This is a genomic window from Ancrocorticia populi (genome assembly GCF_003123745.1).
Classification (GTDB): Bacteria; Actinomycetota; Actinomycetes; order Actinomycetales; family Actinomycetaceae; genus Ancrocorticia; species Ancrocorticia populi.
In genome coordinates, this window is record NZ_QETB01000003.1 from 1 (window position 1) to 115343 (window position 115343).

The 115343-nt window shown below is 58.9% G+C and carries 105 protein-coding genes, 1 tRNA gene and 2 riboswitches (1 of these 108 running past the window's edge); of the genes, 33 read left to right on the plus strand and 73 right to left on the minus strand.

All coding sequences use genetic code 11. From position 1 onward, the window contains the following. Positions 1 to 114: 114 nt before the first annotated feature. From secG to DD236_RS05535, 7 genes are all read left to right on the plus strand, one after another. Positions 115 to 360, plus strand: coding sequence for a preprotein translocase subunit SecG (gene secG, locus DD236_RS05505; RefSeq protein WP_109093394.1), 246 nt, complete (start codon positions 115 to 117; stop codon positions 358 to 360). Between the two features lie 59 nt (positions 361 to 419). Then, the gene (locus DD236_RS05510; RefSeq protein ID WP_165819834.1) at positions 420 to 1160 is read left to right on the plus strand and encodes a sensor histidine kinase; all 741 of its coding nucleotides are present in this window, start codon (positions 420 to 422) and stop codon (positions 1158 to 1160) included. After that, positions 1157 to 1852: a response regulator transcription factor gene (locus DD236_RS05515; RefSeq protein ID WP_109093396.1), complete on the plus strand. Its 696-nt coding sequence runs from the start codon at positions 1157 to 1159 to the stop codon at positions 1850 to 1852. The genes DD236_RS05510 and DD236_RS05515 overlap by 4 nt, the downstream gene beginning before the upstream one ends. Before the next feature lie 104 nt (positions 1853 to 1956). Continuing rightward, positions 1957 to 3360, plus strand: a complete 1404-nt coding sequence (locus DD236_RS05520) for an MFS transporter (protein WP_109093683.1) — start codon at positions 1957 to 1959, stop codon at positions 3358 to 3360. Between the two features lie 86 nt (positions 3361 to 3446). Continuing rightward, positions 3447 to 4493, plus strand: coding sequence for an extracellular solute-binding protein (locus DD236_RS05525; protein ID WP_109093397.1), 1047 nt, complete (start codon positions 3447 to 3449; stop codon positions 4491 to 4493). Beyond that, complete coding sequence (locus tag DD236_RS05530; protein WP_133246062.1) at positions 4480 to 6063, plus strand: ABC transporter permease family protein; 1584 nt, start codon at positions 4480 to 4482, stop codon at positions 6061 to 6063. Before DD236_RS05525 ends, DD236_RS05530 begins: the two co-directional genes overlap by 14 nt. Continuing rightward, positions 6060 to 7130 carry an ABC transporter ATP-binding protein gene (locus DD236_RS05535; protein ID WP_109093399.1) on the plus strand — a complete coding sequence of 357 codons (1071 nt, stop codon included), beginning with the start codon at positions 6060 to 6062 and terminating at the stop codon, positions 7128 to 7130. Before DD236_RS05530 ends, DD236_RS05535 begins: the two co-directional genes overlap by 4 nt. On the opposite strand, the gene DD236_RS05540 is transcribed toward DD236_RS05535, so the two are convergent. The 3 genes from DD236_RS05540 to tkt form a co-directional block, all read right to left on the minus strand. Further along, positions 7127 to 8059 carry a glucose-6-phosphate dehydrogenase assembly protein OpcA gene (locus DD236_RS05540; protein WP_109093400.1) on the minus strand — a complete coding sequence of 311 codons (933 nt, stop codon included), beginning with the start codon at positions 8057 to 8059 and terminating at the stop codon, positions 7127 to 7129. The two genes, DD236_RS05535 and DD236_RS05540, sit on opposite strands and share 4 nt — an antisense overlap. A gap of 15 nt (positions 8060 to 8074) precedes the next feature. Then, complete coding sequence (gene zwf, locus DD236_RS05545; protein WP_109093401.1) at positions 8075 to 9583, minus strand: glucose-6-phosphate dehydrogenase; 1509 nt, start codon at positions 9581 to 9583, stop codon at positions 8075 to 8077. Positions 9584 to 9700: 117 nt separating this feature from the next. Further along, on the minus strand, positions 9701 to 11773 hold the full coding sequence (tkt, locus tag DD236_RS05550) for a transketolase (RefSeq protein WP_109093402.1): 2073 nt from the start codon (positions 11771 to 11773) through the stop codon (positions 9701 to 9703). Positions 11774 to 11892: 119 nt separating this feature from the next. Between tkt and xerD the strand changes: the two genes are divergently transcribed. From xerD to der, 7 genes are read left to right on the plus strand one after another with little or no spacing between them, the layout of a single operon-like run. After that, positions 11893 to 12831: a site-specific tyrosine recombinase XerD gene (gene xerD / locus DD236_RS05555; protein WP_109093403.1), complete on the plus strand. Its 939-nt coding sequence runs from the start codon at positions 11893 to 11895 to the stop codon at positions 12829 to 12831. 13 nt (positions 12832 to 12844) lie between these two features. Then, on the plus strand, positions 12845 to 13696 hold the full coding sequence (locus DD236_RS05560) for a ParA family protein (protein WP_207785703.1): 852 nt from the start codon (positions 12845 to 12847) through the stop codon (positions 13694 to 13696). Beyond that, positions 13687 to 14439, plus strand: coding sequence for a segregation and condensation protein A (locus DD236_RS05565; RefSeq protein ID WP_109093404.1), 753 nt, complete (start codon positions 13687 to 13689; stop codon positions 14437 to 14439). The genes DD236_RS05560 and DD236_RS05565 overlap by 10 nt, the downstream gene beginning before the upstream one ends. Next, positions 14436 to 14999 (plus strand): SMC-Scp complex subunit ScpB, encoded by a 564-nt coding sequence (scpB, locus tag DD236_RS05570; protein WP_109093405.1) that lies wholly within the window; start codon positions 14436 to 14438, stop codon positions 14997 to 14999. The genes DD236_RS05565 and scpB overlap by 4 nt, the downstream gene beginning before the upstream one ends. Continuing rightward, a complete protein-coding gene (locus tag DD236_RS05575; protein ID WP_109093406.1) occupies positions 14996 to 15733 on the plus strand; it encodes a pseudouridine synthase in 738 nt (245 codons plus the stop codon). Before scpB ends, DD236_RS05575 begins: the two co-directional genes overlap by 4 nt. Beyond that, positions 15733 to 17499 (plus strand): prephenate dehydrogenase, encoded by a 1767-nt coding sequence (locus DD236_RS12385; RefSeq protein WP_165819835.1) that lies wholly within the window; start codon positions 15733 to 15735, stop codon positions 17497 to 17499. The genes DD236_RS05575 and DD236_RS12385 overlap by 1 nt, the downstream gene beginning before the upstream one ends. Then, positions 17496 to 18953: a ribosome biogenesis GTPase Der gene (der, locus tag DD236_RS05585; RefSeq protein WP_109093407.1), complete on the plus strand. Its 1458-nt coding sequence runs from the start codon at positions 17496 to 17498 to the stop codon at positions 18951 to 18953. The genes DD236_RS12385 and der overlap by 4 nt, the downstream gene beginning before the upstream one ends. A 4-nt stretch (positions 18954 to 18957) precedes the next feature. On the opposite strand, the gene DD236_RS05590 is transcribed toward der, so the two are convergent. The 3 genes from DD236_RS05590 to DD236_RS05600 all read right to left on the minus strand — a co-directional run bounded on the left by DD236_RS05590 (position 18958) and on the right by DD236_RS05600 (position 22787). Beyond that, positions 18958 to 20892, minus strand: a complete 1935-nt coding sequence (locus tag DD236_RS05590; RefSeq protein ID WP_109093408.1) for an NAD(P)/FAD-dependent oxidoreductase — start codon at positions 20890 to 20892, stop codon at positions 18958 to 18960. A gap of 134 nt (positions 20893 to 21026) precedes the next feature. After that, entirely contained in the window at positions 21027 to 21935 is a 909-nt protein-coding gene (locus DD236_RS05595; protein ID WP_109093409.1) for an NAD(P)-dependent oxidoreductase, read from the minus strand. Positions 21936 to 21944: 9 nt separating this feature from the next. Further along, a complete protein-coding gene (locus DD236_RS05600) occupies positions 21945 to 22787 on the minus strand; it encodes an HAD family hydrolase (protein WP_109093410.1) in 843 nt (280 codons plus the stop codon). Between the two features lie 62 nt (positions 22788 to 22849). Here DD236_RS05600 and DD236_RS05605 point away from each other — a divergent pair, with 62 nt between their 5' ends. Then, positions 22850 to 23686, plus strand: coding sequence for an HAD family hydrolase (locus DD236_RS05605; protein ID WP_109093411.1), 837 nt, complete (start codon positions 22850 to 22852; stop codon positions 23684 to 23686). Here the strand turns inward: DD236_RS05605 and DD236_RS05610 are convergent. Genes DD236_RS05610 through DD236_RS05620 form a run of 3 tightly spaced genes read right to left on the minus strand, consistent with a single transcriptional unit; the run spans position 23678 to position 24974 of the window. Beyond that, complete coding sequence (locus tag DD236_RS05610; protein ID WP_109093412.1) at positions 23678 to 24046, minus strand: fluoride efflux transporter FluC; 369 nt, start codon at positions 24044 to 24046, stop codon at positions 23678 to 23680. The two genes, DD236_RS05605 and DD236_RS05610, sit on opposite strands and share 9 nt — an antisense overlap. After that, positions 24043 to 24438 (minus strand): fluoride efflux transporter FluC, encoded by a 396-nt coding sequence (locus DD236_RS05615; protein ID WP_109093413.1) that lies wholly within the window; start codon positions 24436 to 24438, stop codon positions 24043 to 24045. The genes DD236_RS05610 and DD236_RS05615 overlap by 4 nt, the downstream gene beginning before the upstream one ends. After that, complete coding sequence (locus DD236_RS05620) at positions 24426 to 24974, minus strand: universal stress protein (protein ID WP_109093414.1); 549 nt, start codon at positions 24972 to 24974, stop codon at positions 24426 to 24428. The genes DD236_RS05615 and DD236_RS05620 overlap by 13 nt, the downstream gene beginning before the upstream one ends. Positions 24975 to 25009: 35 nt before the next feature. Next, positions 25010 to 25070, minus strand: a riboswitch (Fluoride riboswitch). A gap of 34 nt (positions 25071 to 25104) precedes the next feature. Here DD236_RS05620 and DD236_RS05625 point away from each other — a divergent pair. After that, positions 25105 to 27885, plus strand: a complete 2781-nt coding sequence (locus tag DD236_RS05625; RefSeq protein WP_109093415.1) for a cation-translocating P-type ATPase — start codon at positions 25105 to 25107, stop codon at positions 27883 to 27885. Here DD236_RS05625 and DD236_RS05630 read toward each other — a convergent pair. The 4 genes from DD236_RS05630 to DD236_RS05645 all read right to left on the minus strand — a co-directional run bounded on the left by DD236_RS05630 (position 27863) and on the right by DD236_RS05645 (position 34259). Continuing rightward, positions 27863 to 28921: a hypothetical protein gene (locus tag DD236_RS05630; RefSeq protein ID WP_109093416.1), complete on the minus strand. Its 1059-nt coding sequence runs from the start codon at positions 28919 to 28921 to the stop codon at positions 27863 to 27865. The genes DD236_RS05625 and DD236_RS05630 overlap by 23 nt on opposite strands. A 3-nt stretch (positions 28922 to 28924) precedes the next feature. Beyond that, a complete protein-coding gene (locus DD236_RS05635) occupies positions 28925 to 31366 on the minus strand; it encodes a sodium-translocating pyrophosphatase (protein ID WP_109093417.1) in 2442 nt (813 codons plus the stop codon). A 156-nt stretch (positions 31367 to 31522) separates the two neighbouring features. Further along, on the minus strand, positions 31523 to 32917 hold the full coding sequence (locus DD236_RS05640) for a Cpe/LpqF family protein (RefSeq protein ID WP_109093418.1): 1395 nt from the start codon (positions 32915 to 32917) through the stop codon (positions 31523 to 31525). Further along, positions 32826 to 34259, minus strand: a complete 1434-nt coding sequence (locus DD236_RS05645) for a mannitol dehydrogenase family protein (protein ID WP_109093419.1) — start codon at positions 34257 to 34259, stop codon at positions 32826 to 32828. The genes DD236_RS05640 and DD236_RS05645 overlap by 92 nt, the downstream gene beginning before the upstream one ends. 236 nt (positions 34260 to 34495) lie before the next feature. Between DD236_RS05645 and DD236_RS05650 the strand changes: the two genes are divergently transcribed. The 4 genes from DD236_RS05650 to DD236_RS05665 all read left to right on the plus strand — a co-directional run bounded on the left by DD236_RS05650 (position 34496) and on the right by DD236_RS05665 (position 40293). Then, positions 34496 to 37879 (plus strand): PPi-type phosphoenolpyruvate carboxykinase family protein, encoded by a 3384-nt coding sequence (locus tag DD236_RS05650; protein ID WP_133246063.1) that lies wholly within the window; start codon positions 34496 to 34498, stop codon positions 37877 to 37879. A 357-nt stretch (positions 37880 to 38236) separates the two neighbouring features. Continuing rightward, complete coding sequence (locus DD236_RS05655; protein ID WP_109093420.1) at positions 38237 to 38440, plus strand: cold-shock protein; 204 nt, start codon at positions 38237 to 38239, stop codon at positions 38438 to 38440. 111 nt (positions 38441 to 38551) lie between these two features. Next, entirely contained in the window at positions 38552 to 39946 is a 1395-nt protein-coding gene (locus tag DD236_RS05660) for an amidase (protein WP_109093421.1), read from the plus strand. 56 nt (positions 39947 to 40002) lie between these two features. Further along, complete coding sequence (locus tag DD236_RS05665) at positions 40003 to 40293, plus strand: putative quinol monooxygenase (protein ID WP_109093422.1); 291 nt, start codon at positions 40003 to 40005, stop codon at positions 40291 to 40293. Here DD236_RS05665 and DD236_RS05670 read toward each other — a convergent pair. Continuing rightward, on the minus strand, positions 40263 to 41297 hold the full coding sequence (locus DD236_RS05670) for a bile acid:sodium symporter family protein (RefSeq protein ID WP_109093423.1): 1035 nt from the start codon (positions 41295 to 41297) through the stop codon (positions 40263 to 40265). The genes DD236_RS05665 and DD236_RS05670 overlap by 31 nt on opposite strands. 97 nt (positions 41298 to 41394) lie before the next feature. Then, positions 41395 to 42942 (minus strand): bifunctional phosphatase PAP2/diacylglycerol kinase family protein, encoded by a 1548-nt coding sequence (locus DD236_RS05675; protein ID WP_109093424.1) that lies wholly within the window; start codon positions 42940 to 42942, stop codon positions 41395 to 41397. Between the two features lie 80 nt (positions 42943 to 43022). Here DD236_RS05675 and DD236_RS05680 point away from each other — a divergent pair, with 80 nt between their 5' ends. Genes DD236_RS05680 through DD236_RS05690 form a run of 3 tightly spaced genes read left to right on the plus strand, consistent with a single transcriptional unit; the run spans position 43023 to position 46027 of the window. Beyond that, positions 43023 to 43925: a 2-dehydropantoate 2-reductase gene (locus tag DD236_RS05680; protein WP_109093425.1), complete on the plus strand. Its 903-nt coding sequence runs from the start codon at positions 43023 to 43025 to the stop codon at positions 43923 to 43925. 10 nt (positions 43926 to 43935) lie between these two features. Then, positions 43936 to 45387 (plus strand): GuaB1 family IMP dehydrogenase-related protein, encoded by a 1452-nt coding sequence (locus DD236_RS05685; RefSeq protein WP_109093426.1) that lies wholly within the window; start codon positions 43936 to 43938, stop codon positions 45385 to 45387. Between the two features lie 13 nt (positions 45388 to 45400). After that, positions 45401 to 46027, plus strand: a complete 627-nt coding sequence (locus DD236_RS05690; RefSeq protein ID WP_109093427.1) for a nucleoside/nucleotide kinase family protein — start codon at positions 45401 to 45403, stop codon at positions 46025 to 46027. On the opposite strand, the gene DD236_RS05695 is transcribed toward DD236_RS05690, so the two are convergent. Both DD236_RS05695 and DD236_RS05700 read right to left on the minus strand, forming a co-directional pair. Further along, positions 46024 to 47412: an APC family permease gene (locus tag DD236_RS05695; RefSeq protein ID WP_109093428.1), complete on the minus strand. Its 1389-nt coding sequence runs from the start codon at positions 47410 to 47412 to the stop codon at positions 46024 to 46026. The two genes, DD236_RS05690 and DD236_RS05695, sit on opposite strands and share 4 nt — an antisense overlap. A 76-nt stretch (positions 47413 to 47488) precedes the next feature. Further along, positions 47489 to 47562: transfer RNA gene (locus tag DD236_RS05700), tRNA-Pro, on the minus strand. A 142-nt stretch (positions 47563 to 47704) separates the two neighbouring features. Between DD236_RS05700 and DD236_RS05705 the strand changes: the two genes are divergently transcribed. From DD236_RS05705 to DD236_RS05715, 3 genes are all read left to right on the plus strand, one after another. Beyond that, entirely contained in the window at positions 47705 to 48148 is a 444-nt protein-coding gene (locus tag DD236_RS05705) for an FHA domain-containing protein (RefSeq protein ID WP_109093429.1), read from the plus strand. Positions 48149 to 48150: 2 nt separating this feature from the next. Beyond that, a complete protein-coding gene (ftsR, locus tag DD236_RS05710; RefSeq protein WP_109093430.1) occupies positions 48151 to 48900 on the plus strand; it encodes a transcriptional regulator FtsR in 750 nt (249 codons plus the stop codon). A gap of 76 nt (positions 48901 to 48976) precedes the next feature. Continuing rightward, on the plus strand, positions 48977 to 49540 hold the full coding sequence (locus tag DD236_RS05715; protein ID WP_109093431.1) for a MerR family transcriptional regulator: 564 nt from the start codon (positions 48977 to 48979) through the stop codon (positions 49538 to 49540). A 64-nt stretch (positions 49541 to 49604) separates the two neighbouring features. Here DD236_RS05715 and DD236_RS05720 read toward each other — a convergent pair whose 3' ends face one another. Next, on the minus strand, positions 49605 to 51515 hold the full coding sequence (locus tag DD236_RS05720) for a solute carrier family 23 protein (protein WP_109093432.1): 1911 nt from the start codon (positions 51513 to 51515) through the stop codon (positions 49605 to 49607). A gap of 43 nt (positions 51516 to 51558) precedes the next feature. Then, complete coding sequence (locus tag DD236_RS05725; protein ID WP_109093433.1) at positions 51559 to 53046, minus strand: Hsp70 family protein; 1488 nt, start codon at positions 53044 to 53046, stop codon at positions 51559 to 51561. A 231-nt stretch (positions 53047 to 53277) separates the two neighbouring features. On the opposite strand from DD236_RS05725, the gene DD236_RS05730 reads away from it, so the two are divergent. Continuing rightward, positions 53278 to 53631, plus strand: coding sequence for an RNA polymerase-binding protein RbpA (locus DD236_RS05730; protein WP_109093434.1), 354 nt, complete (start codon positions 53278 to 53280; stop codon positions 53629 to 53631). Positions 53632 to 53699: 68 nt separating this feature from the next. Here DD236_RS05730 and DD236_RS05735 read toward each other — a convergent pair whose 3' ends face one another. The 6 genes from DD236_RS05735 to DD236_RS05760 are packed head-to-tail and all read right to left on the minus strand — an operon-like array spanning position 53700 to position 60794. Further along, positions 53700 to 54440 carry a polyprenol monophosphomannose synthase gene (locus DD236_RS05735; protein ID WP_109093435.1) on the minus strand — a complete coding sequence of 247 codons (741 nt, stop codon included), beginning with the start codon at positions 54438 to 54440 and terminating at the stop codon, positions 53700 to 53702. Next, positions 54437 to 55972 carry an apolipoprotein N-acyltransferase gene (gene lnt / locus DD236_RS05740; protein WP_109093436.1) on the minus strand — a complete coding sequence of 512 codons (1536 nt, stop codon included), beginning with the start codon at positions 55970 to 55972 and terminating at the stop codon, positions 54437 to 54439. Before lnt ends, DD236_RS05735 begins: the two co-directional genes overlap by 4 nt. Continuing rightward, the gene (locus DD236_RS05745; protein WP_243410016.1) at positions 55972 to 58605 is read right to left on the minus strand and encodes a DEAD/DEAH box helicase; all 2634 of its coding nucleotides are present in this window, start codon (positions 58603 to 58605) and stop codon (positions 55972 to 55974) included. The genes lnt and DD236_RS05745 overlap by 1 nt, the downstream gene beginning before the upstream one ends. Continuing rightward, the gene (locus DD236_RS05750; RefSeq protein WP_109093438.1) at positions 58581 to 58955 is read right to left on the minus strand and encodes a hypothetical protein; all 375 of its coding nucleotides are present in this window, start codon (positions 58953 to 58955) and stop codon (positions 58581 to 58583) included. Before DD236_RS05750 ends, DD236_RS05745 begins: the two co-directional genes overlap by 25 nt. Continuing rightward, complete coding sequence (locus tag DD236_RS05755; protein WP_109093439.1) at positions 58952 to 59920, minus strand: helix-turn-helix transcriptional regulator; 969 nt, start codon at positions 59918 to 59920, stop codon at positions 58952 to 58954. Before DD236_RS05755 ends, DD236_RS05750 begins: the two co-directional genes overlap by 4 nt. Continuing rightward, the gene (locus DD236_RS05760; RefSeq protein WP_165819837.1) at positions 59913 to 60794 is read right to left on the minus strand and encodes a helix-turn-helix transcriptional regulator; all 882 of its coding nucleotides are present in this window, start codon (positions 60792 to 60794) and stop codon (positions 59913 to 59915) included. Before DD236_RS05760 ends, DD236_RS05755 begins: the two co-directional genes overlap by 8 nt. Before the next feature lie 38 nt (positions 60795 to 60832). Between DD236_RS05760 and DD236_RS05765 the strand changes: the two genes are divergently transcribed. Continuing rightward, positions 60833 to 61936 (plus strand): DUF3866 family protein, encoded by a 1104-nt coding sequence (locus DD236_RS05765; RefSeq protein WP_109093441.1) that lies wholly within the window; start codon positions 60833 to 60835, stop codon positions 61934 to 61936. Here DD236_RS05765 and hisG read toward each other — a convergent pair. Genes hisG through DD236_RS05785 form a run of 4 tightly spaced genes read right to left on the minus strand, consistent with a single transcriptional unit; the run spans position 61933 to position 64909 of the window. Further along, complete coding sequence (hisG, locus tag DD236_RS05770) at positions 61933 to 62775, minus strand: ATP phosphoribosyltransferase (RefSeq protein ID WP_109093442.1); 843 nt, start codon at positions 62773 to 62775, stop codon at positions 61933 to 61935. The genes DD236_RS05765 and hisG overlap by 4 nt on opposite strands. Positions 62776 to 62782: 7 nt before the next feature. After that, positions 62783 to 63046, minus strand: a complete 264-nt coding sequence (locus DD236_RS05775; RefSeq protein WP_109093443.1) for a phosphoribosyl-ATP diphosphatase — start codon at positions 63044 to 63046, stop codon at positions 62783 to 62785. 43 nt (positions 63047 to 63089) lie between these two features. After that, positions 63090 to 64118: an ABC transporter substrate-binding protein gene (locus DD236_RS05780; protein WP_109093444.1), complete on the minus strand. Its 1029-nt coding sequence runs from the start codon at positions 64116 to 64118 to the stop codon at positions 63090 to 63092. After that, positions 64115 to 64909: an ABC transporter permease gene (locus DD236_RS05785; protein WP_243410018.1), complete on the minus strand. Its 795-nt coding sequence runs from the start codon at positions 64907 to 64909 to the stop codon at positions 64115 to 64117. Before DD236_RS05785 ends, DD236_RS05780 begins: the two co-directional genes overlap by 4 nt. A 64-nt stretch (positions 64910 to 64973) precedes the next feature. After that, positions 64974 to 65092, minus strand: a riboswitch (FMN riboswitch). 127 nt (positions 65093 to 65219) lie between these two features. Here DD236_RS05785 and DD236_RS05790 point away from each other — a divergent pair. The 3 genes from DD236_RS05790 to DD236_RS05800 are packed head-to-tail and all read left to right on the plus strand — an operon-like array spanning position 65220 to position 67995. Then, a complete protein-coding gene (locus DD236_RS05790; protein WP_165819838.1) occupies positions 65220 to 66260 on the plus strand; it encodes an ABC transporter substrate-binding protein in 1041 nt (346 codons plus the stop codon). Between the two features lie 44 nt (positions 66261 to 66304). After that, entirely contained in the window at positions 66305 to 67231 is a 927-nt protein-coding gene (locus tag DD236_RS05795) for a FecCD family ABC transporter permease (protein ID WP_207785704.1), read from the plus strand. Further along, positions 67231 to 67995 (plus strand): ABC transporter ATP-binding protein, encoded by a 765-nt coding sequence (locus tag DD236_RS05800; protein WP_109093447.1) that lies wholly within the window; start codon positions 67231 to 67233, stop codon positions 67993 to 67995. The genes DD236_RS05795 and DD236_RS05800 overlap by 1 nt, the downstream gene beginning before the upstream one ends. On the opposite strand, the gene DD236_RS05805 is transcribed toward DD236_RS05800, so the two are convergent. The 43 genes from DD236_RS05805 to aspS all read right to left on the minus strand — a co-directional run bounded on the left by DD236_RS05805 (position 67992) and on the right by aspS (position 111085). Next, a complete protein-coding gene (locus DD236_RS05805; protein WP_109093448.1) occupies positions 67992 to 68813 on the minus strand; it encodes an aldo/keto reductase in 822 nt (273 codons plus the stop codon). The genes DD236_RS05800 and DD236_RS05805 overlap by 4 nt on opposite strands. A gap of 26 nt (positions 68814 to 68839) precedes the next feature. Beyond that, complete coding sequence (gene putP, locus DD236_RS05810) at positions 68840 to 70330, minus strand: sodium/proline symporter PutP (protein WP_109093449.1); 1491 nt, start codon at positions 70328 to 70330, stop codon at positions 68840 to 68842. A gap of 14 nt (positions 70331 to 70344) precedes the next feature. Then, positions 70345 to 71115, minus strand: a complete 771-nt coding sequence (ddaH, locus tag DD236_RS05815; RefSeq protein WP_109093450.1) for a dimethylargininase — start codon at positions 71113 to 71115, stop codon at positions 70345 to 70347. A gap of 13 nt (positions 71116 to 71128) precedes the next feature. Further along, the gene (locus tag DD236_RS05820) at positions 71129 to 72604 is read right to left on the minus strand and encodes an amino acid permease (RefSeq protein WP_207785705.1); all 1476 of its coding nucleotides are present in this window, start codon (positions 72602 to 72604) and stop codon (positions 71129 to 71131) included. Positions 72605 to 72707: 103 nt separating this feature from the next. Beyond that, positions 72708 to 73559: a polyphosphate kinase 2 gene (gene ppk2 / locus DD236_RS05825; RefSeq protein WP_109093451.1), complete on the minus strand. Its 852-nt coding sequence runs from the start codon at positions 73557 to 73559 to the stop codon at positions 72708 to 72710. 87 nt (positions 73560 to 73646) lie between these two features. Next, complete coding sequence (locus DD236_RS05830; RefSeq protein ID WP_165819839.1) at positions 73647 to 73877, minus strand: PGPGW domain-containing protein; 231 nt, start codon at positions 73875 to 73877, stop codon at positions 73647 to 73649. A gap of 64 nt (positions 73878 to 73941) precedes the next feature. Continuing rightward, a complete protein-coding gene (locus DD236_RS05835) occupies positions 73942 to 74922 on the minus strand; it encodes a S41 family peptidase (protein WP_109093453.1) in 981 nt (326 codons plus the stop codon). Positions 74923 to 75120: 198 nt separating this feature from the next. Further along, positions 75121 to 75372, minus strand: a complete 252-nt coding sequence (locus DD236_RS05840) for a hypothetical protein (RefSeq protein ID WP_109093454.1) — start codon at positions 75370 to 75372, stop codon at positions 75121 to 75123. After that, positions 75369 to 75605, minus strand: coding sequence for an addiction module protein (locus tag DD236_RS05845; RefSeq protein ID WP_109093455.1), 237 nt, complete (start codon positions 75603 to 75605; stop codon positions 75369 to 75371). Before DD236_RS05845 ends, DD236_RS05840 begins: the two co-directional genes overlap by 4 nt. Positions 75606 to 75694: 89 nt before the next feature. Further along, positions 75695 to 76912 carry an MFS transporter gene (locus DD236_RS05850; protein WP_109093456.1) on the minus strand — a complete coding sequence of 406 codons (1218 nt, stop codon included), beginning with the start codon at positions 76910 to 76912 and terminating at the stop codon, positions 75695 to 75697. 110 nt (positions 76913 to 77022) lie between these two features. Next, positions 77023 to 77682, minus strand: coding sequence for a ribulose-phosphate 3-epimerase (rpe, locus tag DD236_RS05855; protein WP_109093457.1), 660 nt, complete (start codon positions 77680 to 77682; stop codon positions 77023 to 77025). Further along, positions 77679 to 79097 (minus strand): transcription antitermination factor NusB, encoded by a 1419-nt coding sequence (locus DD236_RS05860; protein ID WP_109093458.1) that lies wholly within the window; start codon positions 79095 to 79097, stop codon positions 77679 to 77681. Before DD236_RS05860 ends, rpe begins: the two co-directional genes overlap by 4 nt. After that, positions 79097 to 80008 carry a methionyl-tRNA formyltransferase gene (gene fmt / locus DD236_RS05865; protein ID WP_109093459.1) on the minus strand — a complete coding sequence of 304 codons (912 nt, stop codon included), beginning with the start codon at positions 80006 to 80008 and terminating at the stop codon, positions 79097 to 79099. The genes DD236_RS05860 and fmt overlap by 1 nt, the downstream gene beginning before the upstream one ends. A gap of 9 nt (positions 80009 to 80017) precedes the next feature. Then, the gene (locus DD236_RS05870) at positions 80018 to 82093 is read right to left on the minus strand and encodes a primosomal protein N' family DNA-binding protein (RefSeq protein WP_109093460.1); all 2076 of its coding nucleotides are present in this window, start codon (positions 82091 to 82093) and stop codon (positions 80018 to 80020) included. Between the two features lie 41 nt (positions 82094 to 82134). After that, positions 82135 to 82968, minus strand: coding sequence for a hypothetical protein (locus DD236_RS05875; protein ID WP_109093461.1), 834 nt, complete (start codon positions 82966 to 82968; stop codon positions 82135 to 82137). After that, positions 82965 to 83660 carry an ATP-binding cassette domain-containing protein gene (locus DD236_RS05880; RefSeq protein ID WP_109093462.1) on the minus strand — a complete coding sequence of 232 codons (696 nt, stop codon included), beginning with the start codon at positions 83658 to 83660 and terminating at the stop codon, positions 82965 to 82967. Before DD236_RS05880 ends, DD236_RS05875 begins: the two co-directional genes overlap by 4 nt. After that, positions 83657 to 84034 (minus strand): GntR family transcriptional regulator, encoded by a 378-nt coding sequence (locus tag DD236_RS05885; RefSeq protein ID WP_109093463.1) that lies wholly within the window; start codon positions 84032 to 84034, stop codon positions 83657 to 83659. Before DD236_RS05885 ends, DD236_RS05880 begins: the two co-directional genes overlap by 4 nt. A 119-nt stretch (positions 84035 to 84153) precedes the next feature. Further along, complete coding sequence (gene metK, locus DD236_RS05890; RefSeq protein ID WP_423716460.1) at positions 84154 to 85362, minus strand: methionine adenosyltransferase; 1209 nt, start codon at positions 85360 to 85362, stop codon at positions 84154 to 84156. After that, positions 85344 to 86555, minus strand: coding sequence for a bifunctional phosphopantothenoylcysteine decarboxylase/phosphopantothenate--cysteine ligase CoaBC (coaBC, locus tag DD236_RS05895; RefSeq protein WP_109093465.1), 1212 nt, complete (start codon positions 86553 to 86555; stop codon positions 85344 to 85346). Before coaBC ends, metK begins: the two co-directional genes overlap by 19 nt. Continuing rightward, entirely contained in the window at positions 86552 to 86821 is a 270-nt protein-coding gene (gene rpoZ, locus DD236_RS05900) for a DNA-directed RNA polymerase subunit omega (protein WP_109093466.1), read from the minus strand. Before rpoZ ends, coaBC begins: the two co-directional genes overlap by 4 nt. A 35-nt stretch (positions 86822 to 86856) precedes the next feature. Further along, positions 86857 to 87420: a guanylate kinase gene (gene gmk / locus DD236_RS05905; RefSeq protein ID WP_109093467.1), complete on the minus strand. Its 564-nt coding sequence runs from the start codon at positions 87418 to 87420 to the stop codon at positions 86857 to 86859. A gap of 10 nt (positions 87421 to 87430) precedes the next feature. Next, a complete protein-coding gene (pyrF, locus tag DD236_RS05910; protein WP_109093468.1) occupies positions 87431 to 88267 on the minus strand; it encodes an orotidine-5'-phosphate decarboxylase in 837 nt (278 codons plus the stop codon). Next, positions 88249 to 91539, minus strand: coding sequence for a carbamoyl-phosphate synthase large subunit (gene carB, locus DD236_RS05915; RefSeq protein ID WP_109093469.1), 3291 nt, complete (start codon positions 91537 to 91539; stop codon positions 88249 to 88251). Before carB ends, pyrF begins: the two co-directional genes overlap by 19 nt. After that, entirely contained in the window at positions 91539 to 92720 is a 1182-nt protein-coding gene (gene carA / locus DD236_RS05920) for a glutamine-hydrolyzing carbamoyl-phosphate synthase small subunit (RefSeq protein WP_109093470.1), read from the minus strand. The genes carB and carA overlap by 1 nt, the downstream gene beginning before the upstream one ends. Next, complete coding sequence (locus DD236_RS05925) at positions 92690 to 93985, minus strand: dihydroorotase (RefSeq protein WP_109093471.1); 1296 nt, start codon at positions 93983 to 93985, stop codon at positions 92690 to 92692. Before DD236_RS05925 ends, carA begins: the two co-directional genes overlap by 31 nt. Then, positions 93982 to 94935 carry an aspartate carbamoyltransferase catalytic subunit gene (locus tag DD236_RS05930; protein WP_109093472.1) on the minus strand — a complete coding sequence of 318 codons (954 nt, stop codon included), beginning with the start codon at positions 94933 to 94935 and terminating at the stop codon, positions 93982 to 93984. Before DD236_RS05930 ends, DD236_RS05925 begins: the two co-directional genes overlap by 4 nt. 1 nt (position 94936) lies before the next feature. Continuing rightward, on the minus strand, positions 94937 to 95458 hold the full coding sequence (pyrR, locus tag DD236_RS05935; RefSeq protein ID WP_109093473.1) for a bifunctional pyr operon transcriptional regulator/uracil phosphoribosyltransferase PyrR: 522 nt from the start codon (positions 95456 to 95458) through the stop codon (positions 94937 to 94939). A gap of 50 nt (positions 95459 to 95508) precedes the next feature. Beyond that, the gene (locus tag DD236_RS05940) at positions 95509 to 95934 is read right to left on the minus strand and encodes a transcription antitermination protein NusB (RefSeq protein WP_109093474.1); all 426 of its coding nucleotides are present in this window, start codon (positions 95932 to 95934) and stop codon (positions 95509 to 95511) included. Beyond that, entirely contained in the window at positions 95935 to 96498 is a 564-nt protein-coding gene (gene efp, locus DD236_RS05945; protein ID WP_109093475.1) for an elongation factor P, read from the minus strand. 73 nt (positions 96499 to 96571) lie between these two features. After that, positions 96572 to 97102, minus strand: coding sequence for a shikimate kinase (locus tag DD236_RS05950; protein WP_109093476.1), 531 nt, complete (start codon positions 97100 to 97102; stop codon positions 96572 to 96574). Beyond that, positions 97099 to 97602: a shikimate kinase gene (locus tag DD236_RS05955; RefSeq protein WP_109093477.1), complete on the minus strand. Its 504-nt coding sequence runs from the start codon at positions 97600 to 97602 to the stop codon at positions 97099 to 97101. The genes DD236_RS05950 and DD236_RS05955 overlap by 4 nt, the downstream gene beginning before the upstream one ends. Next, entirely contained in the window at positions 97599 to 98810 is a 1212-nt protein-coding gene (gene aroC, locus DD236_RS05960) for a chorismate synthase (RefSeq protein WP_109093478.1), read from the minus strand. Before aroC ends, DD236_RS05955 begins: the two co-directional genes overlap by 4 nt. 15 nt (positions 98811 to 98825) lie before the next feature. Next, positions 98826 to 100538, minus strand: a complete 1713-nt coding sequence (locus tag DD236_RS05965; RefSeq protein ID WP_109093479.1) for a glycerol-3-phosphate dehydrogenase/oxidase — start codon at positions 100536 to 100538, stop codon at positions 98826 to 98828. A gap of 131 nt (positions 100539 to 100669) precedes the next feature. Continuing rightward, on the minus strand, positions 100670 to 101206 hold the full coding sequence (locus tag DD236_RS05970; RefSeq protein ID WP_109093480.1) for a prepilin peptidase: 537 nt from the start codon (positions 101204 to 101206) through the stop codon (positions 100670 to 100672). A 39-nt stretch (positions 101207 to 101245) separates the two neighbouring features. Next, positions 101246 to 101869 (minus strand): hypothetical protein, encoded by a 624-nt coding sequence (locus DD236_RS05975; RefSeq protein ID WP_109093481.1) that lies wholly within the window; start codon positions 101867 to 101869, stop codon positions 101246 to 101248. Beyond that, complete coding sequence (mltG, locus tag DD236_RS05980) at positions 101866 to 102951, minus strand: endolytic transglycosylase MltG (RefSeq protein ID WP_109093482.1); 1086 nt, start codon at positions 102949 to 102951, stop codon at positions 101866 to 101868. The genes DD236_RS05975 and mltG overlap by 4 nt, the downstream gene beginning before the upstream one ends. Then, a complete protein-coding gene (gene ruvX, locus DD236_RS05985) occupies positions 102948 to 103412 on the minus strand; it encodes a Holliday junction resolvase RuvX (RefSeq protein ID WP_109093483.1) in 465 nt (154 codons plus the stop codon). Before ruvX ends, mltG begins: the two co-directional genes overlap by 4 nt. Continuing rightward, a complete protein-coding gene (gene alaS, locus DD236_RS05990; RefSeq protein ID WP_109093484.1) occupies positions 103412 to 106072 on the minus strand; it encodes an alanine--tRNA ligase in 2661 nt (886 codons plus the stop codon). The genes ruvX and alaS overlap by 1 nt, the downstream gene beginning before the upstream one ends. Before the next feature lie 23 nt (positions 106073 to 106095). Further along, positions 106096 to 106443, minus strand: a complete 348-nt coding sequence (locus tag DD236_RS05995) for a DUF948 domain-containing protein (RefSeq protein WP_165819840.1) — start codon at positions 106441 to 106443, stop codon at positions 106096 to 106098. 54 nt (positions 106444 to 106497) lie between these two features. Beyond that, positions 106498 to 107121 (minus strand): 30S ribosomal protein S4, encoded by a 624-nt coding sequence (gene rpsD / locus DD236_RS06000; protein WP_109093486.1) that lies wholly within the window; start codon positions 107119 to 107121, stop codon positions 106498 to 106500. 82 nt (positions 107122 to 107203) lie between these two features. Further along, a complete protein-coding gene (locus DD236_RS06005; protein WP_109093487.1) occupies positions 107204 to 108556 on the minus strand; it encodes a replication-associated recombination protein A in 1353 nt (450 codons plus the stop codon). A 4-nt stretch (positions 108557 to 108560) separates the two neighbouring features. Next, entirely contained in the window at positions 108561 to 109292 is a 732-nt protein-coding gene (locus DD236_RS06010) for a GNAT family N-acetyltransferase (protein ID WP_109093488.1), read from the minus strand. Then, positions 109289 to 111085: an aspartate--tRNA ligase gene (aspS, locus tag DD236_RS06015; protein ID WP_109093489.1), complete on the minus strand. Its 1797-nt coding sequence runs from the start codon at positions 111083 to 111085 to the stop codon at positions 109289 to 109291. The genes DD236_RS06010 and aspS overlap by 4 nt, the downstream gene beginning before the upstream one ends. A 165-nt stretch (positions 111086 to 111250) precedes the next feature. Here aspS and DD236_RS06020 point away from each other — a divergent pair, with 165 nt between their 5' ends. Next, complete coding sequence (locus DD236_RS06020) at positions 111251 to 112645, plus strand: MFS transporter (RefSeq protein WP_165819841.1); 1395 nt, start codon at positions 111251 to 111253, stop codon at positions 112643 to 112645. Between the two features lie 134 nt (positions 112646 to 112779). Further along, positions 112780 to 114660 (plus strand): DEAD/DEAH box helicase, encoded by a 1881-nt coding sequence (locus tag DD236_RS06025; protein WP_109093491.1) that lies wholly within the window; start codon positions 112780 to 112782, stop codon positions 114658 to 114660. A 10-nt stretch (positions 114661 to 114670) separates the two neighbouring features. Here DD236_RS06025 and DD236_RS06030 read toward each other — a convergent pair whose 3' ends face one another. Continuing rightward, a protein-coding gene (locus tag DD236_RS06030; RefSeq protein WP_109093492.1) for an SDR family NAD(P)-dependent oxidoreductase crosses the window boundary here: on the minus strand, positions 114671 to 115343 show its 3' portion. Its footprint extends 119 nt past the window's final position; only the last 673 of its 792 coding nucleotides appear in the window; the start codon falls outside the window, past its right edge; its stop codon occupies positions 114671 to 114673.

A 115343-nucleotide genomic window follows, 5' to 3' on the forward strand; every position in this document is an offset into this window, starting at 1 on the left:
CCCTAACTACCCCCACCTCCCACATTTGGGTCCGGGGCGGGGGGGGGGTTTTTTTTTCCGCCCCCCCGCGCGCCCCTGTACACTGGGTGGCGTTCTCATTACCAAAGGAAACACGTGAACGTTCTTCTTATTGTCTGCCAAGTATTACTGGTGATCACCAGCCTGCTGCTGGTCCTTTCCATCCTGCTCCATAAGGGCAAAGGCGGCGGCATCTCCGATATGTTTGGTGGCGGCATTTCCACCTCAATGCGTTCGTCTGGTGTTGCTGAACGTAACCTCAACCGCATTACCGTTGGTGTGGCAATCGTGTGGGCCATCGTTGTTGTGCTCATCGGGCTTGCCACGAAGTTTATTTCTTAAGTGCCGTGGTATCGGCGGGGTGGATCTGTGCAGGATTCGCCGCGATTTGTTGTTTTGGGTTGGCCATTGCGCTGATCCGGACGCGGCGTCGCGTTCGGCAATGCGAGGCACGCCTGCAAGAGTTGGACCGGCAGCCGGCCGTCATATCCCATGAGATACGCACGCCCTTGTCACTGGTGCGCGGGGCGGCCGAACTGCTTGCCGAAGAAACACCTGGGCCACTGACCCCGGCTCAAGAGATGTTCGTCTCCACAATTTCCGATAACACGCAGCTTGTCATTGACATGGCTGAGAATATGCTTGCCATCTCGCGCCTTGAAACCGGAGCGCTTCCCTCGCACCAAGAGCTGGTGGATATCAGGGCGGTTGTCTCAAGTTGTGCTCGGGAGGTTCGGCGCATTCTTGGGACTCCTATCTTTGTAGAGTCCTCTGGCGGGATGATTCCGATCGTCACTGATGAGACGCAGGTTCGCCAGCTCGTGTGGAACCTAGTCAATAATGCGGCACGCCATGCAGGTGCGGATGCCTCCGTCACCGTTTCTGTGCGGGCGGGAGATGCCGGTGGTTGTACTATCTCAGTAATGGACCGCGGTTCCGGGATGACGGACCAAGACGTGGATGCGTTATTTACGCCGTTCAGCACCGGGTCAACGCGGCGGCCCGGTAGCGGCCTAGGCATGATGGTGGTCAAACGCATCGCCGAATCACTCGGGGGGCGTGTGCTCGTGGACACCGAGGTAGGGAGCGGCACCGCAATCATGGTCCAGTTACCCGAGCACGTGGGACGGGAGGAAGAATGAAGCCAGTTGTCCTTGTGGTGGATGATGAAGCACAAATGGTCTCCATCGTGACTTTTGCATTCGAAAGTCTCGGGTATAGTGCGCTACCAGCCACCAACGGCCGGCAGGCGTGGCAGATACTCGAGGAGAAGGCGGTGGATATCGTCATCCTCGATATCATGCTCCCGGATATGACGGGCTTTGAGTTAACGGAGCGTATTCGTGCGGCTGGCAATAATGTCCCCATTATCTTGCTGACCGCGCTCGTGAATGAAAATGATCGAATCCGTGGACTTGAGGCCGGGGCCGATGATTATGTGGGTAAACCTTTCAGTCCACGCGAGCTCTCACTCCGGGCTGAGGCAATCATGCGCCGCACTCGAGGAGCAAGCACCCATGAAGCCGAAAACACCGTTGAAAGCGGGCCCCTGAGAGTTGATTTGCGTGGCGAGCGGGCGTGGTGGGCCGGAAAGCGGATAGACCTCAGTTCAACCGAGTTTCGAGTGTTGGCCGTACTGGCTGAACATGAGGGCGAAACAGTCGGGCCCAGACAGCTACTCAACGAGGCGTGGGCAACAAGCACCACAGTGGGTGGGCGCGAAATGATCAAGACCGCCATATACCGGTTGAGAAAGCACTTGGAGCAGGCAGGGGCCGATCCTTCACTTGTGTCCTCAGTTCGTGGAAAAGGTTATCGGCTCCTGATCGTCTAGCTTGGTAACAGCGCTGTGACTTTCGGTAACCAGAATCGTGCCGTCTGTCACTAGCATTGGTCCATGATGGAATTGTATTTGTTGGTTTCATCAAGGGAAAGATCATGGCTTCAGAGTCTAAAGGTGGGCTCGGTTTTCTTTCGGCACCACCAGCGGCGCCTCGCCTCAGTGATGGCGAAGTTGCTGCAAAATACCCGCGCATGCGCGGGCAAGTATTCCTCGGAATCTTCCTAGGTTATGCGGGTTTCTATCTGATCCGTAATAATGTCTCTATCGTGTCGCAGATCTTCAAGGATCACGACATTATGAACACCGTGCAGATTGGTATCGTTGCCAACTCTGTGCTGATCGCCTACGGGCTCTCCAAGTTCTTCATGGCGATGCTCTCGGACCGAGCCAATGCACGGTACTTCCTGCCACTGGGGCTAGCGCTGTCCGCTCTGGTGAACATGCTGGTGGCTCTCGTTCCAGTTATCACCGCATCTGTTGGCCTGTTCGCAACCGTCATGTTTATCAACGGTTGGTTCCAAGGAATGGGTTGGCCTCCCTCAGGACGAATTCTGGTTCACTGGTTCTCTACGAACGAACGCGGGTGGAAGACATCCATCTGGAATTGTGCGCATAACGTTGGCGGTGCTGGCGTTGGTGTTGCCGCGGCTTTCGCATTACAGAACTGGGCCACTTCTCCTGATGATTGGCGCCCCGCGTTCTGGTTCCCCGCGATCATTGCTCTGGTAGTCGCGATTATTGCCTTCTTCCTCATTCGCGACCGCCCGGAAGCCGTTGGCCTGCCTCCGATTGAGGAGTACCGCAACGATCCTGCCAAGGTCGAGATGACGGACGATGAAGTTGAAGGCATGTCTTGGGTTCAGGTTGTCCTCAAGCACGTGCTGACCAACCGAATAGTTGTGCTCCTAGCTCTGACCAACGTGTTCGTATACACGCTTCGCTACGGAGTGCTGAACTGGATTCCCGTGTACCTAGGTGATTACACAGGAGCCGAGGTAAGCGACGGCATCATGGGCTTCGCAATCTTCGAGCTGGCCGGCATCATCGGAACGCTTCTGTGCGGCTGGGTTTCTGACAAGGTGTTCAAGGGCTGGCGCTCGGGTGCAGGAATCCTCTTCCTCGCAGGTACCGGCGTGGCAATTGCGCTGTACTGGCTGCTTCCGTCAACCGCCCCGATCTGGATGTTCTATCTCCTGATCGCGTTGATCGGTGGCCTCATCTATGGCCCGGTCATGCTCATTGGTCTCCAGGCCATCGACCTCTCGCCAACCAACGTTGCGGGAACTGCGGCTGGATTCACCGGATTGTTTGGCTACATCCTTGGCGCAACCCTTGCGTCTACCGGCGTGGGCGTACTGATCCATAACTTCGGTTGGGACGTCACTTGGATCGTCATGATCGTGATCTGCGTTGTGGCAGTCATCTTCATGTGGATCGTGGGTAGGGATGAGCGCAAGCTCATGAACGAGCGCGAGGCACAAGCTTCCGCAACTGAGTAGCTTTATCCAAGCGTTGAAGGCCCCCAGTCCACGTTCTGGGGGCCTTCACTTATCTAGTTTGGCTCCAGGGCCGTTAAGGTAGCACCGTGAGATGGTTCTATTCACGCTGGGCACGCCAGCAGGTTATCCGCCTGCTGGCCGTGTTTGGTGTGTCCGGACTGGCGGTCGCTGGATTCCTTTATCTTCAACAGCCACGTGCGGAACTCTCAGTACTATGCTCCAACAACGTCGAATCATGCCTCGCGGTAGCAGATGAGTTTGAAGCACTAACTGGAACTACCGTACAGATTGTTCGGTTGCCAACTTCGGAAGCTCTGGGCCGGATTCGCGTTACTAAGAATCAACCAGAGTTCGATGTGTGGCTTGGCGGTCCAGCGGAGTCTTATGTGGAAGCGTCCCAAGAGGGCCTGCTGCTGCCAATTGGCGATCTCCCATCTGTACGGAACCTGCCGGAGAGCCTACGCGACCATGAGGGATACTGGGGCGGAGTATACGGGGGGATCCTTTCCTTTTGCGTGAACACTGACCTCATCCCGCCAACTGATTTACCCACCTCGTGGGACGATCTGCTAGATCCACGGTTCGAAGGGCAGACGCTAATGTCTAGTCCGCTGCTTTCGGGTACGGCCGCGACCATGCTGTGGGTTCAGTATTCGCGATTGGACGGCACCGAGGGGATGGTTTCCTACATGAACTCCCTCGAGGGAAACCTGAAAGGCTATTTGGATTCGGGTACCGCGGTAGCCCGCAATGTTGCTCAAGGCAATGCGGCCGTGGGAATCTCCTTTGGTCCCTATTGTGAAGCCGAGCGAGCCGATGGTGGGCCGGTGCAGGTGGTCTACCCGAAGGACGGCACTGGGTACGAAGTAGGCGCGGTCGGTGCGCTTGCCGGCACGGACACCCCGGAACGAGCAAGGGAATTTGTGGACTTTGCGCTCTCATCTCAGGGCCAGGCAGCCTCGGGATCGCAGGTACCGCAGTCCTACACAACCTCGGCCCTTACACCGAACCTAATTGAGGAACTCGAATCGTTGGAAGTTCCCATCATCGGGGGAGGCGTGGCCGAGTCCGCCCCGGAGCACTCACGCCTTATTACCGTGTGGGCCACGGAGGTGAGGCGTGGTACGTATTAGAAGCTCGCTGCCTACGTTCGTCCTAACCATCGTGACGGCGGCAGTGGCATTGCCCTTCGCCCTTGCGGCCCGTAACTCACCTTCAACATCACTGCCCATTACCGAGTGGTCCACTCTTATTTGGTTGACAGTACGGTCACTTGCGCTGCCAATGGCTGCCGCCTCCATCGCTCTGGTGCTTGCTGCAGCGATTGTGCTTTTCGGATACGGGATGTGCCCGAGGCGAGGCCGTCACGCGCTCTTTGCCTTCAGTGCAGTGCCCTTTCTGTTTCCTCCAGTCATCGTGGCTCATGCTGTTCACCAGTGGCTGGGGGAACCGCACCTCCTTTTGTCCTCCAGCCTGACTGTGTTGCCGGCCGCCGTATTTGGACAAGCAATGGCATTGCGGTTCATTGATGCGGACACCCTGATGCTTACACGCAGCCTTGGACTACCCCTGCGGGTATCGTGGCGCCACAGTATCGGGCCAATGTGGCGCCGCGGCGCCGCGTTAGCATGGATGTGGGGCGCGTTTCAGCTTTTCTCTGATCCGGGCATCTACTCAGTATACGGAGGGAATCAGGCCCATCTTGCTTCCCACATATTCAGATCCGTTGCTGGAGGTTCGCCTGGACCTAGTGTGGTTCGGGCGGCCGTGCTGATGCTGGTTCCGGCGGCGATCGTGGCACTGATTGTTACACGTCCCAGTTTTTGGCGGGGTACCAGCTTGACCCATCTCGTGCCGCGGGCGCGCGTTTCGGAATTGCTTTCTCAGATGAAGCTCCCGTTCTTGCTGAGGGGCCTCGCGGGTGTACTGGTCCTCCCTAGCGTGCTGTCGATCGCCGGAATTCTCATTACTATTGGGTGGGGAGGGGCGTCCGCCTTCCTTGCCGGAACCAAGCCGAGCACGTCCATTCTTCCCGTCGTTATGCTCATCGCGGTGGCGGTACCTGTCAGTGCAGTGGCAGCTCTTCTATTTTCCTCGGCCATTGTGCATGCCAGAGGAAAGGTACGGAGTTATGGATACATTCTGGTGGCATTCATGGTTCTCGCATCCCCAACAGCAACTGGAGCGCTCCTAGCCACAGGCTTGCGAGCACCAGTCACTGTTGGTGATTATGTGGCGATCCCGGTGGTGGTTGGCGGGGGCTCAGCTGCCGGTGGTTGGATCGGGATGTTTCTCGCGGCCGTTGCGGTCTGCCTACCGATGTCCACACTCCTCGTACTGGGATTGGCATCGTTACGCACGTCTGACTCTGCGGCCGCGGCACGGGATTTGGGAGCGAGCCCAATGAGAGTCCTCATGACCGTGGAGTTCCCCTATCTCATGCCAATCGCTATTGCCTCAATTTGCCTCGAGACGGGAGCTCTGTTCACCAACCTCTCACCCCTCGTCTTTGTGGCTCCCAGTGGCTTGGATCTGGCTACCCCGCAGTTGCTCACATTCGTGGCTAGCGGGCAATCGAGTGCGGCATTCGCACTTTCGATCCTCACAGGCATCCTGACCGCAGCCTCGATTCTGGGAATAGGGATACTGATCGCCGTCGTTCTCGATTCAACAACAAAACTACGGAACCGGAGGCGTGTATGAGTATCTCCCCTTACGGACTCACGGTTCGTGATCTCAGCTTGACCTTAGGAGAGTTCTCCCTCCACGGCGTTAGCTTTCACGTGGCACCGGGCGAAATCCTCGTGGTTGTGGGCCCGTCGGGTTCAGGTAAATCCACACTCCTCCACGCTATTTCGGGGCTGAATCGGAGCGAGGGGAGCGTCTTTATTGATGCCGTAGACGTATCCGGCGTGCCTCCCGAACAGCGGGAAACCGGAATGGTGTTCCAGAATCCGGTGTTGTTTCCCAAGCTTTCTGTTCGTGAGAACATCGGCTACGGGCTTGATGATGTACGCCAGCGTGACGCGAAAAGAAGCGACCTAATTGATATCGCGATGGCGAACATGAACATTTCCGCGCTGGCTGGAAACCAGCCTAGTACGCTCTCTGGAGGGCAATCGCAACGCGTCGCTTTGGCACAAACCTTGGTTCGCAGGCCGAAGGTGCTCCTCCTAGACGAACCGCTTTCTCACGTTGAGGTATCCCTTCGTAGGGATATCCGCCGGGATGTGAAGGAACAAGTAATGCGCGGACGGCTCGCCGCCGTTTACGTAACGCACGATCTTGAGGAGGCCTTTCTGATTGCGGACCGTGTGGCGGTCATGCGCAACGGGCGAATTGTGCAAATCGATGCACCGATGAGCATCTACCGGCGGCCACGCTCACGGTTCGTGGCGGAACTCTTGGGGCAGGAGAATATTCTGGCGGCGATGGTGATCGCCCGCCCGGACCAGGACCATGCGACCGTGCGGGTGGGCAGAAACGAAGCCACAATACCGTGTGAGCGGGGGCTACGAATCGGCCCAGCCACACTGGCGCTGCCACCGGAATCCCTCACCTTAGAATCCGCACCTGATGCATCAGAAATAGTTGGAAGCGTTGGACAAGTTATCGGTTCGGCGTTTGCGGGCAGTAAGACGCAAACGGAGATCGAAATGGAGATCGGAACACTCGTAGCGCACGAGTGGGACCGTGAGGCACCCCGAACTATCGGTGCACGGGTACGGCTAGACTTGCGCGCCGAACGCGGCTGGGTGATGGAACGCTAGCGCTGGAACTCAGGGATATCAAGGAGAGGAAGTCCGTTCTGCAGGACTTCGCCATACGCTACATCCGCGGTCATTGAACGCAGCTCCTCGATCAACATCGTCTCCATCGTGCGAACGGGGAGGTTCACGCGCTGGGTTTGGCGTCCCGGCCGGATCATATCGGCGATCTCGCTGCCGAGCGGGCGCACGAGCCGTAAATCGCCGGATTCACGGTGTAGGGAAACCTCCGTCATGACGGCGCCCTGATGCCGGTCAATGGTGACGGGCACTTGTAGGTGCAGGGCGAGCCAGCCGGCAAGCAGATAGGTGGACGGGTGTTCGCTGGCTCCCTCGACGGTAACGGACAGCACGGGCTCTTCCGGAGGCTCGTCCAGCATGGCGGCAAGGTGATTGCGCCAGAGCGTCATACCGGCCCAAGCGAGGTCAGTATCTCCCGGAGTATAAGTATCGCGCATAACGCAGAGGTTCTGGATCGGGTCCCCGAGGAATCGGGAGGTGGTGATGCGGCGCTGGGCGAGGGAACCAACTGCGGTGGTGGCGGTTCTCTCCGGGACGTCCTGAACCCACCACGCGACGATTGGTGTATCGGGCAGGATGAGAGGGGAAAGCACCGTCTCCAGATCAGAACCGGCGCCACCAGAACATCGGAGAATGGCGATTTCAGACAAGCCGGCTTCGGCCCCAACGCGGATCTCGGCATCGAGTTGCGGCTCGTCGGCATCCACCGCGTGTATGGCAACGATGCGGCAGGGATGGGCGCGTGAGGCGCCAGCTGCGGCCTGCATACCGTCACGGATGCCCGCGCTATCATTGGCGATAATTACGAGTGTGAGTACGCGCCCGAGAGCCACCGATCCCACGGTATCGCGTAGTTCTTCCATCCTTAGGCCCACCGCGGCTGATGAGGTGTTATTCATGTGGATGATCATGGTGTTCCTTTCGGACTAAGGCCGGCGCCATTCGTTGCCATCGCGGGCTAGCATTTTGTCGGCGCACGCCGGACCCCACGTCCCCGGACGGTAGGTATCAAGAGTCTCGGGGTGGGCCTCCCAGTACTCCTCGGCTTGATCGAGCAGCTTCCAAGAGGTCTCGATTTCCTTTTGCCGCGGGAACAGGGGAGGATCGCCCAGCAGGACGTCCAAGATAAGGCGTTCGTAGGCCTCTGGGGCATACTCCGTAAAGGCGTGTCCGTAGGCAAAGTCCATCGTGACGTCGCGCAGGCGCATCGAGGAACCGGGCACCTTGGAGCCCACCTTGAATGTGATGCCTTCCTGCGGCTGGACACGTATCACTAGGGTGTTGTGTCCCATTCCAGCTGTAGATTCGAATGGCAAGAAGGGCGGATACTTGAAGACCACCGCGATCTCTGAAACTCGCCGTCCCATCCTCTTACCGGCGCGAAGGTAGAAGGGGACACCTTCCCAGCGGCGAGTGTGGATCCCTAGGCGGAGGGCGGCATAAGTATCAGTGATCGAATCCTGAGGGATGCCGTCTTCTTCTCTATAGGCCTTGACCCATTGGCCGCCCTGCCAGCCCGCCTCGTACTGGGCACGCACGGCGGATTCGCCAACTGGGCCGTAGAAGGACGTGGCGTCGAGAATCTTTTCCTTCTCGGCGCGCAATGCGTCCGCGCTGAAGCTGTTGGGTTCCTCCATCGCCGTGAGAGCCAAGAGCTGGAGCAGATGGTTCTGGATGACATCACGGGCCGATCCGATGCCGTCGTAGTATCCGGCGCGTGATCCGATTCCGATATCCTCGGCCATGGTGATCTGGACATGATCTACGTGATTGGCGTTCCACACGGATTCGTAGATTTCGTTTGCGAATCGGAGTGCCAACACGTTCTGCACGGTCTCTTTGCCGAGGTAATGATCAATGCGGAACACTGAATCGGGATCGAAAACTCCGGTGACTACTTGATCCAACTCCTGAGCGGAGGCCAGATCGTGGCCGAACGGCTTCTCGATCACCACGCGCCGCCACGAACCCCGCGGGCCCGATTGCAGCCCGGCACCGCCGATGCCCCCGAGTACGGTAGGAAATAGCTCCGGCGGAATTGAGAGATAGAAGGCGTAATTGCTGCCAGTTCCGCGCGACTGATCAGTATCTTCCATACGCTGGCCAAGCCGCTCATAGGTATCTGCATCATCGAACTGGCCCTCGACCATGCTGAAGCCGGAGAGCAACTGGTTGAGCGTGGTGTCCGTTACAGCGGTCTTGGCGCCGGATTGAATGCAGTCCTTGACTACTTCCTCGATATTTTCGATGTGGCGGCGGGCCACTCCGATAATCGAGAAAGAAGGCGGAAGAAGGCCGCGATTGGCCAGATCGTAGAGAGCGGGAAGGATCTTCCGCTTGGCCAGATCTCCTGTGATACCGAACAAAACGATGCCGCAGGGACCGGCGATGCGCTGGAGCCTTGTATCCTGTGCTTGCCGTAATGGGTTGGGCACGCTTGTCTCACCTCAACTTGATGTCCATACTGATGCGCTCTGGGCGCCAACACAGTATACGCAAACGCCGCACGCTCCCTAAAGAGGCGTGCGGCGTTTAACGCTCAGCCAGAAGGGCTAGGCTGCTGTGATGGACTCCTTGACTGCGGATACCACGTGATCCACGGTGAAGCCAAACTCTTCAAAGAGCTTGCCACCGGCCGCAGAAGCGCCGAAGTGGTTGATGCCCACGCTGCGTCCTGCTTCACCGATGTAACTGGCCCAACCGAACGTGGTTCCGGCCTCCACCGATACACGCGCCTTGACCTCAGGCAAAATCACGGAATCGCGGTAGGCCTGATCCTGCTGCTCGAACCACTCGAGGCACGGCAGGGAGACCACGCGAGCGCCAATTCCAAGATCGGCAAGAGCCTTCTGGGAATCAACGGCCAGAGCAACTTCGGAGCCGGTGGCCAGAAGCTGGACGTCGACCTTCCCGGTAGGTGACTCGGACAGGACGTAGCCACCCTTGTTGACACCCTCGCTCGAGGTGCCTTCTAGAACGGGGAGATTCTGACGCGAGAGGATGAGGCCAGCAGGGCCACCCTCGTTGCGCTCAAGAATGGCCTTCCATGCGGCAGTCGTTTCATTGGCGTCGGCAGGCCGCACAATATCCAGCTGGGGAATCGCACGGTATGCCCACAGGTGCTCGATGGGCTGATGGGTTGGGCCGTCTTCGCCAACGCCGATCGAATCATGTGTCCACACGAAGATAGACGGAATGTTCATGACTGCTGCGAGGCGGACAGCGCCACGCATGTAGTCAGCGAATACGAAGAAGGTGCCACCGTAGGCGCGGGTAAGGCCGTGAAGGACAATGCCGTTGACCATTGCACCCATGCCGTGCTCGCGGATACCGAAGTGGAGCGTGCGGCCGTATTCGTTACCCGGCCAGTCTTCGGAAACGCGGTCCGCCGGCAAGAAGGAAGGCTCGCCAGCCATGGTTGTGTTGTTCGATCCCGCCAAGTCGGCAGAGCCGCCCCACAGCTCAGGAAGAACCGGAGCGAGGGCGGAGAGGACCTTTCCGGATGCGGCGCGGGTTGCCAGAGAGGTGCCAACCTCGAACGTTGGGAGGGCATCTTCCCAGCCCTCGGGTAGCTCATTCTTCTCTAGGCGCTCAAGGAGCTCGGCGCGATCAGGGTGTTCTGCCTTCCAAGCAGACATCTTCTGCTGCCACTCCCCGCGAGTTGCATCGGCGTTTGTCCGCGCGTTTGAGCGCGTGTATTCGAGCAGCTTTGGATCGGTGGGGAAGTCCTCCTTGGGATCGAAGCCGAGGATCTCCTTGAGGCTAGCCACTTCTTCGGCACCGAGGGCCGATCCGTGGGCCGCGCCAGTTCCCTGCTTCGTGGGAGCGGGCCAGGCCATGATGGTGGACAGGCGGATGATGGAGGGCTTGTCAGTTACCTTCTGGGCCTCAAGGATGGCGTTATACAGGCCGTTAACGTCTTCCTTGTACTCGGATCCACCGTTTGTCCAATCCACGTGCTGGGTGTGCCAGCCGTAGGCGGCGTAACGGCCTAGTACATCTTCGGAGAAGGCAATAACGGTATCGTCCTCTATGGAGATTCGGTTATCGTCCCAGATGAAAATGAGGTTGCCGAGGTGCTGGGTGCCAGCCAGTGAGCTGGCCTCGGAAGTGACTCCCTCTTCCAAGCAGCCTTCGCCGCCCACTACGTAGATAAAGTGATCGAAGGGCGATTCACCGGCGGGTGCCTCTGGATCGAAGAGGCCACGTTCGCGGCGGCTGGCCATGGCCATACCAACAGCGGCTGAGATGCCCTGACCCAGCGGGCCGGTTGTCATCTCGACGCCCTTGGTGTGCTTGTACTCGGGATGGCCCGGGGTAAGGGAACCCCACGTACGCAAGGATGCGAGATCTTCTTTCTCAAGCCCATATCCGGCAAAGTAGAGCTGGTTGTATAGGGTCAGGGACGAATGCCCGATAGACAAAACGAAACGGTCACGACCGATCCACTGATCGTCTGAGGGATCATGGCGCATAACCTTCTGGAAAAGTGTGTAAGCGAGTGGTGATAGTGAAATCGCCGTGCCAGGGTGGCCGTTTCCAACCTTTTGAACAGCATCCGCGGCTAGAACGCGCCCGGTATCAACTGCACGTTGGTCAAGTTCGGTCCATGTGAGCTCCGCCATTGCAGCAACTCCTTTTGCTCTCGTGAAATGTCCGGCTGGCCCGGACTTACTTGACCAAGAATACCGGACCGAAAGGCCAACGGCAGAGTGAAGTCCGAATTGTCTACACTGGAGTCACTATGGTGACAATTCCGAAGATTCCCGGAGACTCGCAGATTTCCCGGCTTATGCGCCAGTTCATCAATCACCTAACGGTGGAGCGATCACTTTCGGTGAACACACTTGCGGCCTACAGCCGTGACCTCGGGAAGTATCTCGGCCATCTGGGGGCTCGTGGAGTCACCGAAGCGGCGGACGTTACAAGTGAGGACGTGGCGTCCTTCCCCGAATATTTGGAGGGTATGGCCACATCGAGTATCGCCCGTTCTTTGATCTCTGTGCGTGCTTTTCACAAATTTGCTTTCGAAGAAGGGGCCACCCCGAGCGATCCGGCGGCGGACGTTCAGCCCCCAAAGATCCCGTCCCGTCTGCCTCACGCACTCACCGTCCGAGAGATTTCTGCTCTCATCGATGCAGCAGGCATGGGCGATGGTCCGATACCGCTACGGGATCGTGCACTCGTCGAGGTGCTGTATGGAACGGGCGCACGAATTTCCGAAGCCATTGGACTCACCATGGACGATGTTGACCTAGACGGGCGCACGATTCGTCTCTACGGAAAAGGGCGCAAAGAACGAATCCTTCCACTGGGGACCTACGCCGCTGATGCCATCAGTGCCTACATCACGAGAGCGCGCCCGGATCTCGCGCGGCGCGGTACCGGAGCCAAAGAACTCTTCCTCAATCAACGTGGGCGCCCGCTGTCCCGCCAGAGCGCGTGGGGAGTTATACAGGCCGCGGCGGGAGCCGCGAAGCTAAGTGTCCATGTCTCGCCCCACAGCCTGCGCCATTCTTTCGCAACTCACCTCTTGGAGGGTGGGGCGGATGTGCGCGTTGTTCAAGAGATGCTCGGGCACTCCTCGGTCACCACCACGCAGATCTACACGCACGTGAGCCGCGAGACTGTCAAAGAAGTGTACGCGGGTGCGCATCCTCGGGCGCAAACGCCCATGGTTTAGGTAGTCTTGGAACGTGAGTGAACAAGATGCCCTTCTTCCCGAGGTCCCGAACGAAGACTATGCCGAGCCGGCTGCCCTCAGCACGCACGGCCCCGCGCGCATCGTTGCAATGTCTAACCAAAAGGGTGGCGTGGGAAAAACCACTACCACCATCAATCTGGCAGCTGCTCTAGCGGAGTATGGTCGGCGGGTTCTCGTGGTGGACTTTGATCCTCAGGGAGCAGCTAGCGCTGGTCTAGGCGTGAACGCCCGCGGCCTAGAGCGCAGCATCTACAACGAACTGATTGCCGATCGCCCCAATGTACGCGAGATCATCGTTGCCACCGAAGTCCCAGGATTGGACATCGTTCCCGCGAACATCGATCTTTCTGCGGCTGAAATCGTCCTGATTAACGAGGTGGCTCGCGAGCAGGCCCTCTCTCGGGTTCTTCGGCCGGTGATTGACGATTACGATCTCATCATCATTGACTGCCAGCCGTCCCTTGGCCTCCTCACTGTCAATGCACTCACGGCAGCACACGGCGTCATGATCCCACTTGAGGCAGAGTATTTCGCTATGCGTGGAGTGGCACTGCTCACCGAACAAATCCAGCGTATTCAGGACCGCTTGAATCCCCGACTTACCCTTGATGGTGTCCTCCTCACGATGATCGATATGCGCACCTTGCATTCACGCGAGGTCATGGCTTCCGTCCGCGATGGCTTCGGCGACAAGGTGTTTACCACCTTTATTTCCCGCACGGTCAAGTTCCCGGACGCCACGATCGCCGCCCAACCGATCACGCGTTACGCCCCCTCCCATCCGGGAGCTAAGGCCTATCGGCGGCTCGCCCGCGAAGTCATCGCCAAGGGCCAATGCGCGTAGAGGAATCGGAGGACGCCTTCGCGGTTACGCTGGATGTTTTCGCGGGGCCTTTTTCGGTCTTACTCTCGCTGATTGCGCGCAGGAAACTGGATGTCACCGAGGTGGCCCTTGCCGAGGTAACTGACGAATTCATCGAATTCATTCGGGCTCAGGATCGCTATGACTTGTCCGAAGTTAGTGAGTTTCTTGTTGTGGCGGCAACTCTCCTAGAGCTGAAGGCCTCCCGCCTGCTGCCGGGAGCAGAGATTGAGGACGAGGATGTGGAGCTCTTGGAAAAGAGGGACATTCTGTTCGCCAAGCTCCTGCAGTACCGCGCCTACAAGGAGGCATCCTCCATCCTCTCCGAACTCATCGCGGCTCAATCCAAAACCGCCCCGCGCGATGTGCCTTTGGAGCCCGAGTATCGCGATGCTCTCCCGGAGATTGATCTGAGCGTTTCCGTGGAACAACTAGCGATGCTTGCGGCTCAGGCCATTACGCGGCGCCATGAGGAACCGACGGTCTTCGTTGAGCACTTGCACCACTCCCTGGTCTCTGTTGAGAGCCAGATTGCCTACCTGAAGGCCGAACTTGCCGATGCCCGACAACACAGCTTTCAGGAGCTGTGCGAGGATGCCCCGGACGTCCCGACGATCGTCTCTAGGTTCATGGCCGTGTTGGAACTCATGAGGGCTGGAACCGTGGAGGTTTCCCAGAAGGAGGCACTTGCGACTATCCTCGTGGGTCTAAGGAGGGATCAGTGATAGAGCGTCAGCTAGCCGCAATTGAAGCGATTCTTCTCGTAGCCAACCATCCGGTTCCGATCGAGGATCTGGGCCGAGCCTCCGGCCTCAACCTCGCCCAGGTCCGCGACCTCCTGACAAAGCTTGAAGAGGAGTACGCGGGGACCAGTGGCGGGCGCGCTCACGGATTTATCTTGCGTGAGGTAGGCGGAGGCTTCCGGCTGTATACGAATCCCGAGTACGCTGACGTAGTCAGTGAATTTGTGGTGGCGGATGCGTCCGCGCGGTTGTCCACCGCGGCTTTGGAGACTCTGGCCATCATCGCCTACCGCCAACCGGTGTCCCGTGGGCAGATTACGACCATCAGAGGTGTTAATGTTGATTCGGTTGTCCGTACGCTATTAGCGCGCGGGCTGATTTCCGAAAGTGGCGAGGTATCTGTTTCCGGCGCCACGATGTACGGCACAACGCAGTACTTCCTCGAGAGTATGGGAATCAATTCCCTAGATGAGCTCGTACCTCTGGCTCCGTACTTGCCCGAAGTTTCCGAGTTGGACGAAGTAGTAAAGGATATTCAATGACAAACGATCCTCGAGGCGAACGCCTGCAAAAGGTCCTCGCGCACGCGGGAGTTGGATCGCGCCGCTATTGTGAAGTCCTCATGGAGCAGGGCCGGATTGAAGTGGATGGCCAGATCGTCACAGAGCTGGGGACGCGCGTAGATCCTGCTAAGGTATCGATCCACGTAGACGGGATGCCGGTCCAGATTCACGAAGATAAGCTGACGCTAGCGCTTTACAAGCCCCCGGGCGTTGTTTCCACCATGGAAGACGAGATGGGGCGGCCTAGCTTGGCCCAATACGTGGAGGACCGCCCCGAGCGCCTTTTCCACGTGGGGCGCCTTGATCAAGACACCGAAGGGCTTATTCTGCTTTCGAACGACGGCGAGTTGACCCATCGGCTTACACACCCCTCCTATGAAGTGCCTAAGACATATATCGCTCGGGTAGAGGGCTCCGTGACTCGCGGGCTGGGCAAAGTGCTCACTCGCGGCGTGACCCTTGAAGACGGTTTCGTCCAGGTAGACGATTTCGTGCTCCGTGAATCCGCGGATCGCAATTCGATCGTGGAGATCACCCTGCATTCGGGCCGCAACCGCATCGTTCGCCGGATTATGGAAGAAGTTGGCCACCCTGTTATGGAGCTGGTCCGCACCCGATTTGGCACGATAGAAGTGGGCCACCTCAAGCCTGGCCGTACCCGCCAGATTGCTGGAACTGAACTGTCTGCCCTAATGCACTCGGTGGGGATGTAATGGGCCCTGTTCGCATCGTTGGGACGGGCCTACTCGGGGCCTCGCTCGGCTTGCGATTGCGTGAGCTGGGCCAAGAAGTCCAGCTTGAGGACACCTCGCCAGCCGCAGCGGCGTTGGCTAGAGACCTCGGCGCTGGGGATATCGCCAAAGTCGGTAGTCCAGAACCCTCACTCGTCATTATTGCCACACCTCCAGACGTGGCTGCCGCGGTCGTGTGCCGTGCATTGGACGCGTATCCGCATGCACTGGTCACTGACGTTGCTTCGGTGAAGGAGCCAATAGTGCGCGAGGTAGAGCCGAATGAAGGCGCTTCGCGTTACGTAGGTTCGCATCCCATGGCTGGCCGTGAGCGATCAGGCGCGATTGCAGCGGACGCGGATCTCTTCGTTGGCAGACCCTGGGTAATCACTCCCAGTGCTGCGACTAGCGAATCAATGATCACCTTCATGAAACAGTTCGCCCTGGAAGCAGGATCGATCCCGATCGTTATGCGCCCGGAAGAACACGATTCCTCCGTGGCCTTAGTGTCCCACCTGCCACAGCTAGTGTCCTCCCTTATGGCCGGCGCATTGCGGGACGCTCCGAGCGAGGCGTTGAATCTTGCCGGTCAGGGCCTGCGTGACGTCACGCGCATCGCCCGGTCGGATTCATCGCTATGGGCCTCGATCATCGCGGGTAACGCTGGCGCAGTCACCAGTGCCCTCAAGAAGGTGGAATCGGAACTTGGCAAACTCATCACATCTCTAGAGGCTGGCATTGGCAATCCTTATGGCCAAGGCGTTTTGGCGGGAGTGTCCCGCACCATCCTCATGGGGAATGAGGGTGTGGAACGGATCCCAGGTAAGCACGGCGGTGCGCCGCATCGGTACGCCGAAGTGATCGTTCTAATCCCAGACCGTCCCGGTGAACTTGGACGCCTTTTTAGCGAAGTGGGCGAAATTGGTGTCAATATTGAAGATCTGCAAATGGAACACTCGGTCAACCAGCGCGTCGGCCGGGGCATGCTCTCCGTTGAGCCAAACCGCGCCCTAGAACTGGCGCGCGGCCTCGAGCGGCGTGGATGGCAGGTAGTGCTCGAAGGAAGAGAGAAGAAGATGGGCGTTGTGATCGCTCTGGATGGGCCATCGGGTTCGGGAAAATCGACAGTATCGCGCCGTGTGGCAGGCCAGCTCGGGCTTGCATACCTCGACACGGGAGCAATGTACCGTGCCGCCGCGTGGTGGTGTATGGACCGTGGAATTAACCTCTCCGATCAAGCCGCCGTGACCACGGCCGTCCGCAATATGCCACTCGACATGCCTCTTGACCCCGATAATCAGAAGATCGTGTGTGCCGGAGCGGACATCACTCAGGCTATCCGTACCTCGGATCTGTCCAAGCACGTATCCCAGGTAGCAACGAATCTGGATGTACGCGCGGAGATGAAGCGGCGTCAGCGCCAGATCATTGCCGAGGCTACCACCGGCATTATCGCCGAAGGCCGCGACATCACCACCGTAGTAGCCCCAGACGCCGATGTACGAGTGCTTCTTACCGCCTCCGAGGAAGCTCGATTGGCACGCCGAGCGCTGGAAGTACGTGGTGCCGCCGATACGGCAGCGCTTGAGGCCACGCGCGACGAGGTGCTGCGCCGCGACGCGGATGATTCGACAGTTTCTCGATTCATGACCGCGGAAGATGGAGTCACCACGATCGACTCGTCTGCATTGGACATCGATCAGGTTGTCGAGGCCGTCATTTCCCTGATCCCGGAGAAGATGCGATGAGCGAAGAAGACATGAACGACGAGCAGGCTCAATATGAGCTGTTGCTCGGAAACCTCGATTCGTACGATCTGTCCGAAGAGGACCTCGCCGTTCTCTCTGGCGAGTTGGATGCCTACGAATCCGAGCGCCTGAAGGCGCTGCCCGTGATCGCCGTTGTTGGCCGTCCCAACGTTGGCAAATCCACTCTTGTGAACCGCATCGTGGGGGAGCGGGTGGCGGTGGTTCAGGATACTCCAGGTGTTACAAGGGACCGGGTCTCCTATCCCGCCTCGTGGGCGGGCCGCGATTTCACGCTGTTAGATACCGGCGGATGGGACGTGGACGTCAAGGGAATTGACGCCTCCGTTGCCCGGCAGGCCGAGGTGGCTATCGATCACTGCGATGCAGTGGTACTGGTGGTGGACGCAACCGTGGGTGTTACGAACACTGACGAACAAATCGTTCGCCTTCTGCGCCGCTCCGGCAAGCCCATCGTGCTTGCCGCCAACAAGGTGGATTCGGCGATGCAGGAATCGGATGCCGCGTATCTCTGGGGTCTAGGTCTTGGAGAACCCCACCCGATTTCAGCCATGCACGGCCGCGGTACCGGCGATCTCCTTGATGCCGTCATGGAGATTCTGCCGGCAGAATCCGCGGTAGCAGAGGCAACTCCAACGGACGGCCCGCACCGGATCGCACTAGTTGGCCGCCCCAACGTGGGCAAGTCATCGCTCTTGAATAAACTTGTGGGAGCCGAACGCGTGGTGGTTGATTCACTCGCGGGCACTACGAGAGACCCGGTAGATGAACACGTGGAGCTAGACGGCCAGAATTGGCTGTTCGTCGATACCGCCGGTATTCGCCGCCGGGTCCACCAGACTAGCGGAGCCGATTACTACGCCTCACTGCGAACTCAGGCTGCCATCGAGAAAGCTGAACTTGGCCTCGTACTGGTCGATGCCTCGGAGCCGCTTACAGAGCAGGACATCCGGGTGATGCAGCAGGTTGTGGACGCCGGGCGTGCGCTTGTCATCGTCTGCAACAAGTGGGATCTGGTGGACGAAGATCGCCGCATGGAACTGGATCGGGAGATGGACCGCGAGCTATCCCAGTTGCGCTGGGCTGAACGGATCAACCTTTCGGCCCGTACGGGTTGGCACACGAACCGCCTGACGGCAGCTATGGAGACCGCCATCGATTCGTGGGAGTCCCGGATCTCTACGGGTAAGCTCAACTCGTTCCTCGGCGAACTCGCGGCCGCTCACCCTCACCCGGTACGGGGAGGCAAGCAGCCGCGCATCCTGTTCGCCACTCAGGCGTCTTCCTGTCCACCACGCTTCGTCCTGTTTGCCTCAGGATTCATTGAGGCGGGGTACCGCCGCTTCATTGAGAATCAGCTGAGGGAGACGTTCGGATTCGAGGGATCACCCATCGTGATCTCCGTTCGTGTACGGGAGCGCCGCAAACGCAAGTGACTTCCTAGATCGCCAGAGCCGCCACGTAACCGGCGTTGATGGCCTCGCCCACCTTCGCTGGCTGCGTGCAATCCCCGATTGCTGTATATGGGACACCGCGCCTCTTTAGTTCGGTGCCCAACTCATCAGCGGCCTTTACTCCGAATGCCGTGACTACTGTATCGGCCAAAAGTGTTTTGGGTCCCTCATGGGGTCCTATGACTACAACTCCATCGGGGTGAATCTCGGTGACCTTGTGACCTGTTAGGATCTCCACATCCGCGGCGGCCAATTCGCGCAGCAGCGTGATCTGATTGACGGGGAGCATGTCGCGCGCGATTGAGTCCATCATTTCCACGATGGTGACCGCGTGCCCGGCCTGAGCCAGTTCCAAAGCGAGATCGGCGCCAGACAGCCCACCACCAGCCACGACCACGCGGTGACCGAGCTGTGCTCCTTCGTGAGCCTCGATAACTCCGGTGACGTTGGGACCGTCGATCCCAGGAATCGAGGATGGAACAATAGGATCGGACCCGGTCGCAACTATCAGGTTAGCAGCCTGCCCGATGATCGGATCATCGGCAGTCACCCTGTAACCTAAATGAACCGTAACCGGCAACGCAGCGATCTCACCCTCCCACCAATCGATCATCCGGTGCAGTTCCTTCTTGAACACGGGTGTGGCCGCCGGCAGCAGAACCCCGCCCACTCTGTCTGCACTGTCATAGATATCAACCGTGTTGCCCTTGCTAGAGGCAACACGTGCCGCCTCCAATCCGGCGGGCCCCGCTCCCACTATGGTGACGGTCGTGGAACTGGGCGCCTTCTGGATTTCCCGTTCCAGCTCGAAGCCTGCTTCGGGGTTCACGGCACAGGCGAGGTGCTCGCCTTGAAGAACGTTGCCCACACACGAAGCATTGCAGCGGATACAAGGCCGGATGCTATTGCGACGTCCCTTGGCGAGCTTGTCTACCCACTGCGGATCGGCGATGAGACCACGTCCTACACCGATGATATCGGCGTCGCCTCCCTCGAGTACCTCAGCAGCGGTGTCAGGATCGAGGTTGCCACACGCTACCACAGGGATCGAGACCGAGTCTTTGAGGATGCGAGCTGCAGGAACCATGCATCCGTCGCCAAGGTAATAGGGCGGGAAAACGTAGTCCATGGCCTCATAGCACCCGTCGTCGGCTAAAAAGACGTCCAGCCCAGCAGCCTCAATGTAGGGAGCCAGCTCCAATCCATCTTCAGTAGTGCGACCATCTGGGAAGCGCTGGCTGAGAGACAGCCTGAAGCTGACGGGCAGATCCGGGGCAACTCGTTTGATCTCCGAGATGATCTCGCAGGCGAATCGGGCCCGATTTTCCGCTGAACCTCCGTATTCGTCCGTGCGCGTGTTCCACTGGGGACTCAGGAACTGATCGATGAGGTAGCCGGTGTGTCCGTGAATATCTACTGCGTCAATGTCTGCTTTCACGCACCGCGTCGCGGCCTCGCCAAATCTTCTGACGATCGTTTTGACTTCGCTTGTAGTTAACGCTCGGCACGTGACACTGGGAGCACCGAAAGCCTGATTGGCAGAGGCACTGACGGGCGGTTCGCCCGGCTTGTTGTCACCGCCGTTGCGTCCTAGTCCAGCTGTCAGCTGGATGGCGATCTTGCCCCCAACCGCGTGGATTTCATCGGCAAGCTTCTTCATCGAAGGTATGGCAGCGTCACTCGCGACCGAATTCCATCCCTCGCCAGGTTCAGCGTAGTCCTCGCTGACCGCGGTTGCCCCGGTAAGAATTAGCGCTGTGCCACCCTCCGCACGAGCTTTAAAATATGCGATCTGACGATCCGAGAAGAAGCCTTCCGGCGTCGCCATGTGATCGTGCATCGGAAGCATGATCACGCGGTTCTTGAGAGTGAGCGAACCAAACTGTACGGGTTCGAGAATACGATCGTAGTTTCCAGACATGGCTAGATTTCTCCCTTGAAAGCGTGATGGATAACCACATCTATGGCCACGGCTGACTGGTCTGACCTTTAGGACCATCGGGAGTTACCGGCGCCAGCATAAGCGGCCGGAAGCGGGAATAAGGCTTGACTTACTCAGGAGGTAAGCACAACGTTCTCGGGCTCCTCGCCCGCAAGCAGGTGTTCAATCTGCCTCCCCACGAGGGCGTTGTGCCGGGGGAATTGAGCCTGCGACCAGCCGCCCACGTGAGGCGCGATGAGGACCGCAGGATTGCTCCACAGCGGGGAGTTTTCGGGCAACGGTTCAGGATCTACAACGTCGAGGGCAACCCGGATGCGGCCGGCGTGCCGGATCAACGCCTCCGTATCGGCCACCTTGCCGCGAGCGATGTTAACGAAAAGCGAATCGTCCCGCATCTGGGAGAAGAACGCATCGTCCGCAAGATGCTGTGTGCTATCGGAGAGCGGCACAGCCAGCACCACGATATCGGCGGTGGGAAGAAGCTCAGGAAGCTGGTCGATGCCGTACACATGCCCGCGAAAATCGTCGCGTTCGCGCGATGCCACCCGCACGGTGTTCACCTCGAAGGGCTCCAGCCGTTCGGCAATTGCGGTGCCCACGCCGCCTACGCCAACGATCACGACGGTGGAATCGGCCAGTCCCACGGCCCGGAAATTTTCCCAATGATTGCGATCCTGATTCCTCACCATGCGCGGAATCTCGCGCTGGGCCGCGAGCATCAACCCGAGGGTTAGCTCCGCGGTGGCCGTTTCGTGGACTGTGGCAGCGTTGGCGATGGTGAGGCCGGCCGGTGCCTGCTCGGCAACCCCATCGAATCCAATACTGGCGAGCTGAACAAGCCTTGGCGACATCCCCTCAAGATAGGCGAGCTTCTTCACGTCGAAGAAGTAGGGCATAACCGCGATGTCAAGATCTTGGCGCGGGGCAGGGGAGTCCACCTTCCACATGACGGGCTCAACATCGTATTTGCTGATGTAGTCGAATTCCGACTGGGTGGGTACAGATACCACAAGGCGTGCCACTGTCTTTCCCTACTTTCTATCTAGAATGTGTTGAAGCACCTGAACAACGCCGCGTTCGGCGCAGCTGGGCGCCACGTAGCGAGCGGCGGCGATGACGTCCGGATGTGCATTGGCCACAGCGAACGAGTGCGTTCCGGCAGCCATGAGTTCAGAATCGTTAAGATAATCGCCGAACACCACGGTCTCATCTGCGCCAACCCCGAGGATTCTCTGAAGTTCTTCTAGCGCCACGCCCTTGTTGACGTTCTTGCCCTGAACGTCCACCCAATCGTCCGCAGAGAACGTGAGGGAATGGGTCTGCTGGTAGCTCTCCAACCGTGGTAAAACGGGATCCAGTCCATCAAAAGAATAGATCCCCACTTTGACGATGTGATCATCGGCTTCAAGAGCATCTTCTAGGATCTGGAGCTGATGGAAGTAGCGTTGGACTTCACTCACGAAGGCCGTGTCAGTGCGTTCAACATAAGACTGCTTTTCGCCGATTAGCACGGCCCCCACGTTGGTTCCGCCCGAGGCGAGGTCCCGAACGATCGTCATGATGTCGCCCAGATCTTCAGGCTTGAGCCGAGCTGAATAGAGTATCTCGGAATCGCGCGCAAGCAGCCCACCGTTCGCGCTGATGAACGTCATTCCATCGGCCACGGGCGCAAACATATCTTGAAGCGTAGCTACCTGACGCCCGCTTGCCGGCACGAACTGGATGCCCTCGGCCTTTAGCTCCCGGATAATGTCCCAGATTTCGCCGGGAAGTTCGCCATCGGCCCCAACCAGGGTGTTATCCATATCGGAGGCTACGATCTTGATGCCAGACAGGTCTGCGTATTGGCGTGGATCGGTGGGAGTGACAGGCATTAATTTCTCCAGTTTTGACGTCAAGCGGCGTTACCCATACTACCGCCCGTACAATAGTTCCCATGACTCTTCTGCCAACAGAGCCGCACGTTTATCTTGAATCCGCTGATCCCCGACTCATCGTTGCAGACATGGACGGGACGCTACTCGATGAGCACGGGCGGATTCCCGACGAGCTCTGGCCACTACTGGACGTGATGAAGGAACGCGGGATTACTTTCGTTCCTGCCAGCGGCCGCCAGTACTTTCGGCTGGAGCAGATGTTTCACCGCGCCAGTAGCGGCATGCCCTTCATATGCGAGAACGGTTCGTTCGTTGTGCGGGACGGGGAGGAGGTCTCCTCCTGTTCACTTCCACGCGAGGGTGTTGTCCGTACAGTTGAAGCACTTAGGGAGGCCGGGAGTGAGGTAGGTATCGTCGTCGCCGGAAAAAAGATGGGCTACCACGAGCGTACGGAACCCGAGTTTCTTGGTGAGGTAGAAAAGTACTACCGGCGCGCCAAGCTTCTGGACGACGTTTTGAAGTACGACGACGACGTCAACAAGGTAGCCATCTTCGATTTTGGCGATGCAGAGTCGGGCGTATACCAAGATCTGCAGGGAAAGGTTGATGAGTACTCGGTGGTTGTCTCAGCCAAGCAATGGGTGGACGTCATGAATCCTTCGGCGGACAAGGGAAACGCGGTACGTGCTCTGCAGGAAGAACTGGGCGTAACGCGCGAACAAACTGTTGCATTCGGTGATTTCCTCAACGATGTAGAGATGCTTGAGGCAGCGGGAATGTCTTTCGCCATGGCGAATTCGCATCCCGGAGTCTTTGACGTATCCCGATTCGTTGCTCCCTCTAATGCCGAAGGCGGCGTAATCACCGTGCTGCGGCACCTTTTAGGGCTACAGTAATCCGCCCGCAAATAGGCCCGCGATCGCCGCAAGGTAGCTGACTACGACCATCGTGAGCGCGTGAACGATTCCCGCGCGCCAGCGCCCGGTAATGAGGAGCCGAGCCGATTCCACGGAGGCGGTACTGAAGGTCGAGTAGCCGCCCATGAGCCCAACTCCCAGTACTGAGTAGAGGGAATCGTTGCCTAGATGAGCACCTGTGTATCCCGCTAGGAGACCGAGCAAGAAGCAGGCGGTCACGTTGATCACTTGTGTGCCCATGGGTGTGGTGAGCTTATTGCGCCGGTTTACCGCCGTGTCCACGGTGAAGCGAGCGGCTCCGCCCGCGCCGCCTGCCAGCGCGGTCAAGAATAGAATCATGAGGACCGCTTTCGTGGTGCGGCGAGAATACCCGCGGCCGCGCAGAAGATTCCAAGGAGAATGCTCACCGCACCGTAGGCTGCGGAAGCGGGAAAAGACAGCCCATGAATCTCGAGAATGAAAGTGCTGTAGGTGGTAAATCCTCCGATCACGCCTGTGCCGGCCGTGAGGCGAACCCGGTGGCGCCAGCCTGTATCTTCGCCGACGTTGACGAGAGCCGTGAGTAGGAGGCCGAGGAGGAAGCTCCCCGTAAGGTTGATAAGGAGCGTGGTAATGGGCCAGCCATCGGGAGCAGGAGGAAATACTTCCTCGAGGACCGCGCGGGCAAGCGTCCCCAGAGCCGCGCCGAACCCGACGCAGAGGACGTCCGAATACCTCTCTAGCGATCCCATGGGTTAGCTGCCTCCTTCCAGTCAACCACTGAGAGAGGAACGCTCAGTACAGGACGATGTTGGTGTTGGGCTAGATGGTAGGCCACCGATCCCTCAAGTACCCGGCGGATCCGGGCGCGTGGTCCCGGTGCCCTCGTCCCAATAACAAACACTGCGGCGTTGATCGCGCGTGCCAAATGCGTAAGAGCCCGGTCGGGCCTGCCTGCAAGGTAATGAAACTGCCAGGGGAGATTGGATTGGTTTTCGAGGAGCGATTGGAGTTCGCTCTTCAAGGCAGATTCGCGATCCTGCCAGTTCGAGTGGAAAGAATCCGGGGAGAGAGCGGCGTGGCGGACCGTCCCGTCAGGCATTTCTTCCACGATGTACCGCTGCGGATCCACATACGCGAAATGCAGGGTGCCTCCAGTAGCGCTGGCCAGCGACGCCGCTGTTGCCACTAAGAGCTCAGGGATCTCTTCAACAATGCCAACGATGATTGGGTGACCATGGAAATCAGTAAGCCGGCCTACCGCCGGTTGAGGGGGAACGTTGCGCATGGCGATCCCTTCCGCGGGCACAGTCCTACCCGCATTGCGTAGTAGGAACCATCAGCCGTCCGGCGGTTAAAGGCGGGATCCATCGCCGCCGCAAGTATACACCTGAGCTGATACACAGTAACGTGGGCGCATGACTGAAACGCAGGTGGATCCGATAGCGGGCCGGACCGATGAGATAGCCGCTTCTCTGCATGTTGATGTGGAGCAAGGACTCACTCAGCAAGAGGCTGCTAGACGCCTCGAGACATACGGTGCCAACGAGCTGGCGGGCAAGCCACCAGTTCCGCTCTGGCGGCGGATCGTCGAACAGCTTAACGATGCTCTGGTCATTCTGCTATTGGCTGCTGCTGCGGTTTCCATGGCCGCGTGGGCATTGGAAGGCGCGCAGGGAATTCCAGTTGAGGCACTGGTTGTTGTAGCCGTGGTGATTTTCAACGTAGTTATTGGGATCTTCGAGGAATCCAAAGCCGCCGACGCCGTGGCAGCGTTGGCTGAGATGACTCAGGCACAATCCGTTGTGCTGCGCGATGGCCAAAACAAGCTTATCCATGCCGCCGATTTAGTTTCTGGAGATGTCCTCATCCTCGGAGAAGGCGATCAGGTGGGCGCCGATGCGCGCCTCTTCAAGGCGTCCTCTCTCCGTGTTGCCGAAGCTGCCCTGACAGGCGAATCAACGCCTGTCACGAAGTCCCCGGAACCACTCAGCGGGAACGTTGCGATAGGGGACCGCACGAACATGGTGTTCCGTGGAACGGCCGTGACTGGGGGAGCTGGCAGGGCCATCGTGACAGGGACCGGTATGTCCACCGAGATAGGCAATATCGCCACGATGCTCGATCAGACGGAAGAAGAAGACACACCGCTGCAGCGCGAGATCGATGGTGTGAGCAAACTGCTGGGGCGAGTTGTCATCGCCATCGCGCTCATCATCATGATCACAATCGCGATCGTGCAAACTCCCGAGTCAGCGAGCGATTGGGTGACGATTCTGCTGCTCGGCGTTTCTCTAGCGGTTGCCGCCGTGCCAGAGGGACTGCCCGCGATCCTCTCTGTTGTGTTGGCGCTTGGTGTGCGGAGAATGGCGGAGCGCAATGCGGTGGTGAAGAAGCTGAACTCAGCGGAAACGTTGGGTTCTGCCTCCGTGATCTGCACGGATAAGACTGGCACCCTGACCCAGAATGAGATGACGATCAAAGAAATCGTTACTAGTTCCGGGCGGGCCACCCTCAGCGGAGTTGGCTACGCACCCGAGGGGGAACTCGAGTCCAGTTCGCTCGCCGTGGTTGAGGAATCGCGGGCGCTTCTTGAGGCGGGAGCCCTTGCCAACGATGCCCAACTGAACAACAGGGATGGACGCTGGGAGATCACGGGCGATCCTACGGATGCAGCATTCCTCACGGCGGTGGGTAAAGCACCCGGACTGGCAGAGCAGATCACCAAAACGGAGCGTTTGGCCGATGTTCCCTTCTCTTCTGAGCGCAAAATGATGTCTACTCTTCATCGCAATGCCGAAGGTGATGTCATGATCCTCGCGAAGGGCGCGCCAGACGTTCTCTTGGAGCACTGTAGCGAGGTCCTCGTTGACGGCCAGCACGTTCGGCTAGACGAGGACCGGAAGGCCGGCCTGCTCTCGCAGGTGGAGGAGCTCACGGCCAAGGCGTACCGTACGTTGGGCGTTGCTGTCAGGGCGAGCGATATCCCGGCTCCAGAGGATTATGACGAATCATGCGAGCGCGATCTCGTCTATATCGGCGTTGTCGGGATCATCGATCCTCCTAGGGCCGAGGCGGCTGTCGCAATTGAAGAAGCTCATCGGGCTGGTATCCGCGTGGTCATGATCACGGGAGATCACCCGGAAACAGCCCGACGGATCGCCCGCGATCTCGGGATTGTCAGCGATGAGGACGATTCCGTCATGGTTGGCCACGAGATAGAGGAAGCGAGCGAGGATCAACTTCAGGAGCTCGCCCGGGACATCTCGGTCTACGCAAGGGTAGCGCCAGAGCACAAACTGCGGATTGTCGATGCCCTTCAAGCCGAGGGCCAAGTTGTGGCGATGACGGGCGATGGTGTGAACGATGCTCCAGCCCTCAAATCAGCCGATATCGGCATCGCCATGGGAATCACGGGAACCGAGGTCACCAAAGATGCTGCCAAGATGGTGCTGGGTGATGACAACTTTGCCACGATCGTTGCCGCCGTTCGTGAGGGCAGGGTCATCTTTGACAACATCAAGAAGTTCCTACGCTACCTCCTAGCCTCGAACATGGGCGAGGTGCTCACCATGTTCTTCGGGGTAGTACTCATGGGTGTGATTGGACTGACGGAGGCTGCCGATGCCGCGGGCGTACACCTAGCTCTTCCACTTTTGGCAACTCAGATTCTGTGGATCAACCTGGTTACGGATACCGGTCCGGCGCTGGCGGTGGGCGTGGATCCTGAAATAGGGGATGTGATGGGGAATTCTCCTCGATCCTCCAAAGACAAGGTGATTGATGGAGCCATGTGGCGCACCATCATGACCACGGGTTTCACCATGGCGTTTGTGTGTCTGCTGACGATGGACCTCTGGTTGCCTGCAGGCTTGATCAGCGGCGGAACAGACGATCTGACGACCGTCCGCACCGCCGTGTTCACCACCCTAGTGTTCTGCAATCTCTTTTCAGTGCTCAACGCACGTTCCGCCACTCTGAGTGCCTTCAATGGTATCGGCAGCAATAAGCTGCTGTGGGGCGCCATTCTTCTGGGAGTTGTCCTACAAGTAGCGGTTGTGGAGATTCCGTTCTTGCAGGAGGCCTTTGGCACCGCTTCCCTTGACCTAGCTCATTGGGGCGTTGCCCTTGGCCTATCTTCCCTCGTCTTGTGGGTAGAGGAAGGGCGAAAGCTCCTTAGCTCTCGAACCACTCGTTGACGCGGGAAACAACCTCCCGATCAAAGGCATCATCGCTGTGATGCTCGTTGACCCAACCGGTGAAGCTGCCACCAGCGGCCGCGTCGAGTTCGGCGCGGCACTGTTCAGGCTCCGTGATGGCTTGGTAGAGCATCTTCTCCGCCTCTGACTCGGATGTGTAGAGGTAGGGGTAATCGGCGGGAAGCAACGCCCGCGCCCACGCAAGATCGGGGAATATCCCGATCACTCCTGAGCCCATGGCTTCCACGTAGGCCAGGCCGTATGCCTCTTCCGTGGCAGTCGCGAGGAAGGCGGTAGTCTGGGCGAGCGCCTGATAGTAGGAAGAGCGTTGGGATGTGAGCGGCCCAACCCATACCCAGTTGAGGCGGGAGAACTCCATGGCCTTCTCACTGACGAGGTGCGTCTCATGAAGGCGCATCTCAACCGTTAGGCGCGTACGCGCTCTAACCTTTTCCACGACCTTCCGGAAGAAGTCTGGACGCTTCGTGCGCGTGAGGTAGATGGCGGGGTAGAGCACGATGGGGACCTCGGTTGCCTGACGCTCCTGTACGTGATCGAGCCGGAAGCCCAAGTTCACCCACGCCAACTTTGCCTGAGCCGCGATATCCGACGTGGTGCGCTTTGCGACCATCTCCCGAACCTCTTGCGCGGTGCGGTGAGATGAGGCGAAGGTGGGAAACAGCGCACAGGAGAGTGCGAAAAGCTGCTTTTCTACCCGATGCTCGAGATCTCGGACCGGCCACCACACAAAGTTCATGATCTGGGGCTGGACATCCTCTCCCGAGGCGTGAAAGACGGTCCGCCACACGTCACAGGAATCCAGAACGTCCATGTTGATAATGACCGAATCGGCCGGATCCACAAACGCCAAGGGAACTACGTCAAAGCCATCGCACCGGCGAGGGGCCGGGCCGATGAGGTTTGAGCCGGGGAAGAGGCGAAGGAATCGCCGAACGAGAGTCGGGCCAGCATCCTTGCCTGCCACATGTCCATCCTCAGTGATAACTGTGGCGTCGCGCTTAATAAATACCTGCATGGTTTACTCGCTAATCTCGGTTTGGATCCGCATTCCGTAGAAGGAGCGGTAAATGAAATACACGGCGATGAGGAAGAAGATCCCAGCGCCGATATGGACTGTAAGGCCGTAGCCCATCGATGTCAGGCCTACGGCAAGCTCAACTGCGAGCATGCCGAACAGCGTGGTGAATTTGATGATGGGATTAAGCGCTACGGAACTCGTGTCCTTGAAAGGATCACCAACGGTATCGCCCACGATCGTTGCGTCATGGAGCGCGGTTCCTTTTGCGTGAAGATCGGTTTCTACAACCTTCTTAGCGTTGTCCCAAGCCCCGCCAGCATTCGCCATGTAGATAGCCTGATACAGCCCGAAGATCGCAAGGGAAATGAGATACCCAATCATGAGGTAGGGCTCCACGAATGCAAATGCGAGAGTAGAGAAGAACACTGCGAGGAAGATGTTCAGCATGCCTTGTTGAGCATATTGAGTACAGATTTCCACAACGGAGCGAGAGTCCTTCTCCGAAGCACGCTCTGAGCTGCTATCGAGGTGAATGTGTTCCTTGATGAACTCGACCGCACGATAAGCTCCGGTAGTAACGGCTTGCATAGAGGCACCCGAGAACCAGTAGACAACCGCACCGCCCAGAATCAGTCCCAAAAGGAACGGGGCGTGCATGATCGAGAGATTCTCGACGTTCTCAGTCAAACCGTCTGTCAAGCCGATGATGATCGAGAAGATCATCGTGGTGGCTCCCACCACGGCCGTTCCAATCAGCACCGGCTTCGCCGTAGCCTTGAACGTATTTCCCGCGCCATCGTTCTCCTCGAGCATCAGCTTGGAGGTTTCCCAATTGGGTTCGAATCCGAAATCAGTAGCGATTTGATCGCCGATCCCGTCGATTTGTTCGATCTGTGACAGCTCGTACACAGATTGGGCGTTATCAGTGACGGGGCCGTAGGAATCTACCGCGATTGTTACGGGGCCCATGCCAAGGAAGCCAAAGGCCACAAGGCCAAAGGCGAACACCGCAGGGGCGATCATGTAGTCCCCGAGCCCTTGCGTTGAGATTCCGAAGGCGACGGCCATCAGGCCCACGATGGTTATACCCAACCAGTACGCGGAGAAGTTGCCAGCCACAATACCGGACAGGATGTTGAGGGATGCACCGCCCTCACGCGAACTCTTCACTGTTTCACGCACGTGCCGGGACTTCGTGGAAGTAAACGCCTTGACCAGTTCTGGGATAAGAGCACCAGCGAGTGTCCCACAAGTGATGATTAGGGCCAGTTTCCATCCCAGCCCGTCTTCGCCGTTGCCGAGAATTGCAGCAGTTGTGGCGAAGGTGAAGATGATGCAAATAATGGAAGTGAGCCACACGAGTGAAGTTAACGGCGCTTCAAAGTTCATCTCCTTAGCTTCGCGGTACTTGCGACCGGCGATCGCATGATTGATCGCGTAGGCGATACCGGAGGCCACAACCATCGCGGCCCGCACGGCAAAGATCCACACGAGCAGGAGCCCCTGCATAGCAACGTCATCTACAGCGAGCAGGATGAAAGTGACCAGCGCGACGCCGGTCACTCCGTATGTCTCGAAGCCATCTGCCGATGGTCCAACAGAATCTCCTGCGTTGTCTCCCGTGCAGTCGGCGATCACGCCCGGGTTGCGAGGATCGTCTTCATCGATCTTGAAAACGATCTTCATGAGATCTGATCCGATATCGGCGATCTTTGTGAAGATACCGCCTGCGATACGAAGCGCCGATGCCCCGAGCGATTCTCCGATAGCAAAGCCAATGAAGCAGGCTCCGCCGATTTCCCGAGGCAGGAATAGCAAGATGATGAGCATCATGATGAGCTCCAGGGAAATCAGCACCATACCGATGGACATACCGGACTTGAGCGGGATTTGATGGGTGGGGAGTGGCTTACCACGCAGTGAGGCGAATGCCGTGCGCGAGTTAGCGAAGGTATTTACCCGAATGCCGAACCACGCCACGGCATATGACCCTGCCATACCGAGAAGGCTGAAGAAGACGATGATGCCCACGCGGCTCCAAGGGAATCCGACCAGGAATTTGTAGTAGCCCACGATCACCACGGTGATGAACACCCAGAGGATCATGAGGAACTCTCCTTGCTTGGTCAAATAGGCCTTACATGTGGTGTAGATCAGCTCGGAGATATTGAGCATAGCGTGATGGACCGGCAAGCTCCTTAGCTGGCTGTAGCTGAGAATTCCGAATCCCAAGCCACACACGCAGATGATCATTCCGATAATCAGGAGGGTATGGCCAGTGGCGCCAATTGCAGTAGAAACATTATCCAAGGTTGGCAGGACCAAGCTGGCCTCACCGCCATGGATTACTCCTTCTTCATCACCTCCTCCGGAACTACAGCCCGCCAAGAGGGCTAAAAGGGCAAGAGCCGGTAGGGCGCGTATTGAATGTGGTGCGTGCATGGTTCCTCGACGTAGCTGGTGTTCACATCACCATCGAACCTAGGTGATGAGCGCCACGTTTGCAGCGCATTTGCTCAACTCGAATGCCCGATCTGAACATTCGTGCACGTCACCACGCTTCGATTGGGTACTTAGTCCCAGAATATGGAAGTGGGCCTAACTGGCCAGAAGGGTGAGTATGTCCCCGCCGAGGAGAAGCAATTCCATCGTGTTGTCATTTACGGCTGTAGCATCGTCGCTGGACGCTATCAGAACAACTGTTACGCGGTCTCCCGATTCCGTTTCCCCCGTCCAGGAGCCTGCGAGAACCCCGGGAAGTGAACCACCTTTGAACCAGAGGTTGTTATACCCAGACACGGAAACCGCAGTATTTGCGCCGAGAATCTCATCGAGTTCCGGATGCTGCTCCGATGCGCTATCTAACTGTTCCCATATATCGGCAACTTCCTCGGGGCTGGCCGCCCACGTAGGTGCACTCACCTTCGAAGTATCCATATCAACATCGGTAGCTGAGACAGTTAGGTCTTCGAGCGAATCGAGTATCTTGGCGCGGCCTTGTTCATCGGCCTCGGAATACTCGCCGAGGCGATCGCTTCCCTCTCCCCATACGAGCTCGAAAAACTGCCGTGTGGTAGCGACGGGACGCATGTGTTCAGGCACCAACGCGTCCACCTTCTCGCGCCCAACAGCGCCGATTAGCAAATCGGTTGCAGTATTGTCGCTGATCTCGATCATCTTCTGCGCGGCCTCGCGAACTGTCACCGTGCTGCCGTCCGGAAGATTCTGAAGATCCCCACTGGGTAGGGACTTGTTGCTGGCCTCAACGGTGAGCTCATCGTTCCAGTTGAGCGAGCCATCATCTATCGAGTTGACTACCGCTAGGAGTACCCAGAGCTTAAAGGCTGAGCCTATCGGAGCGACGTCCTGTTCACCGCTTGCTGCGATATTTTTCTCACCGCTTGTTACGAGGTAGTTAACGTCTATCGGGAGTTCGTCCAACCGTGCTTCTGCGTCTTCGAGAGTGGTCGCTTCCTCATGATCGTTCTCCGGTGTGAATAGCAATCCGTTGATGGTGCCATCAGCGTCCACTGCTATTTGAACAACGAAGGGGTCGCCTTCGGAACCCGTGAAGGTGGCAGAAGAGGTTAGCTCATCTCCCGCGTAATCGGTCACTTCAAAGGGCGCCGCCGGACGGAGGTTCTCGTTGAAAAGCGAGACAAGCTCAGTGGGCGGCACTTCGGCGGTGAACTCTTGGGAAAAGCGGCCCTCCACATCCCCCTCAGCCACATCCGCGTCTTGCTCAAGAACCGTGTGAATCCACTCCATCGCCTTACCGGCCTCGGTGCTCGGGAAGGCAGATGTGGAAACAGGCGCTGAAGTGGGCGCGCTGGACTGAGGGGGTGAGGACTGGCAGCCGGTAAGTACTAATACGACCGCGGCAAGGCACGCGGTGATAGCCCTATGCCAAGAGGACCTTGATGGTTTCTCTGGCACCGTGTTCGCGGAGCGATTCGAGACTCCTCCTGAAATTCTCAACAAATGTTGCATCATCTGCGAGCGTACCAAAGACCCTTTGGTTTGAAATGACAGCAGTTTGCTGGCCCTGCTTTTGCTGCGCGGCGAGGGGAAGTAGCTCATCACTGAGTTGATCGTCCACAGCAATCTTGGAGCCGTCCTCTGCTACACCTTCCATCCCAAGTGCCCAGGCCGCACAAAGTGCGGCTCCAAGTTGGACTGAACGGCCCGCCGCGATGTTGTCGCGTAGCGTTGAGATAACAAACTTCGGCATCCTATCGGAGGCGTCCTGAGCGAGCCGCGCAAGCGTGTCTTTAATTGCCTCGTTTGTGAACCTCTCAAAGAGTGTGTCCACATAATCGGGAAGATCTATGCCGGGTACGGGTTTGAGCGTGGGAATCGCCTCACGCTCCAGATAGGCGCGGACGAACGCCTGAATATCTGGGTCGGCAGCTGCCTGATCAGCAAACTCCAGAGGAATGAGCCTCCCCAAATGCGCGAGGGCCTGATGGGACGCATTGAGTAGCCGTAGCTTCATAAGCTCATACGGAACAACATCTTCCACCACCTGTACGCCCGCGTCTTCAAGCGGGGGCCGCCCCAACGTGAACTTATCTTCGAGGACCCACTGTTCGAAAGGCTCACACGTAACGGGCCAAGCGTCATCACCCCCGTAGTTGTCCCGGACGAACTGAATATCGTCCTCAGTGGTGACCGGAGTAATACGATCCACCATCGAATTAGGGAAGGAGACGTTGGCATCGATCCATTCGGCAAGTTCCGGATCAGTTATTCTGGCCTGAGCAACAACCGCCTCATGGGCGATTTTGCCGTTGCCTTGCAGGTTGTCGCACGACATGACGGTGAATGGTTTCTGCCCGGCTGCCCGGCGGCGGCGAAGGGCCTCCACGATATAACCAAAGGTAGTTGTTGGATGCGCCGGATCCTCCGCGTCCCGCACTGCCGCGGGGGAGTCAACCTTGAAAGTTCCGAGTGCATCGTCAATGTTATAGCCCCCTTCTGTGACGGTGAGGGACACGATGCGGGTGGTATCGGCCGTCATGGCAGTCAGGACGGCCTCCGGGTCGTCCGGGGCGAAAAGAAATCCGGCAATAGATCCGATAACAAGATGTTCGGCCTTGCCATGGCTTTTGAGGACCAGCGTGTAAAGGCCATCCTGTTCTTGCATAACGTCTCTCATGCGAGAATCTCCGGGCATAACACCTACGCCTAGGATTGCCCAGTCTTGCGCTTTACCCATGCGTATGAGGCGATCGATGAACATTGCTTGATGAGCGCGATGAAAGTTGCCTAGCCCGAAGTGCACGATACCTGGTATAAGCGAATTTCTGTCATAGGGAGCAGTTAATGAAGCCATGATTTATCTTCTCCTCAATAAGATTCACAGGCTGTCAGTGAGGGGCATCACACTGCCGAGACTACACGATTTGTGGTGCGTCGTCGTCGTTCAAAACCAATCCGCTCAACGCCAAGTGGCCCTTTAGGATATGCCAACCGGGAACAACCGGGCAGGGACGTGTTCTGAGCGAAGTTGCACTGCTCAAAAGTGCGGTGAAAATGGACTCATGCCGTTACTAGCTCTAACGTTGAGGTATGACGAACGCTCTCAATACCGCAGCGGTAAATCTCAGGTTAGAACTCCTTGGTCTTCCAGCCCCGGCAGACACTACAGATACTTACGAAACTCAGCTCGTCGATCCGATTATTGCGCGGCAACGCGAACTCGATCGCCGCTTGTCCCATCGACTGCCCGCCGCAGACGCGCGCATTCAGGCTTTCCTTGACTCCTATTTACAGGGGACAGGTTCCAACCCGCAGCTTCCACGCGAAACGTTCGTGCTTGACCAGCCGGGACTCGCTCGGGCGATTTCACTGCCATATGACGGTGATACTTTCACATCCGAGCATCTAACCAGCTATCGCATCCTGAACGGCGTGCTTCATAACCCCGCTAACGATAGACGTACCACCAAAGGCGTATTCCATATCGCAGATGGGGGACTGCCCGTTCAGGATGACAAGATTGAGGTTCCGCGGGCGGTCTTTGGGCGCCTTCTAGAACACGCATTTCAACCACCCGAAGATGCAATGACGCTTCCATATTCGGCCAAGGAAGATAAGCCCGTGGGATGCTGGGTGTCCTTGCTCTTGCGGCCGATCGTGGTACCAGAGGTGCCCGGCTTCTCCAAGCAGCGAACGATGGAAACCCGGTTTATCGCTCCTGGCACGCTCGTCGCAAACCTAGACTTCGTTGAGGGCATCTTCGGTAATGGTGGGGATCCCTACGTGCCTGAATATGACGCCTCGCTCAATCCGGAGACTTGGACGGGCCACACTGGACTCGTGGTTCTGGCTCCTCATCTGACTAAGCTCACGAAGAAGGAACTGGGGCTGCCTCACTACGATGAGGCTACGGAGCGCCAGCGCCGCGACGGCCAATGCTGGAAGGACCCACAGGAGCTCTACAACAACGGTGGCGCGTTCAAGTGCTGTGCTCGCGACGAACGCGGCGTTATCACTACGGTGATCGCTGATAACTACTTTGGCTATTGCAAGAAGGAAGTCAAGGCGCAGATCAGTTACTCGGCAAACCTCTTGGGGCTTGTTGAGGAGGAGCACTCCGGCGGCGCGCGTGTATACCCGCAGTACAACCTCGGGCAACACTACATCGAGAAGTACGGAGACCCCTCCTACTCCCTCGAGGAGATCGTCCGGCGGGATCCTCAGAGGTTCGTCCTGCAGCCGGGAGGCTACGGGCTGGATCTGGAGAACGACCAGAACATATTGGTCCCAAGCGGAGCTACCTTTAGCCTGCGCACCGCCACTGTGGAGTGGACGAATCCTGACGGGTCCACTCAGACGATTCCGTTGCACGATGGCGTAAAGTACGTATGCCCGGACGGCTATCAGATCTCCATGCTCCAGATTGCCGAAAACCCTGCACTGTGGACCCTCATTGGGACAGCACCCACGTCCACCACGTACCACAAGCCTGCCACCGTGTCCGGCGGTGGGAAGTCCGAGGTATCCAAGGCGATTCAGGACGCCATTATTAACGGTGATGCCTTCGCGCCAGACTTTGACGCGGACATGGCCAAGGTAGACGAGATTCTGCACCACAACTATCAAGAGCGGTTCCTTGATCCCGTGAACCGAAACGAGAATTCTCGCTCGGTGCTTTCGGACCGTCGCTCCATCGGTTCCGTAATTAAGCTCCTGACGCCTTCGTCCGACTACACGGACGAATACAATGAGTGGCTCGATTCAATCCCGGACTACATCAAAGAGCTCACGTTCATCGTCAAGCGTTTCTATCAGCCAGAGTGGGGCGAGGATTGGCTGAGCCACTTCACCACCGGTGTGGTTAACGGACGTAAGGGAACGTCCCTCCGTCTGGACGGGGACAAGATTCGCACGTCCATGCTGCGTGTCGGTTACGAACCCGATGGCTCGTGGCGGTTATTCGGACTGCGTCACGATTTCTACCCGGCTGCCAAGGTGCAGACGGAAGATGACATCACGGCCAGTGAGGTTGTTCCAGTAGGCGGAGGCGAGGAGCTTTCGCGCAAGTACGTCCGCAACTGCGAGCAGCTACTCTTCCAGCGCCCCGATGAGGCCATTCATCGTGGCTATGACAAGCAGGCCGAAAGGGACATGGCAACGCCTGGCACCTTCCTGTCCAACTACGAGCCTCTCGATCGGGCCCAAGCGGTCAAGCTAGTTGAGGACGCCGTGCGGTTCAGCCAGTACACAAAGCCGATGCAGGATATCCTGCGACGCGCTGCCTATGGCCCGGAGGATCAGGCGGGCTACGTGGTTTCCTCCGCGCATCCACGTCTCGTAGCGGGTGTGCCCACCAAGAATCCGCGGTACCTGCAAACTCGCCCAGATCTGGCCCATCCAGAGGCCACTGCTAGCGCGGACCTCGGATCTCGCATCAATGCTCGTATCTCCATGGATGAACCATTCGAGCAGCCGGTGGACGTTATCGCGGCCGGACGTCGTAATAACCCCGCCGATGAGGGTGTGCCGCCGCTGGCCTGCTACGCCCCGCTGCATTACATGGAGCTTCCTGAGCTCTTCATGGAGTTCATCAGCTCGATGACGGGTAAGTCTCCGTCAACAACGGGTGCTGGGTCCGAAGGTGCAATGACGAAGGGGCCATTCAACGCGCTTCCTTCAATTATTGATCTGAACGCGGCGTTATTGTCCTTCGCGTTAACGGGTTACGACGGGTGGCTCTCAAGCGCCGGATTCGTCGGGCCTCATGTTCAGGTAGACCATGACGTTTCGATGTTGATTCCCGAGGCCTTCTGCCGCATGAAGGATCGCGAACTCAACGCCAAGAACCTGATCGCCGAAGGATCGTTGGAGCCGGTAGAGGATGTGGTTATTGACGGCGCGAAGGTAGAGGCATCGCGCCTCGGATACCGGATGACCGAAAAGTTCGCCACGAAGTACTTCGGACGCATCTTCCTCCATCCGCACCTCGTTTTCACTCAGGAGATGTTGCGGCCTGAACTTCAGGATCAAGCCGTTTACGCCGAATCGATCGCCACGATTCTAGAGACTCATCGCCGGGTGGCCGAATCCTATATCACGGATGGCACGATCGCTTTGGGGATCCCGCCGATCAAGGGACTACTGGAGATCATGGCTAACGGCCAGACCTCCGAGGGATACACCCTCCAAGACGAAGGGTTCCGGAACCAGTTCGAGCGTGAGAGCATCCTAGCGTCCGATTGGTACAAGGAGCGTCTCGAATCCGAGCGAGAGGCCTCAATTGGCTTCGCAGAACGTGAGCTGGCCTCGCTGGATGATTTCCTGTCACGTGAAGGCGACACGGCTGCCCGGCGGGCTCTCATGGAGGGCCGGAAGTCAAAGGTGGTTGCTAACCTGACACATCTGCGGAACGCTCCTCTGTCCGAGCTTAACGGCACCCTTGGGCGCCAAGCACGGTGGAACGCCGAGGTGTAGCCTTGATCGCTTCGGGAGACGCCCGAGGAATGTTAGAATTCTCCGGGCGTTTCCTAGCGTTGTGATTATACGATGCGCGATGAGAGCTGTATGCTAGTCGGGACGCGTCAAGCGTTTCGGCACTGAGCAGTTCGGTGGCGTTGTAGTATCTCCGAAGAATCGAAGTCCAATCAACTCAGTTTCAACACCAGCACAGCGAACAGTTAGTTCGGTTGCTTTTCCGCGCTTTGCGCGGATAGCTCGTTTCGATGGCGAAGCGACTACCAATCCCTGCAATGGCACCGCCGTTGCAGTAATACGGGCCGCAAGGTCCACAACCCGGACCCTCGGGTCCAAGAAGATTGAAGGAATGACGTTATGGCCACAGGCACCGTCAAATGGTTCAACTCCGACAAGGGATATGGCTTCATTGCCCCCGATGACGGATCTGCAGATCTCTTTGCACACTTCAGTGCGATTGCCGGAGACGGCTACCGCTCACTCGAAGAGAACCAGAAGGTCGAATTCGATGCCGAGCAGGGCAAGAAGGGTATGCAGGCCGCGAACATTCGCGTGATCTGATCCCATAAGGCGGGTGCTTAAGCACCCGCCTTTTTTCATTTAACACGCATCGTCACGCCTTCCGGTTCATGGTGTCCCCAATCTACTGGCTGCGCGTGTAGCGTGTGATTCGTGAATCTCCACGAACTAAGCGCACTCACGCTTCGGAAATTGCTCTACACCGGGGAGATCAGCCCCACAGAGGTGGTTCAGCATTATCTGGAACGCATCGATGCGCTGAATCCGAAACTACACGCGTTGACGGTTTATGACGGCAACCGTGCCATGGAGCGTGCCCACAGGCTTGAAGCCGAGCACTCACGGCCCACTCTGAAACATGCCCCACTCTGGGGACTGCCATTCGCTGATAAGGACGTCACGGATCGTGCCGGTTTCCCAACCTCGCACGGCACGGTGGGGAGTGTCCCGCCAGTAGCTCTCGAAAGCTCACCCATCGCCCAAGCTATGGATCGAGCGGGCGGTATTTCTCTTGGAAAGACGAACGTCCCCGAGTTTGCCTTCAGCGGTTACGCACAGAACCGGCTGCCACAAGGCCACGCCCTTAATCCTTGGGACACGAGACGCGATCCGGGCGGGAGCTCCTCGGGAGCTGCCGTAGCCGTGGCGGCCCGCATGTTGCCACTGGCACCTGGTAATGATGGGGGAGGGTCAATCCGCATCCCCGCCGCTGCCTGTGGTCTAGTGGGCTTGAAGCCGACCCGGCCAACTACCACCTCGGGCCTCGCCGTGGACGGTCAGCTTGGACGCAGCGTGCGCGACGTTGCTCTACTCTTCGACGGGATGGCAGATGCCCAAGAAGCTAGTACGGAGCCATCACTGCTCACCGCCGTCGAGCCCTACCCAGAACCTCTGCGGTTAGCCTGGAACACGTGGAGTCCGTGGAGCGCGGACCTCCCGATCGAGTGCGCGCCCGAGGTGGCGGCGGTGTTTGATGACGCGCTGACCACACTAGCGCACTTGGGACACCACCTCCGGCACGAAGAGCCAGCCAGCTACCCTGGCTTTGGCAACGCCTTCACCGTTTCTTGGATGGCGGGTGCTGCGGAGCTGGAGATTGCGGATTCTAACCTTGACCGCTATGAAGCACTCACGCGATGGCTCGTGAGGGGAGGGCGCAGCCTTACTCCGGAAGCTGTATCCATAGCTTTCGCAACGCTTGCTGATTTCGAGGCGATGATCGTCGCGGCATATAGCCCGTATGATGCCGTCGTGACGCCTGTTCTGACCACGGTTGCGCCCTTCCTCGGAGCGTTCGATTCGACGGACGGCCAACACAACTTCGCCCAGCAGTGCGAATTCGCTCCCTACACCAGCTATCTGAATGTATGTGGCTTACCCGCCGTCTCCGTGCCAGTTGGGCAGCACGTCACCGCAGACGGCGTGCGATTGCCAATAGCGATCCAGCTGATCGGACGGAGGGGCGGCGAAATCACTTTGTTGCGGCTGGCGTCCCAGCTAGAAGACGCCTATCAATGGGCCACGTCCGCCCCACCCAGTTTTGTGTGACCGTCCCCACAACCGCTATGTTAAGGTGGTTTTAAACCGTGGCAAAGGAGCAGGGAATGAAGGTCCTCTACGCAGAATTTACGGCGATCGACGGCATGGCGGAAGATGTGGAATGGCGGCTCTTGGAGTTTGCCGAAAGCGTCCGCAATGAGCCGGGAAACGTAACTTTCGCACCTCACCGCAGGGTGAACCATCCGAATAAGTTTTTCGTATACGAAGTGTATCGCGATGAGGCGGCCTTTCAGGAGCACCTTGCGGCGCCCTATCAGGGCCCTTTCAATGATTTCCTAGCCGGCGCAATTGAGGAGCCGAAGTCTCAGCTCACCTTCCTCAACTTGCTGGGCTGAGATGCTTGCGCGGGCCGCTTCCCATCGTGGGAATCGGCAGGAATCTGATATTTGTCATCACGACGGCGCCACCACGAAGCGAGCACGGAACCCGAGATGTTGTGCCACACACTGAAGAATGTTGAGGGTATCGCAACAACCGGGTGAGCAGCGAAGGCGTGTAGTGCCAGCGTGGCACCAAGCGCGGAATCTTGCATGCCCACCTCGAATGTGATGGCCTTCTGCTGCGCGTATCGGAACCCTTGCGGATAGATCCGGAACATCACCCGTGAGAACAAGTAGCCGAGCCCGTATCCACACAAGTTATGCAGCATCACTACGGGCAGGATCATTGCGGTTTCGCGAGTGAACAGCTTCTCGTTGTTTACGGCCACTACGGTGCCGATGATCACGAGGATGGCAATCTGGGAGACGGCGGGCAGGGCGGTTGTCACCTTGGAGACCTTCTCACCGAACACCGTGTGCACGGTAATTCCCAGCACCACGGGGATCAACACTACCTCGAGCGCGGTCCGGAACAGATCACCGGCGGGAATATCCACGTACTGGCTGGCCAATCCGCTCATGAGCAGCGGGACCATGATGGGCGCGAGAAGAGTGGAGAGCAAACCGATCGAAACGTCCAACGCAACGTCTCCGCGCGAGAGAAAGGACATAACATTCGAAGAGGTCCCTGATGGGCAACAGCCCACCAGAATAACTCCCACCGCAACCATGCCGTCCAGCTGGAAAACCTTACATAGTGCTACTGCGAGGAGCGGCATGATGAGGTAATGGGCAACAGTTCCTAGGATGACCATGAGCGGCATCTTCACAATGCGCTTGAAGTCCTCGATGCTAAGCGTCATGCCCATACCGAACAGCACGATGGAAAGAAAGATATTCGTATAGCTCTTGGCCCACATGCTTGTGGAGGGTAGGAAGAAGTTGACGAGCGCCCAGACAATCACCACCAACGTAAACCACTTGGTCAGCCATGAGCCGAAACGTTGGATTGCTTGCATGGGTCTACTCCTTGTTCACGATTGGCGATTCGTTTTCACGGTAGTCCCGCCAACCCTGACCGTTCCGGCCCGGTCACAGTGTGACCCATGGTGTTCGTCACGGCGCATAGGCAGCTAGCCCGCCGCGCGCCATATCTAAACGAATGCGAACGGAGCTGCCCTCGGGTGCCTTTACGCGGACGGTCTCACCATCGTGGGCAAGATCAACGCCGGCCTCACCCTTTGGATTTAGCCCGGAAGTGCACGTGAGATCGATCGTGGTAAGGAGCTCTTTTGGCTCGCTCCGACCAGAGAAAAGTTGAAGTGCGCGTGTACCGCGGTTGCCCAGAACCGAGCGCGCCACCAGACGAACAGGAGCTAAGCGCTGTGTGGTCCGGTAGTCGCGTACGTCCAGATTCCCGGTATCTAGACGGCGCCTAGTGGCTGGGGCGAGCCCGGCGGGCACGTAGGTATTAATCCCCACGAAGGTGAGCCAGGACTCATGGCGATCGCCGTTTTCCGTAATCTGTGCCGGTACCCCGCCCCGCACCACCTGAATCGCGGCAAGGATTCCGGCGCCCCATTTGCCGAACCGCTCCTCCATCTTGTCCCGAATGATGACCATGTCCGCGTAGGCCCCCAGCGAGAACGTGTTGAGCACAGTCTTGGTGTTGACGTCTCCCTCAGGAGTCTCGATCCGCAAGTCTGCAACGTCGATGGACCGCCCGGAGCCTGTCTGAACGGCCCGTGCCGCAGCTTGGTGGGTGTCCGCCCGAATCGCCTTGGCGAAGTGGTTGAGGGTGCCACCGGGGAACACGGCTAACGGCAGACTGTTCGCGCGCGCAACCCCGGCGGCAGCCGATACAGTCCCGTCGCCTCCGCTGATTCCGAGCGCCTTGATGCCTTGCCACGCAACCGCTTCGTCTAGAAGTGAGTCGATATCCTCGGCTGCACCGTCCCGCCCAGGTACGAGGATGCGCGCCTGGGGGAGTAGTGCCCCAATTTGTTCCGCCGCGTCCACTTCGCTACTCGGTCCCGAGTGTGGATTAACAACGACGACGAGGCCCTGCCCAGCGGGCAACGTCGGCACCTCGGCAGGGCTCGCAACCGGTTGTCTGAGGTCAAGGGCATCTTGGTCCAGCGCCTCCCACAGGGCGTGAACGCCACAGCCAGAGGCCGCGCCCACTGCGAGGCCTGCTAGAACGTCGGAGAGCCAGTGCGCGCCTGTGTGAAGCCGCGAGTACGCCACCGCGAGGGCAGTGGGCACCAACACTGGCGCGGCTGCAGGCCAAGAGAGCGACGCACCCACCGAGAACGCCGCGGCTGAGGCAGAGTGACCCGACGGGAAAGAACCTGATCGTGGCTGTTGCTTCAGGCGCCGAAGCTCAGATAGCAGGTCAGGGTTGGGCCGGTCCCCACCCCGCAGGGGTTTGAAGACCAAATTGGCTAAGGCGCTTGCCGCTGCCAGGCTCAGGAGACCCTGCCCGGCCGCGACGCGCCCACGAGAACCCATGAGGGCAAGCCCTCCTGCCGCCCCGAGCCAAAGCTTGCCATGATTGGCGGCTTGAGAGAGGTCTTTTAGCAAGCGATCGGCGGCAGGACCTAACGATGCGTTCCTCGTGAAGCTCTCCGCCTTGCGATCAACCCGCTTGCGCCACCCAGCCATCGTTCCTCCCAAGTCACAAGATGGAGATCACACTATCAGCGTTAGAATATCCGTATACATCTCACCGAGGAGGAAAGACTGTGCGAATTCTGATCGTTGGCGCTGGTGGAGTTGGTGGGGCCTATGGAACGCTCTTGCATGAAGCAGGACACGACGTAACTTTTCTGGTTCGCCCTCACCGAGCAGAGAAGATTCGTCAGAACGGGTTGACCTTCGTTTCCCCGGAAGGCCGCCGTACAAACGAGGTCTCATGCCTATGCGCCGGCGAAGAAGGCGGCCCATTCGATATCGTCATCTTGGCCACCAAGGCCTATGGCTTAGACGGTGCACTCCAGGATATTCGGCCGTTCGTCACGGAGCAGACCCGAATCATCCCAATCCTCAACGGTATGGCGCACATCGATCGGGTAAACGAAATGTATCCGGGACAGGCGCTTGGCGGGATCGTCAAGATCGTGGCCACACTAGACGGCGATACGGTTGTACAGATGACTCCGCTCATCACCATGACGATCGGGGCCCTCGATGAGAACGCGGTGCCGCCCGAGATCGTCAACGCATTGACTGCTCCGGGCTTCACTCTCACGGTGAGCAACGATATTCGCGCCGCGCTCTGGGAGAAGTGGGCGTTCATCGCCAGTGCGGGCATTGTCACGTGCCTCTTCCGTGGCCCCGTAGGCGCGATCATTGAAGTGGGCGGGCTAGGAGCGATCTATTCTGCGATTGCCGAGGGCGAAGCGGTTGCCGCGGCGGCTGGTTACCCAGTGTCTCAGGCGGGCCATCAAGGCTCTCTCAACCTCTTGACCGAAGAAGGATCTGCCTTCACCTCCTCCCTGTACCGGGATGTTGCCGCGGGTCACGCCCATGAAGGTGAGCACATTCTCGGAGAGCTGGCGGAACAGGCACGCAACATTGGCGTCTCAACGCCACTTCTAGATCTCACCCTGATCCAGATCCGTACCGGAGATTCCCCAATCAGTTAGGCTCAAGACCATGAGATTCCTTCCCGGCCAAGAGCCAGCGCATGACCTGACGTACGATGACGTATTCCTCGTCCCGTCGCATTCAAACGTCACCTCTCGCTTTGACGTAGACCTTTCTACGGCGGACGGAACCGGCACCACTATTCCTCTAGTGGTGGCTAACATGACGGCAGTATCGGGACGGCGCATGGCGGAAACAGTGTCCCGCCGTGGAGGGCTATCCATCATCCCGCAAGATATTCCGGCCGATGTTGTCACCAAGGTTGTGGGGCGGGTCAAGGCGGCCCATCCAATCATTGAGACGGCCATTACCGTTGCGCCAGATGATCCGATTGCCACGGTGGTTTCTCTCATCCCTCGCCGTACCCATGGTGCGGCTGTGGTTGTGGATGAGGGCCGGCCCGTGGGCATCGTGTCCACATCGGACTGCGAGGGTCAGGATAGATTCGCTCAGGCTCACACCGTGATGACCCCGGAGCCGGAGATTCTGGACTTGAGCGAAATCGGTACCGACGGCGCTCGGCTTCGTGACGTCTACGAGAATCTGCGGTACCGCCGCCGCACCTTCGTCCCGGTGGTTGAAAACGGGGTGCTGGTAGGCGTCCTCACGGCGAAGGGTATCGTCCGCTCGAGTATGTATACACCAGCTCTCGATGCGTCAGGGAACCTGAGGATAGGCGCCGCCATTGGGATCAATGGCGATATCGAGGGCCGTGTCGAGGCCATGATGGAAGCCTCAGTGGATACCCTCGTGGTGGATACCGCCCACGGTCACCAGGAAAAGATGATTGAAGCTCTGCGCCGGGTCAAGGCGATGAACCCCGGTGTGCCGGTGGTTGCCGGAAACGTCGTGACCGCAGCGGGGGTCGAGGAACTGGTTGAGGCCGGAGCGGACATCATCAAGGTGGGTGTGGGACCAGGTGCCATGTGCACTACAAGGATGCAGACCGCTGTTGGACGCCCACAGTTCTCCGCGGTATACGAGTGCTCTCAGGCGGCTTCGAAGCTCGGAAAACACGTCTGGGCCGATGGGGGAGTGCGCCACCCGCGTGATATCGCCCTGGCCATAGCGGCGGGCGCCAGCCAAGTAATGGTTGGCTCCTGGTTCGCAGGCACGCACGAATCTCCTGGCGTTCTCCAGACGGATAACGATGGCCGGGCGTACAAAGAAAGTTACGGTATGGCGTCCGCCCGCGCCGTTGCTGCGCGAACCGCGGGCACCGGATCCTTCGAACGCGCCCGCAAGGCCCTGTACGAGGAGGGAATCTCCTCCTCCAAGATGTATCTGGATCCCCAACGCCCCGGCGTGGAGGATCTGATTGATCAGATCACCGCTGGGCTGCGCTCCTCGTGCACTTACGCTGGGGCGCGCAGCCTCGCCGAGTTCGCTGATCTAGCAGTAGCAGGCGTTCAGTCGGCTGCCGGATACCAAGAGGGCCGGCCGCTGCCGAAGGGGTGGTAGGTTTGTCGCTGTTATGGATATTGCGCACCAACTAGCCGAAGAAGTCCGCAACGCGCTTGGCGAAACACCCCGCGTAATCGTGGGTATTGCAGGCGAGCCGGGCGCTGGAAAGTCAACTCTGGCAGGGCAAACTCAACTGATACTCGAACAGGCTGGATTTAAAACTGCGGTGGTGCCTATGGACGGGTATCACCTTGCGAACGAGGTTTTGGAGTCACTCGCGCGCCGCGACCGCAAGGGCGCCATCGATACGTTTGACGCATCGGGTTACTTGTCCATGTTACGGCGGCTCCGTTCGGATGCGTCTGATACCGTCTACGCACCGCTCTACGATCGGGATGCAGGGCATGGCGTGGCCGGGGCAATACCGGTGGCTTCGGATTGTCGCGTGATCCTCACAGAGGGCAACTATCTGCTAGACGGCGATGCCCCTTGGAACGAAGCGGCCGGGCTTCTGGACGCTATCTGGTTCGTTCAGATAGATCCGCTGGTGCGCCGCGAACGGCTCGTTGCGCGGCACATCGCCAGCGGCAAGGATCCCGATTTCGCCGAATATTGGGTGGATAACGTAGACGAGGCCAACGCGCGGCGAATCAGGGCGTGCGCTGCCAAGGCAGATCGGATCGTGGACCCGGGTTAGGCCACCTTTTCGGACTTGGTGTTTACCCGCCCGGGAAGGAAACACCCGCCCACGAAAACGCCGATCAGCACCACGCCCCAGATGATCGCCGATAAGCTGCCGCCTACGAGTTCGGGCAGATTGCCGATCGAGAGGAAGAAGACGAGCAGGAGGCCGATCCCTCCCAGCGCCGATGCTGTGATGACCCAAGCGGAGGGTGCCTTACTCGCATCGTTGCGGTGCCTCCGCCCGAACGCCAGTACAGCGAAGCTGGTGAGCGCCATCATCCAGATAACACCCACCGCGCCAGCGCCCGAATACCACGTGTAAATCTGGACCACGGGATCGAGCTGGAGCACCGCTGAACCGAACACGACGATGGCGGTAATGGTTGTGACCCAACGGGAGGCCGTAGAGGGAGCGCGATGCGTGGGGTGCACTCGGCCCAGAGCTGCAGGTAAAACGCCGCGTTGACCGAGCGTGAACAGGTAGCGGGTGACGATGTTGTGGAAGGACAACATGCAGGCGAACATGCTGGTGACCACGAGCACCTGGACGATATCGCCGAGGATTGGGGCCACCACATTGGAGGCAAGTTCGATCATTACGTGGTCCGGGTTTGCCCGGGAGGCCATGATCGCGCTGCGTCCGTCTAATCCAACAATTACCAGCCATGAGGATACGAAATAAAGCGCACCGATGAAGAAGACGGCAATGTACGTGGCGCGGGGGATAGTGCGTTCCGGATCCTTTGCCTCGTTGCGGAAGACCGCCGTGGCCTCAAATCCAAAGAAGCCAAGGAAGGCAAAGAGAAGGCCCAGTCCCGGTACTCCCGACAGCGCCTCGGTAGGGCTGAACGGAATCAGAGTCAGCTCGCGCCCGGATGCCAATACGCCCACATCGATGGTGATAACGGTGATCACTTCGAGCACCAAAACAACCCCGAGAACCTTAGCCGAAAGCTCGATATGCCGATAACCCAGCAAGCCCACGATCACGATCATGAGCCCGGAGATCAACCACCAAGGGATGTGAACGCCAAGCCATAGGTTGATGAGGTTTCCCGTTTGAACGCCCAGATAGCACGTCATGGAGACGGTCAGGAGCACGTAGGAGAACAGGGCGATGGCGGCGGTGCCAAGGCCAGCGCGGCGGCCGAGTCCGCGATCCACATACGAATAGAATGCACCGGCATCGGGAACCTTTGGGGTCATCCACGCGTAGCCCACGGAGAAGAGGGCGAGGATGAGTGTGGCGGCTAGAACCATGAGCGGTGCGCCAATTGAACCTGACTCAGAGATAACGATCGGGAAGTTCGCCACCACAACGGTGATCGGGGCTGCGGCTGCCACAACCATAAAGACGATTCCCGGGACACCGAGGCTGCGCTGGAGCGTTGATTCCATAAAGGGGCCTTGCTATACGAAAGCTTGCTAAACGAAAGAAGGAGCGGCCCAATTGGACCGCTCCTCACAGAAACCGTCGGGATGACAGGATTTGAACCTGCGACCCCTTGACCCCCAGTCAAGTGCGCTACCAAGCTGCGCCACATCCCGGTATCGGCTCGCGCCGACCAGTTGAGATTACACCAGAACTCTAGTAAAACACCAATTAGAGAGAAGAGTCGAAAGTCATAGATATGGTTCACCGTAGTGTAGTTGTTATACTGCTGTTATCTATTTGTGGGGGAGGTTCAGTATGTCGGTAGCAGATGATCCGAATCAGACATCATTGGGCGGCGATGCCCTTGGTAATACGTCGCAATTCGCGGTTGATGGCGAGTATGCCGACGATCGCCGAGCTCTTCGCCCGGACGAAGCGCAGGCAGTTGAGTCGCTTCCCGATGGATCGGCTCTGCTGATCGCTCTAAGCGGCCCGAACGAAGGCGCACGGTTCCTGCTGAATAAGGACGTGACGAACGCGGGCCGGCAGCGCAAGACGGACATCTTCTTGGATGACTTCACTGTTTCACGCCGTCATGCCCAGTTCCTACGCGACGGTAACGCGTTTACCGTTCGCGATTCTGGTTCGCTGAATGGAACATACGTGAACCGCGAGCGTATTGACGAAGTGCCGTTGCGCAACGGCGATGAAGTCCAGATCGGCAAGTACCGCCTATCGTTCTACGCGTCGAAGGCTTAGCAATGGCTCGTGCCGCTCAGCGTGCTGAAGGGCAGCCGCAGTTACGGTGGCCACAGAACTTGTCTCATCAGCCGACCTTGCGTATCGGCGAGGTCCGTTCGGCGCTTTCGGGGGAGTTCCCTCTCCTCACCGTATCCAAGATTCGCCACTATGAAACCATCGGGTTAGTTGAGCCCCAGCGCACACCCTCCAACCAGCGGCTTTTCTCCGCGGCGGACGTTGAGCGCCTGCGCTTCGTTTTGGTTGAGCAGCGTGATCGGTTTCTTCCTCTTTCCCAGATCGGAGAAATGCTCCGGCAGCTCGATTGCGGAGAATCCCGGGAGAATGTCCATCCCGGCCGGATGAGGGTGATCGAAGAAGAGGAAGTGCGTAAACCGCGGCCAGGCACTCGCCTCAAGCTGATTGAAGTATCCGACCTTACCGGCGTCTCGGTCTCAGAGATCGAGGAGATGATCAACGCGGGCGTCCTTCAAGCAGATTCACGCGGGAGGCTTACAAGCCAAGCGGTGGAGATCGTCCGCTATACATCGATGCTCGAGAGTGCGGGATTCGATCTGCGCCAGGTCCGTTCCGTGAAGAACTCCGCTCATTCGCATGCATCGATGGTGGCGTCTTCTGTAGCGACGGAACGCGCGAAGTCCACACCTGCGGCAGGGGAGCGGGCGCTAGCTAAGGCGTCTGAAGCGTCCGCGGCCTTTGCACATTTGTACCGAGCCTTGCTTGCCGAGAATGTTGAGGTTAATCTCAGGTAGACGGAGTGTTTTATATACCTGTCGCAAATACTTCAAGTTAAACTTGAGAGGTACACATTCTTGAACGGAGGCTTAGATGAGCGACGCACACGCAGCTGAAACCACCAAACAGCGCGCTCAGCAGATGCTCTTCGGTGACCCTCTGCCCGATCTCGATTCGGAAACGGGCTACCGTGGCCCCATCGCGTGCAAGGCGGCAGGCATTACGTATCGCCAGTTGGATTACTGGGATCGCACCGGATTGGTATCACCAACCATCAAGACCGCGACCGGTTCAGGCAGCCAGCGTCTTTATTCTTTCCGGGATATTTTGGTCCTCAAAGTAGTTAAGCGCCTGCTCGATACCGGCGTTTCGCTCCAGCAGATCCGTCTGGCGATTTCGCAGCTAGCCGCCTATGGCGTTGATGATTTGGCACAAATCACGCTGATGTCCGACGGTGCGTCGGTCTACGAGTGCACGTCCGATGATCAGGTTATTGACCTCGTTCAGGGCGGTCAGGGCGTCTTCGGGATTGCCGTGGGGCGCGTATGGCGTGAGGTCGAAGGATCTTTGTCCGAGCTGCCCACCTCTCGGGTTGAAGAGGAAGTGGTGGACGAACTGGCTAGGCGGCGCGCCAAGAAGCGCCGTTCGGCGGTCTAGAAACACAGCATTGGAGGAAAGGCCCGGGCATCCAAGCCCGGGCCTTTCCTCGTCTTAGAGTCTTTTAGGACTTGCGAGCAAACTTTGCCTCCCACGCCGCGCGCAGTGGATTGGCCTCCGCCAACGCAATGTCGAAGCGATCATTGGCAATTTCCACTACCTCTGCCAGCGTAACCACCCGCTCTTGGGTAGGGGAGTTGGCGAGGCGCCGCATACCACTGGCGATGATCTGCTGGGCGGTGTCCAGCGGCCCAAGATAGCCGATGAATGGGCGCTCAAACCGCTCGGCATACTCCTGTGAAATCCGCGTCACTTCATCCAATTCCTCAGGAGAGGCAGATTCGAGAGCAATCGAGCCGATATCTTTGGTCACTACTTGCTCGCCCTCATCGCCCGCACCGAGCAACTGAGCCATATCCGGGTAGTCTCGCAAGAGAGCATCCTGATTCTCCGAGGATCCCGTGAGGACGGCCTCCTGAACTGCGTCGCGCACATCATGGGCACTGGCGAAGGGGCGATGCTGCCACGCCTCCTCGAGCGGCCAGGTCTGGGTGTTAAAGACGCTCCGGAAAGCCTCCAAAAACTGCTCCTGGCTCATCGCATTGACCTCCTCGATGCCAAGGCCTCTACCGCTCTTATCTCGCACCACATCCTGACCCTTCTGCCGCCCAACGTGGAAGAAGAGCAGATTTAGGAGGATGGCGGCGATGGCACCGATGGTCATACCGGAAGAGAAGAAGATCTGCGCCCACTCAGGAAACACCAGAGCAATTTCCGGCCGGACGGTCACTAGCATGGCGAGCCCAAGGGCCGTGGTCACAATCACCGCGTTCCGGTTATCGCGCATATCCGCCTTGGCGATGGTTTGCATGCCTACCCAAGCCACGTTTGCGAACATTGCGAGGCTGGCACCTCCCAGAACAGGGGAGGGAATCATGTTGACGATCGCGCCGGCCTTGGGAAGCACTCCAAGGATGATCATGAGAATGCCCGCACCCACCGCAACCCACCGCGACTTCACGCGGGTAATACGGACAAGCCCAACATTCTGCGCGAAACATGTGTAGGGAAATGAGTTCATGATTCCACCGAGCAGAGTGGAGAGCCCATCGGCTCGCAGAGCGGCGGAGATATGGTTCTTGTTGATTCGCTTGTTGACGATCTCACCCGTGGCAAAGACGTCGCCAGTGGTTTCAACCATCGTGATGATCATGACGATGATCATGGAAACGCAGCCCGTCAAGGTAAACACCGGTGCACCGAAGTAGAACGGCGTTGTCACGCTCACGCCGCCAGCCTCCTGGAATGCGGAGATGGAATCATCGCCGAGGTGTCCGAGAATGGCGGCAACGCTGGTGCCGCCCACGAGTCCTACAAGCACCGCAATAGTGCCCAAGAACCCGCGGAAGAAGCGCTGAACCAAAATGATGGTGAGGAGTGTGCCGAATCCGTAGGCCAGAGACTGCATATCCGGGACACCCTCGGCGTAGTTCACGAAATCGTCCGCTGAGACGGCCAGAAGGGTGGTTCCCATGACGAAAAGTACGCTGCCAGTCACCACAGGCGGGAAAAACCGGAGCAGTTTCGCGAAATAGGGTGCTGCAAAGAAGGTGAACAGACCGGCCACGATGATAGAGCCGTAGATTGCGGGCAGTCCGGCATTACCGCCCTCACCGTTGGTGACGGCCAGTCCGATCGCGATAATCGGCGCCACGGCGGTGGTGGTGACACCCTGAATGATGGGTAGGCGCACGCCCACGTATTTGGTGATTCCCATCGATTGAATGAGGGTCGCGATGCCACAGGTAAAGAGGTCCGCGTTGATCAGGTGGATCGTAGTCTGAGCGTCAAGCTTGAGGCTGGATGCAATGAGTAGCGGGACGATGACCGCGCCTGCATAAAACGCCAGAACGTGTTGGAGGGATAAAACGACGAGTTGAGGAGCCTTGGGCACCTCGTCAACTGGATGTTTCACTACCCAACTGTCGCATCTTGAGACGCTTAGCGCCCAATCTGTCTCACTCTCCGGCCTCTCGGGTAGAACCAAGGGAACGTTCCACAAAGTAACCGGATTCGAGATCGCTGATCTTCACGCTGATGATGCCGTTGGGGGAGATGGTGTAGGCCTCCTCAATGAGTGGGCCTTCCTCTCTGTGCACCTCGACGTTCTCTAGGTCGATATCTTGGGAGCGAAGCGCCGGATCGAAGGGGAAAAGCAGCTCGCCAAGCGGCGCGATCTCGCCACGGGGTTCGCCCTCGGCGTCCAAATCGGCGCACTCGGCGAACCTGTACCAGCCAAGGTTGTGCGCAGCGCGATAGCTCCGCGACACCTTGGTGCCCACGGAGGCGTTTGGCTCGATGATCGGATCGAACGTAACGCGCCTGCCGCCGTCCCACTCGCGGAATACGCCGAAGTAGCGGGAGAGCTGCTCCACCAAAGAATAGTTCGCCTCGGGATCGGCCGCGATGGCCAGCCCTATGGCCTGGGAGCCTGCGGTATAGGGGGAGCGGCGGATGCGGCGTCCGAAATGCTCCTTGAGGCCTCGTGTCACGCAAGGTAGTTCTGAGCCTCCACCCACAACGTAGATACCTGAGAGGTCGTCTCCCGGACGGAAGTGGCCCTCATCGTCTTGAACGAGCAGGGGCTCCATCGTGCGGAAGGTCTCTTCCATGAGATCGTCGCAGGCCTCGTAGTACTCCTTCGTTGGCAGCGTGATGGTTTCGCCGTTTACCTCCAGCGTGATGTGCCGAGACTGCGGGTACAACGCCTCTTTCGCATCGCGCGCGTCCAGAAGCAGCTTCGCATAGTCATCGGCTTCCACGCCAGCCTTGGAGAGGGCTAGGCGGGCCAATACGTCATCGAAATCGTCGCCTCCGAGGGTATTATTTCCCCGGGAGGCCAGTACTTCGTGGTTTTTTCCTTCGGCGACGACAACGGACGCGTCAAACGTCCCGCCTCCAAGATCGTAAACCAGAACCTTCGAACGGCGCTCATTTACCAGTTTGGAATGCCGATGTGTGTACTCAAAGCCGGCAGCAGAAGGCTCGTTGATCATAGAGATGACGGTGAAGCCGGCGCGGCGGAAAGCTTCCAGAGTGAGGAATCGCTGCGCGGAGTGCGCGTGAGCTGGAATTCCTACAACCACTTCCAGCGCGTCCTTGTGCGAATCTGTAGAAGAACGCACGGAGGCTGCTACGTGGAAAAGGAAACCAGTAACAAGGTCAAGGATCGGAATGTCGCGGTCACCAAGCCTGACAGGAGTCTGGGCGGTGACGTTGGGAGAGGCAAGCAGCCGCTTAAACGAGCGAACGTGCGGGGCGCCGCCGGTTGCTAGACGCTGGGCATCGAAGCCGTATACAACGCCGCGATCAGCCAGAGCTGCAATCGATGGGATGAACTCGTAGGAGTCACCCTCGTGGTCCGGGAACGCGATCAGGGGGTAGTTGCCGCGATCCACGAGTGCCACGGTTGTCCTTGTGGTACCGAAATCAATTCCGAGTCTCATACAGTGAAGGCTAGCGCGAATTAACTGGTGAGGGAGGGGACTTTATTGATTCGAGACCGAAGGGTTCTGCTGTAAAATGACATAATGTACATTATCGGCAAATGGGCTTAGAATGGCGAGTCGTGGTCAAGAGTGGCTAAACGGCACAGAATCGGTAAATTCCCTGTCCGCTCGTCTATTATCTCCTGCACCACCCTTACCCTTGATACGTATCTACAAGGAGGAAACACTATGGCGGAACGCTCACTGCGCGGCATGAAGATTGGCGCGAACTCACTCGAATCGGATCAAGGCGTTGCCTTCGTCAATCGCAAGCAGGTGATCTACATCTGCCCAGTTGGCCATGAGTTTGGAGTTGCCATGGCCGTAGATGCCGAACCACCAGCTGGCTGGGAATGCCGCTGTGGACGCGAAGGCAAGCTTCAGAACGCCGTTGCCGCCGAAGATGGCAAGCCCATCAAGCCTCCGCGCACCCACTGGGACATGCTCATGGAACGCCGTACCGAAGACGACCTTAAGATCCTCCTCGAAGAGCGCCTGGAGCTCCTCCGCTCCGGACAGCTCCGCATGCGGCGTCGGAAGTAGTTTACGCAGGCAACTCGCGGGCCGAGATTATGTAGATTGACATAATATGGAATATCTACATAATCTCGCTACCTGCCCATCACCCCTTTGAGTTGCTGCCAGCGGCGCTTAGCCCCCATTTTGGTGGCGGTGGCAAACGATTCTACGAAGATATTGCCGCTCAGCTTCGACTGGCCAGCCTCGCGTTCGGCAAAGGTGATTGGAACTTCGGCGATGTGGCCACCCATCGCATTCACCCGATCTGTCATATCCGTCTGGAAGAAATATCCGGCGGATTCCACGGACTCTAGATCCATCTGACGCAGAATATCCGCCCTATACGCCCTATACCCTGCTGTCACATCCTGCACAGGGAGTCCAAGGCATAGCTTGATGTAGATGTTACCGGCCCTCGAGAGTATCTCCCGATACTTGGGCCATCCTTCAAGCCGTCCTCCACGTACATAACGTGAGCCGATCACGAGGGCCGGCTCGTCTGGTTTGGCAGCGCGATTCAAGAGACGATTAAGCTGCTCGGGCTTATGCGAACCGTCAGCGTCCATCTCCACCACATGGCTATACCCGTGGTCTAGCGCCCAACCAAAGGCTGCGATGTAGGCGCGTCCTAGCCCCTCTTTACCTTGACGATGAAGCACGCGAACGGACTCGTCGCCTTCCGCGATCCTATCCGCGATGTCTCCCGTGCCGTCCGGCGAATTATCGTCCACCACTAGGATATCCACCAACGGAGTGGCCTGACGGACCCGTGCGACGATACTCGGGAGCGATTCGGCTTCGTTATAGGTAGGAATGGTCACGAGGGCTTTCACGGTGTTCCTTCCTTGCGCCACGGCGCGCGGTAACGGATCAGTTGTCCAATTCCAACAAGGCTCAGGATTGCTCCCGCTACATACGTACCTATCAGAAGATACGCCGAATGCTGCGCCGCAAACGTCATCTCACTGCGGAGCCCCACTCGGACCGTTCGGGCATCCTCGGTCCAAGGTTTCGTCTTATCGCGGACCACGCCGTTAGGCTCCACAACGCCCGAAACTCCAACTGTGGAGATCTGAATGGCTGTTCGCCCATGCTCAATCGCTCGGAACCTCGTCATATCAAACTGCTGACGTGACTCGGCTGATTCCCCAAACGATGCGTTGTTGGTGGGAACCACAATCAGCTCCGCTCCCCCACGCACGGCTTCCGCCACAATTTGTGAATACGATATTTCAAAACAAATAGGTGTGACGATCCTGAGTGAACCATCGTCCAACGGCACGTTCAAGACGGCTGGCTCGTTCCCGGCCAACATGTCAATACTTACCAGATCCACTGCGTCCGTGAAGCTGCGGAAGAAGTCCTTATACGGCATGTATTCGCCGAATGGGACTGGGTGCTGCTTTGCGTAGAGATCGCTGATTGTCCCATCGGGCATCCACACGGCGTACTCGTTATACCGGTTGTCGCCCGGATATCTTTGCGTGCCCAGCACCAGCGGGACGCCAAGTTCCTCCGATGACTGCTCGATCAGCGCCCTTGCATCGGCATCCTCCCTCGGATCGCGATCAGAGGCAGATTCAGGCCAGAACACCACATCGGGTTCACCCGTGAGGTTTTCCGTGGCGCTCACAAGATTCTCCGTCACCGTCAGCGCCCGGGATTGTTCCGGAGCAAGCGTTGTTTCGTCTGGAATGATCCCCTGAACGAATCCGACCGTGATGTAACGGTCAGCTCTACTGGCAAGCGGCAGGAACATAGGCGCCCATAGGAGGGCGCCGCCACACGTCACCGCGATAATTGCGGTCCCCAGCCGCCGCTCCGCCACCGCACGAGCACCCGACTGCAGGAGGACGGCGATGACCACAACAAAGAAACCGACGAGCATCTCGGATCCCCACGGCGCCAAACGCACCAGAGGGCTGGAGACCTGACTGAAGCCCACCGTTCCCCATGGCATGCCACCAAATGGCCAGGAGGATCGCAGTTGTTCGAAGGCTACCCACACCACAGGCAGCGTCACCGCACGCACTGCCACATGTGATCCGATGCTTCCACGCATCAGCCCCTGCCATGCGATGGCCATAAACCCGATGTAAAGCGATTCGGCAAATGCCAGCGCCACCTGCGCGATCACCACGCCGGACGCAATGCGCGTCCATTCGAACAAAGGCAGGAAGAAGGAAAAACCAAACAGCATCCCGATCCAGAAGGATCCGAACCAGCTCCGACTCTCGAGAGCCCCCACAAAGAGTGCGATGCCCACAACGGCCAAAGGCCAGATACCAAAGGGAGGGAACGCAGCAAAGAGCGCAACTCCCCCAACGATGGCAGCGAGGTTAGCGAGTAAACGGCGTCGCTTCACTAAAACAGCTCGCTTCTGCGCATAGAGTCAAGAGCGCTACGCGCCACGTCTTCAATCCACGTGTCTGCTCCTGCCACCACGATCTGACCTAGGAGGTCAATGACCCGGCGCGCGGCGTTGATGAAGTCCCCCGCCACCATGTGGGACATGGCGAGGCAGTCTTCGAGGGTGGCCCCTGAGCTCCAAGCGGCGAACACGTCCGAACAGCCGGGGGTTACTTCGCCGGTGCGGACAATCTCGTGGCGGTGCTCCAGCCCGTGTAAGAAATCGGCCTCGCGGCGGGCCTTGTTGGCCAGATGAGGGAGCGTCCCCCACGTGGGTTGGCGGGTTCCCAACCGGTCCTCACCAAGGAACATGGAGGCCCAACCGGCCATGGACGGGCCATCCAGCTCTCCTTCGCTCAGCTGAGATAGGCAGCCGTACAACAGCACGTCGTTGTCTACGTGCAGGTGGCTGAGGGTGGTGGCACCTGGGCCGAGCGTCACGTCGTCGTCGTTATCCCTCAACAAACCCAGTTCAACCAAAACGGCGGCGGTACGGTCGAAATCCTTACCCACAGAATCAGTGAAGGATTCGGAAAGCTCCACCATCTCGTGAAGGCGCGAATCGAGGGACATGAGAGTCTCACCCTCGCGCAGGTGCCGCGCTAAGTGAGGGCAGTCGTTGACGGGGTGTTCGGCGAAGGCACGGTCCCGCGGCGGGGCGAAGCGTGCCCATGAGCCAAGGAGATCGCGATCGATGCCCAGTTCCACCCGCTCAGTCACCGCATCGTAGATGGTATCGGCGATATCCTCGCGAACTTCGCGGTGTTTGAGCGAAAGCCCGGTGGGAAGCGTGAACGGTTCGATGTCGCGGAGTTCTGAGGACAGATCGTCTTCGCGCAGCCACGAGATCTCTCCATACCAGTTGAGCACGCGTAGTTTCTCCCGCTCGGTGGACAGAACGATCCCGTATTCGAGTTCCTTGGCGCGGCCAAACGCGAAAAGTATACCCGTTTGGGCGCTTTCAAACGTCTCAGTTATCCGCTCCCGATACTCCCGCTTAGCTGCCTTGCGCGCGGACTTGGCGGCACGCCCCAGCTTTTCGCGCAGCCGGATGTAGTCCACCAGATCACCGTGGGAACAGGTGAGGTTTGCCTCCTCGCGTTCAATACGCATGCGCACGCGCGCGGCCCGGCCCTCGATATCGGCTAGGTCCGCGTTCCTCTGGTACTGGGCGAAGCTGCGGCCCATGATGGCGCGGGCATCGGCATAGTTTCGCCCGGTCAGCAGGTTCACCACGGTGTTGTAGGACGGATGGAACGCGCTCATGAGAGGCTCCACGCGCCCGGATCCGAGATCGGCTAGTGCGTAGGGGTCCAGTTCGTTGTTTCCGACCACGACGCCATATCCCACCTTGTCCTTACCGCGCCGCCCTGCCCGGCCGATCAACTGGGTATATTCGGTGGCAGTCAGATCCGTAAATCCTTCGCCGTTCCACCGCTGAAGTTCTTCCAGCACCACGGTCCGCACCGGCATATCAATGCCGAGGGCCAGCGTTCCGGTGGCGTAAACGATACGGAGTAGGCCGCCGTCCATGAGGCGCTCGGTCAGTGATTTGAGGGCTGGCAGGATGCCCGCGTGGTGCGCGCCGTAGCCGCGCAGCAGCCCGTTAGCCGCCGATTCGAACCGAACGGCCCGGCGGTCAGATTCGGAGAGTGTCTGGCGAACAGCATCAATTTCCTTGCGGATCTCGCGTTGCTCCGCAGGCGTGGTGAGCCAGACGTCGTGACGCTGTAGTGCGGTGACCGCAAGATCGCATCCCTTCCTGGAGAAGATGAACTCGATAGCAGGCAGCATGTCCCGCTGTTCAAGTGTCCGGATGATGCGGCGGCGATCTGCATCTCCCAAGCGCGGCGATCGGTCACGAGGGGCGTTGTGGCGATCCCGCTGGGTCAGCGCGTTACGCAGCACAGAGGACGCCTCTCCTTCCGGGCCGTACAACGGCAGGAGCTTCCGCCCCAATATGACGTGCTGGTCTAAAGGCACGGGCCGCATCGAAGAGACGATCAAGTCCGTTGCACCACGCACCGATCGCATCCACCCGGCCACTTCCTCGGTGTTAGCCACTGTGGCCGAAAGCGAAACCAGCCGCACGTGTGGCGGCAATGAGAGGATTACCTCCTCCCACACCGGCCCGCGATCGGGATCGGCGAGGTAGTGAACTTCGTCCAGTACTACGTACCCCACATCGTAGACCTCTGGGGCATCGTGGAACAGCATGTTGCGCAGTACTTCGGTGGTCACCACGAGGATTGGAGCTTCGCGGTTCACCGTGATGTCTCCCGTGAGTAGCCCGACCGTCTCATCACCGAGCATGCCGCGCAGCTCTGCGAACTTCTGGTTGGAAAGGGCCTTAATAGGAGCTGTGTACACGCAGCGCTGGTTCGTGGCCAGCGCAAGCTCTACGGCGTAGTGTGCCACCACGGTCTTGCCGGAGCCCGTGGGCGCGGAGACTAAGACATCGTGGCCGCGGCCGAGAGCCTCGCACGCCTCAATCTGAAACGGATCCAGAATGATGCCTCTAGCGCGATACCGATCGGCATAGTTGGAAAAGAGCGGATCAAGCACTAGAGCGCTTTCCGTTCTTCCCACCGAGCCTTTGCACGGGGCAGATCGAAACGATCGGGATTCACGCCAGCCTTCCAGCGGGGCTGCGAGCGATCAAGGCGTGCGGCTCGGTTTTCATCACGCACAGCGGCCACCCGGCGCAGATCGTCAACAGCCTGAGCTCGGCGTTCGGCCTCGAATGGGGAGGCGATCGGTTCATCGGCGGGGAGCGGCTCATACTTGGAGAACGGCGCGGTTAGTTCCTGACCCGCGTTCGAGAGAATCTCCATGCCACGCTTTCCCGAACGGAAGACGGAGCGCACGGAGGTAAACAGGTAAGCACCAAGGCAGGCGAGCACAATGAGCGTGACAAGAATGATGAGCAGAATTTTCACGAGGTCTCCTTGAGCAACTGCGTTGCGCGCTTGGCCATGTGGTCCGCAATCTCCGGCGGATCCACGGCCACAACTGTATCGCCTAATTGGACGAGGAGCGAGAACAGCCACTCCTCGCTAGTCACGGGCAGTGACAGTACCAACATCTCGTCACTCTCCGTATACGTGACCCCGGGCAGCGTCTCCGCCGCCCACTTCCCCTGTCTAGTCACGAACAGAGTGACCGTTTGGCCCGTAGGAGTCCATTCGGCCAAGGGGACACGCCGTGCCCTGTTCCAAGTTCTCTCGGGAATCTGTTCGCCGAGTGCGGCCGATCCGATACGGTCCAGCCGATAGGTGCGCCGGGTGAGTTCCCCGGCTAGCTCACGTGCAGCGTGAAGTATGGGGGCCGTCCCGGTGGAAATCCCGAAGGGAATGACGTCAACGGTTTCTACTTGCTCATGTAGATCCGGACCAGCGCGGTGATAGCCGATGGTGAGCATGCGCCGTTCGGCTACGGCTCGGGTGACCGTGCCTAGAGTGTCCGACGAAATTGGAGGCTCCGGTTCGGGCCAGATGGCACTGCCAAATCCTGCGTTTGTCGCAGCCTCGCTTAGCTTCGAGCGCACATCACGCAGGGCCTCTCGCGAATCGCCTGGAGCGCTCACTTCCAGCACTTGATCAATGAGGGCAACGAGCACCATGGCCTCATCCAACCCAAGTGGGAGAGGTGGGACTTCTCCGGCGCCAGTGTCCTCTAACCGGACAATCGAATCGGGGCTCGCCTCGGCCCGCATTGGGAGCTGAAGATCAAACGGGATAGGCATCCCGGCAACATCCACCAAACTTGCGTCCCAGAGTAGGCCCAGCGCGCTCTGCCATGGCGTTCCGAAGTGTTCGGCAATCTCCCGCAGCGTGGCCGATCCGCGCGATGCAAGGTAGGTAAGGACCGCGTTGGTACGGACGATCTTGTGAACGTTAGCCATGAATGCCTCCCAGGTGCGCGAGGCGGGCCTGCCAGTCCTTCACGGCTGGCGCGGGCCCCAACAGCCGGACGTCCGCCCCGTAGGTTGCTAGCGCCTCGAAAAGCCTATTCCGGGAGAGTTCGCGATAGTAGTATTCGTCGTCGTTCTTCAAAATCCCCCTACTCGCAAGCGGCGCCGCATGGCCCGGACGGATCGCAATAACTACGTCGGAATACGAGAAGAAAGAATCGGACTCCGGGGCTGCGGCATCCAATTCGGCCGGACCCACCACCATCAGGCTATCTTCAATGATGCGGGTGGCGCGGAAAGTGCGCCAGGACCACTCGGTGCCACGGGCTTGGCCGCTCACGAAATATACGTCAAAGTGCTCCTCGAGCGCCGCGGGCTCGAGCAGGTAGCTACGCCCCGAGCTGCCATAATTGAACTGAACGCGTTTGCGGTTCTGCATCGCGCGCGCCAGAAATAGCGCAGAATCCCCCTGAGGAATATTGGCCTGAAGGTACTTTTGCCCGGTCTGCTGAGCGGGCGAGGCGGCCAGAAGCTTGCTCATACCGCTGCTGGCGGCGTTTACGAGCGGGCCACGTGTCCGGATCCCTGCGATGAGCGAACGAAGCAGGCCCACATCTAACGCGCTGACTGACGCCAGTAACGGCGCCGAGCGATCGTAGAAGTAGCGGTTTTCCGAATCCGTGGCGATGGGGTAACCGCTCCGACGCAAGTACATGAGGTCTCTCTCGATCTTGCGCAAAATGGCCATCGGCGAACCCTCCCGATAGGCGGGCAGCGACCTCACGATCAGCTCGCGGGAAACTGGACCAGAGACAATGATGAACTCAAGCAGGGTCAACTGGCGTTCATTCGGCGTGTAGCTCACGCTTGTCATTCTAGCCAGAACGCTAGACTGTGCGTGTGATGATGTGGCGAAAGGGCACGGTTCTCTCTCTCGGCAAAGCTTGGGGCGAGGCAATGGAGTGCCGCGTGAAGATCGATGGCGAAACTGAAGCCAAGGCGCTTGCCTACACGAGCCTAGTGGGCCGGCCAGAGGTGGGAGACACGGTGTTGCTCTCGGCCGCGGCGGCTGCGCGTAAGCTCGGTACCGGCGGATACCTCATGATCGTGGCAATCCCCGAGCGTTTACCAGCCGATCCGGAGCCTGCACCAGGGCACATCGTCAAAGCCCGCTACACACCGCTTCAATACATGACGATGGGCGCGGACGAACAGGAATCCCCTTGGCATGATGCCCTTCGTGATGCCGATTCTCTAGACGGGATGCCCGTGATTGTGGCTGATCTCCATTCTGCGGTACCGGCCGTAGTTGCCGCCATTCGAGCGCGGAAGCCCGAAGCCAAGATTGCGTACATTATGGATGATGGTGGAGCACTCCCTGTCTGGTTCTCCCAAATCTGTGCTCGGCTGACAGAGCTTGGCCACATCCTCGGCACCATCACTGCCCGTCAGGCGTTCGGGGGCGAGCTGGAGACGGTGAACATTCATACCGCCCTTCTTGCCGCCCACCTCGTGTGGGATGCGGATGTTGCGGTCGTCTCTCAAGGCCCCGGGAACCTTGGGACAGGGACGAAATGGGGCTTTTCCGGAACCGCCGTGGGAGAGGCTATCAACGCCGTGAATACTCTAGAAGGCGAGGCCATTGCGCTATTGCGGATGTCCAGCGCGGATGCCCGAGACCGGCACTTCGGGCTGTCGCATCACTCCGTCACATCGCTCAGCCGCGTGGCACTCTCCCCCGCCCTGTGCGCCGTCCCCGAATTCGCCGAACAGGACGAACTTTCCGGGCTGATCAGTGAGCCCGTACGGGGTTTGCTGGGAAGCCAACTGACACGGCTCTTTGAGTGCGAGCGCTTGACCCGCTGTGACATCTCCACGGCGGGCCTCACCCGTGCCCTTCAGGATAGCCCAGTCAAGCTCTCCACAATGGGCCGCGGCCTCGAAGCCGATCCGCTCGCGTTCTTAGCGGCGGGTGTTGCCGGATACGCGGCCTGCGAGCTGTTCTAGATACGGCAGGCCAGAATAGGCGTCACCAAGATGCCTCGGGCCCCAAGATCGTAAAGAGAGTCCATGACCTGATTGGTTTCGTTCTGGCGTACCATGGCGCGAACGGCGAGCCAACCATCCTCATGAAGAGAGGAAACCGTTGGTGATTGCAGCCCCGGCGTGATCTTGGCTGCCTCATCAAGCACCTCGGAGCGGCAATCGTAATCCATCATCACGTACTGACGTGCTACGAGTACGCCCTCGAGGCGGCGGCTCAGCGTTGCCAGGCCCTCGGGCTCCTGCCCGTCTTGACGGATGAGCACCGCCTCGGACCGCAGGATCGGTTCCTCGAACACTTCTAAGCCGGCAGCTCGTAGAGTTGTCCCGGTTTCCACAACATCAGCAATCATGTCCGCTACCCCGAGCTGGACAGAAGATTCTACGGCACCATCAAGGTGCACGACGGTGGCAACGATTCCCTTACGCTCCAGGTAGTGACGGACTAATCCGTCATACGCCGTAGCGATGCGCTTGCCCGATACATCGTCAAGGGTTTCACACGTGCCGATCGGGGCGGCGAACCGGAAGGTTGAGCCAGCGAAACCAAGGGCACGGTGTTCCACGGCCACCGCTCCCGAATCGAGCAGAAGGTCGCGGCCGGTGATGCCAACGTCCACGGTTCCAGATCCCACGTACACCGCGATATCACGGGGCCGTAGGAAGAAGAACTCCACGTTGTTCGCCTCGTCGCGCAGCACCAGCTCTCGGCCGCCGCGGCGTTGGCGGTACCCGGCCTCGCGGAGCATCTGTGAGGCGGGTTCAGACAGTGATCCCTTGTTGGGGACAGCAATACGAAGCATGGCGTTCCTAGAGGTAGCGGTAAACGTCTTTGAGGCTAAGGCCACGTGCGATGAGCATGACCTGAAGGTGGTAGAGGAGCTGGGAGGCTTCTTCGGCAAGGGCCTCATCGCTCTCATATTCGGAGGCGATCCAGACTTCTCCGGCCTCCTCGACGATCTTCTTACCAATCGCGTGAACGCCGGCGTCTAGTTCCTCAACGGTCCCGGATCCCTCGGGCCGTTCGGCAGCCTTGCGGCTCAGTTCTTCAAACAGCTCATCAAATGTTTTCACTTGGCTAACCATACCTTTTGGGTTCGTGCGTTATCGGTTGCGTTCAAAGGTTGGCGCTGAGGTCAATGAACGCGTCATCTGCGGATACCTGAGTATCTAACAAGTCATTTTCCCACATAAATTCAGCCATTGCGTCCCAAGCCTCTACATCCTGCTCGCCAAACACACTTCCGCCGCTGTAGAGGGCAAGCGTCTGGTTTAGCGTGGTGGCAGCAACCTCACGGTTCTCCGGTTCCGCCAGATCAGGAACGTAGGATGCAGTAATATCAAGCGCCTCTTCGGGGTGGTCTTCGGCGAAGGTCACGCCCTTCTCGATGGCACCGAGGATCTTCACGTAATCGGCTTCGCGTGCATCAAGATTCTCTTGGAGAGATCCCAACCCAACTCCTACTAGGGGAAGGCCTCCTTCGACAAGGCTGATGGTGCGCACGGGCCATTCCTCAGGCGAGGCGGCGGTATCGGCCCCAAGCGTTGCAGCAATACTCACAAGGTCCGAGTTAGAGAAGCCGATCACGGCATCCACGTCTCCAGATGACAGTGCGGCTGCCTGTGTGTACCCAACGTACTGGACATTCACGGAGGATTCGTCTATCCCGGACGCGTTAAACATCGCCAGTAGCCCAAAATAGTTCTCCCCATACGGACCCGGCAGGCCAACGGTCCCGCCTGCTAGATCCTCGGGGCTTTCGATATCCGAATCAGACGGCACGATAAGCTTGACCGGATATTGCTGATACATAGTTGCCCAGTTGACGATATCTGTGCCCGCGGCCCGGCCCTGCATCATCTCGTCTCCCCCGGCGAAAACGATGTCCTCCTCCCCGGATTGGACTGCGCCAAGGAGAGACTCCTGTGATCCGTGGTGTCGGATCGTCACGTCAAGTCCGGCATCCTCAAAGTACCCCTCGTGTTCGGCCACATAGACGGGCGCGAACTGCACATTCGGAATGAAGGTCAGGCCCAACGTAATACTCGAAGAATCGGATGATCCAGTTGATCCGGATGAGCCCGATCCCGAGCATCCGGCCAGAAGAAGCGATACCGCTGCCAATCCAATTAGTATCTTTTTCATGATTCCTTCCTAGAATGTGAGAACACGCGGAAGCGGTGTTCTTTGATCTCACGGTTCACGCGCCACTCCACAAGCGAAATGATGCCGTAGATGCTCATGGCGCTCGCCGCTAGGAGGACGATTGCGGCGAACATGCCGCGAATATCGCCAGCGCCTTGAGCGCTAATCAGGATCATGCCAAGCCCGTTTCCGCCTATGATCATCTCCCCCACCACGGCCCCTGTAATCGAGAGTGTGAATCCGGTACGCAAGCCGGCAAGGATGCCGGGCGCGGCCAGTGGAAGCTCCATCGTGCGAAACAACGTGAACCCTCCAGCGCCATCGAGTCGGGCGGCCCCGATGATGTCTTTATCAATATGCCGCACACCCACGGAGGTGGACACCACCACTGGGAAGATCACCATGATCGTACACAGCACGACGATCGAGGAAAGCCCGTATCCGATCCAAATGGTCAACAGAGGGGCGATCGCCACCGCAGGGATCGCCTGCGAGGCGGCCACGTAGGGCTGAATGATCCTAGCAAACAGCTTAGATTTACCGATCGCGTACCCAAGCGGGATGCCCAGAACCGCCGCGAAGAAACAACCCAAAAGGGCCTCTTGGACCGTGATCCCTAGGGCGCTCGCGAGATAGCCCTGATTTAGGCCGGATATCAATCGCATGAGAGTGGATTGCGGGGTAGGCAGGAATTCTGAAGCGATCACGCCGAACGTTGTGAGCGCCCACCATAGGCATAGGAGAGCAATCCCGAATCCTACGGGTGGGAGCCATCTAAAGTGAGATCGCAATTCCGTTCCTCTTTCCTCATGCGGCGGGGAAAGAGACAGTTCGGCGCATGCAGACACGCCGAACGTAGTGCGCCTCCCATCCGGACTTTAACCGTCGGTAGGGGAATTTCACCTCTTCAACCACTTTCGTGGGTCGCGGACTATCACCGCCGGTTCAGACTTTCACTGACCCCGGAGCACATTGTGTTCGCAACAAGTATCGCCCTTTCACCATGCCTTTTCAAGTGTCGGTACCTTAGGCCCTGCATTAGCCCGTACGTGTCGCTATAGTATGAGCGTTGCAAACATCGTTAATTTAAGGGGCTTCCACATGCGTTCAACAACGCGCTGGTTACAGGTGTCGCTAACAATATTGGTGGGGTGTCTCGGCTTAGCCGGCTGTTCGAGCACCGCGGAAACTGCCGAGAGTTCAAGTCCGGCAACCTCTGCACCGGCGGCCACTGCGGATTTCCCGAGCGTCTCATCGGACTCGTTCCCGATCACGGTTACGGACTGGACCGGGCACGAGGAAACGTTTGAGGAAGCACCTGAGAAGGTCGCGATCCTGTCCGGCACACCGCTCAATCTTTGGTACGACGTGTCTGGCACGGCAGTTGCCACCTCCAACCTCTCCGATAGCGTCCACGTCTCGGACGAACACGCTGAAGAAATTGAGGAACTGCCTCAGCTCGGCGAGCCTTTCAACGTGGATGCCGAGAAACTTGTGGAACTGGATCCCGATCTAATCATCACCATGTACGGAATGCAGGACACGCTTACCTCCCAGCTCCAGGAACTAGGATTTGCCACGCTCACGGTGCGCACGAATGATCTGACTGACCTAGAGAACGTGTACGAGGTATTTGGCGCGCTCAACGGCACATCAGATGATGCCGCGGCGAAGATGGCGGATATCCGGGAAAGCACCGATGCAGTCGCGGCGCAATGGCCAAGCGCTGATGAATCGGCGGTAATCCTGTTCCAGAGCGAGAAGGGCCTCTCGGTGAAGCTGGACAATTCAATCGCGGGTGCAATGCTCACCGAACTGGGCGTCACGAACATCGCCTCGGGCTTGCCTCGCCAGGGATCCGATTCGGCCACCTTGGATCTAGAGGAAGTAGTTAAGCAACAGCCCGATTACGTGCTCGTGACCGGACGTTTCTCCGATCCATCGCGGGCGAAGGAGATTATGGAGGGCGAATTCGCTAAGAATGAGGCGTGGCAGAGCGTGGACGCCGTCACCGAAGGTCGCGTCACTTACCTCCCACAGGAGTACTTCCTCTATAACGCTGGTCCGGATTACCCCGCCGCCTTCGAATACCTCGCTGCTTCGCTCCATCCGGATGTCTACGGCGAGCCCGTCGCTCCCTGATGCACACACGGCGCTATACGGCGATAGTCTTTACCATCTTGGTGGTGTTGCTCCTCGGGTCGGTTCTGTTCGGGATAGGCTCAGGCTCAGTCTCGCTCTCTCCTACTCAGGTGATTGATGGCTTGTTCGGAGGCGCAGAGCAGCGGGTGGTCTGGGACCTGAGGTTGCCGCGAGTGATCCTCGGTGGGCTTGTGGGAATGTCGCTCGCAGTATCGGGCCTGATCCTGCAAGCCGTCATGATGAACCCTTTGGCGGATCCCGGGATTATCGGTATCTCCTCCGGAGCCGGCCTGTTCGGCATTGTCATTCTCCTCGCCTTCCCCGCGCTCTACACCTCCGTACCTATTTTCGCCTTTTGTGGCGCAATGCTGGCCGCAATCGTGATCTACGCGCTCGCGTGGCGCGGTGGAATCCAACCCATGCGAGTAATCCTCGCGGGCGTGGCCGTTTCGGCGTTGTGCGGAGCAGGCATCTCCGCCGTCATGGTTTTCTTCTCCGATCGGGTACAGGGTGCCCTCCTGTTCATGAATGGAAGCCTCTCGATGCGCGGTTGGAGCGAGGTTCGCCTCCTCTTGCCCTACGCCCTAATCGGCGTGCTTGCCGCCCTCGTATGTTCCCGACGCCTGAATCTTATTGTTTTGGGCGACGACGTCGCACGATCCATGGGCATGAACGTTCAAGCGAACCGGCTCTTTCTCACCGCAATCGCGGCGATGCTCGCTGCTGGCGCTGTGTCTACTGTTGGCCTCCTCGGATTCGTGGGGCTGATTGTTCCCCACCTTGTAAGGCTCATCCTCGGTAACAACCACACACTGCTGGTGCCGGCAACGGCACTTTGTGGGGCCGGACTGGTCATCTTCTCGGATACCATCGCGCGCACTCTCTTTAGTCCCACCGAGATTCCGGTGGGTATCTGCATGGCGATCCTTGGAGTACCCTTCTTCCTTTATTTCCTGCGGAAGGCGATGTAATGCTCCAGGCACGCGATATCCGCTTGACACTCGGAAGACGGGAAATCCTGCACGGAGTGAGTGCGGACTTTGAGACTGGCCGAATCCACGCCATTCTCGGGCCGAATGGCTGCGGGAAAACCACACTGATCCGGGCCCTCACCGGCGCGTCAAAGCCCGATTCAGGCGAAGTCAAGCTAGACGGAATGCCTGTTGTCAGGATGCGCCCACGCGATATCGCACGAAAGATTGCGGTGTTGTGGCAGGCCAGCCCTGCCCCCGAGGGAATCACGGTGGCCCGGTTGGTCTCCTACGGCCGCTATTCTTACGCCACGTGGCGCGGCATGAACCTTGCCCCTGTTGACGATGCTCTTGAGAAGGCGGGCGTGGCGCATCTGGCGGATCGTCGGGTTTCCACTCTATCGGGCGGCGAACGCCAACGCGTCTGGTTGGCAACCGCCCTTGCACAGGAGCCTGAGATCCTCATCTTGGATGAGCCAACCACATATCTGGATATCGCTCATCAGAGCGATATCTTGGACTTGGTTCGTACCCTGAACGCGCAAGGCGGACTCACAGTCATCATGGTTCTGCACGATTTGACGCAAGCTGCCCGTTACGCCCACAAGTGTCTGGTTATGCGAGAGGGCCTGATCCAACGGGTGGGACCGCCGGATCAGGCCCTCTCACGTCAAGCGATTGCTGAGGACTTCAGTGTGGATGCGTGGATCACCAGAGACCCGTCAACCGGTGCCCCAGTGATCGCTCCGCGAGGCCGCGCCTAGAACTCTTCGTATACGGCAGGGTCCTGATCGTTGATACGCCCATCGGGTCGGCCGAGTGCCGTGATAGCCTCTATCTCCGCGGGCTCTAGCGTGAGGTCCAGTGAGGCGAGATTCTCGGCCTGGCGCTCAGGTGAAAATGCCTTCGGAATGGCTAGAACGTCGCGGGCAGTGTGCCAAGCGAGAACAACTTGCCCGGGAGTCGCATCGTGCGCGGAAGCGATCTTGGTGATTACTGGATCCTGAAGCAGATCGCCGCGGCGAAGTGGGCTCCACGCCTCAGTGATAATCCCGTTGGCGTGACCGTAGGCGAGCTGTTCTACCTGAGGAAGGTACGGGTGGAGCTCGACTTGGTTCACCTCGGGAACCACGCCGGTTTCCTTCTTCAGCTCCTCCAGGTGCTCAGGCAGGAAGTTACAGACGCCGATGTGACGGATAAGCCCGCGCTCCTTGGCATCGATCATCGCCTGCCACGCCTCCACGTACTTCCCAACACGTGGATTCGGCCAATGAATGAGGTATAGGTCTAGGTAGTCAAAGCCGGTGCGGTACAGGGACTCCTCGATCGTTACCGTCGCATCGTCATAAGCCTGATGGCGCCCCGGAAGCTTCGAGGTGTAAATGATGTTCTCGCGCGCGGCCCCGGAGCGGCGAACGCCCTCGGCCACCGTAGCCTCGTTTTCATAGTTGAAGGCCGAATCGAGCAGGGTATATCCACGATCAATCGCGGCAGCCACCGAATCGGCGCCCTCGTTTCCCTTGAGCTTGTAAGTTCCAAACCCAATTGTTGGAAGTTGAAGGCCATCGTGAGCAATGTGCATTGTCTCTCCTTCCACGGTTCTCGAGTTTACTTGAATGAGGCAACCATGTCCTTGCTGGCAGAGAACTCGGTATCGATTTCCGCATTCGGCTTATAGGTGGCCAGGCTGACGGCGATCGCCACGACTAGGTGGACAACAAAGGCGGGAAGTAGCTCGTACAGCGGCGTATCCAGTGCGGACCATACGAACACGGTCACCGCGCCGGAGATCATGCCTGCTAGCGCCCCGGGAACAGTGAGCTTCCGCCAGTAGAGGCTGAGCAGGATAACCGGACCGAATGAGGCACCGAAGCCTGCCCACGCGAAGCTCACCAGCCCGAGAATCGTATCGTTTGGGTTGATCGCCATCGCCATGGCGATCAGTGCAACAACCAGCACGGCAGAGCGGCCAAGCAGTACGAGGGTCCGTTCAGACGGTGGAGTCTTCTTCATGACGCGATACAGATCTTCAACCAACGCCGAGGAACACACGATCAGCTGGCTCGAGAATGTACTCATGATCGCAGCGAGCACCGCCGCCAGCACTAAGCCTGCGATAAACGGATGGAGAAGAATAGTGGACATACGCAGAATCACGGTTTCTGAGTTTGCCAGTTCCTCCCCGCGTTGAGCGAAGAATGCGATACCGATTAGGCCGGAAAGCACCGCGCCGCCGAGCGAGATAAACTGCCAGGTGATCCCGATGCGCCGAGCGCTCTTCGCCTCACCGGAATTCCTCAACGCCATGAACCGCACAACGATATGAGGCTGGCCAAAGTACCCAAATCCCCATGATAGACCCGAAATGATAATGAATGCTGCTGCTCCACCGGTGAACTGCCCTGAGCCGATCAAGGAGAGATTACCGGGCTGGAGTTCCTGAACCTCAGTGGCGGTCTCGCCAACACCACCCACGGCCAAAACCGCGGCAATCGGCACCACCATGAGCGCAATCACCAGCATGAGCCCCTGCGCCACGTCAGTGAAAGATGCCCCGAGAAACCCACCAAACAACGTATAAATGAGGGTCACCGCCACAACTAGAAGCATGCCCCACATGTAGTCCATTCCAAAGGATTCCTCGAAGAACACGCCTCCAGCAACCATCCCAGAGGACACATAGATTGTGAAGAACACGAGGACTATAACGGCGGAAACGATCCGAAGCGCGTGAGACTTGTCCTTCAGCCTGTTCTCAAAGTAGCTAGGCACAGTGATGGAGTTGTTTGATACCTCCGTGTAGGCACGCAATCGTGGCGCAACGATCCTCCAGTTGAGGTAAGCACCAAGCAAAAGCCCGATCGCGATCCAGCCTTCAATGAGCCCCGTAGCATAGATGGCGCCAGGCAGGCCCATGATTAGCCATCCGGACATATCGGACGCGCCAGCACTGAGTGCGGCAACCCACGGAGGGAGGTCGCGCCCACCCAACATATAATCCTCGTGATCCTCCGTTCGTTTGAAGGCACGGTATCCAATCAGCAATAGGCCGGCGAAGTAAATGAAGAGGGCTAGATACAGGTAGATCTGATCGGGCATATCTGGTGGTGTCCTTACGCTAGGTCCCGAATTCGGACGGAAAGGCACGTAACGCAGCCTTCCAGCTTCTCGAACTCGGTGATCGGAACAGTGGTGACAGTGTAACCGAGGCTTTCAAGAAGTGCAGTAGTTTCGGGAGCGGAAGCAGACATCAGTACATGGGTCTCAGATAGGCATACCACGGCGGTGCCATGCGGCTCAGGGACAGGAATGAAGCGATCGAAGATGCTCGGGTTATCCACAAAGTCCGGGTATCCGATAACAGTTCCGTCGGGAAGCGCCGTTACCGCCGTTTTCAGATGCAAGGCCTTTGTAACCGGCACGCCCACCACCTTCGCGCCCAAAGGAGTCAGGATGGCGCGGAGCTGCCGGATACCCTCACCGTTGGTTCGCCCGCCACGCCCAACATACACGGTGTTCCCCACTTTGAGAATGTCGCCGCCATCAAGGGTGCCCGGTGCCTGGATCTGGTTGAGAGAGCAGCCAAGTTGGCCAGCTACTTCGCGTGTGCTGGCTACTTCGCCGCGCCGGATCTCCGCCCCTGGATAAGACGATACGGCAACGTTCTTGAACATCACCACGGAATCCTCGATGAACACACCGTCGGGACACTCATCCACTGACGCCACCTGGCGGGTTTCCCACCCGGCCTCATGCAGGGCTTTCACGTAACCTTCCCATTGAGACAACGCGAGTGGAACGTCAACGGGTACGCGTTCGATGTGGTCCACAATCCCATCGTTCAGGTTAGGGCTAGGCTTGCGGACGAGTGCAATCTTTGACATTTCTTTCCTATTCTTAAACTTGGTCACCAGTGAGGTTTTCGGCTTGCGCCTGTAATCGCGCCAATTCGGAGTGTTTCCTGCTCCACAGGAAATAGAAGACCAAGGCCACGCTAATCCACCCAACAAAGGCCTGAAGGGTAAGTGCGTGGAGGCCGGAGATCACGTAGATGCAGGCAGCCACGGACAGGATCGGTGTTACCGGGTAACCCGGCACTCTGAAGCCACGGTGCATGTCCGGAGCCGTGCGGCGCAGCACCATCACGCCAATTGACACTAGTGCGAAGGCGCTGAGTGTGCCGATACTCGTCAAGTCCGCCAAGATGCCTAGGGGCAACAGGCCCGCCAAAATTGCCACAGCCCCAGAGACTATAAACGTATTGACGAGTGGGATCGAACGCTTGGGTGAAACCTTCGCGAACACCGGCGGGACAAGTCCGTCGCGACCCATTGAGTAGAGAATACGCGTTTGGCCGTACATGCAGATTAGCGTGACGGAGAAGATGGAGATCACGGCGCCAACAGCGAGGAGCGTTCCGGGCCATGTGGATCCCACAACGCCCTGAACGATTGTAGCCAAACTTGCCTTCTGTCCCTCGAAATCCTCCGCTGATTGAGCACCCAGTGCAGCAAATGCCACCACAACGTACACCAGCGTTACGATGCCGAGTGCCAGGATCAGCGCGCGTGGAATAGTCTTCTTCGGATCCTTAACCTCATCACCGGTGGTTGCCACTGCGTCTAAACCGATAAACGAGAAGAATAGTGAACCGGCCGCGATAGAGATGCCGTGCATGCCTTCGGGAGCGAAGTTGGCGAAATGATCAGCGTTGAAGCCAGTTAGCGCAATGGCAGCAAAGACCCCGAGAACCCCTATCTTGATGAAGACCATGATGGCATTTGCTCGTGCTGATTCCGATGCGCCCCGCAAAAGCAGGAGCATGCACAACACAACCAGGATGACGGCTGGCAGGTTGATAATGCCCCCGGCATCGGGCGCTGCGGAAAGGGCATCCGGAAATTGGATTCCGAAAAGATTGTTCAATAAGAGATTTAGGTACTCGGACCACCCCACGGCCACCGCGGCCGCAGACACGCCATACTCCAGTATCAGGCAGGCACCTACCGCAAAAGCGGCAAGTTCCCCCATAGTTGCGTATGTATACGAGTAGGAAGAGCCAGATGACGGGATTGTTGAAGCCAACTCCGCATAACACAGCACCGTGAGCCCGGCCACCGCAGCCGCGATAAGGAACGAAACCAAGACACCGGGCCCAGCCTCAGGCACCGCCTCGGAGAGAATGAAGAAGATTCCGGTCCCAACCGTGCCGCCTACGCCTATCATCGTGAGCTGCATGGTGGACATGGACCGCTTGAGCGAATGTGTATCGTCCCGCTCCACTTCCATCTGGTGAATGGAGTCCGGGCATCCTTCCGTGGTAACACCAGCCGGCATACGCCTCCGGGTGAGTTGGCTGCCTAGTCCGCCCATAAGGAGCTCCTTGTCCGATGCGTACTAACTATGCACAATACTCAATAATTATGCACTGAATGTCGCTAGCAGAATGATCCGTTCACCTGATGGACGGCCCCGCTTACACTTCCTCAGGAGTTGCCCCCAACCCTTCGTCCTCGCGGTCCACATACTTCTCAACTGTCTCCTCCACAGCAAGTGAACCCGCATAGTCCGGCACCTCTTGCTGCAGGCTGCGCGACGTCCGCTGATAACCGGTGGACTTGGGCCTTTTCGGGAACTTCAGCTCGGGCCGCTCGATATGCTCGTAGGGAATCTGAGAGAGCAGATGATGAATCATATTGATACGCGCCTTGCGCTTGTCCTCGGATTCCACCACGTGCCACGGTGCCTCGTGGATGTCCGTGTGCACAAACATCTCGTCTTTAGCGCGCGAATAATCCTCCCACCTAGTGATTGACTCAAGATCCGTGGGTGAGAGCTTCCAGCGCCGCATGGGATCGGTGAGCCGCGACTTGAAGCGCTTGAGCTGCTCCTTATCGGACACAGAGAACCAATACTTCAGGAGAATAATTCCATCTTCTACCAGCATCCGTTCGAAGATCGGCGCCTGTGCCAAGAACCTACGATGCTCTTCGGGCGTGCAGTAGCCCATCACGCGCTCTACTCCCCCACGGTTGTACCACGAGCGGTCAAAGAGCCGGATCTCGCCAGCCGCCGGAAGATGCTCGACGTACTTCTGGAAGTACCACTGCGTTCGCTGCCGCTCTGTCGGCGCTGGCAGAGCAACCACGCGCGCGATACGGGGATTGAGGTACTCGGTGATCCGCTTAATGGCGCCGCCCTTACCGGCCGCATCACGCCCTTCGAAAATCACGACCACCCGCGCGCCTGTGGCTTTCACCCATTCCTGCATCTCTACGAGTTCAGCTTGGAGCCGCTGAAGTTCGGCTTCGTAGAGATCCTTGTTCATCTTTGGAGTCTTCTTTTTCTTCGCCATGGGCCCAGACTAGCGGAGAAGTGTGAAGTGGGCCACGAGTTTTTTTGAACGACGACGACCCTACTGCCCTCGGTGCCGCCTTATGAACTCCTTGCATCGATCCAATTGACGGAAGCCCCATTCCTTCACGCGGGCAGCACCTTCGAACTCAGTCGCGAGGATGGCGAAACCGCCCAACACGATGAGCGTGCCGGGACCCGGTAAGGGCATGAGGATTACGCCAAGTACCACGACTCCGCCGCCGATCAACCCAATAACCAGGCGCCGCGAATTCTTCCATATGATTGCCACGCTCATGAGAATAGAACGGTCGCTTGCATCTTGGAAGGGTTTTCAGGGATGAATCAGGGTCTTTTCAGGGGCAGCCCTCGTCAGACAGCCACTCGACAGCGACGTCAAACGTCAGACTTGGGCTCGAAGCGACATCCGGCTCCAGTGGTACCCCTTCGGTATTGTTTCCTGAACGGTCAGCATACGTGGCTTCTGTTAAGACGATTTGTGCGCCGTCCGCAAGTGTATAAACAGAATTCGCTGAACTATATCCCGCACTGGCTTCACCAAAGGTTCTTACCTTTGGCAGGTCCTTGAACGCGAGCAGCACGGCTTCGCCGCTAGATGCAGTGTCCTTATCTTGTAACACAGCAATGGGGGTGTCGATAACCTTCTTGACGTCGGGGCCCTCCGAGAGAACCTCACCGTTCAAGGCCGTTGCCGCACCGTCGATTGCCACTGAGGAGGACTGACCGTCCGACGTCACAAACGCCATGGCAGGGCCGTTCGGTAACAACGGAGAAACGGCGGCAAGCATAGGCCACATATTCCCGCCACGGTTACCACGCAGATCCACAACCCAACCACAGGTCTGTGCAGAGGCATTATCGATACCAAATGCGGCCTCATTCACGTACGCTGTTTCTTCCTCTGCCGACGCCGAGGAAATCATCGGTATTGAAACTACCGTGACCCCGGTATTGGTGGTCACCTTCGGAAGCTCGAAGCGTTCGGCACTCTGGTTTTGAAACTCGAGAGCTTTCTCTGGTGTCTGAAACGACGAGTGCTTGCCACCTGCAACTCTAGTGGCCTCTATGAGAGGTACATAGAGTTCTTCGATAGATTCTGCTTCTGAAACGGAATCGAGGACATTGGCTTTGGCATTATCCCAGTCCTCACCTTGTGCATAGTATCCGTTTGCGAGAATAGCTAACGCATCCTCAGCATAATCCGAGGGAGAGGATGGCCTATGCGATATCCACAAAGAGCCCAATCCGGCAAACACCAGCAGTAGTAGGAGTGCCACAACAGTGTTCGCCTTAGCCCGACAGATACGCTTGCCCATTGGTGCCTCCCAACGCTGCAGTAGCCAACTTCCGGCCTTCAATAGCCAAACTCTTTACAGAAGCCTCAAATCTGTAAACACCTTAGAACGGAAACGAGACACCCATCTGGTTGAATCGCTGCCTTCTAGTCAGGTTTCGACCCGGTCGCGCCAATAGCTAGGCCGCCGCCGCTGGTGCGCATAAGCCAAGATAAAGATTCAGGAATCATGCTCGATCGAGTAAACAACCCGGTACGGGTAGCCGCGAACGTTCTTACTGCGGATGACGGTTCCATCTTCGCCGATCATTAACGACGGTGCAGCACTTGGCCACTGTGAAATGCTCTTACGCGCTTCAGCGGTACGATCGATGAATCTAAGGCCGACACCAGATTCTTGTTCCTCGTACCAACCAACGGCGGCATCGAACTCAGCAACCGCCTCAGGATGCTCGCGCTGTGACGGCTTCATGTGCCGAGAGAAGCCCGAAGACGAGCAAAGTGCTCATCCGCATCAATAAGTTCAACCGTTCCTGAGCGCAGCTCATCGAGTCGCTTGGCGACTTCGATGCGCCATGTATCATCAACGCCATCAGCGTTACCGGAATCGTGGATGCTTGCAAGTAAGGTGTTCGCGACAAGCGCGCGTTGGTCAACATCCAGTGCGAGAGCCTCGCGAATCAGTGTTGCAGTATCCGGTTCCATATCCGAATTCTACCTGAGCTAAGGCGATACTTACAGAATCGAGCGTCTAGGAGATAAGCTTTGGGCAACATGGACACGCCGAATAGCGGTCAAGCGAGGGTCTTTTCAGGGGTAGCCCGTACCCGACGTTTCGTGCCAGCAATGCGCAGCGCCACGCCTATCACGACGATGATAAGGGCTGCCACACCGGCGAACATGTACGAGTAACCGGCGCCGCTTAGCGCGAGCTTGCCGCCCACGCTGGACCCGATCGAAATTCCGATGGTGATTGCCGATTGCATTGACGTCATGGCCACAGCCGTTCCACCGCGCGGGGCGAGCTTCTCAGTAACTCCGAATGCCGTCACCATCGTGGGCCCAACAAAGAGTCCCGTGAGGAGCAGTGCGGCAGCCGTGAAGAGAAGGGAGTGAGTGGCCGTCGTCGTTACTAAAATAAAGAGCGTCATACCCAGTCCGCCAACGAAGACGCGGGAGGAAATTCTAACGGAATCCGGGATGGCCACAGCCATAAGAGCCATGAAGGCCGAGCCCACGCCCATCACCGCGTAGACGAGCCCCGCAACAGAGGGTGAACCCAGCTCGAGCGCACGCTCCGTGGTGCCGGTCTGAACCGAACCGAAGAACATACCGATGCAGAACATCACGCCTATGGCGGGAGCAACCGCCCAGAGGATTCTCATGATCGATGGGCGTTCGGCATCTTCCTGCGGCTGATCAATGGGCGCGGGCGCCGTGAGGGCAAAGGGAACTCCCGCCAGAAGCACAAGCACCGCGGCAAGAATTAGGGGTGCCACCGGGACCGCAGCGGAGGCCGCGATCCCCACAAGGGCCGGGCCGAGCACGAACACCATCTCGTCCACGGTGGATTCGTAGGAGAGCGCAGTATTAAGCTCACGCTGGTTCTTGACCACCGTGACCCAACGGGTCCTAGTGAAGGAGCCGATCGGCAGGGAGGTGCCGCCCGCGAGGATGCAGGACAGCCAAAGGAGCGGGCCGTCGTTGCCCGTTGCGCTCGTGTATACGAGCAAGGCCAGTGCCGCAGCGTTGATTGGGGTGAGGAGGCTCAGGACGAACCTCTGCCCTTGATGATCTGCCCAGCGGCCAATGAGTGGGGAGGCAATCGCTAGGGCGATGGAGACAAATGCTGTTGCGAGGCCGCCTGTGGCCACGCTTGTGGTCGATGCCGTTACGGCTGTCATCGTACCAAGGGGAATCATGGCGTATGGTGCGCGTGCGGCAACTGCTAAGGCCATGGCCGATCCACTAGAAATCTGTGGAAGGACTTTGTATTGGGCGAGAATGCTCATTTCTCTATGCTCTCAAATGGACTCCCCGCAAGGATTCTGCATTATGCAGAAGCAGGCGGGGTCTCGTCCATTATAGGTGAGACTCCGCCTGCTACCGATGTGAGCTTCGACTACAAGTGAGCATCGGCGAGGCGGCGTAGCTCAGCAATTTCGGCCACAGCGTCCTCCGCCTTGAATACGGCGGAACCAGCTACGAAGTTGTTGGCTCCTGCCTCCGCGGCGCGCTCGATGGTTTCACGAGAGACTCCACCATCCACCTGAATCCACAGGTCTAGGCCCGCATCCTCGATCGCCTTCCGAGTGCGCTGAATCTTCGGCAGCGTGAGGTCAAGGAACTTCTGGCCCCCGAATCCTGGCTCCACGGTCATGACAAGGATCTGATCAAATTCGGGCAGGAGATCAATGTAGGGTTCAATCGGCGTGCCCGGACGCAGCGCGAGGCTGGCGCGTACTCCCATGGCGTGAAGCTCGCGGGCCAGCTTCACCGGGGCCATCGCGGCCTCGGCGTGGAACGTGACCGATGCGAATCCGAGTTCTGCGTATGCGGGCGCCCAGCGATCCGGCTGCTCAATCATAAGGTGTGCGTCGCACGGGACGGATGAGTTGGCAACTGCTGCCTCGGCGATGGGCAGGCCAAGGGCGAGATTCGGGACAAAGTGATTGTCCATGATGTCAATGTGGGCGTAATCCGCGGTCGCGATCTTGTCCATTTCGTCAGCGAGATGGCCAAAATCGCAGTTGAGGATCGAGGGCGAAATCAGTGCAGTCATGACGCCATCTTACTCACCATGGCAATGAACATCGCATCACTTTGCTCCGTGTCCGGCCAGAGCTGCATCATGCCTTGGTGACTATCTACAGGCCGCAACGCCACCTGTGCCACGGTTGGAGCTGGATCAATGAGGCTCGCCTGCGGGTTCCCGTCGAGGAAGGCTTGGACCACACCGCGAGTTTCTGCCAACGCCGGGGTACACGTGGAATACAGGAGGATTCCGCCCGGGCGCAGCGCCTTAAACGCTGAAGTAAGGAGCTGGGTTTGGAGTCGGGTCAGCTCCAAGATGTCTTCCGGATGTTTGTTCCACCTGGATTCGGGACGCCTGCGTAGCGAGCCCAACCCGCTACACGGCGCATCTACCAGAACACGGTCGTAGGCGTTCGGTTCCTCCTCGCCGATCGATTCGCCCGTGCCGAGGCGTAGATCCACGAGATCGGCGAACGGATCCACCGCGTTGGCAACTAGGTCTAGCCGGTGTTCATGCGGCTCATTGGCATGGATGCGCGCGCCCCGCTCGAGTGCGTAGGACGCTAACGTGGCCGTCTTGCCACCGGGACCAGCGCACATATCCAGCCACAGGTTGTCACTGCCTGACAGCGGTGCTTCGGCTAGGAGCGCGGCGATCAGCTGAGAGCCCTCGTCTTGCACGCCCGCGGCGCCACTTTGGATCATGCGTAGCTGATGCGGGTCACCAGATTCGAGCAGCAGAGCGTTCGGCATGAGCGCCGGCTGGGCGTATTCGAGGCCTTCGCTAACTAGGGCGCGGCGAAGCTGGCGCTTCGTAACATCACGGGGAACTAGCGCGACTTTGGGCGGTGTGTTGTTAGCGGCCAGAATGCTCTCAACGTCTGAGGCCATGCGCCCGTTGGCCTCCAGAGACCTTTCGAACTCCTCGACTATCCAGCGTGGGTGCGAATGCCACATTGCCAAGAACTCTGCCTGCGTGGCGGCGCTCTTGTGTAGGATCTCCTCCCATTGGCCCGCCTTTTCATCCACTCGGCGCAGTACGGCGTTCACGAAACCGCCTCTGTTCTGGCTGAGTTCGTTGCGCGTGAGTGTCACCATCTCGTAGAGGGCGGCGTGAGGTGGCGTCTCCAGCTCCAGAAGCTGGTGGGCGCCCAGACGGAGGATGTCGAGCAACTCGGGATCAATGTCCGAGAGCTCACGGCCCTGAGTGCAACGCGAGATGATCGCGTCCCAGCGGCCCTGTAGGCGCAGGGTGCCATACGCCAGATTCGTGGCGAATGCGGCGTCACGGCCCGAGAGGCGTGCCTTCCTTAGAAGCTGGGGCAGGATCAGGTTCGCGTACGCGCCGTCCTCATGCACCGCGCGGAGCACATCGTATGCCACGAGGCGGGAGGGATCCGATTGATCACGCCGAGGGCGCCAACTTGAATTGCGTGTATCCATTAAGCCTTCTCCTCAAAACGTGTCCCGGGTGTTAGGCGCGCACCTCGGAGCCAATCGCGGGCGTCCATCGTCCGCTTGCCAGCTGGCGCAACTGTGCCAAGACGAACTGCGTGACTGCCGGTACCCACGAAACCATCACGGATTTCCCCCGGCGCGAGGTCTGTGACATCGGGAGCGAGCGAGACAGGACCAACTTTCACGCGGGCACCCTCGAGTGCCGTCCATGGCCCTGGCTCTGGGGTGTGGGCACGGATTTGCCGGTCAATCGCAACCGCTGGATGACTCCACGCGATTTGGGCATCCGCCGGATGAATCATGTGGGCGAAGGTGGCATCGCCGTCTTGAGGCTGCGCGATGGCGGCTCCCGATTCCAATAGAGCGAAAGTGCGCGAAAGAAGCTCGGCACCAGATTCGGCGAGTCGGCCCAAAAGCTCCCCTGACGTATCGTCGGAATGAATCTCTTCGGTGAGCGCGCCGTAAACCGGGCCAGTGTCTAGTCCTTCTTCGATCCTGAAGGTAGAGGCCCCGGTGATGTTATCTCCATGCCAGATCGCGTACTGGACGGGGGCTGCACCGCGCCATGCAGGAAGAAGCGAGAAATGGAGGTTGATCCACGGGGTGTCGAGGAGTGCTCTAGGAACGATCAGACCGTAAGCCACCACTGCGACGGCGTCTGCATCCAACTCGCGTATTTGTGTTTGAACCTCAGGGTCTTTGAGAGTTCGCGGCGTGAGGACTGGTAATCCAAGGGATTCGGCGGCATCGTGCACGGCGGATTGAACTAGCTTGTGTTTGCGGCCAGCACGGGCGGGGGCTCGCGTGAGGACGGCCGCGACATCGTGGCCATCCGCGACGAGTCGGCGCAGTGAGGGTACGGCTGTTTCAGGGGTTCCAGCAAAGAGAATTCGCACCCGACTATCTTACATACTCGGATCGGCCTCAATCTTGAGAGGTTTGCCAACATTGGAAGCCGAATAGGACCTGTAGGACCGGCGCAGTATACGTGCAAGCTCACCAGCATTGTCGTGTGGTGTGCGCACGTACATCGAGATTTCCCCAGCGCGGGTTGCGGGAGTTGGTCCCAAGAGGTCTACGCCGGGAACGAGACTCTGCACGCCGGAAGAGAGGAGATCAACCTCCTGCTTGTCAGGCGCTGGGCCTTGCCCCATGCGGACCAATGCGAGGAAACGCCTAATATCACGGGGTACACCGGTCACTCCGAACCAGCGGTTAACCGGTGGAAGCTGGAGTGCATCGCGTTCTTTCAAGAGCTCATAGGAGAACCTGCCCAACTGCCACGTTTGAAGCGCCGTGACAATACTGGGATCGGCTCCCCCCGCGATCATGACATGCCCACCTGGTCGCACACGCACGATCACACGCGCGCAACGCCGCACAAACTGCGTTTCCGCGCCTAAGCCGCTTCCCATGAGATAGCGAGCATCAAGGACCAAGGCTGCGGAATAGCCTCCGGCAGCTGCGGGTTCGGAGCCCGGCGTGGCAACGATCAATCGCCGCTTTGAACTCACCGTTTGGGAGATGCCTTCGGCGGCACCTGACATGACGATGCCCGTACCCGGAAATGCTCGGCCAAGCTCCTCTGCGGTGCGGTGGGAGCCAATGCGCGCAGCCTTCAGCCGAGTACCTTGGCACTCCCCACACACCCAGCCCGCCGCAACGGCACCGCACCGGGTACAAACCGGCGCTTCCCCATCACGGCGAATGGAAAGCGTTCCGCCACATTGAGTACATGTGGCAAGTTCACCGCACTGTGCGCAAGCGATGATCGGCAAGTAACCGGCCCGCGGGACAAGAATGAGGACGGGGCCACGAGTCAGGCCATCGCGAACCACCCGGAAAGCCGCATCGGGGAGCCGTGCCAAGTGGGCGTGTTCATGATCCCATTGGTCCGGGATAGTGACGCGTGGAAGCTGCGTCTGTATGCCCTCCAGTAGCGCAGCCTGACCCGTCATGACCATTCCAGCGGATTCCTCGCTCACGTAAGGCGAGTACACCAAGAAGGCCGCACCTTCGCGTTCGGCCCGCAGTGCGAGGGCATCACGAGTATTGACGTACGGCGAACGCGGTTCGCGTAACGTGTCCGCGACATCGTCTATGACCACACACAGGCCGAGTTTTGCCAGAGGCGCCCACATTGCACCTCGCGTACCAACCACTATGGAGTGCCTCCCGCTCAGGATCTCCAAGAAGGTTCGATAGCGTTCGGAGCTCTGTGCATCGCCCAAATAGAGCGAAACACCCACCCCGGTCAGCTCCCTGAGGCGCTCGGCCAGTCGATAGGCATCTCGTGAGGTCGGTGCAACCAGCAGAGCTGACCGCCCGGACGCGATCGCCGCCGAGCAAGCAGTGGCAAGAACTCGAATGCTGCCGGCCTTGCCTGGCAGTGCGGCACAGATCGCCTGAGGCCCCTCGCCAGCCGCTATCCGGGCGATGAAGGCCTGCCCTCCGCGATAGTTCTCCCACAGCCCAGGATCCACTGCGGTCTCTGTATTCTCTATTCCGGTGTGGCTCGATCCATGACCTTGCTCGAACTCTTTCTCGGCCCTCGCGTGACGTGGCGGAACCGCAAGACGTAGAACATCCGCCACAGAGGAAGCCTGGCGGGCCGCGATCTCTTGACAGAACTCATACATACGCTCCGAAAGCACGGGTATGGGTGAGACCACGCGGCGAAGCGGACGCAACTGAGCGCCTACGCCCGCGGACGAATCGCGGGCCACAATGAAACCGGCAACTTGCCGCGCACCAACGTCCACCATCACGCGCGTGCCAACCCGCGCAGACTCATCGAACTTCTTAGGGATAAGGTAATCGAAAACACGGTCCATGTGTGGCTGTGGCATCTCTAGTTGCACGTGAGCCACGGGGGCTACCACATCACCGATGACATCCCTCGTGGACGAGGCAGCATCGAGAAGGGAGCCCTGTTCGCCAAACTCTGGCAGCTCCCCCAGTCCCGGTAGTGTCTCTTCCATGGTTCTATTTCACCACGTGGCTCCCACAGAATTCTTGTTGGTTAACGCAGCGATGTCCGCCGTTCGATGGAGCGGATGCCCCACCACACGAGCCACACCGTCAGTAGCGTTGCAGTGATCAGCATGCCAAGCCCAAGTACATCAGGCATTGCCTCTTCAGCTTGGGCAGGGATTGCCTTGACAACGCTATCCCACATTCCTTCCGCCACCAGTTTCCCGGCATTCGGTCCGCCCATAAAGATTCCGATCGGAATGAACATCATGGCCACGAGGGAGGTCAGCTGATACGTAAGGTACAGCAGGATCGCACCAATGATCGGAGCTCCCACACCGAGGTGGTTGAACCGGGCCTGCGCGCTTATTGACATCACGGCCGGTAACGCCAAGACAAAGAGCACGATTTGGACAATGATGATGAGGGTCAGCGGGAGCGCAGCCGTTCCGTAAATTTCTGTTATAACCTCCCATGCGCTTCCCAGAGTGGTCCCAATCGGCAGACGGGATCCAATATCATTGGCAAACGTGGCCACCGCAAGGCTAGCGGCAGAAACGACAATGCCTGCGGCTACCACCATTAGCGCGTACAGAACCTTCGTCCAGTAGATCATTCGTCCGCGCACCGGGATCGTCATAGTGAAGTATCCAAGGCGTCCGTACATCGTGTGCCAGTAGCTAAAGATCAGGTACCCGAGGAGCGCTGGCGTGAGCCCGACGAAACAGACTATCGCGATAACGAGGCTTACCGGCCCCACAATGGGGATCGGTACCGCTGCTGGAATGAGCCCCACAAACCCAACCAAACACAGCCATCCGGCGATCACGGCTAATGGCTTGCGAGTTGAAAGGTACTCGTGCCGGAAGAGTTCGCGCATCATGAGTTATACACCTTCCTAAAGATTGCATCGAGGCCGCAGCCGTACTCTTCGCGTAGGGCGTCCGCCTCACCTTGTAGTAGCACTCTGCCCTCGTGGAGGAACACGGCTGAATCGAGCACCGGTTCCACGTCGTGGATGAGATGAGTAGAGATGAGCAGGAGCGATTCCGGATCTAGACCGTCCAGAATCCCGCGCAGAATGACCTCGCGTGAGGCAGGATCTACACCGGATATGGGTTCGTCCAGAAGATAAACACGAGCGTTGCGGGACATCGCGAGAGCCACTTGAAGCTTCTCCCGCATGCCTTTGGACATCTCCTTCAGGCTCCGATCCTCCGGCAACTTGAAGAACCTGATCATCTCCCATGCACGCTCTGCTTCGAAATCTTCGAAGAACAACCGATACTGGTTCACCGCGCGCTCACAGGTGGAGCTATCCGCGAGGAACGAGGCGTCAGGAAGGAATGAGACCAAGGCCTTGGTTTCCGGCCCAGGTACACGCCCCAAGACAGTGACTTCCCCAGTCCAATCGGCAAGCACGCCTGCGAGGATCTTCAGGAGAGTAGTCTTTCCCGACCCGTTATCGCCCACAAGCCCAACGATCTGTCCGATCTCCAGCCTCAGGCTCAGTTCGTCGAGGGCTGGCCTGCCCCGATAGCGTTTCGTCAGATGACGTACCTCGATTGCATTCATGCCTGCCGCCTCCTCGGCTCAGTGGGCCACCGATCAGTGATCATCGCAATGATGTTGTCTAGTTCCATGTCTAGCCCCGTACATGCACTAGTTAACGCGTCTACTGCCTCCTCGGCGATAGCGCGCCGGACCCCGCTAATGACAGCAGCATCCTCAGTCACGAACCGACCCGAGGTTCTTGCAGTTACGGTCAGTTCGGTCCGATCCAATTCACCCAACGCGCGCTGGATAGTATTGGGGTTAACTCCGATTTCTGCGGCAAGTTCGCGAACGCTGGGCACCCGTGAGCCGCTTGGCCATTCGCCCACGGCTATTCGGCGCCGAAACTCGCTTTCCAATTGCAGCCATAAGGGCCGCGATTCGTCGATCCGCATCACCCTCCGATCTGTATTAGCTAGTTAATACAGTAACACAAGAGAGCGAGTGACGTCGTCGTCAAAAAAAACGAGGCCGCACCACAACTGGGCACGGCCTCTTCAAAGAAATATCAACGCTACAAAGCGCGCAGGAGCTCCTCAACGCGATCCGTACGCTCCCAAGTAAAATCGGGAAGTTCGCGGCCGAAGTGGCCGTAGGCCGAGGTCTGGGCATAGATTGGCCGGAGCAGATCCAACTGCTCGATAATCGCCGCTGGGCGCAGATCGAATACCTTATTCACGGCGTTCTGAATGCGGTCAATCGTGGTTGTCTCGGTGCCGAAAGTCTCCACGCGGATTGAAACCGGGCGGGCGCGGCCAATGGCGTAGGCCACCTGAATCTCGCAGCGGCCCGCGAGCCCTGCGGCTACGACGTTCTTGGCCACCCAACGTGCCGCGTAGGCTGCGGAGCGATCCACCTTTGAAGGATCCTTACCGGAGAAGGCGCCGCCGCCGTGACGCGCCATACCCCCGTAAGTATCCACAATGATCTTTCGGCCGGTGAGCCCGGCATCTCCCATGGGCCCGCCCACAACGAACTTGCCTGAGGGATTAACGATAAGCTTCGTGTTTGAGGTGTCCAAGTCCAAACCTTCGGCCTCGAGCACTGGCTCCAACACATGTTCGCCAAGGGCGGTCTGGAGCCACTGCCGCTCAACCTCAGGCTCATGCTGAGTGGAGATCACCACGGTATCTAGGGCCACCGGTTTGTCATCCTCATAGGTCACGGTGACCTGAGTCTTTCCATCGGGACGCAGGCCGGGGACGATCTCGTGCTTGCGCGCGTTCGCAAGGCGCTCTGCCAGACGGTGCGAGAGCTGCGCAGGAACCGGCATCAGGACGCGGGTCTCATCACTCGCGTATCCGAACATGAGGCCCTGATCGCCCGCACCCTGCGCATCGTAGCGATCCGTTGTGGCACTCTCGCGTGCCTCTAGAGACTGGCTCACTCCCCCGGCGATATCTGGGGACTGCTGTCCGATAGAGAGCGTCACGCCGCACGAGGCACCGTCGAAGCCAACCTCGGAGGAGGTGTAGCCGATCCCTTGAATGGTCTCGCGCACTAGGTGGGGAATCTCCACGTATGCATCGGTTGTGACCTCGCCAGCCACGTGAATGAGGCCTGTTGTTGCCATGGTCTCCACAGCAACCCGGGCTGCTGGATCCTCAGAGATGATGGCGTCAAGGATCGTATCCGAAATCCGATCACACACCTTGTCCGGATGCCCTTCGGTTACGGATTCGGATGTGAATGGCTGACGGTAGGTCACTTGCTCTCCTGCCACTGAAGGATCGTATCGAATAAAACACCGGCCATCTCGGCTTTGGTACCTTGGCCATTCCCGTGAATATTTCCGGCTCGATCGATAATAGTAATCGCCGTGTCCACATTGCCGAAGCCGCGTGTCACGCCCACTTCGTTAATGACCATGAGATCGGCACCTTTGCGTGCGGCCTTTGCGCGCCCATATTCGAGGACGCTTCCGGATTCATCGCCTGTTTCTGCGGCGAACCCGATGACAACTTGGTTCTTGCCACTGCGATCATGCGCTAGGCCTGCGAGAATATCTGGGTTCTCAACTAGCTCGAGCGTGCGCTTCTCCGTGCCGTCCTTCTTCTGTTTATGGGAAGATTCACTGGCCGGGCGGAAATCGGCCACCGCGGAGGCCATGATCACGATGTCTGCCGAAAGTGCGGCCTGCTGCATCTGCCCTTGGAGGTCACGGGCGGAAACTACGGGTTTGACGGCAACCCCGCGGGCTTCCTTGAGTACGTTAGTATCAACGTTGGCTGCCACGAGTGTGACGGTTGCTCCGCGGCGCTGAGCCTCGCGGGCCAGTGCCACGCCGAAGCGGCCCGAAGAATTATTCCCGATGAACCGCACGGGATCGATCGCCTCGTGGGTTCCACCCGCGGAAATGGCAACATTCTGCCCCGCCAGCGAATCGTCCGTGTTGAGTGAGCACAAGACCGCCTCACACAGATCCTCGGGTTCGGGCAGCCGTCCGGGTCCGCTGTCCCCGCCGGTGAGCCTGCCGGAGGCGGGTTCGATGATCTGGAAACCGCGATCAGCCAAGACTGCGGCGTTCTCTTGGGTTGCAGGATTGACCCACATCTCGGTGTGCATTGCGGGCGCCAACATTACCGGGCAGCGGGCAGCCAAGACCGTGGAGGTGAGCAGATTGTCCGCTACTCCAGCACGAAGTTTGGCCATCGTGTTTGCTGTTGCGGGCGCCACGATGATGAGATCTGCCTCGTGGCCAAGCCGCACGTGGGTGACATTGGCTGCGTCATCCTCCACGTTGGTATAGACGGGATTCCCACTGAGGGCCTCCCACGTTGTTTTCCCCACCATGTCCAGAGCCGCAGTGGTGGGTATGACTACAACGTCAATATTCGCCTTGCGGAGCAACCGCACGAGAATGCAAGCCTTATAGGCCGCGATCCCGCCGGTCACCCCAACAACAACACGGCTCACTCTTGCTCGGTTCTCCACTCGAGCTTTTCATCCGCAACCTCGCGCAGAGCGATTGAGAGCGGCTTATCCTCGGGGCCCGCGTCAACGAGCGGCCCGAAGTGAGTGATATTTCCATCAGCCCGGGTCATTTCCTGTCGATAGGAATTGATCTGGCGGGCGCGCTGGGATCCGTAAACAGCGAGGGCATACTTTGAATCAACAGTCCGCAGCAGATCATCGATCGGCGGATTGGTGATGCCTTCGGGTTCCGGAACAGTTCCAAACATGTGTTACCTCTTCATTCGGCGTGCAAGCCTATATTCTACTGGTCTATCCCCATGATGTGGAGCAGCTCATCCGTGGCACCGGACACGGAATTGTTCACCACGGTGGCGTCAAATTCACTTTCGGCCGCCATTTCCACGCGAGCAGTCTGAATCCGGCGAGCAATCTGCTCCTCCGATTCAGTCCCCCGCCCGCGCAGCCGGTGCACAAGCTCCTCCCACGAGGGTGGCTTGAGAAATACTTGGAAGACCTCCGGCATCGACTTACGAATCTGCCGCGCTCCATCGAGATCAAGTTCCAAGATTGCAATATGCCCATCGCGCACGGCCTGCTCTACAGGTTCGCGAGGGGTACCGTACCGGTGTTTGCCGTGAACGATCGCCCATTCGAGCATCTGGCCACCGGCCACGAGCTCGTCAAACTGAGCGTCTGTCACGAAATGATAGTGCACCCCATCGATCTCTCCCGGTCTCGGTGGCCGAGTCGTGGCAGATACAGAAATCCAGCATTCAGGATCCCTTGCCCGCAGTTCCGCGAGCACGGTTCCCTTTCCAACGCCAGAGGGACCCGCCAAGAGGAAGACGCGATGAGACTGAACCATGCCGCCTATCTTAGCCCCCTACGGAATCCAGCGTGCGCGCCAGCCCCTGGCGTAGCCCCTCTTCCGAAGGCCCACCACCAAGAATCGAGCGCGAAGCCGAAGCCAGCACTCTTGCATTCCCAAAGACTTCCCGTACGTCGCTACCGCTCGCGCCCTGCGCGCCGACACCCGGAGCCAGATAAATCCCGGGAAATCCCCCTAGATCAATCCCGAGTTCGCGGGCAGCGCCCCCGATCGTGGCGCCAACAACTAAGCCAAACGGCCCCACCTCACCTGGTGCGAGAGCTTGATTCCACGCAGAAACGGACCGAATCACTTCTCCGGCAACGCTGGCTCCCTTTCCCCCAACGTGCTGGAGTTGCGCGCCTTCCGGATTTGAGGTGAGGGCAAGGACGAAAAGTCCTTGCCCGCCCGCAGCCGCGCGCCGCGCCGTGGCCTCAAGCGAACCGGGTCCGAGGTAGGGCGAAATGGTAATCGCATCGGCCCGCAACGGCCCAGACAGGTAGGCATCGGCATAACCGTCCATGGTGGATCCGATATCGCCGCGCTTAACGTCCAGAATGGTTGGCACGCCCGATTGGCGGCAGTGCTCCATGACATCTTCAAGGGCGGCCACGCCGGCCGCCGCATGCCGCTCAAAGAACGCGGACTGCGGCTTGAAGGCCGCCGCCCGTTCCCAGAGCGCGTCGACAGTGCGCAACCCGAACTCCCGCACTCCAGCGGCAGTATCGGGCAGTCCCCATGAATCCAAGAGACCCGCGTGAGGATCGATCCCAACGGCCACGGGCCCAAGATCGTCCATCCGCAGGGCTAGCCTCTCACCGAAGTTCATCTCCCCTCCGTCCATTCCTGGAGGCTCTTGACGCCCAGAGGTTCGCGCCCGGAGGCCGCCATGGCCTGTACGGCCGCTGCGAACTCCTTGACGGTTGTGATGATTGGCTTGTCCGCGGCAGTAGTTGCCGCACGGATCGCATAACCGTCACGGCGGGCCTCTCGCGTCCCGGGGGTGTTCAGCACCATGTCGATAGCCCCCGAGTTGATCAGATCCACGATCGTGGGCTCACCGTTTGGCCCTATACCTTCGGATTCCTTGCGCACAGTCGTGGCGGGAATCCCGTAGCGGGTGAGCACCGATGCGGTCCCCTCGGTGGCGAACACCTCGAAGCCGTGTTCCACCAAGTACAGGATCGGATGGATAGCCGAACCCTTATCGTTATCGGCCAGCGAAACAAAGATCGTACCTTCGTGCGGCAGCCCACCGTAGGCTGCCATCTGTGCCTTCGCGAACGCTACGGGGAACGTGGCATCGAAGCCCATGACTTCGCCCGTGGAGCGCATCTCCGGCCCCAAGATCGTATCCACAATCCCGCCGGTCTTGGTTTGGAACCGCTTGAAGGGCAGCACCACTTCCTTCACGGCCATCGGCGCGCGTAGATCTAGGACCGTGGCGTCGTGATCCGGCAATATGCCTTCTTCGCGAAGGTCAGCGATGGAACGCCCGGCCATCACCCAAGACGCTGCCCGCGCCAGCGGCACTCCGGTGGCCTTGGACACGAACGGAACAGTACGCGAAGCGCGCGGATTGGCTTCGATTACGTACAAGACATCGTTCATTAGCCCGAACTGGATGTTGAGGAGCCCTCGAACGCCCACACCGTCTGCGATGGCCTCGGTGGCCGCACGGATCCGCTCCATGACTGATTGGGAAAGGGTGATGGGAGGTAGCACGCACGCGGAATCCCCAGAGTGGATACCGCATTCCTCGATGTGCTCCATGACGCCACCAAGGAACAGCTCATTGCCGTCATACAGCCCATCCACGTCAATCTCCGTAGCTGCGTCTAAGAAGCGATCCACCAGAAGCGGCGCCTTGCGCCGGGAGGCATCGGTGCGGGAATCCTCGTGCCGCCCCAGATAGTCATGAAGCTGGTTTTCCGAGTAGACGATCTCCATGCCCCGCCCGCCCAGCACATACGAGGGGCGAACCAGCACGGGATACCCGATGCGATTGGCGATTTCGGTCGTCTGCTCGTCCGTGGTGGCCGTGCCGTAGGCCGGCGCATCCAGCCCAGCGCTTGCCAACACGCCCCCGAACAAACCGCGATCCTCGGCTGCATCGATGGCCTCGGGAGGCGTCCCGATAATGGGAACTCCAGCGTTTTGAAGGTCCTTGGCAAGCGAGAGCGGGGTCTGCCCGCCCAGCTGAACGATCATTCCGGCGATTGGCCCGGCAGCCTTCTCGGCTTCGTACACTTCCAGCACATCCTCAAGTGTGAGTGGCTCGAAGTACAAGCGATCCGAGATGTCGTAATCAGTGGAGACGGTTTCGGGATTGCAGTTCACCATGATGGTTTCATAGTGATCGGCCAGCGTTTGGCTGGCGTGCACGCACGAGTAATCGAACTCGATGCCCTGCCCAATCCTGTTTGGACCGGAGCCAAGAATGATGATCGCCTCGCGCTCGCGCGGGCGCACCTCGCTCGATTCATCGTAGCTGGAGTAGTGATACGGGGTCTTCGCCGCGAACTCACCCGCGCACGTATCTACCGTCTTGAAAACGGGGTGCAGACCGTAGGAGCGGCGAATTTCCCGCACGGTTTCTTCTCCCAGCCCGCGAATCTGTGCGATCTGAGCGTCCGAAAAACCGTGTCGCTTCGCGTGGGCCAGCAAGTCTTCGTCCAGCGTGGGGCTGGATGCAATCTCCTCGGCAACCTCGTTGATGAGGCAGATTTGGTCCAAGAACCACGGATCGATTTTCGTTGAATCGAAAAGTTGCTCCAGGCTTGCCCCGGAATAGAGCGCCTGCTGAACCTGACCCAGCCGCCCATCGGTGGGGATTGCGGCATCGGCGATGAGCTTAGTCAGCTCATCCCCCACCAGCTTCTCGCCCCAAGTGAAGACGGATCCCGTCTTGTCAATGGATCGCATAGCCTTTTGAAGGGCTTCGGAGAAGTTGCGACCGATGGCCATTGCTTCGCCCACGGATTTCATCGTGGTGGTCAGTACCGGATCGGCCGAGGGGAACTTTTCGAACGCGAACCGCGGAACCTTGACCACCACGTAGTCGAGCGTTGGCTCGAAGGAGGCTGGCGTGGACTGCGTGATGTCGTTCGGAATCTCGTCCAGCGTATAGCCGAGAGCCAAGCGCGCCGCCAGCTTTGCGATCGGGAAGCCCGTCGCCTTAGAAGCCAGTGCCGAAGAGCGCGAGACGCGCGGGTTCATTTCGATAACGATGATTCGCCCGGTTGCCGGGTCCACGGCGAATTGGATATTACATCCGCCCGTATCCACGCCCACTTCCCGAATAATCGCGATTCCGATGTCTCGGAGTTTCTGGTACTCCCTGTCCGTAAGGGTCAGGGCCGGGGCCACCGTGATCGAATCCCCGGTATGTACGCCCACCGGATCTACGTTCTCGATAGAACAGACGACGACGACGTTATCCGCCTGATCGCGCATGATCTCTAACTCGTATTCTTTCCATCCGAGGATGGACTCTTCTAGGAGTACCTCAGTGGTTGCGGAGTAGTGCAGGCCTTGGCCCGCGATACGGTCAAGATCCTCGGGGGTATAAGCAAAACCTGAGCCGAGCCCGCCCATCGTGAAGGAGGGGCGCACCACCAGAGGATATCCGAGATCTTCAGCCGCGGCGTGGCAATCAGCCAACGTGTGGCAGATGATCGATCGTGCGGATTCAGCGCCGCATTTCTCCACGACTTTCTTGAACTCGTCGCGATCCTCGCCCTTGGTGATGGCCTCGGCGCGAGCACCGATCAGTTCAACACCGTAGCGTTCCAGCACGCCGGATTCTTCGAGGGCCATCGCTGTGTTCAGCGCCGTCTGGCCGCCAAGTGTGGGCAGGAGTGCGTCGGGCTGTTCCTTCGCGATCACAGATTCGACGAACTCGGGCGTGATCGGCTCAACGTACGTGGCGTCGGCCATCTCCGGATCAGTCATGATCGTGGCGGGGTTTGAGTTAACGAGGATTACTCGCAGTCCCTCTTGGCGCAGGATCTTGCAGGCTTGGGTACCTGAGTAGTCGAATTCGCAGGCTTGACCGATAACGATCGGACCGGAGCCGATGACTAGAACGGAGGAAATGTCTTGACGTCGTGGCATCAGTTGGCCCCCATCAGCTTAATAAAACGGTCGAAGAGGTAATCAGCATCGTGCGGTCCCGCTGCGGCCTCAGGATGATACTGGACAGAGAACGCTGGGATATCGAGGCACTTCAGTCCCTCAACAACGCCATCATTCAGGCCGATGTGTGATACTTCGACGTTGCCGTATTGACCGTTGTTGAAGGGCGCGAGCGATGCCTCAGTAGTTGGCGCATCAACGGCGAACCCGTGGTTATGCGCGGTGATTTCCACCTTGCCGGTGGCCCGGTCAAGAACCGGCTGGTTCACTCCCCTGTGCCCGTATTCGAGCTTGTAGGTTCCGTAGCCCAAGGCCCGCCCTAGGAGCTGATTTCCGAAGCAGATGCCGAAGAACGGGTATCCAGCGTCAAGCACCTGACGCAGAAGCTCCACTTCCGCTTCGGATGCCTCCGGATCACCCGGCCCATTTGAGAAGAAAACACCGTCTGGATTAAGAGCTTCGATCTGAGCGAAAGTGACCGATTGAGGAACAACAATCACCCGTGCTCCGCGCTGGGCAAGTCGCGACGGCGTTCGCGCCTTGATACCTAGGTCAACGGCCACAACTGTTGCCAATGGCTCGCCTTCAGGTTCTACAGTGTAGGTTTCCGATGTGGTGACCTCGCGGGCCAGATTCGCGCCGGCCATGGATGGCTCGGCACGCACGATATCCACGAGCACCTCCACTGCCGCAGGGTTCTTGTTTTCGGCACCGGCAGGTAATGCGCCACCCGAGAAGATTCCGGCGCGCATCACTCCCCGATCACGCAGATGAAGGGTGAGGGCCCGGGTATCAACGTCTGAGATACCCACAACTTTCTGGTTAACGAGTTCCTCATCAAGCGTGCCAGTGGCTCGCCAGTTAGATGCTCTGCGCGCGGGGTCACGCACAACAATCCCGGCCGCCCAAATCTGCGTGGATTCGGGATCTTCCATATTGACACCGGTGTTGCCAATGTGCGGGGCGGTCATCACAATGATCTGGCGATGATAGGAAGGATCCGTGAAGGTCTCTTGATACCCGGTCATGCCCGTGGAGAAAACAACCTCTCCGAGGGCCCGGCCACGAGCCCCATAGGCATGCCCGCGGAAAACCGTTCCATCTTCAAGAACGATCAGAGCTGGTTCTCTCACTGCATCTCCTTTAGCTTGCCTTGCCATACCGTGGGTTTGCCGCGAAGGAAGGTGTACTGGACGGTGCCGGCCACCTCGCGGTCCTCCCACGGAGTGTTGTTAGCGCTTGAATACTGGTTTGCGGCGTGGACCGTGCGCTTTGTGGAGGGATCGAACAGGCAGATGTTGGCTGGTTCGCCCGCCTCTATTGGCCGGCCCTGGCCCGCGTTCTGGCACAGTTTCGCCGGCTCAAAACTCATGAGCCGAGCAATATCCTCCCACGTGCAGATACCCGTTTCCACGAGCGATTCGTTCACGATCGAGAGCGCGGTTTCCAGCCCAATCATTCCGTTAGCACCGGCGTCCCACTCCACGTCCTTCTCCTCGATGGCGTGCGGCGCATGGTCCGTACCGATCACATCGATCGTTCCATCGGCGATACCCTCCCGCAGTGCCTGGACATCGTCCTGAGTGCGCAGAGGCGGATTCACCTTGAATCGCGGATCGTATGACCGTGCCTCGGTGTGATCGAGGCTCATGTGATGCGGGGTGGCCTCTGCCGTGACTGGAAAACCCCGTTTCTTAGCCCAGCGGACAATCTCCACCGAACCACGCGTGGACAAGTGCAGGATGTGCACACGCGAACCCACGTGATTTGCTAATAGGCAATCGCGGGCCACGATAGATTCCTCGGCAACCGAGGGCCAGCCAGCCAACCCGAGTTCGGAAGCTACCTCGCCTTCGTGCATCTGCGCGCCCTTTGTCAGGTCAGGATCCTGAGCGTGCTGAGCAATCACACCGTCGAAGGTCTTCACATATGCCAGCGCCCGCCGCATGAGCACCGGATCAGATACGCACTTTCCGTCGTCCGAAAAATACCGTGTTTGGGCCGCAGATTCGGCCATCGCACCCAACTCAGCAAGCTGCTTACCCGCAAGCCCGCGCGAAACCGCTCCAACCGGGCGAACGTCCGCGTATCCAGCATCCACACCCATGCGAAGCACCTGCTCTACAACCGCCGCGTTGTCTTGAACCGGGTTGGTGTTGGGCATAGCGTTCACGCAGGTGTACCCACCGGCGGCCGCCGCACGCGTCCCCGACAGGACGGTCTCCTGATCCTCGCGGCCTGGCTCACGCAAGTGCGTGTGTGGATCGACAAGGCCCGGCAGGGCGATGAGACCCTCGGCATTTACCTCTGTGGCGTCACCCGCCCCAAGGTTTCGTCCAACTTCCTGAATGATGCCATCAGCGATGCGGATATCAACTGGTCCGTTTCCAAGAACGTCTGCGCCCCGGATGATGTAGTTGCTCATGCTGAAATCTCCTCGCCATGCGCCAGCAGCAAATAGAGCGCGGCCATTCTGATTGAAACTCCGTTAGTCACCTGTTCGGTTACCACGGCCTGTGGGGAATCCGCCGCCTCGGCAGTTATCTCCAGGCCTCGATTCATCGGCCCGGGGTGCATCACGAGTGCTTGTTCACCGGCGCTCTTTAGGCGCTTGGCATCAAGGCCATAGGCACGCTGGTACTCCTTCGCTGAGGGGAAGAAGCCGCCCGAGTTCATACGTTCGTGCTGGATGCGCAGCATCATGACAACGTCCGGTTGGGTGGCCAGAACCTCGTCAAAATCGAATGATACGGCGCATGGCCACGTCTCAATCCCCATCGGGAGGAGCGTGGGAGGGGCAACAAGAGTGACGTTTGCTCCCAGCCGGTTAAGTAGACTGACGTCCGAACGCGCCACACGCGAATGCAGGATATCTCCAACGATTGCCACGTTTATCCCCTGAAGGTCCTTCCCAAGCGGATCATCGATGAAGTGGCGCCGAATCGTGAAGGCATCCAGAAGTGCCTGACTCGGGTGGGCGTGGGTGCCGTCTCCGGCATTGAGGATTGGGACATCCACCCAGCCCGCGGTGGCCAGCCGTCGGGGCGCGCCCGAGGCGTTGTGGCGGACGATGAGCGCCTCAGAACCCATCGAGACCAGGGTTTGAGCGGTATCTTTGAGAGATTCTCCCTTGGAAACGGACGATCCCTTCGCGGAGAAGGAGATGACGTCCATGGAAAGCCGCTCGGCCGCGGTCTCAAAGGAGAGACGGGTACGAGTGGAGTCCTCGAAGAAAACTGTTGCCAAAGTGTGGCCACGAAGGACCGGCAGTGTCTTGATCGTGCGCGCCTGCGTGGCAGCGATGGCCTCGGCCGTATCTAACAGCGTCATGATCTCTTCGTTAGACAGGGACTTGATATCGAGTAGGTGCTTCATGTTAGTCCTCCTCAATCCGAACACCGTCAGTATCATCGGTTTCAGAGAGGGTGACCATCACGCGCTCACTGGTAGATGTGGGCAGGTTCTTGCCCACATAATCGGCTCGGATGGGTAGCTCGCGATGTCCCCGATCTACAAGGACTGCCAGTTGCACTGCCTGCGGCCGGCCCAGATCCGAGAGAGCCTCTAGTGCCGCGCGAATCGTTCTCCCGGAGAAGAGTACGTCATCTACAAGGACTACGATTTTTCCATCTATACTCTCAGGAATCACGGTTGGGCCGAGGCCACGGGTGGGTTGAGAGCGAAGATCATCACGGTACATCGTGATGTCGAGGGTGCCCAGTAGGGCATTGCCTCCTACCTCGGCCAGCGTATCGTGCAATCGCTTCGCCAGTGGCACCCCGCGTGTGGGGATGCCCAGGAGCATGATGTTTTCAGCTCCCTTGTTATGCTCGATAATCTCATATGCGATACGCCGAAGCGATCTCGAGATATCAGCAGAATCCAATATTTGTGCCACAAGGGCCTCCTTTCCCGCCTCACAGGACGGGGATTAAAGGACAGGATTATTCAGTTATGTGTTTCGCGTGCGCGAATATCTGCCACCTTGTTGAGAACTCCCATCACAAACCCTACTGAGCGGTCTGTAGAAAGCTCTCGGGCGATGCTTGCCCACTGCGATACCACTGCGGCGCGTTCGGTGTGCAGAACCGTAAGCTCTGCGGTACCGAGGCGGAGGATTGAACGATCCACCGTGTTCATACGGTCGAGCGCCCAATCTTCGCTCGCGGCCTCAATGAGGGTATCAACGTTGATCATGTCGCTCGCGTAGGCGCGCACAATCTGAGATCCGAACTCTCCGATTGGCACCTGAGCCGTTGATACCAACTGACGCTCTTCGAGAAGGCTAAGAACGCCCTCCTCATCGAGGAGTTCCCTCTCATCCGCCTCAAAAATGACGTCGAGCGCCCGACGCCTCTGTGTTGTTCGTGCCATTTACTCTGTTACTCGCGAGATGTAATCGCCAGTGCGTGTATCTACCTTGATCCTGTCATCCTGATTGATGAACAGGGGGACCTGGGCGATGTAGCCGGTCTCCAGCGTGGCCGGCTTCGTGCCAGCAGATGAACGATCACCCTGAAGGCCGGGCTCAGTGTAGGTCACGGTAAGGGTAACGGAGGCCGGAAGCTCAACGAAGAGCACTTGCCCATCGTTGGAAGCAACGATCACTTCCTGATTCTCGAGGAGGAAGTTTGCAGCTTCACCCACTAGCTCAGGAGCAACGGGGATCTGGTTGTAATCGTCCATATCCATGAAGATGTAGTCCGTGCCATCGTTGTACAGGTACTGCATATTGCGGCGATCAACGGTAGCGGTCTCAACCTTGACACCGGCGTTGAGCGTACGATCCACAGTCTTACCCGTCAGGATGTTCTTCATCTTGGTACGGACGAAGGCGGGGCCTTTGCCAGGCTTGACGTGCTGGAACTCAACAATGCTCCAGAGTTGGCCTTCAATACGCAGGACCATGCCGTTCTTTAGCTCATTTGTGGTTGCCACACGAATTCCCATCTGATCAGTTTTATACCGTGTATAGAATACCGCGTCTTTACTAGCAATCGGGACATCGCCATTATGAAACGCGTCCTAGAACTTCCTCGGCCACGTCGCTAGGCGTCCGGTCCGACGTATCGATGGTGATTGAGGATGCCTGCTCATAGAGCGGTGCACGCGCAGTCATCTGTGTAAAGAAGATGCGACGAGGCGAGGTAACTGCCGCTAGCCTAGGCCCGTCAAGACCGTTTCGATGGGACAGTGCCTTGAGGCTAGCGGTAAGGTGTACAACGGACGCACCCGCTTCGTTCAAGCGGGCCAGCAACGTACGAACATCGGCGAAATCCGCATCCTCCCGTGAGTTGCCAAGGCACCCGGATCCTAACGCAAGGATTCGATTCTCATCGGGCGTGAGCTCGGAGAGAACTGCGAATGCAACATCGTGCTCCACTGATCGGGCGCGCTCCTCCGTGTAGGAGTCCGGCCCCGTTCCACCCACAAGCCGGTCTATCGCCACCTGTGCATCGGCGAATTCCTGCCCGGTCAGCTGGGATAGCTCGGCCGCCACCTCGGGGGCAAGGCTGCCCGGAGGGCCCACAAGGATAATCACGCAAGCACCTCCAAAACGGCGGCAACCACGCCAGCGACGGGTGTTTCATCGGAGGAGACAGTATGGCGGGCAACCTCGCGATACAGATGCTCGCGCTGTTCACGCAGTTCGCGAAGACGAAGCTCCGGATCATCAACCAAGAGTGGGCGCACTGTGCGGGACTTCGTCACTCTGCGCAATAGCTCTTCGGGGGCAACATCTATGAGGAACACGGGATGTCCCTTGAGCGCGGCGCGCGTGGATTCGGTGAGAACGGCGCCTCCTCCGAGGGAGAGCACGCCGTCGTAACCATCAAGCGCCTCTTGGATCACAGCGGCCTCAATATCCCGGAAACCGGATTCGCCTCCATCCTCAAAGATCTGAGGGATCGTACGTCCCGTCGTTTCCTCAATCAGCGCATCCGAATCCCGGAACTCGGTGCCCAGCTGGCGGGCAACGTTCCGCCCCACAGTTGATTTGCCCGAACCGGGCATACCCACGAACACAGCTTTGACGCTCACTTACGCACCTCCGGGATGGATCCGATATAGGAAGCTAGTGCCGATTGCATCTGCGTCACTGAATCTCCGCCGAACTTCTGTGTGAGTGCGTCGGCAACGATCAACGATGCCATTGCCTCGGCCACCACGGCACCGGGAACCACCGCAGTGGTGTCACTGCGCTGGTGCAAGGCTGTTGCAGCTTCACCTGTTTCAGTATCGATCGTGCGAAGCGCACGCGGTACGGTGGATATCGGCTTAAGTGCCACACGCACGCGGATAGGCTCACCGTTAGACATGCCGCCCTCAATGCCGCCAGCTCGATTAGTTACACGGTGAACGCGGCCGTCCTCGCGGACGATCTCATCGTGAGCGGCGCTTCCTGGGCGGCGGGCAGTTGTGAAGCCGTCGCCGATCTCCACTCCCTTAACGGACTGAATGGACATCATGGCCGCTGCGAGCTGAGAATCCAGCCGCCCGAATGGAGTGGCATAGGTGCCCAGTCCAGTCGGAACGTTGTAGAGCACTACCTCGATAACCCCGCCAAGCGTGTCCCCCGCCTTCTTGGCTTCATCAACCGTGTCGATCATCTGTTGGGCCGAGTCCGGATCGAGACATCGCACGGGAGAAGCGTCCAAAGCCTCTGAATCTTCGGGAGTTGGAAGATATCCGGAGGTATCTTCTGCCTGACCGAGCGAAACCACGTGGGATACCACGTTGATTCCCGCAACTTCACTATTGATGGCGCCCGCAAGGGCACCGAGCGCCACGCGTGCGGCAGTTTCGCGTGCCGAGGCACGCTCTAGGACTGGCCGAGCATCGTCGAACCCATACTTGTTCATTCCCGTCAGGTCAGCGTGACCCGGGCGGGGCTTGGTGAGCGGGCGATTGCGAGCCACCTCTCGTTCGTCGCCCGTTCCGGCATCGATAAGCAAGGACTCTCTGGGCACTGGATCGGGAGACATCACGGTCTCCCACTTCGGCCATTCTGAGTTGGCAATCTCCAGTGCCACCGGCGATCCTATTGACACGCCGTGCCGAAACCCGGATAACACGGTGAGTTCGTCTTGCTCCCACTTTTGGCGGGCGCCGCGCCCATACCCGGCCCGGCGCCGTGCCAGCGCGGCGCGCACCTCCTCACTGGTGAGGTGCACGCCGGCCGGGACGCCCTCCAAGAGGGCAATCAGGGCACGTCCGTGGGATTCTCCAGCAGTACTCCAACGCAACATGCCCCGATTGTATAGTTAACCGACGATGTCGGGTGCCTGCGTACGCTCAGCAGACGCCGCCGCGTCGTTGCTTTGCGCCTCGGCGGCAAGCTCCGAAGCGATCCTTGCGCGGTAGTTATCCTTCTCTGCTTCGGTCTGCTCGGCACTCCATCCCAAAGCAGCCGCCGCGATCTCTGCAATCTCATCTACTGCTGCGCCGCCGCGATCACGCGCCTCCGAGTTCAACCGAACACGAGCGACGAAGATGTCCTCAAGATGCAACGCGCCCTCCACGGTGCAGGCCCGATGGACCTCCGCGCGGATGAACTGCGGTGCCGCTTCGAGTGGCGTGGCAAGTGTGGGATCTTCATCGATTGTGGCAAGGACCTCACCAATCTCACTGCCGTAACGTGAGAGCAGATGCTTCATGCGATCTGCGTCGAAGCCGTACTTGGCGCCTAGGCGCTCCGACTGATTGACGGCAGCCTGATAGCCGGCTGCACCGGCTAATGGCAGGCTAGACGTCACCGATGGCCGGCGTTTTGCTTCCTCCTCGCCTAGCGCAAAGTCAACGGCATCTTCGGCCATGACGCGGTAGGTTGTGAGCTTGCCTCCCGCGATTGCCACCATGCCCGGAATAACCTCAGTCACGGTGTGCTCCCGTGATACCTTTGTGGACTTCGATTCGTCCAAGACCTTCGGCTGTAGAAGCGGGCGCAAGCCAGCATAGGTGCCGATGATATCCTCGCGAGTAAGAGGACGATCAAGGATCTTGTTCGCCTGCTCCAAGATGTAATCGATGTCTTCACTAGTTGGCACCGGATGCTTGAGCTGTTCGTGCCAAGCAGTATCGGTAGTGCCAATCACCCAGTAGTGCTGCCACGGAATGATGAACAGGACTGATTTCTCCGTGCGCAGGAAGATACCCGTCTGCGCCGTGAAGCGTTCGCGCGGAATGACGATATGCACGCCCTTGCTCGCAAGAACCTTGAGGCCGCCCGTGCCTCCTGCCATGTCCTGTGTTTCCTCAGTCCAGATCCCCGTGGCGTTGATGACACGCTTGGCGTGGACCGTGATCTCATTGCCAGTCTCCAAATCGGTGGCAACCACACCAGCTGCGTGCCCGCGAGAATCCTTGAGGAACTCGTGTACACGCGTGCGACTGGCAGCTTCGGCACCATAGGACAAGGCCGTACGAATAAGGGTGATGACTAGTCGGGCGTCGTCCACACGGGCGTCATAGAATTCGATCGCACCGTTCAGAGCCGAGGGCTTAATCTCCGGGAACCGCTTGAGTGCGCCCTTCTTCGTATGGTGCTGCTGGATGGGAACCGTCTTGTGCCCGCCTGCGCCAGCAACTGCTAGAGCGTCGTACATACCCACACCAACAGCGGAGTAGGCGCGTTCGATCACAGGTGTCTTGAGCGGCCACAAGAAGGGCTGGGCTTCAACGAGATGAGGCGCGATGGTGGTGAGGAGGTTGCCCCGTTCGCGCAGGGCCTCGGCTACAAGTTTGAAGTCGAGATTATAGAGGTAGCGCAGGCCACCATGGACCAGACGGGAGGAACGTGAAGAGGTTCCTGATGCCCAGTCTTGGGCTTCGATCACGGCTGTGCGAAGCCCGCGGGAGGCTGCATCGAGCGCGATTCCGGCGCCCGTGACGCCGCCGCCCACAACCAGCACGTCGTATTCGCCGTCTTGAAGAGCTTCAAGAGAAGACGCGCGTTGTTCAAGGGAAAGAACAGACATATGGAGTTCCTTTGCAAAATGCGACACACCCTCGCACGGCGGTTTCCCGCCCCTGCACCCCAATGAATATTTACGGAGATTCTAGCTATAAATAGGGGTGGCGCGAAACTCATATGAACAAGCGTGCGCGGCTAGGTTGGCCAGCCGATAAATGTGCAGGTTGCCCCGCCCACCAGCCACGGGCCAAGCGGGAGGGCAGTTGCCATTGTGGCGCGCCGGGTCAGCAGGAGAAACCCTGACCATAGTCCTGCGCCAATTACCGCTATAAGTAGCGCCAATACGAGGTCCACTCCGAGCCAAAGCCCTAACACACCCAAAAGTTTCGCGTCGCCACGCCCCAGAGAGGTGACCAAGCTAGCCGCATATCCCACTACCAACCCACACGCCGCGGCAAGCACAGATTCGAGCCCTAGGCGCCCGTCGAGGATGCCCCCAAACAGAACCATGCACGCCGCGACGGCAAGAAGCGGATCTGGCAATAGATGCCGTATCGAATCCACGTATGCGGCAACAACAAGCGGCGCCACGGCAAGAGCTGAGAAGCACATCGCGCCCGACACGAAGTAGCTGGCGAGAAACAGTATGCTCCCCCATACCAAGCCCAGTATGCTGGCCTGGACAGGCCGAAGCGTCCCGCGCAGGAGCCGTTCCCTTCCCCAGAATTCCATGGGGGCAGGCTACACAGAGGCCTCTTCTAACTGCAGAAGTTATCCACAGGCCGCCATCATGGCCCCGATATCGGGCTCGCGGCTGGTGAGTAGCCTGATCTGTGCGCCAGCCGTGTACAGCTCTACACGCTCGTTACTCGCGCGAGCTCCGTCCCATCGGAATCCGGTTGGACCGAATTCTATGGTGGGCTCGTGCTGAGGAGGTGTAACGGTAATCCCGAGCCGGTGGGCCACCGCACCCACCAGTGCATCAGGTGTACTTTCGATCCTCTCTACCCGTAACTGAGTGAGAGCAGCCAAAGCCGCCCATGCTTCGGGCCCGGTCGCATTCACACGCGCATAGCCTGCCAAATATTCTTGGCCGCTCGCTTGGCGCACGGCCTCGACCATCCCGGCCACCCGCGACAAGAAACCGAACGCCCCGGGAAGGCCGCCGGCGAATGCCAACGTATCGGCGAATCCCACGGCTTTCGCCAAACCATCTGAGTTCTCCGCGAGCCGCAGGGCGCCAGTTCCCGGTGGCACGGCTACGCCGGACCAAGCCGGTTCGCGCAGTGAAAGAACCTCGCCTAGATCCCCGCTCTTGGCGATCACGTGCTCGGTAGTGCCCGCGGCTAATAACCGATACCCAAGGTCCTCCTGAGAACCAGCCCAAACGATCATCCTTGCGGATTCTCCTCTAGCCACTCCCGGAACTCCTTAACGTACTTTTGGTGCTCCTCGTATGTGGAGGAGAACTTTGTCTCTCCGGTATCAAGGTTCACCGTGACGAAGTAGAGCCAGTCGCCCTTGGCAGGGTTAGCTACCGCTTCAAGTGCATCCAGTCCAGTCGCCCCGATCGGTGACGGCGGCAGTCCAGCGTGAAGGTACGTATTGTACGGAGTATCTTCCTTGAGCTGTTTGGCAGTCGGCACGCCGCTATCGATACCAAGGCCATACAGCACACTGGAATCCATTTGAAGTTTGCCGTTCACATCGTCCTCATCGGCAAGCCGGTTATCGATTACCCTAGCCACCTTATTCAGATCGGCCGAGTTCCCCGCTTCTCGTTCCAAGATAGAGCCCTTGATGAGGTCCTCCTGCCACTGATCCCGATCAATGTCCAGCTCTTCGAGCTGGTAGATCCTGGCATCAATCATCTCGGCTAATGCCTCTTCAACAGTGGTATCGGATTCGAACGTGTAGGTCAGGGGTGCGTACCAGCCTTCGGGGTCTCCTTCGGCCTCCTCCGGGAGCCCTATATCGCCCTCTTCGGCTGCCTCTTCACTCGTGCCTGGTTCGAGGCCTAGGACGGTGTCGAGCCGTTCATAAACACGCCACTTTGGCCAACCCTCGGGAATCGTCACCCTCTGTTCGGCCCGGGCCGCGGGATCGAGCAGCGCAGAAACTGCTCCGGTTGCGGACATCTCCTTCTTCAGCGTGTAGACCCCCGGCTGAATTGAGCCTGAACGCGAATCGTTATTAAAGGCATCCACGAACGCCTTCTCCGTGGCAACTACGTCTTCATCCACGAGGATCGCGGCCATACTCTTGCCGCTACTGCCTTCGGGAATTTCAACGGTCACGCTACCTGTTCCGGGTCCCGGATAATCGGAGACCCGATCCGACCCTGAAAAGAACTGCGGAACGAGGAACACCAATGCCGCGGTGAGCACCATGACGATGAACGAGACAAGAACGGGAGTAACCCATCGCCTCTTCTTTCGGGCTGGAACAACTTCTAGCTCTTCGAAGATGTCGCTCATTCCGTCCTCTCTGTCTGGACCAGTTCACCTGGTTCGCGGCCAGTTTGGCGTTCGATATCTAAAGCAGTCTCTAAAATGATGATCGCTGCAGCCTGATCAACCACCGAACGGTGGTTGCGGGAGCTTCGTCCCGAGGCTGACAGCTGGGCATGCGCCGTCACTGTAGACAAGCGTTCATCAACCAAACGCACCGGGACAGGAGCGATCCTGTTGGCCAGCTTACCTGCCCATGACCGTGCGTGGCGCGCAGAAGCTCCCTCAGTACCATCCATGTTTAAGGGAAGCCCCACGATCACCTCGATGATGCTTTCGCGTTTCACCATCTGGGCGGCCCGCCGGATATCCGATCCGTTTCGGGCTAGTGTTTCAACCGGCGTGGCGAGGATCGCGTCCGGGTCACATGTGGCAACCCCGAGGCGAGCCTGACCAACGTCGATGGAGAGTCTCTTACCGCGGCGCATTACCCGAGTTGCGACTCGATTGCGGCCTGAGCGGCGTCAATCTTTGAGGCATCTGTACCGCCGCCTTGGGCAATGTCATCGCGGCCACCACCGCCACCGCCAAGGACCTTTGCGGCCACGGAGACCAGACGTCCAGCACGGATTCCGTGCTCACGGCCGCCTTCGGTGGTGGTCACAACGATGGAGGGCCGGCCATTGACCACACCGGTGATTACCACCACCGAGTTAGAGTGATCATCAAGGCGTCCGCGCACATCGTTTGCGAAGGTACGTACATCATCTGCGGAATCAACTTCACCAAGCGCACTCACGTAAAGATCAGCATCACCGACATGCCGCGGGGTCTTCACCACGGCATCTACGCCTCCAGCCAAGCGCTCACGGCGCATCGTGCCGATAAGCTTCTCGGCTGTCTTCAACCGTCCCAGCATCGAGTCGATACGGTCCGGAAGTTCATCGGCCCGAACTCCCATCATGGAAGAGATCTGAGAGACGAGTGCGCGCTCCTTGGCTCCTTGCTCATATGCCCGATCTCCCACAAGCGCATCGATTCGGCGCACTCCAGAACCAATCGAGGCTTCGCCCAGAACACTCACAAGTCCGATCTGCCCAGTCTCATGGACATGTGTACCCGCGCAGAGCTCCTTGGACCAATCGCCGCCAACGGAGACTACACGGACTTCCTTACCGTATTTCTCCCCGAACAGGGCCATTGCACCGGCCTTTCGAGCATCATCGATGTCCATAATTTCGTCAGTGACTTCAAGATTGTCCTGCAGCCGATCGTTGACTCGTGCCTCGATGTCCGAAAGCACCTCGGCCGGAACGGCGGAACCGTGCCGGAAATCGAAACGCATACGCGACGGCGAATTCTCTGAACCCGCTTGCGTGGCCTGTTCCCCGAGGAACTCGTGGAGCGCCTTGTGCACCATGTGCGTAGAGGTATGCGACCGCGCAATATCAATACGACGCTGCGTATCGATCGAGGCGACAACCTGATCGTCCAGAGCGATCGTGCCCTCACTGAGGTAGCTGCGATGGACGTGCAGCCCCTTCAGCGGCGCCTGAACATCCTGAACCTCAAGGAAGCCGCCACCGGCCACCTGAATGGTGCCATGATCGGCGAGCTGGCCACCCATCTCTGCGTAGAAAGGCGTCTGATCCAGGATCACGTCCACTTCACCGGGTTCGGTGACCACGGGAACGGATTGGCCGTCCTTAAGCAGCGCCACAACCTTCGCCTGAACACTCGCCTCGGTGTACCCGAGGAAACGCGTGAGCCCGCTCTGTCCCTGAATCTCGTGGTAAACGTGGGCATCCACGTGACCGGTTTTCTTTGCCTGAGCGTCGGCCCGAGCGCGATCCCGCTGCTCCTGCATGAGCGTGCGGAAGCCCTTTTCGTCAACCTTAATACCCTTTTCCTCCGCCATCTCGAGCGTGAGGTCAATCGGGAAACCGTAGGTATCGTGAAGTGTGAATGCGTCGCTACCGGAAAGCGTCTTGTTCTTCGCGCGCCCCACAGCAAGATCGAAGATCTGCGTGCCCGCGGTGAGGGTGCGGCGGAACGCCTCCTCTTCCTCGCTGGCAACCTGCAGGATCTGCCCGAATCCAGATTCAAGCTCTGGGTAGGACTCCTTCATCGCGTCCTTTGAGGCGGTGATGAGGGTAGGTACCACAACGTCGTCGACCCCAAGAAGGCGAACCGAACGTACGGAACGGCGCAACAACCGCCGCAAAACATAACCGCGCCCATCGTTGCCCGGGCGCACTCCGTCGCCAATCAGCATCATAGAAGAACGGATGTGATCCGCAATCACACGCATGAGGACGTCATCGTGACCGCCCTTGCCGTACGCCTTACCCGTAATTTCTTCAGTGGCGGTGATAACAGGCAGGACCTGATCGGTCTCATACATGTTGGGCTTGTCCTGCAGCAGGAATGCAATGCGCTCCAACCCGGCGCCCGTATCAATGGCCGTCTGATCCAGATCGCCGAGAAGCTCATAGTCCTTGCCCTGCCCGGGACCACGCATGTACTGATCGAAAACGAGGTTCCAGATCTCAAGATAGCGATCACCGCCAGGATCTACGGTGCCGCCTACGGCTTCGGGTCCATATTCAGGTCCGCGATCGTAGTGGATTTCGGCGCACGGACCCGCGGGGCCAGGCTGTCCCGTGTCCCAGAAGATCTCCTCGCGCGTGAGCTTCACGACGTGCTTGGGGTCCAAGCCAATACGCTTGGTCCACGTCTCGTAGCTGGCATCGTCGTGTTCCCAGATGGTGACCCAGATGCGATCGCCATCTAATCCGTATCCGCCCTCGGAGATCGGGGAGGTCAGGAGCCCCCACGCTAGATCGATGGCGCCTTCCTTGAAGTAATCGCCAAAGGAGAAGTTGCCGCACATCTGGAAGAACGTGCCGTGGCGCGTTGTGTTGCCGACGTTTTCAATATCGTTGGTGCGGATGCACTTTTGGACCGAGGCAACGCGCGGCCAGGGAGCCTGTTCCGTTCCCACAATGTAGGGGATAAACGGGACCATGCCGGCTATGGTGAATAGAACCGATGGGTCCGGCGATACCAGCGGTACCGACGGCGCAATATGATGATCGTTCTTCTCGAAGTAATCGAGCCAACGCTGGCGAATCTCAGCGGTGCGCATGTGTTCCTCAGTCCTTGAAAGTCTTATTTACCGAAAGCAGATTTTACCTTGTTGGTTCCCTTGCGCACAGCCAAGATCGGTGCGGCCAAGGTGGAGCTCACAAGAGTGGTGAGCGCGGAAACGTCCTCCGCGGTGCGGGCGGCGGCAGCCGTGATCGTATCGATCCGTGCGATCTGACCGTTTGCGTCCCGGACGGTCTGCGCGGCCTCATCGATGGCCGGCAACGTATGCTCCGTAATCCGCGTGACCGTATCCGCTAACTGATCCACAACGCCCGAAAGCTTAGCGATGGGCCGGATGAGTGCAATGACAAGAGCAACAAACGCAAGTGCGGCAACGATGCCAGCAATCCCGCCAAGTGTGATCTCCACAATAACCTCCTAATAGCAAGAACGCGCCCCGGAGGGCGCGTTCTCTTATGCTGACTAGCGCGAGTAGTGCTCGACGACCATCTGGACGTCGCAGGTCACGGGGACCTCAACACGCTTCGGGCGCCGAACCAATGAGAACTTTAGCTTCTCCAGCTCAACATCCAAGTATTCCGGAACCTTGGGCAGAACGTCGCGATGAACACCCTCGGCAGCCATAAGGAACTGCGGGGATGCCTGCGAATGAGCCTTGACCTGAACAACCTGCCCGGGCTTTACGCGGAAGGAGGGGCGGTCAACGATCTGTCCATCAACCAGAATGTGGCGGTGAACCACGGCCTGACGGGCCTGAGCGGTGGTGCGGGCGAAGCCTGCACGGAGCACGAGCGCATCGAGACGCATCTCGAGAAGCTCAACGAGGTTCTCACCAGCAAGACCATCTTGACGGCGAGCCTCTTCCCACACGCGGCGCATCTGCGCCTCGCGGATTCCGTACTGTGCACGCAGGCGCTGCTTTTCCTTCAGACGTACCGAGTAGTCCGAATCCTTTGTGCGGCCGCGGCCATGCTCGCCTGGACGGTAGGGGCGCTTCTGCATGTAGCGCTCTGCCTTCGGGGTAAGAGCTAGGCCAAGGGCGCGCGACTGGCGCACCTGCTTGCGATTACGGTTGCTTGCAGACATGAATCTCCTGTCGATCTATGCACAACGCTTTCCTGATGAATGCGCTGCGGGGCCAACTCAAACGGCTAAGGCCCCAGGGTAGCTAGCCAAGACTACCATCACTGCCGTCCAGCACGTCCCGGATGCGGGCCAGCCGCGGTGTGATGTTCGCTTCGTACCCGCGATCCGTAGGCTCGTAATACCGGGTTCCCTCCATGCCCTCGGGCATGAACTCCACCTGAGCAACCCCGCCCGGGTAATCGTGAGCATACTTGTAGCCTTCGCTGTATCCGAGGTCTTTCGCCCCGGAGAAGGCATCGTTGCGCAGCTGTAGCGGCACGGGAGCGGCCTTGCCAGCCTGCACATCCGCCATCGCGGAGTTGATCGCGTTATAGGCTCGATTGGATTTAGGGGCGGTAGCCAGATGTACCACGGCCTCGGCCAGAATGATCCGCGCCTCCGGCATCCCAACGAGGGCCACCGCCTGGGCCGCCGCCGTTGCAGTCTGTAGCGCTGATGGATCGGCCATCCCCACGTCCTCTGCCGCGGAAATCATAAGCCGGCGCGCCACAAACCGCGGGTCCTCCCCCGCCGCCAGCATTCGCGCTAGATAGTGCATGGCCGCATCCACATTTGAGCCGCGAATCGACTTAATGAACGCGGAGATCACGTCATAGTGCTGATCCCCCGCACGGTCGTATCGAACCGTGGCGCCGTCCGCGGCCTGGGCGATGTCTTCCACCTCGATCACTCTAACGCCCCGGGCACGTGCCCCATCGGCCGCCGCTTCCAGCAACGTCAGCGACCGTCTGGCATCCTGCCCGGCGATCCGCACTAGATTGTCTTCGGCCGCTTCCCCTAGCTCGTACCGCCCGGCTAGCCCACGCTCATCGTTCAGCGCGCGTTCCACCACCGTCCGAACATCCGCGTCGGTAAGCCCGTGCAGCGTAATAAGAAGGGATCGCGAAAGCAGTGGCGAAACAACCGAAAACGCTGGATTCTCCGTAGTGGCCGCCACGAGGATCACCCACCCGTTCTCCACGGCGGGCAGTAGCGCGTCCTGCTGGGTCTTGGAAAAGCGGTGCACCTCGTCAATAAAGAGCACGGTCTCCTCACCCTGCGCGGAAAGCCGGTGACGAGCGGTGGAGATGACAGCCCGAATGTCCTTAACTCCGGCCGAAACGGCGGAGACTTCCTCGAAGTGTCGCTCCCCCGCCCTCGCAATTAGGTAGGCCAGCGTGGTCTTGCCGGTTCCCGGAGGCCCCCACAAGAAGACGGACGAGGGCACGCTACCCTCTGGATCCATCAGCCTGCGCATCGGCGATCCAGCCGCCAGAATTTGGTCCTGGCCCACTACCTCGTCAAGGCTGCGCGGGCGCATCCGCACCGCCAACGGGCCGTGTTCGCCGGTTGGTACTCCCTGATTGTCCGTTCCCAGGCTCTCGAAAAGATCCATAGCTTTAGTGTGGACCAATCGGGGTCGAGTCCGCGATGGTCTGGGCGCCACCATGGATATAGCCAAGCGAATCGTAGAGGTGACGCGCCGGATTCTCCGCCCACATCCCGAAGGTGACAAGTGAGTGGGTTTCAAGCTCAAAGGCGGTCACGGCCGTCATGATATCCCCGGCCAACCCACGCCCCCGATACTCCGGGAGCGTCCCCAAACCGCCCAGATAGGAGTTGCGACGCCCAGCCACGTCCGTATCGTCCTTTGCGCCTATGACACTTGCCAGCACCCCGGCGCTCCAGATTCCATACCAGCGATACGACTCGAAATCATCGAATGCCTCACTCCGAGGGTTGGCAGCGGCCACGACGGGACGCGCGTCCTCCGCGGTAATGTCCCGCACTGCTTTGGCACCCGCGCGCTCGTGAAGCGGATCCTTAGTCCAATAGAAGTCCCAGTCATTTCCCCAGTATTCAGGGAGCCACGCCGCAAGCTCCGGGCTCAGCGTCAAGCCCCGAGATAGCATTGCCCACGCAGGCTCTGGGACGCCTGCCCGGCGCGCCTGGTCCAGAACGAGGCTGAGCCGCTCCGGATCTCCGTGCCCAAGTAGTTCTACCCGCCCGTCAGTATTTTTTTCGACGACGACGGCAGCGTCCCGCTCCTCCACTCGAAAGAGCTCATCGCCGGCCAAAGAAGCAGTGTGGGCCTGCCAAAAGACAGACCCACACCCGAGAATCTCACTCACTCAGCGGATTCCTCGTTCTTCTCAGCCTTCTTGGGCTTGGCATCAACGCCGGCTTCCTTGCGCTGCTCCGGGGTGATAGCTGCTGGCGCGTCCGTGAGCGGGTCCCAGCCGTTACCGATCTTCGGGAACGCGATGACGTCACGGATGGACGGGGCCTTGGTCAGCAGGGACACGATACGGTCCCAGCCGAAGGCGATGCCGCCGTGGGGCGGTGCGCCGTACTGGAAAGCATTAAGCAGGAAGCCGAATTTCGTTTGTGCTTCCTCTTCCGAGAGCCCCATGACCTTGAAGACGCGCTCTTGGACATCCCGGCGATGAATACGGACGGAACCGCCGCCGATTTCGTTGCCGTTGCAGACGATATCGTAAGCGTAGGCCAGAGCGTTGCCAGGATCGGTATCGAAGTTGTCCATGCACTCGGGCTTGGGCGAGGTAAATGCGTGATGCACCGCGGTCCATGCCGAATGCCCCAACGCAACGTCGCCCTCGGCCTTGGCGGCACCGGACGGCTTGAACAGAGGAGCGTCCACAACCCAGGTGAAGGCCCAAGCATCGGGATCGATCAGGCCGCAGCGTTCCCCGATCTCCACGCGGGCCGCCCCAAGCAGCTCGCGTGAAGCGGTGGTCTCACCGGCGGCGAAGAAGATGCAGTCACCGGGCTTTGCGCCGGTCGCGGCGGCAAGTCCGTCGCGCTCTGAATCGGAGATGTTCTTTGAGACTGGTCCACCCATCGTGCCGTCGTCGGCAATCGTGACGTACGCGAGGCCCTTGGCGCCGCGCGCCCGTGCCCACTCTTGCCACTTGTCGAAGGTACGGCGAGGCTGCGAACCGCCACCGGGCATCACCACGGCGCCCACGTAATCCTGCTGGAACAGCCGGAACGGAGTCTCCTTGAAGAACTCGGTAAGGTCGGTCAGCTCGTAACCGAAGCGCAGATCGGGCTTATCCGAACCGAAGCGCGCCATCGCATCATTGAACGTGATGCGGGGAATCGGGGTCTGGATCTCGTAGCCGATCAGCGACCAGACTTCCTTAAGAATGTCCTCGGATACGGCGATCACATCGTCCTGATCAACGAAGGACATCTCGACGTCCAGCTGGGTGAACTCCGGCTGACGGTCAGCACGGAAATCCTCGTCGCGGTAGCAGCGGGCAATCTGGTAGTACCGTTCCATGCCGCCCACCATGAGGAGCTGCTTGAACAGCTGCGGTGACTGCGGCAGCGCGTACCACGAACCCGGGTTCAAACGGGCTGGCACAAGGAAATCGCGGGCACCCTCAGGAGTGGAACGGGTCAGGGTTGGGGTCTCAACCTCAACAAAGTCATGGCCATCAAGCACGCGGCGCGCAGCCTGAGAAACCTTGTGGCGCAGTCGGATCGCGTGCTGCTCGGGGGCTCGGCGAAGATCGAGGTAACGGTACTTGAGGCGAACATCCTCGCCCACCTGGCCGCCATCTTCAGCGTGCTGAGAAACCTGGAACGGAAGAGGCGCCGAAGGATTCAGCACTTCCACATCATCGGACTCAACTTCGATTTCGCCTGTTGGCAACGCGGCGTTGGCGTTTCCTTCGGGGCGCTCACGAACGATGCCAGTCACGCGTACGCAATATTCATTGCGCAACTCGTGGGCCACTTCTTCGCGAATCGTAATTTGTGCGATGCCGCTGGCATCTCTCAGATCGATGAATGCAATGCCGCCATGATCGCGGCGCCGATCCACCCATCCGGTCAGGGTAACGGTTTTGCCGATGTCGGCAGACCGTAGCGATCCTGCATTTCGGGTGCGAAGCACGCTGAACCTCTTTCTATTCGTTATATCACCCGCGAGACGAGCGGGTTCTAGGCTCCCACTAGACGAGTGAGAGCCGCCTTTTCATGCTACTCCCAGCCAGTGTGTGACTAAACCGGCAGGAGCGCGGCACTCCTCACAATGTTGGCGGTGGTTACGATGAGCATCATGGCAAAGATTTCACAGACGCATGAGCGGTTTCTGATGTGGATATCGGTTGGTCTCATCACCGTCATTGCGTTCGAAACCCTCGCCGTGAACACTGCCATGCCAACCGTGGTCAAATCGCTGGATGGGCAAAACCTGTACGCGTTGGCGATGGGCGTTGTGATGGCCACCCAGCTCATGACCACCGCTTTAGCCGGACCGTGGTCCGATCATAAAAGTCCGCAAACCTGCCTGTATACGGGTGTCGTGCTGTTCGCGACGGGCCTTGTCATGTGCACAGCAGCCCAAGATATGACGTTCTTCGTTTGCGGACGCGCGATCCAGGGCCTTGGCGGCGGGTTGTGCGTAGTACCGCTCTACACGCTGGTGGGTTCGAGTGTGCGTTCCTCCCTCCAGCCAGCGTTCTTCGCGGCATTTGCGGTCGCGTGGGTTCTGCCGTCGCTGGTGGGCCCAGCAATTTCCGGTTTTATCGTGGAGCATGCCTCGTGGCGCATTGTCTTCGGGATCGTACCTCTGGTTTTGCTTCTAGCGGCGCCGAGCCTAGTCAGCATCACCCGGAAGATTCCCCATGAGGCCAGCCCAGCCGACGGTTCGCGCATTCGTCTGACGATCGGCTGCGCAATTGCCGCGGGGATTGGGGCGGCAGCCCTCCAAGTGATCTCCGGGTCCCAGCCAGAATCCTTCGGCCCCACCGTGTACGTAGCGATTGCCATGCTGGCCGTGTGGACCTTCGCTTTCGCCCGCCCGCTGCTACCACCTGGTACTTCGGTGGCCAGGAGAGGACTCCCGGCAACTGTTCTTCTGCGCGGCATTATTAATGGCACGTTTATCGGGGTTGAAACGTTCCTTCCCCTGCTCTTGCAGGATATTCATGGGTGGAGGCCCTTCCAAGCCGGTCTGGTGCTCACCGTTGGTTCTGTCACATGGGCTCTGGGTTCTGCCGTTCAGGGGCGTCTTTCTGGGCCGGTGTGGCGCGCGCGAATCCCGATGATCGGTACCGCCTTGCAAACTATCGGCATCGCCCTCACCATCGCGGGTGCCTTCTCCGAGGTAAGCGGCCTCGTTATCCTCTCGGCTTGGACCATCTCGGGCCTCGGGATCGGTCTGAACTATCCGGCTATGACCGTGCACGGGCTCGCGATGAGTGCACCTACAAATCACGGCAGAACCTCCTCTTCCCTGCAGATTGCAGATACTCTGGGCGCTTCACTGGCCGTAGCCGCCGCCGGCATCACGTACGCGGTTATACTTCCTGCCCAATCCCCCGCGTTCGCCGCAGCAATTGGGCTCATGGCCCTCCTGATCTTCTCTGGTTTCCTCATGTCCGGGCGTACCCAGCCCGTGGCGGGCACCAAGGAGGCGGCGCGCCTAGAGGCGAGCTTTGCCGAGGAGTAAGTAGCCGATCTCATACTGCGACCTTCCTTCTTTTCCCACTACACTTCTTAAGGCGCATCTAGCGCCCCCAGCTGCTGCCGCCAAGTGAGTTTGTTTGCGTTTGCGGCCCTGCTGGCCAATGTGAAAGTAGATTCATGACAAACGCCTCTGGCGCAGATATTAATTCCACCGACCTCACCTTCTCGGATCTGGACCTTCCCGAAGATCTTCATCAGGCAGTTCAAGACATGGGGTTCGTGCATCCCACGGCCGTTCAAGCTGCCGCGATCCCGCTCTTGCTAGCTGGCCGCGACGTGGTGGGCGTTGCTCAGACCGGAACCGGCAAGACGGCCGCGTTCGGCCTGCCCCTTCTGGCACACGTAGATCCCGATGCGCGCCGTGTTCAGGCCCTAGTCCTAGCCCCCACTCGCGAACTCGCGATGCAGGGCGCTGCGGCCATCGATGATTTCGCCTCGCACTCCCACGACCTAGATGTCGTGGCCGTGTACGGCGGTTCTTCCTACACCCCTCAGCTTCGCGCGTTAGAGCGCGGCGCTCAGGTAGTGGTGGGGACCCCGGGCCGCATCATGGATCTCATGGAGCGTGGAGCCCTCAAGCTAGAGCACGTCAGCTACTTTGTGCTGGACGAGGCCGATGAGATGCTCCGCATGGGGTTTGCCGAGGATGTTGAAACCATCGCGTCCAAGCTCCCCACTGAGCGCATTTCCGCGCTGTTCTCTGCCACGATGCCGCCAGCGATCCGCCGCGTTGCCGATCAGCACATGAACAACCCCGAGGCAGTGACGATCTCCCGTCCCGCTTCCACCGTGTCCACGGTTCACCAGACCTTCGCCGTTGTTCCCGAGCGTCATAAGATCGGCGCCTTGGCCCGCGTGCTGGCTGTGACGGACGCGGAGGCAGCCCTCGTGTTCGTGCGCACCCGTGCCACAGCCGAGGAACTGGCCATCGAGCTCGGCTCCCGAGGCGTCTCAACCGCCGCCCTTTCCGGTGATGTCGCACAGCGCGACCGTGAGCGCCTCGTTTCGCGACTAAAGGACGGCACCCTTGACGTCTTGGTTGCCACGGACGTTGCAGCCCGCGGCCTAGACGTGGAGCGCATCGGCCTCGTTGTGAACTTCGACGTGCCACGCGAAACTGACACCTACGTGCATCGCATCGGCCGTACCGGCCGCGCGGGCCGGGCCGGAGAGTCCCTCACCTTCGTGACTCCGAAGGAGCGGGCACGCCTTCGCCGCATCGAAAAGCAGACGAACTCCCACATGGACCAGATCGAGCTGCCAACCCCAGCCGAGGTGTCCAAGCTCCGCGCATCAAAGCTCGTGGAAACCGCACGCACACGTTTCGCAAACGGCCGCCTCTCGGTTTACCGGGATGTCCTCCGCGAGTTTGATAATGCTGATACCCCCGAGGGCACCGAGCCGATGTCCCGCGAGGATCTCATCTTCGCGCTTCTCGCGCTGGGCGTCCGCGATCCAGGTCCGGTCAAGGGTGAGGAGCCGGATAAGCTGACCGTTGATGCGGATGAATCGCGCGGTGGACGCTACGAACGTGATCGGGGCGGACGTGGAGACCGCGGCCGTGACCGTGGTGGCCGTGGCGGTAAGCGCTCGATGGAAGGCTCCACTCGCTATCGCGTTGAAGTTGGCCACAAGGACCGCGTGAAGCCGGGCGCTATCGTTGGTGCGATTACCCACGAGGGCGGGCTCAGCGGATCGGACCTGGGCCAGATTGATATCTATCCGTCCTTCTCTCTCGTGGAGATTGGTGTGCCTCTCTCCCGCGAGATGCGCGAGCGTATTTCCGAGGCTCGCGTCTCTGGCCGCCAGCTACGAATCTCCGAGGATCGCGGCCCGCGCCACGATGATCGGGACCGCCGCCATGACGATCGCCGTCACGATGGCCGCGGATACCGCCCCTCTGCCTCGGATCAGGCGGGACGTGGCAAGAGCTACGTGGGTGACCGCGACCGCCGCTACCGCGATGATCGCCGCAACGATCGGTTCGGCCGCCGCTAGGACAAGCTAGCTATTCGAAGTCCGTCAGCCGGAGGCGCCGCGAGTTTTCTCCCACGCCTTCGGCTGATCGCTTTTTCAGGTCATCTAGGGAATCGCTGCCTGCCCGTACCTGACATCCCGACAGTCCATCGAGTTCCCCGTCTGCAAACGAGGCTGCGATCTTGGCGGCCTCGCTTGGCTCTGTCCACTCGGTACGTCCGATGTGCATCTTGGCGTCCTTGGTCATGTCCGTGTAGACGACACCCGGGGCAAGTTCTAGGACGCGCAGTCCCTGATCGTAGCCCGCAAGGTGCAGCGAACCGCCCAGCCGCATGAGCGCCGTCTTGGATACGTAATAGGCCGAAGTATCGGGACGATCCTTGATCGCGGCACCGGAGGATAGATCGATGATTCGCCCGCCTCCGCGCTCCAGCATGCCGGGTACCAGAGAGTGCTGGATCAAGTAGGGCGCACGCACGTTGACGAGCTGGGTGTACCACCAATCCTCGGGATCGGCCTCCCACGGGTTTTCTTCGCTGCCGAATACACCGGCACAGTTGACCACCATGTCAACGCCGCCGTCGGTTCTAATGATTTCGAGCATCTGGGCGAGGCGATCCCGCTTTTCTAGGAGGCACGCCATCGAGCAGACGATCGCGCCCTTCTCTTCGCACGCTGCAACGGTGTTCGTCAAAGCCTTCTGC

Excerpts from the sequence above, each read along its gene's own strand:
- xerD (WP_109093403.1), top strand. The coding sequence starts at position 11,893 with ATGGTGACAATTCCGAAGATTCCCGGAGACTCGCAGATTTCCCGGCTT.
- DD236_RS05940 (WP_109093474.1), bottom strand. The coding sequence starts at position 95,934 with ATGGCACGAACAACACAGAGGCGTCGGGCGCTCGACGTCATTTTTGAG.
- DD236_RS05565 (WP_109093404.1), top strand. The coding sequence starts at position 13,687 with ATGCGCGTAGAGGAATCGGAGGACGCCTTCGCGGTTACGCTGGATGTT.
- DD236_RS05705 (WP_109093429.1), top strand. The coding sequence starts at position 47,705 with ATGTCGGTAGCAGATGATCCGAATCAGACATCATTGGGCGGCGATGCC.
- DD236_RS05850 (WP_109093456.1), bottom strand. The coding sequence starts at position 76,912 with ATGAGCATTCTCGCCCAATACAAAGTCCTTCCACAGATTTCTAGTGGA.
- carB (WP_109093469.1), bottom strand. The coding sequence starts at position 91,539 with ATGCCACGACGTCAAGACATTTCCTCCGTTCTAGTCATCGGCTCCGGT.
- DD236_RS06020 (WP_165819841.1), top strand. The coding sequence starts at position 111,251 with ATGGCAAAGATTTCACAGACGCATGAGCGGTTTCTGATGTGGATATCG.
- carA (WP_109093470.1), bottom strand. The coding sequence starts at position 92,720 with ATGGCAAGGCAAGCTAAAGGAGATGCAGTGAGAGAACCAGCTCTGATC.
- DD236_RS05625 (WP_109093415.1), top strand. The coding sequence starts at position 25,105 with ATGACTGAAACGCAGGTGGATCCGATAGCGGGCCGGACCGATGAGATA.
- gmk (WP_109093467.1), bottom strand. The coding sequence starts at position 87,420 with ATGGTTCAGTCTCATCGCGTCTTCCTCTTGGCGGGTCCCTCTGGCGTT.
- DD236_RS05725 (WP_109093433.1), bottom strand. The coding sequence starts at position 53,046 with ATGAGACTCGGAATTGATTTCGGTACCACAAGGACAACCGTGGCACTC.
- DD236_RS05655 (WP_109093420.1), top strand. The coding sequence starts at position 38,237 with ATGGCCACAGGCACCGTCAAATGGTTCAACTCCGACAAGGGATATGGC.
- DD236_RS05605 (WP_109093411.1), top strand. The coding sequence starts at position 22,850 with ATGACTCTTCTGCCAACAGAGCCGCACGTTTATCTTGAATCCGCTGAT.
- DD236_RS05690 (WP_109093427.1), top strand. The coding sequence starts at position 45,401 with ATGGATATTGCGCACCAACTAGCCGAAGAAGTCCGCAACGCGCTTGGC.
- DD236_RS05675 (WP_109093424.1), bottom strand. The coding sequence starts at position 42,942 with ATGGCTGGGTGGCGCAAGCGGGTTGATCGCAAGGCGGAGAGCTTCACG.
- DD236_RS05930 (WP_109093472.1), bottom strand. The coding sequence starts at position 94,935 with ATGAAGCACCTACTCGATATCAAGTCCCTGTCTAACGAAGAGATCATG.
- DD236_RS05620 (WP_109093414.1), bottom strand. The coding sequence starts at position 24,974 with ATGCGCAACGTTCCCCCTCAACCGGCGGTAGGCCGGCTTACTGATTTC.
- hisG (WP_109093442.1), bottom strand. The coding sequence starts at position 62,775 with ATGCTTCGTATTGCTGTCCCCAACAAGGGATCACTGTCTGAACCCGCC.
- DD236_RS06025 (WP_109093491.1), top strand. The coding sequence starts at position 112,780 with ATGACAAACGCCTCTGGCGCAGATATTAATTCCACCGACCTCACCTTC.
- DD236_RS05635 (WP_109093417.1), bottom strand. The coding sequence starts at position 31,366 with ATGCACGCACCACATTCAATACGCGCCCTACCGGCTCTTGCCCTTTTA.
- der (WP_109093407.1), top strand. The coding sequence starts at position 17,496 with ATGAGCGAAGAAGACATGAACGACGAGCAGGCTCAATATGAGCTGTTG.
- DD236_RS05835 (WP_109093453.1), bottom strand. The coding sequence starts at position 74,922 with ATGGGCAAGCGTATCTGTCGGGCTAAGGCGAACACTGTTGTGGCACTC.
- DD236_RS05885 (WP_109093463.1), bottom strand. The coding sequence starts at position 84,034 with ATGCGGATCGACGAATCGCGGCCCTTATGGCTGCAATTGGAAAGCGAG.
- ppk2 (WP_109093451.1), bottom strand. The coding sequence starts at position 73,559 with ATGAACAAGGATCTCTACGAAGCCGAACTTCAGCGGCTCCAAGCTGAA.
- DD236_RS05670 (WP_109093423.1), bottom strand. The coding sequence starts at position 41,297 with ATGCAAGCAATCCAACGTTTCGGCTCATGGCTGACCAAGTGGTTTACG.
- DD236_RS05665 (WP_109093422.1), top strand. The coding sequence starts at position 40,003 with ATGAAGGTCCTCTACGCAGAATTTACGGCGATCGACGGCATGGCGGAA.
- DD236_RS05925 (WP_109093471.1), bottom strand. The coding sequence starts at position 93,985 with ATGAGCAACTACATCATCCGGGGCGCAGACGTTCTTGGAAACGGACCA.
- DD236_RS12385 (WP_165819835.1), top strand. The coding sequence starts at position 15,733 with ATGGGCCCTGTTCGCATCGTTGGGACGGGCCTACTCGGGGCCTCGCTC.
- DD236_RS05590 (WP_109093408.1), bottom strand. The coding sequence starts at position 20,892 with ATGTCTGGAAACTACGATCGTATTCTCGAACCCGTACAGTTTGGTTCG.
- DD236_RS05755 (WP_109093439.1), bottom strand. The coding sequence starts at position 59,920 with ATGGCTAACGTTCACAAGATCGTCCGTACCAACGCGGTCCTTACCTAC.
- DD236_RS05870 (WP_109093460.1), bottom strand. The coding sequence starts at position 82,093 with ATGGAAGAGACACTACCGGGACTGGGGGAGCTGCCAGAGTTTGGCGAA.
- DD236_RS05970 (WP_109093480.1), bottom strand. The coding sequence starts at position 101,206 with ATGGAATTCTGGGGAAGGGAACGGCTCCTGCGCGGGACGCTTCGGCCT.
- DD236_RS06005 (WP_109093487.1), bottom strand. The coding sequence starts at position 108,556 with ATGGATCTTTTCGAGAGCCTGGGAACGGACAATCAGGGAGTACCAACC.
- tkt (WP_109093402.1), bottom strand. The coding sequence starts at position 11,773 with ATGGCGGAGCTCACATGGACCGAACTTGACCAACGTGCAGTTGATACC.
- DD236_RS05780 (WP_109093444.1), bottom strand. The coding sequence starts at position 64,118 with ATGAAAAAGATACTAATTGGATTGGCAGCGGTATCGCTTCTTCTGGCC.
- DD236_RS05515 (WP_109093396.1), top strand. The coding sequence starts at position 1,157 with ATGAAGCCAGTTGTCCTTGTGGTGGATGATGAAGCACAAATGGTCTCC.
- DD236_RS05650 (WP_133246063.1), top strand. The coding sequence starts at position 34,496 with ATGACGAACGCTCTCAATACCGCAGCGGTAAATCTCAGGTTAGAACTC.
- putP (WP_109093449.1), bottom strand. The coding sequence starts at position 70,330 with ATGCCCGATCAGATCTACCTGTATCTAGCCCTCTTCATTTACTTCGCC.
- mltG (WP_109093482.1), bottom strand. The coding sequence starts at position 102,951 with ATGAGCGACATCTTCGAAGAGCTAGAAGTTGTTCCAGCCCGAAAGAAG.
- DD236_RS05730 (WP_109093434.1), top strand. The coding sequence starts at position 53,278 with ATGGCGGAACGCTCACTGCGCGGCATGAAGATTGGCGCGAACTCACTC.
- DD236_RS05840 (WP_109093454.1), bottom strand. The coding sequence starts at position 75,372 with ATGAAGCCGTCACAGCGCGAGCATCCTGAGGCGGTTGCTGAGTTCGAT.
- DD236_RS05685 (WP_109093426.1), top strand. The coding sequence starts at position 43,936 with ATGAGATTCCTTCCCGGCCAAGAGCCAGCGCATGACCTGACGTACGAT.
- alaS (WP_109093484.1), bottom strand. The coding sequence starts at position 106,072 with ATGCGCACCGCTGAGATTCGCCAGCGTTGGCTCGATTACTTCGAGAAG.
- DD236_RS05615 (WP_109093413.1), bottom strand. The coding sequence starts at position 24,438 with ATGGGATCGCTAGAGAGGTATTCGGACGTCCTCTGCGTCGGGTTCGGC.
- DD236_RS05820 (WP_207785705.1), bottom strand. The coding sequence starts at position 72,604 with ATGGGCGGACTAGGCAGCCAACTCACCCGGAGGCGTATGCCGGCTGGT.
- DD236_RS05875 (WP_109093461.1), bottom strand. The coding sequence starts at position 82,968 with ATGATGCGCGAACTCTTCCGGCACGAGTACCTTTCAACTCGCAAGCCA.
- DD236_RS05805 (WP_109093448.1), bottom strand. The coding sequence starts at position 68,813 with ATGCACATTGCTCACGATGGCCTTCAACTTCCAACAATTGGGTTTGGA.
- DD236_RS05645 (WP_109093419.1), bottom strand. The coding sequence starts at position 34,259 with ATGGCTTCATTAACTGCTCCCTATGACAGAAATTCGCTTATACCAGGT.
- DD236_RS05540 (WP_109093400.1), bottom strand. The coding sequence starts at position 8,059 with ATGATCATCCACATGAATAACACCTCATCAGCCGCGGTGGGCCTAAGG.
- DD236_RS05630 (WP_109093416.1), bottom strand. The coding sequence starts at position 28,921 with ATGCAGGTATTTATTAAGCGCGACGCCACAGTTATCACTGAGGATGGA.
- DD236_RS05535 (WP_109093399.1), top strand. The coding sequence starts at position 6,060 with ATGAGTATCTCCCCTTACGGACTCACGGTTCGTGATCTCAGCTTGACC.
- DD236_RS05520 (WP_109093683.1), top strand. The coding sequence starts at position 1,957 with ATGGCTTCAGAGTCTAAAGGTGGGCTCGGTTTTCTTTCGGCACCACCA.
- rpoZ (WP_109093466.1), bottom strand. The coding sequence starts at position 86,821 with ATGTTTGGAACTGTTCCGGAACCCGAAGGCATCACCAATCCGCCGATC.
- DD236_RS05695 (WP_109093428.1), bottom strand. The coding sequence starts at position 47,412 with ATGGAATCAACGCTCCAGCGCAGCCTCGGTGTCCCGGGAATCGTCTTT.
- ftsR (WP_109093430.1), top strand. The coding sequence starts at position 48,151 with ATGGCTCGTGCCGCTCAGCGTGCTGAAGGGCAGCCGCAGTTACGGTGG.
- DD236_RS05975 (WP_109093481.1), bottom strand. The coding sequence starts at position 101,869 with ATGATCGTTTGGGCTGGTTCTCAGGAGGACCTTGGGTATCGGTTATTA.
- DD236_RS05965 (WP_109093479.1), bottom strand. The coding sequence starts at position 100,538 with ATGTCTGTTCTTTCCCTTGAACAACGCGCGTCTTCTCTTGAAGCTCTT.
- DD236_RS05860 (WP_109093458.1), bottom strand. The coding sequence starts at position 79,097 with ATGGATACACGCAATTCAAGTTGGCGCCCTCGGCGTGATCAATCGGAT.
- DD236_RS05610 (WP_109093412.1), bottom strand. The coding sequence starts at position 24,046 with ATGATTCTATTCTTGACCGCGCTGGCAGGCGGCGCGGGCGGAGCCGCT.
- DD236_RS05800 (WP_109093447.1), top strand. The coding sequence starts at position 67,231 with ATGCTCCAGGCACGCGATATCCGCTTGACACTCGGAAGACGGGAAATC.
- rpe (WP_109093457.1), bottom strand. The coding sequence starts at position 77,682 with ATGACTGCACTGATTTCGCCCTCGATCCTCAACTGCGATTTTGGCCAT.
- aroC (WP_109093478.1), bottom strand. The coding sequence starts at position 98,810 with ATGTTGCGTTGGAGTACTGCTGGAGAATCCCACGGACGTGCCCTGATT.
- DD236_RS05640 (WP_109093418.1), bottom strand. The coding sequence starts at position 32,917 with ATGATGCAACATTTGTTGAGAATTTCAGGAGGAGTCTCGAATCGCTCC.
- ddaH (WP_109093450.1), bottom strand. The coding sequence starts at position 71,115 with ATGTCAAAGATTGCACTCGTCCGCAAGCCTAGCCCTAACCTGAACGAT.
- DD236_RS05845 (WP_109093455.1), bottom strand. The coding sequence starts at position 75,605 with ATGGAACCGGATACTGCAACACTGATTCGCGAGGCTCTCGCACTGGAT.
- DD236_RS05790 (WP_165819838.1), top strand. The coding sequence starts at position 65,220 with ATGCGTTCAACAACGCGCTGGTTACAGGTGTCGCTAACAATATTGGTG.
- pyrF (WP_109093468.1), bottom strand. The coding sequence starts at position 88,267 with ATGGACGGAGGGGAGATGAACTTCGGTGAGAGGCTAGCCCTGCGGATG.
- DD236_RS05880 (WP_109093462.1), bottom strand. The coding sequence starts at position 83,660 with ATGAATGCAATCGAGGTACGTCATCTGACGAAACGCTATCGGGGCAGG.
- DD236_RS05600 (WP_109093410.1), bottom strand. The coding sequence starts at position 22,787 with ATGCCTGTCACTCCCACCGATCCACGCCAATACGCAGACCTGTCTGGC.
- DD236_RS05715 (WP_109093431.1), top strand. The coding sequence starts at position 48,977 with ATGAGCGACGCACACGCAGCTGAAACCACCAAACAGCGCGCTCAGCAG.
- rpsD (WP_109093486.1), bottom strand. The coding sequence starts at position 107,121 with ATGTCTGCAAGCAACCGTAATCGCAAGCAGGTGCGCCAGTCGCGCGCC.
- ruvX (WP_109093483.1), bottom strand. The coding sequence starts at position 103,412 with ATGCGCCGCGGTAAGAGACTCTCCATCGACGTTGGTCAGGCTCGCCTC.
- DD236_RS05575 (WP_109093406.1), top strand. The coding sequence starts at position 14,996 with ATGACAAACGATCCTCGAGGCGAACGCCTGCAAAAGGTCCTCGCGCAC.
- DD236_RS05765 (WP_109093441.1), top strand. The coding sequence starts at position 60,833 with ATGATGTGGCGAAAGGGCACGGTTCTCTCTCTCGGCAAAGCTTGGGGC.